Annotated in this window: 105 protein-coding genes, 2 tRNA genes and 1 pseudogene (2 of these 108 only partly in view); 41 read left to right on the top strand and 67 right to left on the bottom strand. The window is 57.6% G+C overall.

What is annotated here, in order from left to right; translation table 11 throughout:
- The 19 genes from NSJP_RS13840 to NSJP_RS13955 form a co-directional block, all read right to left on the bottom strand.
- Positions 1–1,191 carry the 5' portion of a fascin domain-containing protein gene (locus tag NSJP_RS13840; RefSeq protein ID WP_155970221.1) on the bottom strand. 42 nt of this gene lie to the left of the window's left edge, so the window shows 1,191 of its 1,233 coding nt (coding positions 1–1,191); its start codon is at positions 1,189–1,191; the stop codon falls past the left edge of the window.
- A 2,655-nt stretch (positions 1,192–3,846) separates the two neighbouring features.
- A complete protein-coding gene (locus tag NSJP_RS13860; protein WP_172834348.1) occupies positions 3,847–4,617 on the bottom strand; it encodes a DsbA family protein in 771 nt (256 codons plus the stop codon).
- Positions 4,618–5,527: 910 nt separating this feature from the next.
- Entirely contained in the window at positions 5,528–5,995 is a 468-nt protein-coding gene (locus tag NSJP_RS13865; RefSeq protein ID WP_155970225.1) for a hypothetical protein, read from the bottom strand.
- Between the two features lie 257 nt (positions 5,996–6,252).
- A complete protein-coding gene (locus NSJP_RS13870) occupies positions 6,253–8,106 on the bottom strand; it encodes a T-complex 10 C-terminal domain-containing protein (protein WP_155970227.1) in 1,854 nt (617 codons plus the stop codon).
- Positions 8,103–9,281 (bottom strand): hypothetical protein, encoded by a 1,179-nt coding sequence (locus tag NSJP_RS13875; protein WP_080887468.1) that lies wholly within the window; start codon positions 9,279–9,281, stop codon positions 8,103–8,105. The genes NSJP_RS13870 and NSJP_RS13875 overlap by 4 nt, the downstream gene beginning before the upstream one ends.
- Complete coding sequence (locus NSJP_RS13880) at positions 9,278–10,483, bottom strand: hypothetical protein (protein ID WP_080887469.1); 1,206 nt, start codon at positions 10,481–10,483, stop codon at positions 9,278–9,280. Before NSJP_RS13880 ends, NSJP_RS13875 begins: the two co-directional genes overlap by 4 nt.
- 309 nt (positions 10,484–10,792) lie before the next feature.
- Entirely contained in the window at positions 10,793–12,271 is a 1,479-nt protein-coding gene (locus NSJP_RS19535; protein WP_172834349.1) for a hypothetical protein, read from the bottom strand.
- A gap of 115 nt (positions 12,272–12,386) precedes the next feature.
- The gene (locus NSJP_RS13895) at positions 12,387–13,199 is read right to left on the bottom strand and encodes a jacalin family lectin (RefSeq protein WP_155970231.1); all 813 of its coding nucleotides are present in this window, start codon (positions 13,197–13,199) and stop codon (positions 12,387–12,389) included.
- A 613-nt stretch (positions 13,200–13,812) separates the two neighbouring features.
- Positions 13,813–14,847: a hypothetical protein gene (locus tag NSJP_RS13900; protein WP_080887473.1), complete on the bottom strand. Its 1,035-nt coding sequence runs from the start codon at positions 14,845–14,847 to the stop codon at positions 13,813–13,815.
- A 13-nt stretch (positions 14,848–14,860) separates the two neighbouring features.
- A complete protein-coding gene (gene lnt, locus NSJP_RS13905; RefSeq protein WP_172834350.1) occupies positions 14,861–16,393 on the bottom strand; it encodes an apolipoprotein N-acyltransferase in 1,533 nt (510 codons plus the stop codon).
- 248 nt (positions 16,394–16,641) lie between these two features.
- Positions 16,642–17,652, bottom strand: a complete 1,011-nt coding sequence (locus tag NSJP_RS13910) for a hypothetical protein (RefSeq protein WP_080887475.1) — start codon at positions 17,650–17,652, stop codon at positions 16,642–16,644.
- Positions 17,653–17,688: 36 nt separating this feature from the next.
- Positions 17,689–19,182: a carboxypeptidase-like regulatory domain-containing protein gene (locus NSJP_RS13915; RefSeq protein ID WP_172834351.1), complete on the bottom strand. Its 1,494-nt coding sequence runs from the start codon at positions 19,180–19,182 to the stop codon at positions 17,689–17,691.
- 53 nt (positions 19,183–19,235) lie between these two features.
- Positions 19,236–19,658, bottom strand: coding sequence for a hypothetical protein (locus NSJP_RS13920; protein ID WP_080887477.1), 423 nt, complete (start codon positions 19,656–19,658; stop codon positions 19,236–19,238).
- A gap of 23 nt (positions 19,659–19,681) precedes the next feature.
- Positions 19,682–20,704, bottom strand: a complete 1,023-nt coding sequence (locus NSJP_RS13925) for a hypothetical protein (protein WP_080887478.1) — start codon at positions 20,702–20,704, stop codon at positions 19,682–19,684.
- A gap of 62 nt (positions 20,705–20,766) precedes the next feature.
- The gene (locus NSJP_RS13930; protein ID WP_155970233.1) at positions 20,767–21,348 is read right to left on the bottom strand and encodes a hypothetical protein; all 582 of its coding nucleotides are present in this window, start codon (positions 21,346–21,348) and stop codon (positions 20,767–20,769) included.
- A 432-nt stretch (positions 21,349–21,780) separates the two neighbouring features.
- Positions 21,781–22,416 (bottom strand): FecR family protein, encoded by a 636-nt coding sequence (locus tag NSJP_RS13935; RefSeq protein WP_080887480.1) that lies wholly within the window; start codon positions 22,414–22,416, stop codon positions 21,781–21,783.
- A gap of 56 nt (positions 22,417–22,472) precedes the next feature.
- The gene (locus tag NSJP_RS13940; RefSeq protein ID WP_172834352.1) at positions 22,473–23,516 is read right to left on the bottom strand and encodes a YVTN family beta-propeller repeat protein; all 1,044 of its coding nucleotides are present in this window, start codon (positions 23,514–23,516) and stop codon (positions 22,473–22,475) included.
- 40 nt (positions 23,517–23,556) lie between these two features.
- Positions 23,557–26,670 carry a caspase family protein gene (locus NSJP_RS13945; protein ID WP_080887482.1) on the bottom strand — a complete coding sequence of 1,038 codons (3,114 nt, stop codon included), beginning with the start codon at positions 26,668–26,670 and terminating at the stop codon, positions 23,557–23,559.
- A gap of 680 nt (positions 26,671–27,350) precedes the next feature.
- Entirely contained in the window at positions 27,351–28,337 is a 987-nt protein-coding gene (locus tag NSJP_RS13955; RefSeq protein WP_080887484.1) for a 3-keto-disaccharide hydrolase, read from the bottom strand.
- 583 nt (positions 28,338–28,920) lie between these two features.
- Between NSJP_RS13955 and NSJP_RS13960 the strand changes: the two genes are divergently transcribed.
- Positions 28,921–29,298, top strand: a complete 378-nt coding sequence (locus NSJP_RS13960; RefSeq protein ID WP_080887485.1) for a PilZ domain-containing protein — start codon at positions 28,921–28,923, stop codon at positions 29,296–29,298.
- 11 nt (positions 29,299–29,309) lie between these two features.
- Here NSJP_RS13960 and NSJP_RS13965 read toward each other — a convergent pair whose 3' ends face one another.
- Positions 29,310–29,516 (bottom strand): DUF1059 domain-containing protein, encoded by a 207-nt coding sequence (locus tag NSJP_RS13965; RefSeq protein WP_080887486.1) that lies wholly within the window; start codon positions 29,514–29,516, stop codon positions 29,310–29,312.
- Positions 29,517–30,048: 532 nt separating this feature from the next.
- On the opposite strand from NSJP_RS13965, the gene NSJP_RS13970 reads away from it, so the two are divergent.
- Entirely contained in the window at positions 30,049–30,900 is an 852-nt protein-coding gene (locus NSJP_RS13970) for a methyltransferase domain-containing protein (RefSeq protein ID WP_172834353.1), read from the top strand.
- An 89-nt stretch (positions 30,901–30,989) separates the two neighbouring features.
- On the opposite strand, the gene NSJP_RS13975 is transcribed toward NSJP_RS13970, so the two are convergent.
- Positions 30,990–31,229, bottom strand: coding sequence for a hypothetical protein (locus tag NSJP_RS13975; protein ID WP_080887488.1), 240 nt, complete (start codon positions 31,227–31,229; stop codon positions 30,990–30,992).
- 180 nt (positions 31,230–31,409) lie between these two features.
- On the opposite strand from NSJP_RS13975, the gene NSJP_RS13980 reads away from it, so the two are divergent.
- Positions 31,410–31,724, top strand: a complete 315-nt coding sequence (locus NSJP_RS13980) for a hypothetical protein (RefSeq protein ID WP_080887489.1) — start codon at positions 31,410–31,412, stop codon at positions 31,722–31,724.
- 29 nt (positions 31,725–31,753) lie between these two features.
- Here the strand turns inward: NSJP_RS13980 and NSJP_RS13985 are convergent, their stop codons facing one another.
- Positions 31,754–32,743: a hypothetical protein gene (locus tag NSJP_RS13985; RefSeq protein WP_080887490.1), complete on the bottom strand. Its 990-nt coding sequence runs from the start codon at positions 32,741–32,743 to the stop codon at positions 31,754–31,756.
- Positions 32,740–33,051 (bottom strand): hypothetical protein, encoded by a 312-nt coding sequence (locus NSJP_RS13990; RefSeq protein WP_080887491.1) that lies wholly within the window; start codon positions 33,049–33,051, stop codon positions 32,740–32,742. The genes NSJP_RS13985 and NSJP_RS13990 overlap by 4 nt, the downstream gene beginning before the upstream one ends.
- Positions 33,052–33,250: 199 nt before the next feature.
- Here NSJP_RS13990 and NSJP_RS13995 point away from each other — a divergent pair.
- A tRNA-Arg gene (locus NSJP_RS13995) sits at positions 33,251–33,326 on the top strand.
- Positions 33,327–33,456: 130 nt separating this feature from the next.
- Here the strand turns inward: NSJP_RS13995 and NSJP_RS20145 are convergent.
- From NSJP_RS20145 to NSJP_RS14040, 10 genes and pseudogenes are all read right to left on the bottom strand, one after another.
- Positions 33,457–34,530, bottom strand: a pseudogene (locus tag NSJP_RS20145) (tyrosine-type recombinase/integrase); the annotation flags it as partial.
- 2 nt (positions 34,531–34,532) lie between these two features.
- Positions 34,533–34,817 (bottom strand): hypothetical protein, encoded by a 285-nt coding sequence (locus NSJP_RS14005; protein ID WP_080887492.1) that lies wholly within the window; start codon positions 34,815–34,817, stop codon positions 34,533–34,535.
- A 300-nt stretch (positions 34,818–35,117) separates the two neighbouring features.
- Entirely contained in the window at positions 35,118–36,542 is a 1,425-nt protein-coding gene (locus NSJP_RS14010; RefSeq protein WP_080887493.1) for a tetratricopeptide repeat protein, read from the bottom strand.
- 298 nt (positions 36,543–36,840) lie between these two features.
- The gene (locus tag NSJP_RS14015) at positions 36,841–37,152 is read right to left on the bottom strand and encodes a helix-turn-helix domain-containing protein (RefSeq protein WP_155970237.1); all 312 of its coding nucleotides are present in this window, start codon (positions 37,150–37,152) and stop codon (positions 36,841–36,843) included.
- A gap of 89 nt (positions 37,153–37,241) precedes the next feature.
- On the bottom strand, positions 37,242–38,699 hold the full coding sequence (locus NSJP_RS14020) for a DNA primase family protein (protein WP_080887495.1): 1,458 nt from the start codon (positions 38,697–38,699) through the stop codon (positions 37,242–37,244).
- On the bottom strand, positions 38,696–39,001 hold the full coding sequence (locus NSJP_RS14025; RefSeq protein ID WP_080887496.1) for a hypothetical protein: 306 nt from the start codon (positions 38,999–39,001) through the stop codon (positions 38,696–38,698). The genes NSJP_RS14020 and NSJP_RS14025 overlap by 4 nt, the downstream gene beginning before the upstream one ends.
- 30 nt (positions 39,002–39,031) lie before the next feature.
- The gene (locus NSJP_RS14030; protein ID WP_080887497.1) at positions 39,032–39,295 is read right to left on the bottom strand and encodes a hypothetical protein; all 264 of its coding nucleotides are present in this window, start codon (positions 39,293–39,295) and stop codon (positions 39,032–39,034) included.
- Entirely contained in the window at positions 39,288–39,506 is a 219-nt protein-coding gene (locus NSJP_RS14035; RefSeq protein ID WP_080887498.1) for an excisionase family DNA-binding protein, read from the bottom strand. Before NSJP_RS14035 ends, NSJP_RS14030 begins: the two co-directional genes overlap by 8 nt.
- An 18-nt stretch (positions 39,507–39,524) precedes the next feature.
- On the bottom strand, positions 39,525–39,797 hold the full coding sequence (locus NSJP_RS19340; RefSeq protein ID WP_155970239.1) for a hypothetical protein: 273 nt from the start codon (positions 39,795–39,797) through the stop codon (positions 39,525–39,527).
- Between the two features lie 226 nt (positions 39,798–40,023).
- On the bottom strand, positions 40,024–41,034 hold the full coding sequence (locus NSJP_RS14040; protein WP_080887499.1) for a sigma-70 RNA polymerase sigma factor region 4 domain-containing protein: 1,011 nt from the start codon (positions 41,032–41,034) through the stop codon (positions 40,024–40,026).
- Between the two features lie 1,383 nt (positions 41,035–42,417).
- Between NSJP_RS14040 and NSJP_RS14050 the strand changes: the two genes are divergently transcribed.
- The 3 genes from NSJP_RS14050 (at position 42,418) to NSJP_RS19540 (ending at position 46,979) form a co-directional block, all read left to right on the top strand.
- The gene (locus NSJP_RS14050; protein WP_155970241.1) at positions 42,418–43,374 is read left to right on the top strand and encodes a DNA-methyltransferase; all 957 of its coding nucleotides are present in this window, start codon (positions 42,418–42,420) and stop codon (positions 43,372–43,374) included.
- On the top strand, positions 43,352–45,646 hold the full coding sequence (locus NSJP_RS14055) for a hypothetical protein (RefSeq protein WP_080887502.1): 2,295 nt from the start codon (positions 43,352–43,354) through the stop codon (positions 45,644–45,646). The genes NSJP_RS14050 and NSJP_RS14055 overlap by 23 nt, the downstream gene beginning before the upstream one ends.
- Positions 45,647–46,337: 691 nt before the next feature.
- Positions 46,338–46,979, top strand: a complete 642-nt coding sequence (locus NSJP_RS19540; RefSeq protein ID WP_172834354.1) for a 5' nucleotidase, NT5C type — start codon at positions 46,338–46,340, stop codon at positions 46,977–46,979.
- 1,735 nt (positions 46,980–48,714) lie between these two features.
- On the opposite strand, the gene NSJP_RS14070 is transcribed toward NSJP_RS19540, so the two are convergent.
- The 6 genes from NSJP_RS14070 to glgC form a co-directional block, all read right to left on the bottom strand.
- Positions 48,715–49,524, bottom strand: a complete 810-nt coding sequence (locus NSJP_RS14070; RefSeq protein ID WP_080887505.1) for a response regulator — start codon at positions 49,522–49,524, stop codon at positions 48,715–48,717.
- Between the two features lie 530 nt (positions 49,525–50,054).
- Positions 50,055–50,735 carry a polysaccharide biosynthesis/export family protein gene (locus NSJP_RS14075; protein ID WP_155970243.1) on the bottom strand — a complete coding sequence of 227 codons (681 nt, stop codon included), beginning with the start codon at positions 50,733–50,735 and terminating at the stop codon, positions 50,055–50,057.
- 641 nt (positions 50,736–51,376) lie between these two features.
- The gene (locus NSJP_RS14080; RefSeq protein ID WP_080887507.1) at positions 51,377–51,847 is read right to left on the bottom strand and encodes a hypothetical protein; all 471 of its coding nucleotides are present in this window, start codon (positions 51,845–51,847) and stop codon (positions 51,377–51,379) included.
- Between the two features lie 339 nt (positions 51,848–52,186).
- Entirely contained in the window at positions 52,187–53,257 is a 1,071-nt protein-coding gene (locus NSJP_RS14085; RefSeq protein WP_080887508.1) for a DEAD/DEAH box helicase, read from the bottom strand.
- Between the two features lie 55 nt (positions 53,258–53,312).
- Positions 53,313–55,172, bottom strand: a complete 1,860-nt coding sequence (locus NSJP_RS14090; RefSeq protein ID WP_080887509.1) for a helicase-related protein — start codon at positions 55,170–55,172, stop codon at positions 53,313–53,315.
- Positions 55,147–56,385, bottom strand: a complete 1,239-nt coding sequence (gene glgC, locus NSJP_RS14095; RefSeq protein ID WP_080887510.1) for a glucose-1-phosphate adenylyltransferase — start codon at positions 56,383–56,385, stop codon at positions 55,147–55,149. Before glgC ends, NSJP_RS14090 begins: the two co-directional genes overlap by 26 nt.
- Before the next feature lie 123 nt (positions 56,386–56,508).
- Here glgC and NSJP_RS14100 point away from each other — a divergent pair, with 123 nt between their 5' ends.
- From NSJP_RS14100 to NSJP_RS14140, 9 genes are all read left to right on the top strand, one after another.
- Complete coding sequence (locus NSJP_RS14100) at positions 56,509–56,802, top strand: hypothetical protein (protein ID WP_080887511.1); 294 nt, start codon at positions 56,509–56,511, stop codon at positions 56,800–56,802.
- A gap of 206 nt (positions 56,803–57,008) precedes the next feature.
- Positions 57,009–58,340 (top strand): TolC family protein, encoded by a 1,332-nt coding sequence (locus NSJP_RS14105; RefSeq protein WP_172834355.1) that lies wholly within the window; start codon positions 57,009–57,011, stop codon positions 58,338–58,340.
- Positions 58,337–59,530, top strand: coding sequence for an efflux RND transporter periplasmic adaptor subunit (locus NSJP_RS14110; RefSeq protein ID WP_231989387.1), 1,194 nt, complete (start codon positions 58,337–58,339; stop codon positions 59,528–59,530). The genes NSJP_RS14105 and NSJP_RS14110 overlap by 4 nt, the downstream gene beginning before the upstream one ends.
- A 50-nt stretch (positions 59,531–59,580) precedes the next feature.
- Positions 59,581–62,652, top strand: a complete 3,072-nt coding sequence (locus NSJP_RS14115) for an efflux RND transporter permease subunit (RefSeq protein WP_080887513.1) — start codon at positions 59,581–59,583, stop codon at positions 62,650–62,652.
- Complete coding sequence (locus NSJP_RS14120; RefSeq protein ID WP_080887514.1) at positions 62,649–63,470, top strand: HEAT repeat domain-containing protein; 822 nt, start codon at positions 62,649–62,651, stop codon at positions 63,468–63,470. Before NSJP_RS14115 ends, NSJP_RS14120 begins: the two co-directional genes overlap by 4 nt.
- A 93-nt stretch (positions 63,471–63,563) precedes the next feature.
- Positions 63,564–64,094, top strand: coding sequence for a peptide deformylase (gene def / locus NSJP_RS14125; RefSeq protein WP_080887515.1), 531 nt, complete (start codon positions 63,564–63,566; stop codon positions 64,092–64,094).
- 24 nt (positions 64,095–64,118) lie between these two features.
- Positions 64,119–65,843, top strand: a complete 1,725-nt coding sequence (locus NSJP_RS14130; protein WP_080887516.1) for an ABC transporter ATP-binding protein — start codon at positions 64,119–64,121, stop codon at positions 65,841–65,843.
- Between the two features lie 45 nt (positions 65,844–65,888).
- Entirely contained in the window at positions 65,889–66,083 is a 195-nt protein-coding gene (locus tag NSJP_RS14135; RefSeq protein WP_080887517.1) for a hypothetical protein, read from the top strand.
- 5 nt (positions 66,084–66,088) lie between these two features.
- Positions 66,089–66,298, top strand: coding sequence for a hypothetical protein (locus NSJP_RS14140; protein WP_080887518.1), 210 nt, complete (start codon positions 66,089–66,091; stop codon positions 66,296–66,298).
- 24 nt (positions 66,299–66,322) lie between these two features.
- Here the strand turns inward: NSJP_RS14140 and NSJP_RS14145 are convergent, their stop codons facing one another.
- The 9 genes from NSJP_RS14145 to thiS form a co-directional block, all read right to left on the bottom strand.
- A complete protein-coding gene (locus NSJP_RS14145; RefSeq protein WP_080887519.1) occupies positions 66,323–66,649 on the bottom strand; it encodes a hypothetical protein in 327 nt (108 codons plus the stop codon).
- Between the two features lie 138 nt (positions 66,650–66,787).
- Entirely contained in the window at positions 66,788–67,303 is a 516-nt protein-coding gene (locus tag NSJP_RS14150) for a Mov34/MPN/PAD-1 family protein (protein WP_172834356.1), read from the bottom strand.
- A 37-nt stretch (positions 67,304–67,340) separates the two neighbouring features.
- The gene (gene moeB, locus NSJP_RS14155; RefSeq protein WP_080887521.1) at positions 67,341–68,144 is read right to left on the bottom strand and encodes a molybdopterin-synthase adenylyltransferase MoeB; all 804 of its coding nucleotides are present in this window, start codon (positions 68,142–68,144) and stop codon (positions 67,341–67,343) included.
- 72 nt (positions 68,145–68,216) lie between these two features.
- Entirely contained in the window at positions 68,217–68,456 is a 240-nt protein-coding gene (locus NSJP_RS14160; protein WP_080887522.1) for an NIL domain-containing protein, read from the bottom strand.
- Positions 68,457–68,458: 2 nt separating this feature from the next.
- Positions 68,459–68,731, bottom strand: coding sequence for a MoaD/ThiS family protein (locus NSJP_RS14165; protein WP_080887523.1), 273 nt, complete (start codon positions 68,729–68,731; stop codon positions 68,459–68,461).
- Positions 68,728–69,975, bottom strand: coding sequence for a threonine synthase (gene thrC / locus NSJP_RS14170; protein ID WP_080887524.1), 1,248 nt, complete (start codon positions 69,973–69,975; stop codon positions 68,728–68,730). The genes NSJP_RS14165 and thrC overlap by 4 nt, the downstream gene beginning before the upstream one ends.
- Positions 69,976–70,002: 27 nt before the next feature.
- Entirely contained in the window at positions 70,003–70,815 is an 813-nt protein-coding gene (locus NSJP_RS14175) for a HesA/MoeB/ThiF family protein (RefSeq protein WP_080887525.1), read from the bottom strand.
- A 68-nt stretch (positions 70,816–70,883) separates the two neighbouring features.
- Positions 70,884–71,807: a cysteine synthase A gene (gene cysK, locus NSJP_RS14180; protein WP_080887526.1), complete on the bottom strand. Its 924-nt coding sequence runs from the start codon at positions 71,805–71,807 to the stop codon at positions 70,884–70,886.
- A 2-nt stretch (positions 71,808–71,809) separates the two neighbouring features.
- The gene (gene thiS, locus NSJP_RS14185) at positions 71,810–72,010 is read right to left on the bottom strand and encodes a sulfur carrier protein ThiS (protein ID WP_080887527.1); all 201 of its coding nucleotides are present in this window, start codon (positions 72,008–72,010) and stop codon (positions 71,810–71,812) included.
- Positions 72,011–72,162: 152 nt separating this feature from the next.
- Between thiS and NSJP_RS14190 the strand changes: the two genes are divergently transcribed.
- From NSJP_RS14190 to NSJP_RS14215, 7 genes are all read left to right on the top strand, one after another.
- Positions 72,163–72,540 carry a hypothetical protein gene (locus NSJP_RS14190; RefSeq protein ID WP_080887528.1) on the top strand — a complete coding sequence of 126 codons (378 nt, stop codon included), beginning with the start codon at positions 72,163–72,165 and terminating at the stop codon, positions 72,538–72,540.
- A gap of 71 nt (positions 72,541–72,611) precedes the next feature.
- Complete coding sequence (locus tag NSJP_RS14195; RefSeq protein WP_172834357.1) at positions 72,612–73,103, top strand: phospholipase D-like domain-containing protein; 492 nt, start codon at positions 72,612–72,614, stop codon at positions 73,101–73,103.
- Positions 73,104–73,136: 33 nt separating this feature from the next.
- Entirely contained in the window at positions 73,137–73,376 is a 240-nt protein-coding gene (locus NSJP_RS20150) for an FAD-dependent monooxygenase (RefSeq protein WP_456237786.1), read from the top strand.
- Positions 73,298–73,771 carry an FAD-dependent oxidoreductase gene (locus NSJP_RS14200; RefSeq protein WP_197685543.1) on the top strand — a complete coding sequence of 158 codons (474 nt, stop codon included), beginning with the start codon at positions 73,298–73,300 and terminating at the stop codon, positions 73,769–73,771. The genes NSJP_RS20150 and NSJP_RS14200 overlap by 79 nt, the downstream gene beginning before the upstream one ends.
- A complete protein-coding gene (locus NSJP_RS14205; RefSeq protein ID WP_080887530.1) occupies positions 73,768–74,511 on the top strand; it encodes a hypothetical protein in 744 nt (247 codons plus the stop codon). The genes NSJP_RS14200 and NSJP_RS14205 overlap by 4 nt, the downstream gene beginning before the upstream one ends.
- Positions 74,508–75,242 carry a TPM domain-containing protein gene (locus tag NSJP_RS14210; protein ID WP_080887531.1) on the top strand — a complete coding sequence of 245 codons (735 nt, stop codon included), beginning with the start codon at positions 74,508–74,510 and terminating at the stop codon, positions 75,240–75,242. Before NSJP_RS14205 ends, NSJP_RS14210 begins: the two co-directional genes overlap by 4 nt.
- Positions 75,243–75,481: 239 nt before the next feature.
- Positions 75,482–77,104, top strand: coding sequence for a peroxidase family protein (locus tag NSJP_RS14215; RefSeq protein ID WP_155970245.1), 1,623 nt, complete (start codon positions 75,482–75,484; stop codon positions 77,102–77,104).
- Positions 77,105–77,127: 23 nt separating this feature from the next.
- On the opposite strand, the gene NSJP_RS14220 is transcribed toward NSJP_RS14215, so the two are convergent.
- Genes NSJP_RS14220 through NSJP_RS14230 form a run of 3 tightly spaced genes read right to left on the bottom strand, consistent with a single transcriptional unit; the run spans position 77,128 to position 78,758 of the window.
- Positions 77,128–77,613, bottom strand: a complete 486-nt coding sequence (locus tag NSJP_RS14220) for a hypothetical protein (RefSeq protein ID WP_080887532.1) — start codon at positions 77,611–77,613, stop codon at positions 77,128–77,130.
- A 4-nt stretch (positions 77,614–77,617) separates the two neighbouring features.
- Positions 77,618–78,046, bottom strand: a complete 429-nt coding sequence (locus tag NSJP_RS14225) for a DUF5069 domain-containing protein (RefSeq protein ID WP_172834358.1) — start codon at positions 78,044–78,046, stop codon at positions 77,618–77,620.
- A gap of 37 nt (positions 78,047–78,083) precedes the next feature.
- Complete coding sequence (locus NSJP_RS14230; protein WP_080887534.1) at positions 78,084–78,758, bottom strand: DUF3386 family protein; 675 nt, start codon at positions 78,756–78,758, stop codon at positions 78,084–78,086.
- Positions 78,759–78,971: 213 nt separating this feature from the next.
- On the opposite strand from NSJP_RS14230, the gene NSJP_RS14235 reads away from it, so the two are divergent.
- Complete coding sequence (locus NSJP_RS14235) at positions 78,972–79,307, top strand: hypothetical protein (protein ID WP_080887535.1); 336 nt, start codon at positions 78,972–78,974, stop codon at positions 79,305–79,307.
- A 10-nt stretch (positions 79,308–79,317) separates the two neighbouring features.
- Here the strand turns inward: NSJP_RS14235 and NSJP_RS14240 are convergent, their stop codons facing one another.
- Complete coding sequence (locus tag NSJP_RS14240; RefSeq protein ID WP_080887536.1) at positions 79,318–79,614, bottom strand: ATP-dependent Clp protease adaptor ClpS; 297 nt, start codon at positions 79,612–79,614, stop codon at positions 79,318–79,320.
- Positions 79,615–79,853: 239 nt separating this feature from the next.
- Between NSJP_RS14240 and cax the strand changes: the two genes are divergently transcribed.
- Positions 79,854–80,927, top strand: coding sequence for a calcium/proton exchanger (gene cax, locus NSJP_RS14245; RefSeq protein WP_080887537.1), 1,074 nt, complete (start codon positions 79,854–79,856; stop codon positions 80,925–80,927).
- Positions 80,928–80,938: 11 nt separating this feature from the next.
- Here the strand turns inward: cax and NSJP_RS14250 are convergent, their stop codons facing one another.
- The 3 genes from NSJP_RS14250 to NSJP_RS14260 all read right to left on the bottom strand — a co-directional run bounded on the left by NSJP_RS14250 (position 80,939) and on the right by NSJP_RS14260 (position 82,609).
- The gene (locus tag NSJP_RS14250) at positions 80,939–81,136 is read right to left on the bottom strand and encodes a hypothetical protein (protein ID WP_155970247.1); all 198 of its coding nucleotides are present in this window, start codon (positions 81,134–81,136) and stop codon (positions 80,939–80,941) included.
- 70 nt (positions 81,137–81,206) lie between these two features.
- A complete protein-coding gene (hemW, locus tag NSJP_RS14255) occupies positions 81,207–82,340 on the bottom strand; it encodes a radical SAM family heme chaperone HemW (RefSeq protein ID WP_080887539.1) in 1,134 nt (377 codons plus the stop codon).
- Entirely contained in the window at positions 82,337–82,609 is a 273-nt protein-coding gene (locus tag NSJP_RS14260; protein ID WP_080887540.1) for a hypothetical protein, read from the bottom strand. Before NSJP_RS14260 ends, hemW begins: the two co-directional genes overlap by 4 nt.
- Before the next feature lie 69 nt (positions 82,610–82,678).
- On the opposite strand from NSJP_RS14260, the gene NSJP_RS14265 reads away from it, so the two are divergent.
- From NSJP_RS14265 to NSJP_RS14285, 5 genes are all read left to right on the top strand, one after another.
- Positions 82,679–82,903 (top strand): FmdB family zinc ribbon protein, encoded by a 225-nt coding sequence (locus NSJP_RS14265; RefSeq protein WP_080887541.1) that lies wholly within the window; start codon positions 82,679–82,681, stop codon positions 82,901–82,903.
- Between the two features lie 2 nt (positions 82,904–82,905).
- On the top strand, positions 82,906–83,226 hold the full coding sequence (locus tag NSJP_RS14270) for a hypothetical protein (RefSeq protein WP_080887542.1): 321 nt from the start codon (positions 82,906–82,908) through the stop codon (positions 83,224–83,226).
- Positions 83,219–83,899, top strand: coding sequence for a hypothetical protein (locus NSJP_RS14275; RefSeq protein WP_080887543.1), 681 nt, complete (start codon positions 83,219–83,221; stop codon positions 83,897–83,899). The genes NSJP_RS14270 and NSJP_RS14275 overlap by 8 nt, the downstream gene beginning before the upstream one ends.
- Before the next feature lie 233 nt (positions 83,900–84,132).
- Complete coding sequence (locus NSJP_RS14280; protein ID WP_080887544.1) at positions 84,133–86,319, top strand: DUF1800 domain-containing protein; 2,187 nt, start codon at positions 84,133–84,135, stop codon at positions 86,317–86,319.
- A gap of 8 nt (positions 86,320–86,327) precedes the next feature.
- Complete coding sequence (locus NSJP_RS14285) at positions 86,328–87,731, top strand: DUF1501 domain-containing protein (protein WP_172834359.1); 1,404 nt, start codon at positions 86,328–86,330, stop codon at positions 87,729–87,731.
- A 3-nt stretch (positions 87,732–87,734) separates the two neighbouring features.
- On the opposite strand, the gene NSJP_RS14290 is transcribed toward NSJP_RS14285, so the two are convergent.
- Both NSJP_RS14290 and NSJP_RS14295 read right to left on the bottom strand, forming a co-directional pair.
- A complete protein-coding gene (locus tag NSJP_RS14290; RefSeq protein WP_172834360.1) occupies positions 87,735–88,616 on the bottom strand; it encodes a formylglycine-generating enzyme family protein in 882 nt (293 codons plus the stop codon).
- Positions 88,613–89,356 carry a TenA family transcriptional regulator gene (locus tag NSJP_RS14295; RefSeq protein ID WP_080888608.1) on the bottom strand — a complete coding sequence of 248 codons (744 nt, stop codon included), beginning with the start codon at positions 89,354–89,356 and terminating at the stop codon, positions 88,613–88,615. The genes NSJP_RS14290 and NSJP_RS14295 overlap by 4 nt, the downstream gene beginning before the upstream one ends.
- Before the next feature lie 65 nt (positions 89,357–89,421).
- On the opposite strand from NSJP_RS14295, the gene NSJP_RS14300 reads away from it, so the two are divergent.
- Together NSJP_RS14300 and NSJP_RS14305 are read left to right on the top strand one after the other, a co-directional pair.
- Positions 89,422–89,706 (top strand): hypothetical protein, encoded by a 285-nt coding sequence (locus NSJP_RS14300; RefSeq protein WP_080887547.1) that lies wholly within the window; start codon positions 89,422–89,424, stop codon positions 89,704–89,706.
- A gap of 93 nt (positions 89,707–89,799) precedes the next feature.
- Positions 89,800–90,048, top strand: coding sequence for a putative signal transducing protein (locus NSJP_RS14305; protein ID WP_080887548.1), 249 nt, complete (start codon positions 89,800–89,802; stop codon positions 90,046–90,048).
- On the opposite strand, the gene NSJP_RS14310 is transcribed toward NSJP_RS14305, so the two are convergent.
- Positions 90,045–90,500 (bottom strand): hypothetical protein, encoded by a 456-nt coding sequence (locus NSJP_RS14310; RefSeq protein ID WP_080887549.1) that lies wholly within the window; start codon positions 90,498–90,500, stop codon positions 90,045–90,047. The two genes, NSJP_RS14305 and NSJP_RS14310, sit on opposite strands and share 4 nt — an antisense overlap.
- A gap of 107 nt (positions 90,501–90,607) precedes the next feature.
- Positions 90,608–91,399 carry a hypothetical protein gene (locus NSJP_RS14315; protein ID WP_155970249.1) on the bottom strand — a complete coding sequence of 264 codons (792 nt, stop codon included), beginning with the start codon at positions 91,397–91,399 and terminating at the stop codon, positions 90,608–90,610.
- A gap of 132 nt (positions 91,400–91,531) precedes the next feature.
- Between NSJP_RS14315 and metH the strand changes: the two genes are divergently transcribed.
- Complete coding sequence (gene metH, locus NSJP_RS14320; RefSeq protein ID WP_080887551.1) at positions 91,532–95,209, top strand: methionine synthase; 3,678 nt, start codon at positions 91,532–91,534, stop codon at positions 95,207–95,209.
- A gap of 6 nt (positions 95,210–95,215) precedes the next feature.
- Here metH and NSJP_RS14325 read toward each other — a convergent pair whose 3' ends face one another.
- Together NSJP_RS14325 and NSJP_RS14330 are read right to left on the bottom strand one after the other, a co-directional pair.
- Entirely contained in the window at positions 95,216–95,725 is a 510-nt protein-coding gene (locus tag NSJP_RS14325) for a hypothetical protein (protein WP_080887552.1), read from the bottom strand.
- Positions 95,726–95,870: 145 nt separating this feature from the next.
- Entirely contained in the window at positions 95,871–97,013 is a 1,143-nt protein-coding gene (locus tag NSJP_RS14330; protein ID WP_080887553.1) for an HD domain-containing phosphohydrolase, read from the bottom strand.
- Positions 97,014–97,454: 441 nt separating this feature from the next.
- On the opposite strand from NSJP_RS14330, the gene rph reads away from it, so the two are divergent.
- The 3 genes from rph (at position 97,455) to NSJP_RS14345 (ending at position 99,014) form a co-directional block, all read left to right on the top strand.
- On the top strand, positions 97,455–98,177 hold the full coding sequence (gene rph, locus NSJP_RS14335) for a ribonuclease PH (protein WP_172834500.1): 723 nt from the start codon (positions 97,455–97,457) through the stop codon (positions 98,175–98,177).
- Between the two features lie 2 nt (positions 98,178–98,179).
- Positions 98,180–98,812, top strand: coding sequence for an XTP/dITP diphosphatase (locus tag NSJP_RS14340; protein ID WP_080887555.1), 633 nt, complete (start codon positions 98,180–98,182; stop codon positions 98,810–98,812).
- A 125-nt stretch (positions 98,813–98,937) separates the two neighbouring features.
- A tRNA-Pro gene (locus tag NSJP_RS14345) sits at positions 98,938–99,014 on the top strand.
- Between the two features lie 448 nt (positions 99,015–99,462).
- Here the strand turns inward: NSJP_RS14345 and NSJP_RS14350 are convergent.
- On the bottom strand, positions 99,463–100,749 hold the full coding sequence (locus tag NSJP_RS14350; RefSeq protein ID WP_080887556.1) for a hypothetical protein: 1,287 nt from the start codon (positions 100,747–100,749) through the stop codon (positions 99,463–99,465).
- 287 nt (positions 100,750–101,036) lie between these two features.
- Here NSJP_RS14350 and NSJP_RS14355 point away from each other — a divergent pair, with 287 nt between their 5' ends.
- Positions 101,037–101,492 (top strand): SRPBCC family protein, encoded by a 456-nt coding sequence (locus tag NSJP_RS14355; protein WP_080887557.1) that lies wholly within the window; start codon positions 101,037–101,039, stop codon positions 101,490–101,492.
- A gap of 69 nt (positions 101,493–101,561) precedes the next feature.
- Positions 101,562–102,224, top strand: a complete 663-nt coding sequence (locus NSJP_RS14360; RefSeq protein WP_080887558.1) for a hypothetical protein — start codon at positions 101,562–101,564, stop codon at positions 102,222–102,224.
- 527 nt (positions 102,225–102,751) lie between these two features.
- Here NSJP_RS14360 and NSJP_RS14365 read toward each other — a convergent pair.
- The 3 genes from NSJP_RS14365 to NSJP_RS19345 all read right to left on the bottom strand — a co-directional run bounded on the left by NSJP_RS14365 (position 102,752) and on the right by NSJP_RS19345 (position 104,905).
- Positions 102,752–103,342: a hypothetical protein gene (locus NSJP_RS14365; RefSeq protein WP_080887559.1), complete on the bottom strand. Its 591-nt coding sequence runs from the start codon at positions 103,340–103,342 to the stop codon at positions 102,752–102,754.
- Positions 103,332–104,411 (bottom strand): Kelch repeat-containing protein, encoded by a 1,080-nt coding sequence (locus tag NSJP_RS14370; RefSeq protein WP_080887560.1) that lies wholly within the window; start codon positions 104,409–104,411, stop codon positions 103,332–103,334. Before NSJP_RS14370 ends, NSJP_RS14365 begins: the two co-directional genes overlap by 11 nt.
- Positions 104,412–104,743: 332 nt before the next feature.
- Complete coding sequence (locus NSJP_RS19345; protein WP_155970253.1) at positions 104,744–104,905, bottom strand: hypothetical protein; 162 nt, start codon at positions 104,903–104,905, stop codon at positions 104,744–104,746.
- Between the two features lie 551 nt (positions 104,906–105,456).
- On the opposite strand from NSJP_RS19345, the gene NSJP_RS14375 reads away from it, so the two are divergent.
- Positions 105,457–106,626 (top strand): sialidase family protein, encoded by a 1,170-nt coding sequence (locus NSJP_RS14375; RefSeq protein WP_172834362.1) that lies wholly within the window; start codon positions 105,457–105,459, stop codon positions 106,624–106,626.
- A gap of 497 nt (positions 106,627–107,123) precedes the next feature.
- Positions 107,124–109,187: a TonB-dependent receptor gene (locus NSJP_RS14380; RefSeq protein WP_080887562.1), complete on the top strand. Its 2,064-nt coding sequence runs from the start codon at positions 107,124–107,126 to the stop codon at positions 109,185–109,187.
- A 172-nt stretch (positions 109,188–109,359) separates the two neighbouring features.
- On the opposite strand, the gene NSJP_RS14385 is transcribed toward NSJP_RS14380, so the two are convergent.
- Together NSJP_RS14385 and NSJP_RS14390 are read right to left on the bottom strand one after the other, a co-directional pair.
- A complete protein-coding gene (locus NSJP_RS14385; protein ID WP_080887563.1) occupies positions 109,360–110,589 on the bottom strand; it encodes a PepSY-associated TM helix domain-containing protein in 1,230 nt (409 codons plus the stop codon).
- Positions 110,590–110,640: 51 nt separating this feature from the next.
- A complete protein-coding gene (locus tag NSJP_RS14390; RefSeq protein ID WP_197685425.1) occupies positions 110,641–112,716 on the bottom strand; it encodes a TonB-dependent siderophore receptor in 2,076 nt (691 codons plus the stop codon).
- Between the two features lie 2,151 nt (positions 112,717–114,867).
- On the opposite strand from NSJP_RS14390, the gene NSJP_RS14400 reads away from it, so the two are divergent.
- Positions 114,868–115,343: the beginning of a replication initiation factor domain-containing protein gene (locus NSJP_RS14400; RefSeq protein ID WP_080887566.1), read on the top strand. 559 nt of this gene lie beyond the right edge of the window; 476 of the gene's 1,035 nt are visible here — the first part of the coding sequence; it begins with the start codon at positions 114,868–114,870; its stop codon lies beyond the right edge, outside the window.

Here is a 115,343-nt window from a genome sequence, read left to right on the forward strand (position 1 = left end):
TTGGAATTTTTCATTGGCGGACGGCGCCCCGTCGCGACGCGTGGTCAGTAAGGTGACGCCGGATGAATCCTTGAATATCCCGGAAAAGAAACCGCTCGAAGTCTGAATCGCATAGGTGCAATTGCCTTGATCGATGATCCGGAATTTCTCCCATGCCTGAACCTGCGTAGCGTCGGTGTGGAAAATGGGAGCGGAGCCGCCGACGCAAGGACCTCCGAAAAGCCCCCCACAGTCCGGCGTGTAATATTTCCTATCGTATTTCTCGACCTGCCCGCCGCCGCCGAGGGCGGTGAGGTAGGTCCGGCCATTCGCGGTTTGCAGGGCGTACGTGCCATCGCTCTGGCGGAACAGCTTGAATTTCATTTCCGCTTCGGCCGGCCTCGCGCTCAGGCCGAATCCCGGTTTTCCTTCCCAATTGTTGGAAGCCAAGAATTCTCCGTCTGCCGCCATGATCGCGTATTCATAGCCGGACCCAGGATCGCCGCACTTCACGATCCTAAACTGCTCCCAAGCTTGGATCTGTTTGGCGTCAGTGTGCAACGCATCTTGATACTTCCCTCCGGCGCCGACAGCCGTGAGAAAGTTTCCTTTGATCGTCCCGATACCATAATAGGTAGGAGGATGGCCGCTCATGTACACCAGCCGGAAACGTTCCCAATCCCTGGGTTGAGTGGCATCGGTATGGATCGCGTTTGCGGTCATGCCACCACCGTTCACGGCAGTCACATAGTTGCCGTTTGCTGTTTGAAAGGTCTTGTCGTAAGGCGAAGGCGGGGACGCGATGGCAAACTTGAATTTCTCCCATGCGCCGGCCGACGTGGCGCCTGTAATGACGGTGGGATCGCCGATCCGTCCTCCGCCGTTGATCGCGGTGAGGTAATAGCCTTTGGATGTCCTGAAGGCAAACTCACCTGGGTACGTACTGGTCAGACCAGTGGACAGCGTGCCAAGGACGGCGGTCTTGCCCTCCAGCACGGCGGGATTGAGCCGGGTTATTCCGCGTTCCTGAACCTCACCGGTCTCTGCGGGCACCTCGGTAATCGCGGGCTGTTCGTCTGGTATGACGGGAACGTCCATCTGTGAAATGCTCGCCTGTCCGCGCTCCTTGGGGACCGGTTCGGCAGTGGCGCAGCCGAACGCGAGCAGACAGGCACCGTACAATAACCTGGTCACGAGCGATCTGGTGTTCATTCCCTCTCCTCCTCTCACGCCGACGAAATCCATTCGTTAGACCGAGTTGCTCCCGGTCGCTTCCTCCGAATACGCTCCGAATCATTACCGTCTCTGCATCGGCGTGCACTCGCAACTTGTACTGCCGGAAGGACACGAGCCCTGACAAAATGGAGTCAACAATTGGCATTCCTGCTGGTTATGGCATTCGCATTTCGTGAATGTGAGAGGCACCTGATAGCTGCATAGATTCGGTGGCAGGGGAGGCATAGCGCCGCGGCTCATCGGGGTGAATTCACAATGGCTGCTGCCCGGAGGGCACGAGTTGGGAAACAAGGCCGTGAGCGCCTGGCATTCCGTCTGGCTGAAACATTTGCACTGCGTGAGCATCCAGGTCTCCTGATGGCAGAGTTGAGCGGGTGGTTCGGACGGAGGGAGCGGCTGCTTCCGTTGGAAATCCTTCTTGAATTGTCCGAAGTCGCCCTTCCCAAGGCCTCGCTCTTGCACATCATCGGGCGCCCCCTCTGTCGTCGATGGCGGAGGACTGATCTCCAGCTGTTGCGAGGGGGCCGACACTTCTTCTTGCCTTGGCGAGATCGGAGTGACGGGCTCATCCGCCCCTTGTGCTACCGCGCCGGCGAATAATGTCATCGGTATCGCCATGACCAGAAGGTTACGCATTAGTCTCCGAGCAATTTGAGCATTCATCATCACTTATTCGTTTCCTCCTGGGGTGGCGCAGTCGACTCCTCACCCTCGACGCCCCGCCGCATGATCGGAGCGTTCATCCCGGCTTTTGGGACAGGGGTTGTTCGCGGAGGAGGATTTGTCGGCGCGACCTGAAGCTGGCCCCCGTGAACTGCGCCCATATTGGCTTTTGGATTCTTGGGAGTCTGAAAGCTCTCGATTTGCTCACAATCTTTTCCGCCCTGCGCATTGGGAGCGCAGCACATGTAGTCTCCGCTACCGTTGCACTCGACCCACTGTCCAGGCTTATTCAGACAATGGAAGGCTCCGTCAGGAACACCCCCTTTGCATTTATCTGGATTTTTTATGGGTTCCGCTTTGGCCGGTATGGTGTGACTCAGGCACATATACATCAGAAGCATCGCCACACCGCCGCATCGGATCCAGCATCTGCTCATCATACGCACCGTCCTCTCTGGCCTTTGGCCTGTTGAAATCTTCGGTTCTCTGGAAAACAATCAGGTCCCCTCATGATTTGCGGTTTCACTCCTAGACTGGGAGCCAGCCAAGATTTATCTCTCACAGTCCCAGCCCACAGATGTCACCTGCCTTCCTTCTCCGAAGATAGAGGTTTCTCAATCTCGACCCCGCGACGCTGCAGCACCGGCGCATTTGACTTAGGGAGAACAGAGGGGCGGACGTTTCCTAATTGAGGCTTTTCCTCGAAACAACCGCCGGCGCAGCCGACGGGTCCTTGCGAGGGAACACACCCATGCACTGCGCTAAATACACACTGTCCCGCGGGGCTAACACACGCGCATACAGGTGACTCTCCAGGAGCGCCCGTCCCTTGTCGAATGGCGCGCTCTTGCACGTCTCCGGGACCAGTCATGGGGCCCTTTTCTTCTCGCGGCACCGGCGCCGTCTCTTGCGCGCCAGTATCTTTCTCCGCCTCACGGTCCCTGGCAGGGGATGGAGTCTGGGAGGGAAGCTCGCCCGCCAACAGCCGCGGAGCGAGCGGCACACTCACAAGACCACCAGTCAATAAAGCCGTGGTTATTATTGAGATCGTGATCGATCGCACGGCGATCCTCCTAGGCTGGAGAGTAACCACTGGATCTAAAGAAGTTCCGCGTTCTCGAATCTCGCCTGTAGTGGGGGGCGGAGCATCCTGCTCGGGCGTAAAGGGGACTGACTCCGTGGTCTGAGCTATACTCGTTGGTTGTTCGGCCGTTGCCACTCCTGCGAGAGCGATAAGAACCAAGAAGATTCCTGCAGCGATCAAAGTTGAGAAGCTATGAAGTCTCGGTTGCATGGACATCTCGTTTTCTGATGAGGCGTTCGTCCTCTCTTTTCCTGCCAGACCCGGTTGCCCATTAGTCGAACGAAAGACACGATAGGTTCATGACGTGTGCGCAGGCGATGTTTACTTAGACTCAGGCCCTGTTCCGGATGGATTAGCCATCCCGCCATCCGGCTGCTCACCCTCGACTCCGCGACGCTGAATCGTTCCGGCCGGCGCGGGCACTCGACTGGGGGGAGGAGTTTTCGGCTGCAGCTGCGGCAGCTCCCCTAGACTCTGAGCGGCGGAAGTACACGTCGGCAACGGGTAATTCGGCAAGCATTTCTGGCAATTGGCCAATTTCCCTGGGGTGAATGTTTTCCCCCCATCCACGGTGAACCTACAGTCCTTGCCATTCGACATGCAGTTTGTCGTCATTGCCCAAGTCAGCTCCTTCGCGCTGCCACTGGAAGCCGTACAGGAACACTTGCAATGGGTAGTACTGAACTCCGGAGGGAGTGCGACACTGACCGCTGCCGTTCCCACCAGCATGGTGAGGCCCAGGGTCCCGACCACGAACACTTTCACGATCGCTCTCATCGCTCTCCTCCTTGTGATTCTTGGTTCTATTGCGGTTGATACTCGCCTTTCTCTATGACCTCTTTCATTCACATGACGCTCTTTTAGCCGTTATGCGAGCATGCAGATCACTTCCCATCCTTCACACGGGCTATCAGATCCTTCAATCCTTTTACATCCAGGGCTCCTGGCACGAGTTCCGTCCCGACAATGAAACCTGGCGTACCCGAAATACCGAGTTCCCGCGCCAAGGCACGGTTCCGGTCGATCACCGTCTGCCATTCCGGGTTAGCCATATCGGTATCGAGACGCTTGGCATCCAAACCAACCTCGCCGGCCACGCGCAGCAATTCATCCCTCGTCATCTCATTCTTAGTGGCCAGCAGCGCTTCGTGAAAGGCCTGATGCTTTCCCTGCGCATTGGCGGAGAGGGCGGCTTTCGCGGCCAGTTCGGACGGTTCACCTAAGATGGGGAAGTCCTTGTACACCACCCGCACGCTTGGGTCTTCTTTCTGGAGTTGGGTCACGGCACCGGCGGCTCGCTTGCAAAATCCGCAACGATAGTCAAAGAATTCGATGAGCGTGACCTGACCGTTGGGATTGCCGCTTACAGGCGAACTGGCATCATGCAGGAGTTCCTTCTGCCGATTGGCGAGGGCCACCTTTTGCCGCGCTCGCTCTGCGGTCTCTCGCTTGGTTTCCAATTCTTGGAGCGACTGCTCGATCACTTCCGGATGCGCGCGAATGTATTGTTCGATTGCCTTGTCGAGCGTCTGTTGAGAGGCAGGGTTGGGTACAGCGGATGAATCGTTCAAGGAGGTACATCCGGTGACTGCGACTGCAAGCAATAGCAATGTGAGACGGCAAAACGGCGATACCTGTGCGCACACTTGTGTCATGGATGAAGCTCCTGTTGTGTAGATGGATCGGCGACCGTTGGAATAGGACATTGTACGTCTGACGTAGTCGTGGACAACCGCGCAAACCTGCTCAGCATGGTCCGGGGGCGTGCGGTCGATGGACGCGCATCGTCGCAATCGGGATTCTCGTCCGGCTGCTGCGGCCGTATCGTGCCGCTCAGTGCATCTTCCGTGTACGGTGGGGCTGGAGAGGCGGGTGAAAGATTCTGCAATGACGATTGCGGCGCATCAACCCTCTGCTCTGCCGCATGCGCGACGGATGGACCCACCGCGAGCCCGACGGTCATCATGACCACCAACAGCCCTTGCATCAATCCCTCCGTTTTCTGATCCGGCGATTCCGATCGCATCTGTGCGGTCAGTCGAATGGGCGATCCGGAAGGTTCAACGGAAAAAGACGAGTGGGGAAGGAGATGGACTGGGGGGTCGTCGGACCGTCTGACTCTCAAGGCATCCCTCCATGCCGCCGAGCCGCTCGACCGGTCGAACAACGAGCGCTGTACGTAATCGGGGAGTGCAGGATATGCGAGAACGACTCGTCCGGTCAATCACGGAATGGCAAATACCAGCTATTTTTCAAAGTGGCGAGAGGGCTGGTCACCGGTAACGAGCAGTCGGCACATAAGTGCCATTTTTCTCTGCAGATGATGGTCTCTCAGCGGTGTGGTTCTGCCGGGGGCTTGTGTCGGCTACAAGGAATTGGCGGCAGGAACCCGGCTTTAGGCTCGGACAGTCACATGTTGAGAAGTTCCTCGTTTCGGTGGAGCCCCCAACGTCATCCAGCGCACGTGCATAAATGGCCAGATGGTCCTGGAAAAGCGTTGTGACCGGCACGAAACGGTTACATGTCTACCTAAAACAGCGGCGATTCGATCCGCCGCCGCTACTCTCAGAATCGTCCGACCGCCTTCTGTGCCAGTGCCTTTAACTTGTCTTCATCACCCGCCGTTTCATGGAGCGACAGTTTGACTGTGGCGCTACCTTTTTTGATGAAAATATCTACATAGTCGAGTCCGTGCATTCCACGATTCATGAACGCGTCATCGCCAAGTCCCTTTAACTGGACCGGCTTTTTGGCTAACTTGCGGGCGCGATCGATGCCGCTGGCTGGAAACACCCAGATTTCAAAAGCATCCTTCCCGTTCGCAAACTCATAGTTGCACCAGGCTGCTTCGCCCTCCTGGCCGCTCTTGGGCGCCTCTTTCAATTTGCCGATAATTTGTTCCACCTCGGCAATTGTAACGATCTTGCAGGGCTCGATTGCAGGAGGTGCGGCAAGCACCAATGAACTGACCCAGATGCCCATCATGAAGACAGATACAACAAAAATGCTCAAGTAATGAACCACGCGAATCATGCGGCCTCCTCTCATGGCTGTTTTCCTTCCTATTGGGTTGATTGAGAGTCTGATGATGGGAGAGTTTCCCTGGCTTTGCGATCACGTTGAACTTCCAGCCCCCTCCTATCGACATACTGGACATGAAAGCCGTTCAGCCTGGTCTCCAAGGAGGTGTTTCATGTGGATCATCACCGTGTCGCTCGCTTTATTAGTCATCCTGGCTATTGCTTCCGCGTTAGTGAAGCCCAGGGAAGCGGAGTAAGTCCGGCCAGAATTCATTTCGCTATCTTCTCCATCGGTTCATCCGTCGACCGTGTAACGACACCGAATGAAGGTTGGGGTGGACGAGGACTGGGCGAAGGAGCCACCATTGGAGCCGAAACCGGTGAACCGTCGCCCATGCGATCCTCAACGACCGGCTGAGATTGCTTGCCTAGAAAATTGGTCACGATCACGTGCAACGTTCCGGGATTCATGTCGCGACACTCATCGTCCTTGGAAGGTGTCGCCGGCGATGTCTCATCGCAAGTTTGAACCGGTCTCGGCGAGGTGGATGGTCGCACTGAAGTCTGCTTGGTCCCGCCAGAGTGGGGAGCGAATGGCGCCGGCTGCGGCCCCAACCGTAAGAGTCCTCCGTTCGGGAGCAGGAAGCGGCTGGGTGCGAGAACGGGAGAGGTGCCGCGCGCGCGCACGTCACTTGTCTGCGCAATCGCATAGCGCGCCCGGCCGTCGGGCTCCAGGAGCAGCAACAGCTGACCGTTTTGCGACTCGGATGGCAGCCAGAGAAGCGCTGTTCCCGTAATGCTGCCATCGTAGACGGCCGGGTTGGAGGCCACGGTGAAACTCGGAGGGCCGCCATCCGGTTGGATGAGTTGCAGTTGATCGTGCTCGTCCACCACTGCGTATTCCCCGGCCGGCACCGTCACCGTGCCTTTCTTGGTTGCGACGAACCGTGCTTGGCTGTCGAGAATCAGGGTCGGAGGAACGGCCGGCTCCGCCTCTCCTTCGACGCCGCGCGGAACGACGCCGAATGCGCGCTGGGGCGACGGGGTAGGTGCTGGCTGGGTCGCAGTCTTCTGCGTGGTGGACGGCACATCGATTTTGACCACCGTCCTCTGCGGCAAGCCACCGAGCTGAATCTGAAAGTTTGAGTTGGGGTAGGGAATTGGAACCGGGCTCGAAGGGGGCGGGGTCTTCACTACCAGAGGACTGGTCGAGATGGCGTTCTGTGTTCTAGTCGATCCCGTATTCAACGGCTGCACCTGGGGCATGGCCGGCTTGGTTTGAGGAATCGGCGTTCCGGAGACGACGGACCCGCTCGTCCGAGGGGTTTGCTGGAGTGGAGGCACCTTTAAAGACGGAGGTGTACCCGAAGGGACGGATTCGGTCGGTGGATAGACCTCCTGGCGATCGTCAGGGAAGATGATCGTGATGGTGCCGTCGGGATAAATGCGAATACGTGTCTTGTCCGGAAGCTGGACTTCCGCAGCCTTGCTTCCCGAGTCGGGGTGCCCTTGGTTTGGCAGGAGGGTTGAGAGCGAGGCCCCGGAAGGGAATATGGTCGTCGAATGGCCGATGGCTCCGACACCGTTGGTGTAGATCACCGTCCCATCCGGCAGTGTCGTCACGGTATCCCCAGATGGAGAAATGAGTGTATTCGTTCCATCGGGTTGCGTGACGGATTGTCCCATTCCGTTCGGACGCTCCGTCACCCGGCCGGTCGTCGGAAGCGAGATGCGTAGGTTAACCTCGAGGCCGATCGTGATCTTGGTGCCATCTGGCAGTCGATTCGTCGCCCCTCCGTCGGGGTTCGTCGTGATCGTGCCGCCGCGGGGCAGTTGCGTATGCGTCGTTCCATCGGGATAGACCGTGTAGGTCACCCCTTCCGGCAATCTCGTAATCAACGTCCCATCCGGCTTTTTCGTCACGGTGGACCCGCCCGGCAGTTGCGACCGGATGGATCCGTCAGCGAGTTTGGTTTTGATGATCGTCGTTGCGGAGGCTTCCGGCAGAAGCCCGTTCCATGTTTGGCAGGCCAGTAGGATGATCATGAGTGACAGGCGGGAGAGTGCATGAATCAGTCTAGATGGTGGGAATAGATGCATCATGGCCTCCGTGGGACCCGTCATTTTGGCTGCTCCGCCGATTCGTCGGCGGCTTCCACTCCGCGAGGGATCACGAATGCTCCGGGTGGCGGAGAAGATGCGGCGCCGCTGCCCGGCCCGTCCAGATTACGTTGCGTACCCAACGGCTGCCCGCCATTCCCTGGTTGAGGCGTGCTCAACGTCGATCCGGGCGGCGGTCCTGTCATGGTCGTGCCGGAGGGGCTTCCCGGAATGACGACCGCACCCGTCTGGTTCGGTACGGGCACTGAAGCGCCAGTCAGAGGCTTGACCGGAGGAGGAGCCGACGTGAACGAATCGGAGGCAGCTGGAAGCTCGAGCGTGATCTCCTGCTTCGTCAACGCGACGGCAAGATCGGTGGTCCCTCGCTGCCCCGACGCGTAGATACTGAATGACATCTGCCAGCGCAGATCGGTATTGACCGGCACGTCGACGTACGGGTCGATGGTCGCACGCGGAGTCGGGTTAGGGTTCGGTCCGGAAATTCTGAGGTCGGCCACCTGATCGATGACGATTCTCGCCTCCAGTGCGGAATGCTGCAGATCCTTCCCTGAGGATTGTCCGGCGATCTCACCAACCACCCGAACCCGCATCTTCTCTGCTGCCCTTGCCCCAGGTTTGGAGATGCGCAACGTAGATTGCGCGTTGAATTGCTGTCGCCAGCTTCCTGATCCCTTGTCTTGAGGCGGTCCGGAAAAACGGAGGCCGAGAACCTGTTTCTCGTTCTGCGACAAGGGGACGGACAACCGGATCAATGTCCCGTAGCCGCGCATGGCACCTTGGGGAGTCCCTGGTGAGCCGGCTCGTGTGCGTATGTCCAGCGGCTCACTGTCATCGATGCGGGCGTATCGCTGGTCGATATTGGACAGCCAGCGCATCGCATAGCCATATTTACCGGTACCTAAGAATCCCTTGTCCTGAACTGGTTCCCTATCAAGGGCGTCTCGCCACACGATGGTGGCACCGTTCCAGTATCCTATGGCAGGGTTGGACCGCTCGCCTCTTACCGTCGATCCTGCCATGGAATAGGCAGCGGGAGTGGCATACTGCTGCGGCACCTGGAACTCAACGGCAGCGGCCAGACAGACGACAAGACCGGTCCAGATGACAACGGACAAACAGACAAACATACGGAGCAAACGGGGAAGCCGCGCAGTCTGCCGCGACGGTGGAAGCGTCATGGTGTTTTGCCCTCCGGTCGAAAAGAATGATCCGCCGGTTGACCGTCCTCGGTTTCGTCGGGGCCTTCGACGCCGCGCATACGAATCATTCCCGAGGACGAACTCGATCCTTGTGACGGAGGGGCGGTGACGGCCGGTGGACGGACCATCGGGGCGGCGCTTCCCTGCGGCGCGGCCTGTACGGCCGATGACGGTAAGGGAACCGTCTGCGGGATGGGGGATGCTTGCTTCTTGGATTGTGTCGGTTGGGTCAAAAATAATTTGAATTGTACGGGGAAACTCCAGGGACCCGGCACCGCTTTGCCGCTGGCCCGCGCACGGATCTCCCAACGTCCCGCATTTCCCCGCGTGACTGCCTGGTCCACCTGGTAGCCCTGAAGCAATTTCGACGTCTCCACGGCAAAAACATTCGGGACGTTGGATTGGTTGGCGGGCGCATCGAGCCACCTGAATTCCAGTTCCGTCATCTGTGTTGCCCCGGTTTTTGGCGCATCCGCCTTGAGGAAGAGTTGGCCCTGCTGCACGAGGGCATTCCGTACGGGATTGGTAATCGTGAACATGTCGTCGGTCGGGCCCAGGACCCCTGGGATCCGTTTAGTCCCCGCAACCGGCGAATTCACTCGAAGATATTGCGCATGCAATCGTTGCCGATCGGCAGGGGCAATCATGTTCTCGGTTTTGGGAAAGTTGAGTGTCTGCAACTCCGGAACGACGACCCGCAAGTCCTCCGGGATCGATACACCGACGATGCGACAGCTGGCTGCCTCGGGCTGCAACCACGGATCTTGTTTGCAGCGCCCGGTCCAGAACATGAAAATGCGGCCGCCCGGCGCTCGGACGGGAATGAACGGTTCGTATCCTGTCATGGCGATTGACTCGGATGCATTCGGCTTTTGGGGGTCGGTCTCGGAGGGACTCCATGAGGCTTCCAACCGGTATTGAAGCTGAGCGCCGGGCTTTTGTGGGCTGGTGCAGATCCCGTCGAACGAGTACTTCGCGGTTCCCTTCGGACTACTGAAAAACTGTGATTGTCCCGTGAATCGTGGTGGAGTGCATGTCGTGGGAATCGGTGGTTCGTCTGGCGTGAGCTGGAGTTCTTTGCCCAAAGGGAAAGAACGAATCGGGGATCCGACCATGCCGGCCAAGAAAACGGCCATGCCGATGGCGACGAATCTTCGCCGAGATGACGACCGAAAACGCATGGTCATGCCTCCTTCCGATATGCGGACTCATCTGTGCTCATGACCATTTCCTTCTGAGCAGTGTGGATCAGTCATGGCCTCTTGTCCGTCTCGATGGGCTGATCCGAAGTCTCATGGCGTTCCGTGCCGGGTCCCAATCGTCTGTCCGATGGAGAAGTTTCTGAAGGTCTGCGCGGCGTGTCGGTCGCCATCGCCTGAATCGGCAAGAACGTCATCGTTGGGAGGAGTATCGCGAGGAGCATCTGCATGGACTGGATGGCGCGACGAGATGACGGTGTCATGAATGCCTCCATCGGATGGGCTCTTGCCCTATGGGCCCGAAGGTTGGTGAGGTTGGGTGTGGACGGTACAGGGTACGGGAATCCAGTGCGGACCGGTCGATGCTGGATTGGGCTGACAGGGTGGAGACGAGACTCCCCGTGGACTGACGGAAGCTGCCAGTACGGCGGCTTCGATTGTCTTGTCGGGAAGTGGGGCGATGTGATCGACGCTCCTCGGTTTGACTGCGGAGGGAAAGCCGATGGCATCGAATCGCCTACCGTCAGCCGTCAAGTAGAGAAGATGCATGTCGTCCGATGGCCCGGGAATGACCAGCGCAAGAGTCCGATGAATGGGAAAGCTGTGCCGGTCCTGCTTGGCATTTAGCAGCACGGTTGACTGGCCTTCTTTGGCAAGTCCGAGTTGAAGGTCCATGATGGGCCCAACTTCATAGGCGCCGGTCTTGAGTTCGACCGCCTCACCTTTGGCGTCGGTCGCGTGAAAGGAGCGGTCCAGCTTGAGCGCTACCGGTTCGACCATCTCAGGTGTCCGTTCTTCGATGACGGCCGGATCAGAGGTCTCGGCGGCGGCCTCTGCCGGGGCCTCGTTTCCTTCTTGATTTAAGATCTGCCCATCCTTTTCATCGACCCCTCGCGAGAAAAGTCCCGAGCGCGCGAGGGCGCCTGTCGATGCTTGGGTCTTGGGTAGTGCGGATTGCGGCTGTGCCTCCATGACGTTCGCGGTCTGCGATTGTGTCATGACCTGGGACTGCGGTGGCTGGGCCATCATGACCTGCGATGACTGAGATGGTTTGACCATCGGAGCCTGTTGCGGCTCGGTCATCATGCTTTGAATGCGCTGTTGGTTGCTCATTCGCGGCGATCCTTGCGGGTTTGCGGCTTGATATTGTTTGATCAGTTGCTGTTTCAGCTTTGCAGATAGGGAGTCCTTAGTGAGGGGAAATGGCTTATCGTCAATCTCAGAGGGGAAGGCCGCCTTCACGTCGGCCGGCACGTACTCGCCAAGGCGCTGGCAAGTTCCGCCTTGAAGCCAGGGATCTGCAGTGCAACGGGCTGTCCAATACACAAAGATTCTTCTCTCTCCTGGTCCTTTCATTTGGCGGTTCGGAAAAAATTGTTCATAGTTCTCGACGAAAAGCGTTTCGACTGCATTCGGACGATCTTGACGCGTCTCCGACGGGTTCCATCGCCCTTCAAAGAACAGGTGAATGACACCATTGTGGTACTGACCTGCCTGCAAACTGACGGGACACTGCTCTTCGAATGGATATGAGGCAAAGCCCGGTGGGTTAGAAGAAAAGGTCGCCGGTTTTTTCATCACCGGTCCGGGGCAAGAGAGTCTCACCGTATCGTAAGTACACCCATGGCAAAATAGTAGGTCTCCAAATGCCTTAACTGACGCGGGCGCAGGAACACCGACCAAGAGAACGCTGCCGATTACATAGAGAATTAATCTGAGATTTAGTTTTTGCCAGCGCGAGCACTCTGGCGTCAATACTGTCTGTTTCATTGGATTCCTCCAAGAATCGCAGGTGCTTTATCGGTCGTTCCTTTGAGATTCCTTTTATGGGTGCCGGCGTTTCTCTGATCGACGTTGGTACGAAAACGACATGATCACCGGTTCTTCACGGCCTCTTTTCCGTTTCAGCCGGCTCAGCTGAGGGTCGGTCTTCTTTCGTCTCGCCATCGTCGACCCCTCGTGGCCGGATGACGCTGGTGTTGCCCATGCCTTGCTGCGGTGTCGATTGTGGCCGATAGACACCTGTAGCTTGATTCATGTTCTTCTGTTGTCCGCCTATGCCAAATTGGAGATCTTGGTTCTGTGCATCCTGCGTCGGAGTGCCAAAGGATGGATGTTGCAAGTAGTACGTGAAACGTACGGGAGCGCTCCAGTCTCCAGCTTTCGGGACTACGATCCGAACACGGATTTCCCATGTTCCAGGGGCCAGATAAATTTGTGGAGCATCGACTCCCTTCGGCCCTGCGATTACACTCATCGGAGCTCGGTACGTATAAACTGTTTGAACATTTTGTTGTCTCAGATTCGCTGATGGATTCAGCCATTTCAGTTCGATCTCGGCGTCCGTCCCAGAGAGGAACTGCGAAGGCGCGATCCGAAAGACGCCGTTGCCTTTTATGATGAAACCGTTTGGTTTGGGAGAAAGGATGGCCGGCGCATTGGGGAATGCTTGAGTCATTTTCTGGATATCTGTTTGAGCGGTGCCTGGCTTTATCAAGGGCTGACAGATAAGACCCAAGGCATCTACAAAGAGACCGGCTCGGCCGTGAAAGCCGACGGCCACTAATCCCGTAGGGCAGAAGCTGTCTGATCCGTAGGGAACAAACTGGCCACCGCCTTCTCCACCTGGGCTGAAGATAAAAAAAGAGTTGAGAGTGTTTGGGATTATGCCTTGGCAGTATGCGTAGAGACGACTCACGAACTTATGGTCCGGAAGACCGCCTTCTCCTATGGTATTGTCAAAATCGAGTCCTGCTATCGCGCCACCCAACGCACAGGATGCTGTTCTTGGAGAGCCTCCGCTGCTGCTCCCGTGTGACCCCATTGTTTGCGGGGCGCCGAAGGTCCGCTTTACAGTTTCAAGTGGTGAACAGATCGGAGCCAGTTGGTCGATCCACTTGCCTGCTCGACCTGCCAAGCCGGTGAGATAAGCCCCCTTTGGACACTCGGCCCGAAACAAGGTACCGCCTGGTCCTCCTTGAATGGGCAGATCTGTTCCTGTAGCCGGTGATGGGGAGCAAACCAATACACTAAAGATGAGAACAGTATATATGGATGCGAAGCCACCACAATGGCGGGATTTCTCACTCATGGGAGTTCCTTCCACATCCTGGTCCTTCGCTCGTAAGTCGTTCGTTGTCAATCACTGGTTCAGTGTCCTGATCTGGGAAACACTTACTGGTCCAAACTATTGGGCGAACAGTCACGCGAGATACCACGCCTCTCCCCCAATCGACTACGGTGAAGTGCATTGACTGACTAGCTAGACCCAGTGTGATGAGCCATTCTCCTCAGAGGACGTTCGCTCTTCCTCATTGTCCGAACATCTTCGGTGCCTTCTGAATCGTTTTGCTCGGCGCCGTCACCACAAACTCGACCGCTTCACTCCATCCCGTCGGTTTCGGAGTCGATACCTGAGCGCTGATTCGATAGGTTCCTGGTCCGGCGATCATGGGCGCTCCCTTGCCGTTACCGGACGCGCCCCATCCCAGATAGCCGGAGGCCGACGAGGCGTCGGCGATGTTGATCGGAAGGTTGGTCACGAGTGTCCAATTACCCTGAGCATCCTTCCGTTCAATCCTTGCGAGATAGGCGGTGACCGTCATCCGCCGAGGCGGGGGAGCCAGTTTGATCGGCACGGCGGTCATGCTCATGAACAGCGACCCGGCCGCCGGCGAGACGACATAGGGCGCCAGATTTGCGAGGAGGGTAGGGGCCGGCTGAACGGATTGTTTGAGCCGCTGCGTCTGCTTTTGGCGTGCCGCCTCCGCTTGAGTATAGGCCTGCAGCGAGGCGACGAGAGCCTGGCGGTCGTTCGCGGATAAATTGGAAGTGACGGGCCGACCTCCGCGCGGATAGAGGTTCAACACCTCCTGAATCACCTGTCGCGAATACTCGCCATATATGTTCGGTGCGTATGCCGTGACGGGCGGATTGACGGAGAGTGCTATTTGGCCGCAGGCGGTTGCTTCCCTCCACGGGTCTTTTCCGCCGCAGTGCATCGACGCCGTAAACCGGCCATAGGGGCGTGAAGGCTGGGCGGCCGTCGGCTCCGGAATGTTGATCTCTTCGGTGACCTTGCCGGAAGCCGGATCAAACGTGCCGACGCCGGTCCAGGGAACGGTGATCGGCAAGGCATATCTGGTATTGAGAAGATAACAATTGCCGCTGAACCGGTAGGTGAACGGAGTCGAAGCAAAGGAATAAGCAGTCAGCGTGGAATCGCGACAGACGTCCTGGGGTATCGATTGGATGTCTACGATGACGCCCGATCCGGATGCATCGTGAACCCACGCAAGGATGAACGTGAAGCAGGCAGCTGCGGCCCTGAGACTCACCCCCCTCATCACGCCCTCCTTTTTATGACTTCGCGACGACTGAAGCCGGAGCCGGTGCGAACTTTTTTAGCCGGCCTCTGCCGACGCGGACGACCGTCAGCATGCTCGCGACGACCGCCACCCACACAAACCAATCTCCGGTTCGAGTATAGAGCGACGGATTCCGGCCCGGCGCGACCTCGCCGACCACGACGTCCGGCTCGAACAAACGGGTACTCTGGACGACGATCCGGCCATGGGCATCGATAATTTGCGAAGGGCCGGTATTGGAGGCGACCAGGACAGGAACGCGGTTTTCCACGGCGCGAAGCACAGACGAAAGATTTTGCTGCTGACTGGCCGCGCTCCGCCCGAACCAGGCCGGGTTGTTGAGTTGAACCAACAGACGAGCGCCTTCGTCCACCGATTCCCGGCTCAGGCCGCTGAAGAGGCTTTCCCAACAAATCAAGACGGAAAAGACCGTTCCATCCGGAAGAGAAAATAATTGCGGCCGGTTTCCGGAAGACCGATCGTATCCGCGTCCGCCGACCCAGGACGGCCATGACACAAATCTCTCCAATGGCATGTATTCCCCGAAGGGCATGAGCACGCGCTTATGATACGGCTTGGAAAGGGGAAGATCGGGAGACACGAGATACGCGGAGTTATAGGCGTGCCGGCGAATTTCTCCACGGTCATCGCTGGAAGAAAACTTCTCCACCTCGGAGACTCCGAGCATAATCGGGGTTCCGACAGTTTGCGCGAGGGCTTGTAATTCGGCGGCGAGCAACGGATTGCCCTGAACGCTTCCGGCCATGGCCGTTTCCGGCCAGGCGATCAAAGCGGGTTTCATGGCGGCTGCGGTCCGCGTCAATAGTTCAAGACGGTCGAAGCTCATTTTGCGGCCTTCAGCGGTGGTCAATCCGCCGACGGGAATGTTGGGTTGGACAGCGGCGAGGCGTAAGGTCGGAAGAGGATGCTCAATCCAGAGCGCCAACGAGCCGAAGGCATGGGCGAGTAACACAATGGCTCCGGCAAAAAGGGCACTACGCCACGCTCGCTGCACGATGATTCCAGCAATGGCAGCGCTTCCCAGTGCGACAATGCACGTGACCCCATACTCGCCGGCTACAGTCGCGACCTGCAGGATAGCGAGATTCTGATGTTGGGTCTGTGCAAGCGTTCCCCAGGGAAACGCGAGGAATCCTGCATGAGACCGGACATAGTCCAAGACGACCCAGAGCGCGGTAGCCGGAAGGGTGAGTGTCACGCCGGCACGCATCATCCAAGCGATGCCCACACACCAGATCGTTGGATAGAGTGCGAGATAGGAAGCTCCGAGAAGGAAGTGAAGAATGCCAAAAGCAGGAACTTCAAAGATCCAATACATCGTGCCATATGCCGTAGCAACTCCGCTCAACAGCCCGAGGGCCGCAGCCCGAAGTGGCGTGAGACCGCTGCAAGCGAGCAGCAACGGCGCCAATGCCACCCATGCGAGCCAGCCCCAATCGAGCGGTGGCAGTGCCCCGCTCAACAATGCCGACGTGAGCAAGGCTAGACCACAACGAGTCGCCATCCGCGACGACATGATTCCTTGCAACCGCCGCGAAGCAGATTGCTCAACTTCCGTCTGAGGGATCTCTGTGGTGGCGGACGAAATGATCATGACGTCTCTTGGTTGGATGAGAAGTCAGAAAGATCGAAGCACACTCCCTTGCCGGCCTGATAATTGCCTTTGCTGATTCGAACAGGGTCTTTATCAATTGTGCCGTTCATATTGACCACCAGATCTCTAATTCATGTGACCGTTGTCGACGGTACAAGTCATTGCCCGAACATCTTCGGCGTCTTCTGGATCGCTTTATTCGGCGATGTCACCGCAAACTCCACCCAGTCGCTCCACCTGGTCGCCGTCGGTGAGGACATCTGGGCGCTCAGTCGCCAGGCGCCTGGAGTACTTACGCCGCCGGGAGGCGCACCAGAACCAAATCCTGTAAAGCCGGTCGGCGATTCTGCCTGAACTGCGCCCACAGGCAGGGTCGTGTGCGGCACCCAGTTCCCGGCCGCATCTTTTCGTTCGAGCCGCACCATGTATAAGCGATTGTTGTTCATCGGCTTGCCATCAAGCCCCACTTGTGTGTCCACCCATTCCCTCGGCGGCGCCAGTTTGATGGGGACGTTGGTTCCGCTGATGAATAGCGCGTTCGTCATCGGTGAAAGGATGATCGGTGCAATGAGTGCCGGACCAGGCTGTTTCGCTTGCTTGAGCCGCTGATTTTGCTGCTGGAGGGCTGCGGCTGCCGCCGCCGCTTCGGCCTTGAGCGCTGCGTCGCGCTGGGCGATCAGGGCCGCGCGATCATACGGGAAACCTGTGGAATTCGGGAGTGGGCCAATTTTCTCGTTCGTTCTGGAATAAAATCCCTCGTGCAAGTACGTCAACCACCATTTAACGGGGGCTTTCCTCGTCTCAAAGGTAGGTTTTGTGCATCTGACCATCCCGGGCTGCAGTGACGACCCCAGCCAAGGATCGCTTGGGCAAAACAGAGTCGTTGTGACCGTTCCACTTTCAATCATGACGTCTTCCCTGGCCAGGCCAGTGCGCGAATCGTAGGAACCTTGAGAGGACCAGTGAGCCGGAAGGCGCTGCGCCGGGACTGGACCCTCCAGCGGGTGGTAATACATACAGCCTGCTTCCACGCGATAGGTGGATGTTTCAGCCGCGAAGGTCGCCTGAATCGACTCCAGCCAACACTGGCGTGAATCATCCGCGTACGCGGCATCCACAGTCGCTGCCGCAAGGGCTAATCCGACGATGCTTACGATTTTCCACCTCACGCGTGCACCTCAGGGTTCAGGATTCCTTGCCCTTCATCATGGTGCCGCCGGTGCAGCGACTGGTTCGTTCAGGTCCTGTCTGGTCTCTTCGTCGATGCTGCGTGGCATGATGATGCGAGGGGGTGGAAACGGTTGGATGGCCTGGAAGGTGTTGGATCTCAGATCGCCCAAGGCATTGACGGGGTCATCGCCTGCCGGTCCTCGCAACGTCAGCTTGACAATTGACGGTTGCTGGTCTGAACGCGTCAAGTCAGGAACCGTAATGCACTGTACGGCGTTGTAGGAGCCCGGCAGCGCGGGACGTCCCAGATCACCCGGCAACGCCGGCAATTTAGGAGGCGGCGACCTAAATTCATATACCAGTCGCCGCCAGGAAAGGGTTCGCTTCAACGCACGCGCCCCGCAATAGGGACAACTCGGCTCCGAATACTTGTCGTACACGACGGCTGGCGATGTGCCTTTTGCAAAGGCACGAGCGGGCAAAGTTGGGAGACCGGGAAACGATCCATGGATCTCCATCAGCTGCCAATAGAGCATAAGATCGGGGCCGTCGAACTCTTCAACACTTGCAGACACATCTTCTAGAACCTTGTTGCTCACACGCTCATCCTGAACTGGATCGGACGGCAACAGCATGGCGCCGTTCGGGCAGTAGGTATTGTCCTTCTTGTTGAATTTGAACTCGCCTGCTTTGAATCGATAGCCTCGGGTTTTCGCGGCTGCAATGAATTGATCCAGGGCCTGTCCCGTCAGTTCATAGGTAACGAGTTTTCCGGGCTCTAAAACCACGCTGATCCCATGCGCGTGCGAGACGCATCCGTTCAGCGCGAGACTTGTCTGTATATAAAGATGGTGGGTGCCGTAGTGCGGTTCGGTTAGCGTAAAATTAAGCGTCAGTACCGGCGTGGTGATGGGCAGCCAGGCAACGTTTTTCTTGGCAAACGCCACATCGGGGTTGAACTGTGATTCAGGATAGCGCTCCGCTGCGGAAAATTCCGTGAGGCGGTAAAAAGCGGGCTTTTCTGAGAAACCCGCGACAACACTAATCGTCCGCTTGGTCGTCTTCCATCCGCCCGGCACTGGCACACCGACCACTTCAAGGTTAGTAATCCTGTCACAACCGCTGCTTCCTCCGGTGGCTGTCCCTGCAAATCCACCACAGTCGCTTGGCAGGGGAGTGGCCTGACCAGTTTGCAAGAAAATCTGACGCACGAAGTTGGCACCGTTGGTCATGGCGACCGTGGCTTGAGCGTTGGCATAGCCGTTTCTTGAAGTACGAACCGTGGTCGAACCTACTGGTAGAGAAGCTGTGTAGCGGCCGTTCTGATCTGTCATTTTCTGCACGCTTTGTCCGGGCATTGCGAGACAAAGGTTGACGTTCGAAATCGGCGTTCCGTTCTGGTCCGTGACGATGATCTGCACAGTGCCGGATTCAGGCAAAAGTCCCGAAGCGGTTGTCGCCGTAAGAACGAGCACGGAACTGAATGATAAAACACGCCAAGCAAAGATTGTTCGTTGCGCTTTCGTCATGCGGGACGGCATCGTTCATCTCCCTTCTCAGTCTACTGACTCGCTTGTACCGTCTACTTCTTCGGCGACCGCTGGTAGAGACAATCATCTCTAGATGCGTCTTGATGTTTGATGAAACAGGGATCGAAATTGTACTTGTCCGCTTCGCCGGCCTTGAGCGCGTCGATCCTAAAATACGCTTGTTCCGTCTGCCCGTTGTCGAGCCGCATGGTGGCCTCGCAGTAGCGCGACTTGTGATAGTAGTCTTTTGACGGCGCATGTTTGTTCACCCACGGGTTGGGCCCGCCGTAGTGTGTTTCCTTGACCGCTTCTCCACGGAACTTGTGACTCGACTTGTCGACGGACAAGGCGAACTCGTAGGCGCGTCTGACTTTGTACAGCACGTCCTCGTCGTTGCACGGAGGCGCTTCCGCGGAAAAGGCGTTAGGACAAGAGATCGCCCAGGAGATGCCGAGGGCGCAGACGGAGGAGAGCATGCGGCAAGCATGTCTTCGACTTATCACTGTGGCCTCATGAGCGAACCTTTGCCAATGGCCGCCTTGCCTGATTGAGAGCCGCTTGGAGGCGGAGTCGCGACTTTGAACTCAACGGCGTTGCTCCAGCCGGACTGGTTGGGAGCGGAGATCTGCGCGCTGATTCGCCAGTTGCCGGGTGAGGACGGAAAGCCGCCTACGCCGAATCCGGTGTAGCCTCCCGCGGACTGAGCTTGAGGCGCTCCGACCGGGATCGTCTTGTGCGCCACCCAGGTCCCCTGGGCATTTTTCACTTCGAGCTTGACCATGTAGGTGGTGACGGTCCATCCCACGGGCGGACCCAACTTGATCGGAATCGGATTGCCGGACAGAAATACTTGTCCGGCGGCCGGTCTCAGGATCGACGGAGCCACTCCCGCGCTGTACGACAAGCCCGGTGTCTGGCGTGCTCCTTGAGCGAGCTGCTCTTGCTTTCGGTATGCCGCCCAGGCCTTGGCAATCGCTTCATTACCTTCGCTCGAGTGGCGGACGGCGGCCGCGCTGTAGGGCTTTTTGAAATGTGCAATCATGGAGAAAATCTCGTTCAAGAGGATCCGGGACGCCTCATATCTGGGCCCCGGATAGGCGCTGATCGGCGGGTTGGCGGAAGCCGTCAAGGGCTCGCATTTCACGTCGTTCAGCCAGGGATCCTGTTCGCACCGGAACGATGATTGAAACGTTCCCCAAGGACGCGACGGTTCGCTGATTTTCGGTTCCGGCACCCTGAAGATTTCCGTGGCGACTTTCGACTGCGGCTCGTAATAGCCCTCCGCGATAAAGGGCGCGTCGATCGGCATGAAGTACGGTTGACCTCCCGGACTATCGATGCGCAATCGAGCCACGTGGCAGGTTCCCTGGAAGACATACTGGTGCTTGGTGCCGGTGATGTGAGCTTTTTGCGGCATCGCTGCCGACCTGACGCACGTCTCTTCATCGATCGGCAGGAGAGTCCCGCACGAACTCGTCAGCAGGAGACAGAGCGCCAGGCTGCAACTAGGGATATATTTCACGACGTGCTTCCTTTCTTGTGGAGCCGTGCCCACATCGCCTCTGATGCTTCGCCTGTCCCTCGTCAGTTCCCAAGGAGCGTGGTGCTACCGGTGACGATGTCTCCGATCACCGACGTTCCGACGACCACGCCCCCCTGCACGGTCCCGATGACTTGCCCCGGGCGGATCTGTACCCGGTTTCCTACCGTGGCGAGCGGCATGCCGCCTCCGTTGAATTTGACGACCCCTCCTTTCAGATCCAGCGACCCCCCGGCTTCCAGAGCGGCGGAGCTTCCCGATCTGATTGTGGTTGTCATGGACGCGCGGGCATCGAGAGAGGTCCCGGCAGCGATGGTGACGCTCTTGGTCGATTGCAGCGTCAACGCTTCCGACGTCACGATCGTCAACGTCGGGGCTTGAAGCGTCACCCCGCCTGGCGTCAGCTTGATGACCGATTGTAGGGCGGCAAGTTGAGCGGTCAGCAGTTCGACTTGCTGCTGCAATTTCGCCAATCGCATATCCGTGGCCGACATGGACCCTTCGGCCTGGAGCCCTTGCCTCACTCCGGTGTTCGGCACGGCGCGTTCCTGTATGTCATCTGCCGCATGGGCAGGTATCACCAGAAGTAGAGCCACCATCAACAACCATTGTGTCCTGACGCGCATGAAGCCTCCTGTCGATCCTCTGTGTTGGGGCAACGATTCCTTCTGACATATCTGAAGCGCACCCTCGTCCTTCGTCTGCCGCTGAACCAACGCATTGCCCGGAATGGCCGAAGATCGCTGTAGAGTCGGGCAAAACGGGTATGGAACTCCGAGTTGGGGCTGAAGTGGACGAAAGGGGGTGTCGTTCGGAAATACCGGCTTGCCGGATGGAAGGGCAGATCGTCTCGTGAGAGGAAACAGATCGGATTCGAGCACGCTGAGCCTCGCCCGCCTGGAGCAATGCGACCGGACTTTATCTCCGTCAGCGGCGGATTCCAGCCAATCGGGAATCCGCCGCTCCTTGACCGTCAGTCGGTGTATCGAAGCCTAAGGTTCATAATCCCTTCGCGCGGCGCGTGATTCGTCTTTGTGGGTTCCGAACGAGAGAACGGCCTATTTGACGCCTCCGCGGACGGCCTCCGTCCACGATTTCGCGGCCTTCGCATCGCTCGTTGCCGGTTTTGTACACTTTTTGCCCCGGACCCCATAGCTGATGGTGTCGGTCCGGATAGGGCAGGTCCCGAACGGGGTGCCGAACTGCACGATGCCTTCGATCACCGTCAGGATGCTTTGTCCGTCTTCTTGGACCTTCAAATTGAATTCCGTCTCCTTGACGGAAGCGGTCGCCACCGGCGTTTCTACCTCGAACCGCTTCGGGCCGCCGGCGGTCTTGGCCCATACCTCTCCCTGCTTCAACCGTAGGATCCGCACGGTGGGCTTGTCCTTCTCCCAACGAGACAAGAGCTTGAAAGACGTGTCTTCGTTGAGCGCCACCTCGATGCCTTCGGAGAACGTGATGAGCGCCTGACTGCTGGCATCGGTCTTGAGGACGTCGCCTTCGTACAGGGGGATATTGCCCTTGCCCTGCAACCGCTGCTGTACGCCGTCGGTCCGGACGATCACCAAGGTGCCGACGGCATTGGTGGCAGTTCCGATGGGGATGTTGTCGGCGGCAGCCTGCGGGATCGGAGTCAGGTTGAGAAGGGCGAGGAGCGGAACTGCGAGCAACACGTGTCGTAGAATCATCATGGTCGTGAACTCCTTCAGTCCTTGGTCTGTATCCGGGTCGGTTGAGATGCCGGTCGTTATCGGGACACCACGACCCTGATCGGTTTTCGTCCGACCGGCACCGTAGCCAGCGTTTGTCCCGTTCCCGTGTCGATGACGCGGATTTCGTTGCCCTTGTCGTGCGCGACGAACAGACGCGTGCCTTCCGGGTTGGACCAGATGCCGTTCGGGCCTTCGCCGACGGCGATTTCATCCACGACTTTGAGTTCCTTGGGATCGCCGCCGAGACCCACGACTTTGTTCTGACTGCCGACGGTGATGTAGGCCAACGGACCGGCCGTTCCCTTATAGGCAAAGGCGATCTGTTGCGGTTTGTCGCCCACGGTGAACGTGCCGACCTTCTCGTGGCTTTCGGGGTCGAGGACATAGACGTCGTTCTGTCCGGTGTTCACGCCCCAGATGTGCCCGTCGCGGCTTACGACCAGGAAATGCGGATTGGCCCCTACGGGAATGGTTTTGACGATCTGGTGCGATGCGGTGTCGATAACGCCGACGGTCTTTTCCCCCTGAGAACTGACGAAGGCGAAGCGGCCGTCGTGCGAAAAGGTCAATCCGGTCGGGCCTTTGCCGACGGGGATCGTGCCGAGAATTCTGAAGGTGACGGTATCCACGATGGAGATCGTGTTTTCGCCGATGTTGGCCACCCAGAGTTGCCCGTCGTCGTTGCTGAGCGCGACGACATGGCACCGCTCGCCCGTATAGATCGAGGCGATGGTTTCCCGTTTCGCCGTGTCGATGACGGAGACGCGGCCGGACGCCAGATTCGTGGCGTACAGACGTCGGCCGTCCCGGCTCACGGCCAAGTCGTGCGTCGAATGGTTAAGCGCGGGGATCGTGCCGACCGATTGGAAAGTATTGGCATCGATGACGCTCACATCGTTGCTGCTCTCATTTGCCACATAGATGCGTGCAGGAACCGAGGCTGACGGGGCGCTTGAGGAAGCCTGTGACGCCGGCATGTCGTATGAGCCGATCTTCACCGGCTCGAATGCCCCGCTGCATCCGCCCAGAGCCAGAATCGCGGACCAGGCCGTCGCTGTGATGTACCGCAGATACCTCATAAAGCCTCCATGAATAATGATGATGACTCGACGGTCGTGATTACCGAACATGACCGAGGACCAATTGACCTTCGACTTCCCCTTTCTTGATCGGGTGCTGGTTTTGTCCCGTGACCTCCGGAACCTTTTTCGCCACGTATCCGTAGACCTCGTCCACCGTTACGATGCCGTCCTTATCGGCGTCGGCCTTGCCGTGCAAACCTTCGAGGAGATAGTAGGTGAAGACTCCGTGGCCGAGATCTTCACGCTCCTCGCTCACCTCGCTGGCCTTGCTGGCGCTCAGGACGATGCGGCCCTTGCCTTTGGACAGCCGGGAGAGAAAATTCTCGGACACGACGGCGCGGCGCGAAGCGGTGGCGAACGTGCGGCCGGCGGTCGCTCCGCTGTAGCAGGAATCGCTGATGAAGATGATGCGTTCGGGGGTCAGGCGTTGGAAAATCGTTTCGATCTCCCTCATCGGCAGGCCGGTCGTATAGAGATCACGCGGGTCCGCATCGTAGGGCACGATGTATTTTTCCAATCCGTCGTCGTCGCCGGCCGAGGAGTCGGCCTCCGGCGCCCCGTGGCCCGCATAGTAGACGATGATCGTGTCTTTTTCTCCCGCCTTGCGTCTGAGATCCGTGCCCAGCGTGCGCTTCAGGTTCATCAACGTGGCCTGCTCGTTCAACAGCAGGGTGGTCTGTTCTTTCGGAATGCCGATGTGATTGGCCAAGTAGTCATGAAAGGCCAGCGCATCCTTGTCGGCATAGCGGAGCGGCTGGACGCCTTTATAATTGGAGATGCCGATGACGACCGCCCAGATTTTTCCCCGATCGACGACTCGGGTGACGTGGAGCGTACGGCTGGCCGAGAGATTGTCCCGATCGACGGCGGTCACGACGATCTGATTCTTACCTTCCTGCAGCGCCAACCGCTCGGAGAATTCGACGTTGGTCTGGATGTCCGATCCGCCCGGTTTCACCGCGATGCCACGGCTGTCCCGCTGGGTCACGAGGTGGCCGTTGAGTCGGATCTCCACCCGTGCCACGCCTTTTTCACTGGCCGCGGCGCCGGCGAGATTGATCCGTTCGACTCCGACCTCCGTGCCGTCGGAAGGCGTCGCCATGGCGATGACCGGCGGCGCATTCTGATAGAGCTTGACGACCGGCGTGCCTGAGATCGTCGGGATGGGCATCTCTCCCTTCACCGGTTGCTGCGATTCGATGACGTCCGCCTTGGCGATCCAGCCGATCTCTTTCGGGGAAATCTGTATGCGGTACCAATCGCCCAATTCGCCGGTGACCGCCAGACCCTGATCCTTTGCCGCAGACGCGATGACGGAGGCCTCCGTCCCGGCTCCGCTGTGAATCTTGGCGGACTGGGTGCCGACGGAAACCAGTTTATTGGTGGCGACGATCTGCGGAGCGGCCTTGTGGTCGACCGCGACCTTCATGGTGTCGTCCAGCGTCGTGTGGAGGCCTCGCTCCTTGATGAACAGGCGGATGGGAATCTGGTCTTCGCGGATGTCGCGCCCGACGAACAGATTGACGGTGGCATGTTTGGCTTCATCCGGCTTGAGCAGGCCGAAGTCCACTTGACTCTTGCTCAGCTTGAGGCTTGGATTTGGCGGGATGGAAATATCCACGGAGGTGTTCTGCGCCTGGACGGCTCCGACGTTTTTGACGGTGACGAGCAGGTCGACCGCCTCGCCCCGCTGCAGGCGCCCATCGCCGTTTCCCACCGAGTTGCCGCTGCCGTCGTCGATGATCTGCAGGGTATAGGCGAAGCGCGGACGCGGCAGGCCTTTGAGCGCAAGGACGGCCTTCAGGTTTTCCGGCACGAAGCCGTTGTACTCCTCGAATTCCACGCGAACGGGAACACTGCCGTCGGGTCGATCGGCCGGGACTTTGATCGTCACGACATCCTCGGCGCTCTGTCCTCCCTCTATCTTGCCGAGATAGAAGAGATGCCCGTCGAGAGCCGGATCGTCGCTTTTGATGCGGGCTTGAAACCGATAGAGCGGTCCCTTCCCTGTGTTTCGCACGGCCAGCGTCAACGTCACTTCACTGCCGGCCTTCGCTTCCATCGGTCTGATTGCGAGGTCCGCTTCGGCCAACGGGGGCGGGGAGGGGGGCGTGCCGACTTCGTTGCCGCGCCGCTGGACCTTTTCCGACAGTTGCGCGCTCAGCGTCGGCGGCGTCGGCGGCTGCAGCCGGACGCTGCGGTCCCGGCCGCCGGAGGCGACCAGAGACCCGTCGGGTGACATGGCTAACGACCAGACCGGCCCCTTGTGGCCTCCCAGCGTATGGCGTTCGTTGCCTGACGCCACGTCCCAGACGCGTACGGTTCCGTCTGCCCCGGCCGACACCAGGGCGCGGCCGTCCGAGGAGAATACGATCGCGTAGACTTCGCCTTTGTGTCCGGTGAGTGTGAGATGCTCCTGGCCGCTCTCGAGGTCCCACAGACGGATCGAGCCGTCGGCCGAGGCGCTGGCCAGCCATTGGCTGTTGGGGTGAAACGCGAGGCTGTGAACGGCGCCGCCATGGCCCGAGAGCGCTTGCCGCTGCCGGCCGGTCGCCAGGTCCCAGAGGTGGACCTGCATGTCGCTGCTACCGGTCGCGAGCGTCTTGCCGTCCGGTGAAAACTGCAGGGCGAACACCACGCCGAATTGCCCGCGCACGGACTTCAATTCTTTTCCGGTGGCCGCCTCCCACAAGCGGAAGCTCCGGTCATTTCCGCCGGAGGCGATCGTCTTTCCATCCGCGGAGAAGGTGATGGCGCGGATCGCGCCGAATGTCGATGTGACGGCGTGCAGTTCGCGCCCGGATGCGACGTCCCAGATGCGGATCGACGTATCGGCGCTTCCGGATGCGAGCTGGGCACCGTCAGGTGAGAAAGCCAGAGCATGAACGGCACCCAGATGTCCGCGCAGGACGCGAACATCTCTGCCGGTATCCGGATCCCAGAGACGAATGGTTTGATCGGTCCCGGCCGAGGCGATGAGTCGGCCGTCGGGTGAGAAGGCCACGGCGAGCACTTCGTTGCTGTGCCCATTGAGCAGCCGGGTCGCCTGTTCCAACGCGGATGAAACGAAAGGGAATCCGGCGAGTCCGCAGGCGAAGAGCCCGGCACAGATGTATCGGCACATGACGCGGATTTTGCCCCGTCCGCTCACGGCGCTCTCCCTCTAGCCTGCACTACAGAGACGGCTACTTATGACATGATGCGGTAACGATTTTTGAACGAGCCTTGTTTCCCCTTAGTCGACCACAATCTTCAATGGGTTCAGGCGGTCGCTAGTCTAGGGATAGCCCTTGCGGGAAGTCAATGTAGAGAGACGGTCCCATACCAAAGATGGGGCGTTGGAAGAATAAGGAGAAACGAGAGGATGAGGTGATTCAGACGTTAGGCTGCTCGAACTTTGCGCATGAACTTGGTGTAGCAGCCGGGACAGTAGGTATGCGTGAACAGGCACTCGCGAGGATCGATTTGGTGCGTCTTCTCGTAGAGCCGGGACGTTACCCAGCGCTCAGGAGCGGCCGGGCTCTGGGATTCAATGCGAATCAGCCCACACATGCAACAGACGGGAAGCAATGATTTTCCCCTGGTGCGGCTCTCGGTTTGTTCTTGCTGAGTATGATGAGTCATGGTGGCAAGATTGACGCTCATGAATGACTTACTCTACCAGGTCGCGATTGTCCTTGAAAAGTCTGGAGGAGGAAAAAATGAAAAAAATTTGTGGCCCTAGGATCTCCCCTAGGCGATCTGAAAAAATACTAGGAATGACTGTGAAAATTACTAGGTCTGCCTTCTCGCCGTACCCGGCTCGAAGTTGGATCACAATGCGCCGAGACTTTATTGGGGAAGAATCCAGATGTGACGAAATACGACGGGGTCTCCGTGACCTTGAAGATACAGCACATCAGGCAGCGGCCCTTCCGCCGCGCGTCCGGGAGTGCCGTGGGGTAGTTCGAGGTTTTCGTGAATCACCACGGCGTTATGGCGGATTGTCACGCGGGCGTTCCGTTGCTTCTTTCCTTCATGATTGAAACGCGCGGCGGTGAAGTCGATATCGTAGGTTTGCCACGTCAGCGGTGGAAAGCTCATGTTGATCGACGGGGCGGCGATGCTATAGATGCCGCCGCATGCGTCGTACCCGGTCTCGAAGCCGAATGAATCAAGAATCTGCAGTTCGTATCGATTCTGGAGATAGACACCGCTGTTGCCGCGACCTTGTCCTCTCGCCTCCGGCTTGAAAGGAACGCGAAACTCCACATGCAGCCGATGATCGCCGAAGGTCCGTCGGCTTGCCACGTCCGCCGCCAGAAGATCCTGCATCACGATCTTCCCATTCGTAAAGGCTTCGGCGGTGCGGCCATCGAATAGAACGATCGCGCCTGGAGGCGGCGTACTTCCCAGGGTGGAACTCTTCCGTTCAATCCGTTTCAAGGTTCCTAGTTGCGACTGGTCTGGACCGGACAGGGTCAGGAGTCCCTGCGTGATGCTTGCATGCCAGGACTCTACCTGAAATCTCGTCCCATCTTCACCGGAAGTTCCATCAGCCTCCATTTTTCTGTCGCCTGGTTGCCAGCCTTGTCCTGGAAGTCCGCCGGAAAAGAGCGTCAGATGAAACCGTTTTTGTCCCAAGGCTGTGACCTGTGCACCCCAGTGGAGGAGGTTCGACTCCACTGAGACGTCCCCGAGATATTCGCCCTGAATTCCAAAATCAGGCCCGGCATGGGCTGGATCTGTGAATACACCAGGACGTTCCTGTGCTCGTCCGCATGTCGGAGCCACTAATAGCAGGCAGAGTACGAAGGCTTTTTCCCACCAGGTACGCATAGGCTCCTCTTGGTCACTCGATGGTAGCGAAGCGATGCTGACTGCGCAAGACGGTTCCAAGCCGGGGGGCATGTGGCTCGACGGTCCGGCCTGGTTTGAGGTCCTCCGCCCACTGTTCCGATTACACACTGATCCGTTTCCAATCGGTTTGACAGGATATCTGATAGAGGGATATCTTCAGATGGAGAGAGGTATGCCGTGCTTGCCCGTCTCATCGCGGCTGTATCGTTGACCGGTATCGCCGTCCTCTTCAAACGCTTAGTGACACGGAAGCGTCGCCCTTTGCCCTATCGCAAAGCGGAATCTGATTGGCCTCGCCATAGCTACCGAGACCCCTCGTCGCGCTCCTAGGTTGTCTCCAGTCTTCCTAGATATAAATGGGGTATTCCCACCCATTTTCCACTGATTCCTCTTTCATGAAATGTCTGTAAGGCTTTGTTCTTGCTGGCCTATTCAGGTCGATGGACTTTGGGATTGGTACGGCAAACCGGGGAGGGGTAGGACCTTCGAGATCCTCACCTGGCCGATACGCCAGGTGCATGACTGTCTTATTGGAAGTACTGTGGGAATCAGGTAGGAGAGAATGCCCGATCCTCGCAGTCACACAAGAATTCCGGTACGGGTTTCAGGCTGTTTTGCGTATGGATCCGGCGGTTGGATCGATGGAATCGTCGTGGATCTGTCCGCTGCGGGCTGTTGCCTTGAGACCAGGACCAGGATTCAGCCGCCCAGTTTTCTGCAATTGATCCTGACCGCATCCGCAGAGGACCTGCCGATCAGCATCGACCTGGCCGTCGTGCGCTGGGTCAAGGAAGGAAAGATCGGAGTTCGGTTCTTGAGTCTGCAGGCCGAACAGCACAAACGTCTCCACTGCCTGCTCGTCGGAGACAGGCACACCCACGACATACCCTGCCTCTCTCGAATGCCGGAGACGGCAAGACTTTCTGCTGAGAATGTATAAAGAGCCTGTCGCTAGGCCTCGACGCTCACCGTCTTGATGGCCGCCTTCACTTTCGCAGCCATTTCAGGTGGAATCGCCGTGAGTTTGTGGCACAGTTTGGCGTGTTCGCCGGTCAGCCGCAGGACCTCGTCCTCCGTTTCAGCCCGCACCTGAAACGCACATCCCCCTTTCGGGTCGACATCCAAACAACCGAGTTGCTTGTAGGGTTTTGAAGCCATGGCGCCTCCTATTGAAAAGCCGTGGAAGGTCTCGCTCCGGTGCCAGTATGAATCATCGGCTTCATCGCCGGCAATAGGTATGAATGGTCGTCACCTGAGCGCTATTCGCCTAGTGTTCCCGCACTCGATATTCCAAGATCAGAAAGACGTCTGCCAGTTCCCCAAGATCATGCTGTTTTGAATCGCCTGGCGAGACGCTCAACAGACAGGGATTGTCGTCCAGCGGAAATTCCAACGTCCAACGATCGATTGGACGGAGCGAGAGATGGCACACACTCGGGCCAATCAGGCGGTCTTCGATCGGGCATTGGCCTAGCATTGATAGAGTAGAAATAGATAACAGTATAGATGAAGAGTGTACTTGCAAGATATTGATTATGTGGTGATTATGTAATTCGTGTAACGATCAAATAATGGATGCAGCTCTCTCATGTATCTGAGATATGAAATTTACCGATACACCGCGAGACTGGGTTCATTTCGGTGTATAGTTCGCGGGACGAACGAGTCTCATCGAGCATAGAGGATATCCGTGGCGAAGACCGGGCCGAGTGATCCTTCCCGTGATCAGACCCGCATCAACGTCAAAGCGTTCGAACAAATCGACGAGGCCGCGAACGTCCAGGATTACATCCGCATCCTCGACGTCTTTGACTCCCTCGATGGAATTCAGCGACTCAAGAAGGCCGCGATCGACCGGTGCCGAATCAGGCCGGGCCTCTCGGTACTGGACAACGGCTGCGGGATCGGACTGGAGACAATCAGACTGGCCCGCCTCGTGGCTCCCTCGGGCAAGGTCACTGGTCTCGACTACAGCCTGAAGTTTTTGGACGAAGCACGGCGGCGAGCCTCTCGTCTCGAGCTTCCGGCGACGTACCAGCAGGGAGACGCCCAGCAACTGCCGTTCTCGAGTCGGACTTTTGATGTTTCGAGAAGCGAACGCCTATTTCCCTATCTCATCGATCCGAAGCAAGCCCTGACCGAATTGATCCGCGTGACAAAGCCGGGCGGATTCGTCTCTCTGATCGAGCCGGATTTCGAGACGGTGACGATCAATCTGAGCGATCGAGGTCTGGTACGAAAGGTTCTGCACTTCGACTGTGATCACCATACCAAGAACGGATGGATCGGCCGCGAACTGCCCAGGCTGTTCAAGTCTTGCGGATTGATCGATGTGGCGGTCGAAGCCGACGTCGTCGTGTTCGAACCCGCCGGTTTCAGCCCGTACTTTGTGGAGATCGGCCGAGCTGCCGCGCAGAATCAGGTCATCACGGCACAGGAGTTGACGGGCTGGGAGGAGGAGATCCGTCAGTTGCTCGCCGCCAACGAGTTGTTCGCCACGATCAGCTATTTCATGGTCGCCGGCAAAGTACGCGAAGGATGAGAGTCGAGCGGCTGTGCTACCGTCAGATAGAGATGCCCCGCTTTGAACCGACTCTCCTCGTCGCCAACGATCCGATAAGTGGTTCGGCCTCAGTGCAATGTCGGACGTCTGGGAATCGAGTTCGGGTCGGATTTTTCGAAAGAGACGACTCCGTCGAGCAACAAGAAGATGGCAAGGAGGAGCAGGAGAATCCCGCCGATTCCCCAGCCGTGCGGAGTAAACCACCACGGGTCTTTCGTGGTGGACGCCAACCCACCGAAAAATCCACAGAGCGTGCCTAACCCTGCCGCAATTCTCGCGATCATGGTACGCTTGGCACCAGCTTCCATAACTTACCTCCCAAAGCAGTGAATGAGATGAGATTCAGCAGGCTGGCCTATCGTCGGACTTCTGGAACAGCAGTGTCAAGACTAAGGGGGGAAGAATCCCGGCAATACCGCGAGGCCCTTGTTGGAGTTCATTCCGTTTCATAGAATGACGTGGATTATTCCACATGCTGAAGGTTCATCGTGTTGCTGAAGCTTTTCCTGTTCAGTGTCCTGGGGATCGCGACCGTATCTGATATCGGCAGGGCTGGGGATCTGGGATCTATGCCGAAGGACCTTGATGCTCAATCCGAGCAGTTGCCCCCAACGGAGCTGGAGCAAGTCGTGGCCTTGTGCGCCAAACAAATTCACAACGAATCAGCATCATCCAAGTTTGATGCGTATGTGCAGCGAGGCGTTGTGGAGAGCTTCGGGACGGATCAGGAGCGGTTTAGATTCAGAAAGTGCATGGCCCAACGTGAGCACCCCCTTGGGCCAAGTCTGCATGAGAAGAAATGACAGGGGAGAAGTCCTCAACTTTCTAGATGCTAGAAGAGCAGGGTGAGTCCGGCGGTCAGTCCATGTCGGAGAGATTGAAACTGCGTGAGGGGAAAGGACTGGCTCGAATCGTTCACCGGATAGACGGTGAGATTGCCGCTGATAAGCTGATTCCAGAATACGCGGTACCCCACCTCGGCAGCGAAATTCTTCATGAACTGAAACCGAAGCCCCACGTCGGCATCGGCCCCGATGCCGTAGCCGGTCATGGCGAAGCTCGGATTTTGCTGTAAGTCTGGCCGCAGATGATGCTGGTCCTTATTGTCCAGATAGCTGGCTGGAATAAACACCGCGGTACCGTGGATGCTGATGCGGCGGGTAATGCGATATTCGGAAGTGGCACCGATTCGAAGTGAGTGCCAGGAGGTGGTATTGGTGATGACGGTCTGTCCTTGATTGGTGCTCGTGCCGGGAGGCAAGCAGGTCAGGCCTGGAATTGCGGCAGGATTACAGGAAATCTGCGCCACTCCGACCGCTTCATATTCCGTGTGCCAGTATTGATAGCCACCGAAGACGTCGAAATAGCCCCTGTGGTGAGCGAACTCCGTGACACGCCCGCCTAAATCCGCGTTCACGTACCACATATTGTTGCCGTTGATGTTGCTCTGCGTGCTCGAAAAGAGCTGCTGCCCCGCTCCATAGTCGTCGTCGGTCAGGCGGCCGCCGCCGATGTTTGCGAATCCGACGTTGAGCTTCGTGAAGACCTTGGGAGAGAACCAGAATTTCCCGGCAACGTCGATCACGTTCGTGCCGACGTCTTTATAATCCAGTTTCGACGTGGGATTCCCGAGACCCGGCACCGAAGAGGCATTGTGGGCCCACTTGGTTTCTCCGACGCTGATCCATGTGCCGATGGTGATTTCGGTCGGAGGCCGCCGAGCCTCGTCTTCAGGTTCTTGAGCCAGGACGGGACTTATCAGGGAGACGCAGGTCAAGGCGGTCGCCAGGACCATCCTGCCGGCCGGGAAGCTCAGCTTCATCGCCTCGCTCCGCCCCGCTGGATGATGACCGTATCCACACATCGTTCGACCGCATCAGGCATGATCCGCTGACAGGACGAACGGATGTCTTCGAGGACGAAATGACGTTGCAGGTAGGCGGTCAGCCAGACCAGCCAACTGCCGAGAGCGAAGGCTACGACGATGCCGACTGTCCATCGAATGACCGTCCCAATAGCTCCGGTCGTTCCGGAAGGGGACCGGGACGGTTCCTCGCTCATCCGGCCTTTTTTCACCGCCTGTTCAACCGCTTGTTCGACCGATGGCTCGACCACCTGAAGATTCGGCATAGCCAGTCCTCACGAATGAGCGTCCAATGAGCACATTGAGAGCCAGTGCTTCATCCTACTGGAGCGGGTGGATTCTGGATAGAGTTTTTTCCGAATGGAGCGGCGGCTTCTGCTCCCTTGACCCATCGGGGTAGAGCCCTGTATAACCGCACACTGCCGCCGTCAGTGCGTGACTAATGGTCACGTACCTCTCCGCGATGCGCCCGTAGCTCAATGGATAGAGCACCAGACTACGGATCTGGGGGTTACAGGTTCAAGTCCTGTCGGGCGCACCACTTTACGCGCACTTAGAGAAGCTCCCTCACACGCCCCGTCGGTCAGTTGCGCCGGGGTTGCGTTTCGGCCTTCAAAGTCGAGAGAATCCAGCCCGTCTACTAGCCCGCGGTTACGATTCGGGAAGAGATGCCCGTAGGTGTCCATCGTCATGGTGATCGACGCATGCCCGAGTTGCTCTTGGATGTACTTCGGGTATGCGCCTTGTTCGATGAGTTGAGAGGCGAATGTATGCCGAAGGTCATGCAACCGGACTTTCCGAATCCCCGAAGCCTTCAACGTCTCGCGCCACAGCTTGTCTAGGTTGTGCTCGTCCCATCTGAAGCCACGCGGGGAACGAAAGACCGGCGCGTCAAGCTTCAGGGCCTCTCCGTCTGCCTCGGCTTCCCGCTCATGCTCCGCCCGCAGCGCGGTCAGTTCCGCACACAAGCCTGCGCTGAGATCGACCCGGCGAGGCTTGCCACTTTTTGGAGGCCCGACGACCCCACGGACGACCGCCCGGCGGACGAGTAACGACCGGCCGGCTAGGTCAATGTCTCCCCACTGGAGGCCAATCAATTCACCCCGCCGGAGTCCGGTACGGACCGCACAGAAGAGAAGGGGAGAGATTAATGGGGTCTTCGCTTTCGCCGTGTCGAGCAGGGTTGCTGTTTCCTGCCGGGTTAGCGGGTGAATGTCTTTCGCAGACCCCTTCGTATGCTTCAAGAGCTTGCCGAGCTTCGCAGCTGGGTTCTTTGATACCAAGCCGTCATCCTCTGCTTGCGTAAAAGCCGCACGCAGCGGAGCTAGGTAATTCCGTATCGTGGCCCTCGATTTCCCGGCTTCTGTGTACTTGGCGATTATCTGCCGAACATGGGCCACTGTTAGTGCGTCGAGCGGCAACGTCCCAAACTCGGGGAGTAGGATATGCTCGATACACCATGAGTACTCCGCATAGGTCGAAGGCTTGCAATTGACCTGTGCATGTTCCTTGAGCCAGGCCTTCAGGTAGCTCCCGACTGTCGCAAGGTCCGCCTTCGGCTCAGGTTGCGGCGGCTCATCAAACGCAGCTTGACCCAGTGCAAGGCGGGCTTGAATCAACCGGGCGGCATCCTTCGCCGCTTTCTTTCCCGCCTCGCCGGGGCCAACCCGTTTCGCCTTCCGTTGCTTGTTGTGATGGATAAAGATCCACCACGCTCCGTCGCGTTCACGGATACGGACGCCCATGGTTACTTCTCCAGACTTTCTTCTAGGTGCGCCAGGTCTTCGAGGTCAGAAATAATTTCTTCGACAAGCCCGATAAGTACGTCATTGCCCATCCTGTAGTACAAGTGCCGAAAGTATGCAATGACCGTGAACGTCGGGACGCCCGCAGTCAGTAACTCGTCTTTTGCCTGGACAAGTGCACGGCGAGAGATGGCGTCCAGCGGTCCGGCGCCTAGGAAATGGTCCCAATATTTTCCGAAATCCACGCGGGTAATGAACTCGCTCGGGGTGGCAGTTGGCATACTCATTTATCGCCTCCTATTGAGTCAGCGAAATTGCTGACAGCCATGATGTAACATCAGTTACCTAGTTTAGTCAAGAGTCATTGGTAATATATTTAAGTCTTGATACTCTGCGTAGCATACGGCATCATGTCACATAGTCACCGCAGCTATGGACCATGCGGTAGTCAGAAGGGAACGATATGAAACGGCCTAAAGGTACAGCGACGGACGCCCCAGACACCATTTCCTTGAACCTCCGGGCCATGCCCCTTGACCTCGTGTCCCGGCTGAAAGCCGCAGCGGCGCTATCAACTCCCCCCGTCACTATGCGGCAGTATGTAATCGATCTCCTTCAGGACCATCTAGGGGCCCTGGAGCGAAAGGGTGTTCTGCCGAAGAAGTAACCCTCTGCCTCGCTGTGACTTCCTCTGCTAATGCCCCCCGGATTGCCATAATCGGACCGGCCCAGTTGCCCGGCCACGGCTGACGGAACAATCGAGCCGATCGGTACCACGGGCTATCTGTCCGTCCTTCAAACCATCGCCAGTCGGCCGCATAGGGCAAGAGAATCCAAACGGGTTTGCCCATCGACCCGGCGAGATGGGCCACGGCGGTATCTACTGTGACGACTAGATCTAGCTGGCTAAGCGCCGATGCCGTGTCGGCGAAGTCCTGTAGCTGCGGACTCAGGTTATGAAACAGCCCCGTCATGCCGTACCGGCGAAGGTCTTGGACTGCGGGCCCGACCTGAAGGCTGAACCATTTCGTCCCCGAGGTTCTAACAAGCGGGGAGAGCGTCTCTAAGGGAATGGCCCGCCTGCGTTCATGAGCCGTGTTGACTTGCCCAGACCACACAAGCCCGGCCTTGAACCCGTCCGCCTTTGGCATAGTAACGTGGGCCCCCGAAGGAACAGACAGGTACGCTTCCGTAAGAATCGTTTCCAGTGTGGTGCCGAAGTGATACGGCAGACTCCCGACGGGGACATGCCGGTCTATTTGCCCGACATTCCCAAGCGCGTCATAGGTCTGCACGACTGTAACGCCGGGGAGCGTTCGGAACAGCCGAGCTAATGCCGGGGGACATAGGACAAAGACCCGCCCAGCGCGTTGAGCGAGGAGGGGAGCGTAGCGAATGAACTGGAGCGCGTCCCCGTAGCCTTGCTCTGTCCAAACAAGGACCGTCTTGCCGTTGAGATCGTCGCCGGTCCAGTGGGGAATACCAGACAGCCGCAACAAGACTGCCGGGTCATACTGCCGAGCCTCATAGGCGGCGAACCCCGCTGGGCAGTCTCCGGCCCGGAGCAAGGCGAAGGCCGCGGCCGAGAGACAGGTACGACTATCGGGCTGAAGGGCAAGGGCCTTCCTGAAGCAGGCCAACGCTGCGCCGGTCTCGCCCAGGTGATACAAGGCTGTCCCCCGAGTGTGAAGCATTGAGGCGTCACGGGGATTCAGCATGAGCCCGGTTGTCGTATGCGCCACGGCGGCGAGGTCGTGTCCTTCCGTGTGACTCACAGCCGCCAGGGCGTGGTGCAGTTCCGACACATGGGGAGCGATCTGAGATGCACGGCGCCATGTCAGCCGAGCGAGCCACAACCAGCCCCGGCCATAGACCCACTGGCCGACCCGGTACAAGACATAGGCGGCCAGGACCTTGAGCCTATCCGCGAAGCGGGCAGGGCGCCGGATCTTCCCTGGCTGTCCCAGGATACCCAGGACTGACAGAACATTATGTTGTACTTCAGCTATCATCCCGGGACACTCATAGATTCCGTCGTCCTCCTTTTAAGGCTTGGCCTAGACCTGGCCGTCGGATTCCTGGCAGTCTTCCCTATTTGACATGCGGCCGACTGCGGCTAGACGGCCTAGCTTCAGCGGGTTTACCTAGATGTGTTCTAGATCTAGGTCGCTTCGTGCTGGCTTCGTAGCATGGCCTAAACATCACCTTTTACTTTATGTATTGACCGGTTAAGACTGACGAGACCCGGACAACCCTTTTTGAAGGTTTCCGGGCCCGGCTCGCGTGCGTTAGGCCTGCGCTCGTCCTGTTCTAGGCGGCCCGTTTCAATCCCTGGAGTACGTCATCGACCAAAGCATGGAGATTGACAACCGGCGCTTGCCGTCTTGTCAGATAGGCGTCAATATCCCCCGGGCGTATCAAGACTTTGCCCCGGGTCGTTCCCTGATGCACGGGCAACCCGGACCGAATCCAGCGAGTAACCGTCTTGGCTGAGACACTGGCATACTGAGCCGCCCCGTGAATCGTCACATAGCCGACGGGTATCTGCCCCGGGTGTCGTGTCGTACTAGCCCCCGGGGTGTTGCCCTGGACCGTTGGACCGACTGGACCAGCATTTTTCATCTCTTTCCTTCTCCTCTCTTCTTCTTTTCCTTAGCCACAACAACAATAGAAATGGACCGGTCCATCCGGTCCACAAGCTTTACGTGAGGTTACGCAATGCTTTGGCCCCTGTCGGGGCCTACTTCGCTCAGCCATGAGCTTCTCGATGCTATCGGCCCCCTATGGTTGGTGGTGATGCCGTGGAAGATATGCGGCCGGGTACCGTCTGCTTTTCGTAGCCGGTCCTCCTTCACCCCGGACAATGACAAAACTTCCTTCCTGAACTTCGTACGGCTGAGGGGCTTGTATCCTCCCCGCTGGGCATCGAGGCGGTAGGCGTCGTACAGGTCCTGGGCTCCAATGCGTGCATGCTTTTCGAGACAACAGCGCTCCTTCAGGAATGCCCGTTCGTGGTTTGCCTGGTCCCGAAACTCTTCGCCCGCGGCCTTCGATTGAGGCGGCTCTATGAATCGGCCCGCGTTATTCAGCGACACGGCCCCCTGAATGGCCCAGTTCAGGACCCCGGGCAGTTCTAGGGACAACCGTGTTTCAAGTTCTGGGTCCTGCTCCTCAGGAGGAATCGAAACGGGGAACGGCAGGACGACAAGCCGCCGCCACAGTCCATTACTCCGATCCGTAAAGGTCGGGCGCTCATTCGTACAAAGAATAATCTTTGCTGTGAACGGCGCGGTAAACGACGTTTTGTACTTCGGCTCAAAGTACATCGCGTCTCCGCCCGTCGCTTGCTTCAGCAAGTCTTCGGCAACCGTGTCCTTCTCCCGTAGCTCCCCGGTGACGTTCACGAGCTTCCCATACGTCCCGACGAGCCCGTGCTTGTCGCCAAACCGGTTCAGCGGCAGGCTACTGGTGTTCTGCGCCCCGACGACACGCCGGAGGATACGCGTCACGACACTCTTGCCATTGCCCCCGGTGCCTTCGAACAAGAAGAACTTCTGGTGTTTCATGTCGAAGGTCAGACAGTACCCAAATATCTGTTGCAGCAATGTCCGGGTCGCGTCATCGGGCAGAATGTGTTCCAGAAACTTGAGCCACGCCGGGCATGTCGCGGCTGGGTCGTAGTTAAACGGCAAGGCGCACCGGGTGACGAGTTGGCAGGAATGCGCCTGAAGGTCCGGCAGGTGCCCGACGGAGGCAAGCCGGACGATTCCGTTCTTGAGTACAACAATTCCCGCGTCTCGTACTGGATTCCAGGCGCCGCCGTGGTACTCCGCAGGGAGATCAATATCGGGCATGAGGCACCGGGCGGTCAGCTGATGAATAATGCCCGACACGAATGCCTTGTTGACCCGGTCCCGGTACAGCGTGCCGTTAAAGTAGGTCGTCACGTCGGCCTCTAACGCCTCCGGTGTCAGCGACTCGTAATAGGCCCCGTTGTACCGGAGCCATTCCCCCCGGTGTTTTCTGAGCCAGAGCCCGGCCACCGTCACGAGTCCACGGGCCGTGAGGTACTCGTCTGCCCAGTCCGCGGCGGTGAGCGGACGACTTTGCAGCGGGGCGCCGGTCTCTACCCCGGCCCGGTTTTCGGTATCGTTGCGTATACTCGTCATGCCTTGGATGTCCCTCCTTTGTGTTCCATGTCTCGTTCAGTCCCTTCTGTTCGTTCTCCGGCAACATGTACGCCCCATGCCATAACGGCCTCGTCCCGGCGCATCGTTCGCACGCTGAGGGCGCGGGACACACTGCGGAACTGCGCTGCGGTCAGAAGTCCCGGTTGCTCTCTGAGCCGCTTCCGAAGCTTTGCCCGCGGCGCGTCCGTCACGACCGACGGCGGGGACCAGCCGCAGCTACACGACGCCGGCCCGTTGTGCCAGACGAACCGGTGCATTGGTTCTCGCTTGTTCTGTGCCATGTCCCTTGTTCCCTCCTGCTTCCTTTCGTCCTAGGCGGCCTTGCGTTCCTGGATGTCCGTCCCCTGTGAGGCCTCCGGGTCCTCGTGGCTCCGTTGGCCTCGGTTTCTCTGCCGTTGCCAGAAGTCCCGGCGCTGCATCACAAACCGCTTTTCTTTGTAGCCGGCTACGGCGGTGCCGCACTTCGGGCAAGTACCCGTAGCCAGGTCTACCGCTGCGGCATGACACCACGGACATTCTGCCGTCGTGCTGTACAGGAACGCCGGGTGCTTCTGTCTCCGACGGCGCTTAGCCACGGGTAGGCCCCGAGACTCCGGCCGACGCCCCGGCCTTGCCGCCGATCGGCAACCCGACACGGACGACTGCGTCAAGGTCCTGCTCATTGATCCGGGTTAGTCGGCCGACTTTGAGCCGACGGAGCGAGCCAGTCTTTAACCACTTCCAAATAGTGTCTTCACTGCACGACAACCGTTTCGCGGCTTCTTTGACTGATACAAGTTTGTCCATCGTCTGGCTCCTTAGTTGTTAAGCGGCTATGCCGCCATGCTTGATTGCGGCCCGGTGTGTTCTGACCGAAGCCGAGCTATGCACGGTCTGTCCCTCTGGGAGATTGGCAATATGATTCCCCCAGTCCTTCAAGGCTTGCTGCTCCGTCAATTCGACGAATGCCGGACCGGGCCCGGCCTTGTTTGTCATTGCTCGTCGCCTGGTAATGGCCCAGCGGCCACAGCTACAGGTCCCGGCCTGTGCCTTCTGTGAGAAATGAAACCGGTGGGGGGCTGCTCGTGGTGTCGCCATGGTCTCGAACTCCTTTCGTCGTGTTTTGGTGGTCTATAAGCCCCTGAATCTATTCAGAGTGGTTTTCGCAAATTGCCCCAGGACGCGCCTTTCCTCCGCGCCTGATGTCGGCATCGAATCTCAGAAAGGCCCCCATTCGATTCGTCATACGTCAGCGGTACCGGTCCCCTGATGGGCCCTGCGCATTACCGCTCTACTATAGGAAGAGGCGAGATAAGGGCGGGCCTTATCCGGTATCGAATGACCGGCGGTAACTTTTTCGACGGCAACCTGGAGCTAGCAACGGCGAGACTTCGACTTCGTCTTGTGGCGCCTCGTAGCCCTGCGTTTCGAGGAATACCCGTAGCTGGGCCCGGGCGGATTGGACTAAAAGTTTGACGTACTCAACGGTGCGGCCTACTTGTCGGGCATAGGCCTGCTCAGTTAGGCCGTCCCGGTAGACAGCTTCAAAGGCCCTCCGCTGTTCAGCCGAAAGCCGGGACAGTGCGTCAGCTATGTCCTGTTGCTCGTCACGGGGAGCCTCGGGAACCTTCGGTTCTTCCTCTGAGTCTGTATCCTGACTCGAACACGGCAGAGTATTTCCTATAGCAACAGTGGCGGCCTTCAGCCGACTCCGGGTCGTCGAGCATCTACCAACCGCTCTCCGGTTTTTTACGGCCGTATCATGTAGGCGAAGCCGGACCTCCGCTTTGTCACGTCGGCTCCGTTTCGTTTGCATTGGCAGGTACGCCCGTAGCGCTTCCATTACCAACGATTTTGGATAGGACCTATTGAGTAAGACCCCGTACCAGTCGCTTGGAATATCGTGCAGGCCGGTACTCAGAAGCTTCCATGCTGGAGGAAGAAGCGAATCATCCTGGCCGAGTGCGTCCCACTCTGGAGCGGGGACCGGTTCCAAAGGAGGAAATTGCCCTAGGCGGATGTCCTCGATAATCTGTTCCGGGAAGGCGACGTTATGTTCCGACGTGAACTTAGCCCAATCGAGAAGAAACTTGTCCCCATGGTCAAGAATGCGGTACGTCCTCAGGAATGCATCTTTCCTCTCTAAGAGGGCATTGATACACTCGCCGTCTAAGTACAGCACAACTGCCAAGGCCGGACCCGTTACCCACTTCGCGTACCTGCGTATGATGCGGATTAAGTCGGTACGGAACGCGTCATTCCGTATCAGCAGTCTCCACCTGTTGCAGCGCTCTTGCTTCAATTCCTCGCTAGCCGCCCGTCCGCGTATTGCCATACACCCCTCCCTGAGCGGGAGCGATAACGCGTTAGCAGACGGAGTCAAGAGCGCGGGATGAAATCTCTAGATTTTCTAGATCTAGAGCAGTGCTTCCTAGATCTAGCGCGATCAGATTCTAGTGAGAACCCGTATCCTGCTATCAAATGAGAATATGTATAAAGAGAAATACTTATACTGTAATATTACTGTACGCAATTTATTAAATATGTGATAAAACTATAGACAAAAGTGGCATGTTGCATTTTAATTATTTTTAATGTATTACAAAGGCACGGGTCTAAAAACATAGGAGGAATTATGCTGCAGCACCATGATACTGACCTTGATCGTGCTCTTGATCGATTGTATCTAGATGGAGCGGTCTCAATCCCTTGGGACCATCTGTACATTTGGTTTAATGTTGATAGGCTCAGCAAGGGAGCATACAGAGAGATCAAACAGCGCTGGGAGAAACGCTGTACCTATTACGGATATAAGAAGGCTCCTGCTCTCTCAATACTCCAGGGGAATAATTCCTACCCGTATTTGCTGCGAATCATTCGAGAGCCATTTCAACCAGGAGAAGATCTAGTACGCCTTGACTCGGAAATATAACGGCCGGCCAGAGTTCAGTTGGGAGAGTGAATGGGCTAAAGTCTCGCTGTAAGGCTTGAAAAAATAGGATCACATCGCAGGCGGTGAGCTGGCGGGGTAGGCTCGGCGGCATTCCTGCGGGGGAACATGACAGCCGAGACATTCAGATTTGTGTTAGCACGGCTCGCAGTTTTGATTGCGAAGCAAGACCGGTTGCTCTTACCGACTCGGGTACGTCGGGGAGCAGTTCTTGCCCGTCAGGATGAGAGGGGATTCGCCTACAGTGCTCAAGACTGTTGTGCCCGACATTGGCGGATAAGGCACGCTGACGCCCGAACAGGTCGTCGTCTTCCACGGATGCAATGCCGGCGAGCGATACGTGAGTGTTTACCCGGCCAGCCGTGCCGCCGCCGTTCGGCAGTCAAATCTCGGTTTGGGCCTCCGGATTGATACCCCAGAGATATGCGGTAAGTGTGACCGAAAAAAATCGTCAACCCGCAAGGCGCAGGCCGTGACGAGTCAACTCCTCAACCAGGCGAAGCAAATTGAATCCTTCGAAATACGCCGAGACAAGTATTTTCGATTCCTCGCGGGATTAAGGCTGACGGGAAGGGCACTTCTTGATGCCGGGCTGGCCGTACCGCACACGGGGGCACCAAGACGGCCAAGTGGTGTCCTGAATCCCTCACGGCACCGCCTAGAGGAATATTGAGGAGTTGCCACTTGGTTTCGTTGCTCATACAATGCGCCGAACTAATTAGGTCCAGAACAATAGCGCCCCAATTTCCCTTACATCGGATGAATAGAATGCCAAAAAGGCCAGTTAAATCGGAACTGAATACTCTGAAGAAAGCCTATATTTCCACTCGCGGCCTAATGCTTAGTGGCAGGTCGGAACAATTTTTGAGATCGAGGCGTGCGAAACGATTAGGCGGAAAGATTCAGCTAATATTTACCTCTCCGCCGTTCCCTCTAAATCATAAGAAGAAGTATGGAAATCTCACTGGGGATGCTTATGTTGACTGGTTCGCGAGCTTTGCGAAGCCCTTTAGAAAATTACTAACCAGGGACGGTTCAATCGTTATCGAATTGGGGAATGCTTGGGAAGCCGGAAAACCCGTCATGTCAACGCTTGCCCTTCGTGCACTCTTGGCTTTTCAAGAAAGAGGAGACTTCAACCTTTGTCAACAGTTCATTTGCTATAACCCGGCACGTCTACCAAGTCCTGCTCAGTGGGTGAATGTCGAACGCATCAGGGTAAAAGATTCATATACGCATCTATGGTGGCTGTCGCCGTCAGAACGACCGAAAGCTGATAACAGGCGTGTGCTGAAACAGTATAGTGACTCTATGTTAAGACTGCTCTCTTCTAATAAATACAATTCTGGACATCGGCCTTCTCAACACCGCATAGGGGAAAAATCTTTCCTCAAGAACAATAATGGGGCCATTCCTTCTAACGTGCTGATTCTTTCCAACACTAACTCAACAGATCCTTATTTGAAGTATTGTAGGAAAGAGGGCCTTCCGCTTCATCCTGCGCGCATGCCAACGCAGCTAGCCGAATTTTTCATCAAATTCCTCACAACCCCACGCAACTTAGTCTTTGATCCTTTTGCGGGAAGCAATACAACCGGGGCAGCAGCAGAAACTTTGAAGCGGCGCTGGCTATCCGTTGAAGCAGAGCGTGACTACATTCTTGGGTCTAGGGTGCGTTTCCGAGCCACACGAAGGGGACAAAATGACAAAAGAAGAGCTCTTTGAGGTCTTGCTGACTGCTACAACTATCGGGCAAGTGGAACAGGCACTGGCCGCTTTCGAGGCCGCTAACCTTTCAGATCTTAGCTGGCAGCCCATCGGTGGGAGGGAGAATAACAGAGGGATAATAGAGGTCTCAGCGGACCCGGGCAGGGCACTCGTCGAAAGATTGACCAATGGAATTGATGCAATTCTGGAAATCGAGTGCAACAGCCGCGCTGGGCCAGGAAACATTGCAAGTCCACGAGAAGCGGCATCCGCGTGGCTAAATGTTCCGGAAACAGGGCTAAGCGACATGACACCAGCCCAGAGGCGGGTCTTGGCCCAAAAAGCCGCGATTCGCATACTGCCAGGCGGAAGTCGGGAAACTCGAATAGTTGAAATAATTGACCGTGGAATCGGACTTTCTCCGAGCGAAATGCCAAGCACCATATTGAGTTTGAACGAGAGTAATAAGCTAACGAAACTTTATTTGGCAGGAACTTACGGCCAAGGAGGATCGAGCACATTTGCAGTTAGTCGGTATACATTTATAGCCAGCCGGTCTAGTGAAGAACACATAGGTTTCACTTTGGTACGTTTCGAAGATCTTCCCCCGGACAAATACAAGACCGGTCACTATGTATACTTAGCTCTTGATGGAGGCGTCTTGACGACACGCCTTCCTAACGAAACTTTTCCCAGAGGAACGCACATACGCCACTTTGGCTACGACCTCAGCAACTACGGCTCACCTCTTGGGCCTAATAGCGTTTATGGGATGCTGAACCAGATTCTTTTCGATCCTATTTGCCCCGTGTGGCTTGATGACCGCGTTCATGACTATCGGAGAGTTATTAAAGGTTCCAGGAATGCCTTAAATGGGGCGGTGGATGATGGTGATGCTCAAAGAGGACCTAATTTAGCGCACAGCGTCAGGATGTTTTATGTCTCCCTCGGCGACTTCGGACGTATTGGTATTGAGTATTGGGTTCTAGAAAAACCAACGCAGGGCAATAAAAGACCAACGGCGGCCTTTATTAATCCAAACAAGACAATTATTCTTACCATTAACGGACAGAATCATGCCGAGCTCTCTAGCCTCTTGGTTCGGAAGTTAGCGGAACTACCATACCTATCTCAGCGGTTGATCTGCCATATTGACTGTAACTACCTCTCTGCTCAGGCAAAGCGGCTGCTGTTTGTTTCAAATAGAGAGGATGCCCGTCGAGGATATGTCTCTGACCTTATACAAGAAGAAATCATTAGAGTACTAAAGTCCGATGATGAGCTGACTCGGCTGAATAACGAGGCACGTGAGCAGGGCTTGCAACAACAAGACGATGCGGCTCTTCAACAAATGCGAAGTGAGGTAGCGCGCATACTGAAAATTCAGGGAATAGATTTTACCCAAGGTGTTGGAGGAAAGCCGACAGCGGGGGACTCAGACACAGATAGGCCCACTCCCCCGCCTCGGCCTCGGCCCCGTCCTTCGCCGATAGTCGTTGTGGAGCCCCCTACGTATATCCGTCTCCTATGGGATGAGGAGAAAGAAATTTCCTTCTATCCGGAGCAAAGGAGGTATCTTCGCATAGAGACTGATGCCAACGGCAACTACCATAATCCCAACAATCCGAGCGCTTCTCGGCTGAACTTCATTGTTGAGGGGCCTGGTGTAGCATTCATTGGCTCAACATCGCTTCAAGGCGGCAGACTGCGGGCCATATTCGAAGGTACTGCCGGAGCTGGTGTGGGAATGAACGGGACTATCCGGGTTGAGCTGAGCAGAACAGGGTTACAATCGCTCTCCGACGAGAGAGACTTTTCCATAGTCGCACGCCCCCCCGCTAGGCCAAGTGACAGGCGAATTAGCTTACCGCCGTTCGAGGTTAGGCCCGTTGAAGGCCCAGAGGATGAGAAATGGGCGATGCTTGGCTGGCCCGACCAACCCACGATAATTGCTTCTTCTGCCGATCTGGAAAACGGAGTACTCGTGATTTATTACTCCCGAGTGTTTCCGAAATACGCCTCAACTTTAGCAATGTTCGAACGTCGAGACACTGCTAGCGCGACATCGTTCGACGAGCGTTACAGAATTTGGCTGGCAGCGCACTCACTTCTTTTATATCAGGATCAGCAGAATGCGCTGGTTTCAGAAGGAAGACAACAGCAGTCGGCTGAGGGAATGTCGGAAGAGATGGAGACTCTCGAACGCCAGGAGCGTTGCAGAATGGCAACCTTAGCCGCTATCTTTGCTTCAAGGGAGATACAGTCGCAGTCTCCACCAGATAGTGAATGAATGCTTATCCAACTTAGTACGTTTCCTTCGCATCTTCACGGTGCGGCCCTTTATATAGTGCTCTCTTATGACTGACTTCCACAAAAGAATTTCAGACCAGCTCGTACGCTTAATACAGATAGTTTTTGGCCTAGTGCTTGCTCAAAGCCTACTCTTATATAAAGAAGTCATTCTGCATCCTCTGCATGAGTCGCATTGGATCTCACTGTTAGCCCTTTCTACCGTTTTTATAACAACAATAATGAGTTGGATTGATTGGCACATAACGATGGAGCTACGCCCATACAATTTTGATTACAAGAACGAGCGACGCAGGTCTGAGGAGATACGTCTGGGCGTTGATATGATAACGGTTATTCTTTACGCCTATCTGCTTTTTTCTATCCAAAGTATAGTCAATGGGCCTTCCCAATCAATCGCAGGTTACCTAACGGGGTTTCTTCTAGTATTTATTGCATATCTCTTGTCGGGATTAGCCCGGAGACACGCACATGGGCCTCTTGCGAGCAATCCCGTGCCAATCATAAGATTTGGGGCCATTTATGCTCTTTTACTTATTGTCTACCAAGTAGTCTTCAACAGAATCTCCACTTCCTCATCATCAGGAACGTATGTGCTAAATGCAGTAACAGTCGTCGTAACATTGGCCGTAATGGTTTCATATAGAATTGTACGACGGTCGGCCGGCAAAATGAGACAACAAGAAAAAGACAAGGGATTTAAATTGGGCATTGATATAGACGGCGTACTTGCCAATCAAATCCATGGGGTGTTGCCTCGCATTAAAGCTCGCTCAGGAATTTCTCTTAGATATGATGAAATATCGGAGTGGCGTTTAACTGTTGGAGACAGTGACATAGCGCGCGAGATTGAAGCAGCATTGACGGATGACGAGTATGTTCTAAACATGCCTGTGCACAAAGGTGCCCGGGCTATGTCCGATAAGTTGTATGAGAGAAATAGAATCATACTTCTTACAGCTCGTCCTTCAGCGAGTCGTGCCGCAACAAAACAGTGGCTGAGTAGTAAGGGGTTTTCCTATGACGAGCTTGTCAACGCTAAAGAGCAGAAAAAGAGTTTTTACGGGGTGGATGTTCTTGTCGATGATTACATACAAAATATCCTCGACTATCTTCAGAACTCAAACGGGCTTGCTATACTTGTCTCGCAGCCTTGGAACCAAGATCGGACGGCATTGAAACCATGGCTCTCAACGAGAAGATTGTTCATTGTCAACGACTTAAGCAGAGTTTCAGAGATTATTAGCGATCGGCCGGAATTATCTACCCTAAATCTTCGCCAGCAATTAACCGCTGGTTTTGTGATTTTCTAAGAAATCCTAGTTTAGTCTAGGCCAGATCTAACAGGCCTACCCCGGGTCCGCCTCAGCGAGTTTCAAAAATAATCGGGACCGTAACACGCTGGCTACCGATACCGGGGCCGCCCCCCCGGGGGCCACTGTCCCAAGCCTGCCCCCCGGGTGCCTCTCCACTGTAGGACGGGGCGGGGCTGAGTCCGTCGGCCCGCTGGAGCCCGCCGACTGGTTGCGCGGGGGTTGCGTTGGCGAGTCTATGTGTCCTCTCTTGTCTCGTTCGTCTCCTCGGATTCCTCAGGAATTGCCGTGTTTCCCTGTGATCCCGTCGTATCTGATCCATCTACGGATCTGGGGGTTACAGGTTCAAGTCCTGTCGGGCGCACCAGACTGCACTTCGTGTGAGCTGCGGGCTCATCAGGCGCAGCCAGGCTCGTCTACGGATCTGGGTATATCAAATTCAGTCCTGTCGGGCGCACCAGACTGCACTTCGTGTGAGCTGCGGGCTCATCAGGCGCAGCCAGGCTCGTCTACGGATCTGGGTATATCAAACAAGCAACTGAACAAATCTGGATTTCCACTGCAGTCCGTATTGAACCTCGGTGTGTCGAGTACAACAGCGGACCATGGATGGTCTGTTGCCTCTAGAGACATCCCTGGAAATCAGCTGAGTCAAATTGCCGGACTGGAAAAGAAGGTTGCTACCGAATGGAAAACAGCCAAGATGAGCCGAGCGAATTAACGAGAGGTTTGAGGCTGGGGAGGGTGCTCGCTGGCAGTTCCTGTCGTCAAGCCTCAGGGGGATTTCAGGAACTCAGCGATGATGTGTAAAATATTGTCCGCTACTCCCTACAGGTCACAATCTCAGATTCCCCTCGTACCCTCAGCATAGACCTAATTTTTCGACGAGCCTCTGAACAGTCGGCGCGGTTCTCGATATCCTTGTCCATGTCATTCTCGAGTTCCTTCAGTTCGGAACTGGGAGCGACACGGTACAATTCCCGCAATCTCTCGAGATGATCGGATTCAAGGCCTGCAACTCGCTCGTACGCGCAGTAGGTTTTTACGAGTTCTGTGGAGGACATGCCTTCAAGTTCAGTTTCCTCAGTCACTCGGCAGGTGTCGGATTCGGATAGGGCTTGACGCGCAGGGACTAATACACTGAACAACGTAAGCCAAGCCGTTAGGATACATTGAGACGTAGGAAGCACTTTATTCATGGGAAAATGAATTATTCTGACCCGAGGTCGCCATCAAACTTCCGAATACCATTTTCGCTTTATGGGACCTCCCCGGGACTAGCTGTGACGGTCCAAGACCAGACAACGGGCAAAAGGGAACGCCGACCCGTTGCATGGTCAGTCGGTATTATACTCCTGCCAGTACGGTTTGTACGCGCCTCAGATTAGCTGGCAAGAGAAGGAAAGTGAAGATCCTGCATAGCGTCATCATGTCGGACAACCCGTCGGTTGGTTACATCTGGGTTGAGCCGTCAAACCATCGCGTCTGGCAGTGAACTGATTCGTGTCAGAAGGTCACGGGCAAGGGTCAGCTGTGTGAAGATTACTGGTTGTGTGTGCTTTTAAGCGCTTCGGCATTTAGCCTGAGATGCTGCATGGTCTTCTCGGAACCCGAGGGGAGGATGTTGTTGGAGAGAGATCGGGGGACATGACACCACCGCCCTTTTCAGGTGCCGGCGGTAGGCCCTTCCGAGGCCATCGGCACCTGGCTGCAGCTAGGGAGAAGTGTTCCGAGATTAGGTGAGGAGATCTGTGCCGGTCGGCTTCACCATCGCGATAGCCGTTCGGATCGTACGGTCTAGCTCTTCACCGGACGTACGCCCTTTCACAAGGTAGGCTCGGGCGCCGTTGTTGAGCGCCAATTGGCGCATTGGGGCAAAGACCGTTTTGGCCAGCACGACCACGGGTCGCCGTGGATGTTGAGCCTGCGGGACCAAATTCCACAGGACCTCAAAGCCCGACATGTCCGAGAGGTTCAGTTCCATCACCACGCAATCGACGCGCTGCGAACGACATAGATCTAGTCCGGCCTTACCCGTTTCGGCTTCGAGGACAATGCAGCCTGGTGAGCGCGTCTTCAGACATTGCGCCCAGTACTCCCGATCCTCTTTCTGTGAATCGATGAGTAGCACGGTCGTAGGAGCAGGGCCAGATACAGGGCCTAGGCGGTTCAACGCCCGTTGCCGGACGTGGTGTTCCACTTGAGTCGCAAAATCGGAGAAGCAGACGAGGCTCTCATCAAGCTGCAGAATGGTGCCTTTGACCGAGGCAATCGTCTCCTCGACCAGCGCGAGGGCTTTCGTAAAGGACTCTTCGAACTGCTCGCGCTCGCGAGGGTACTTGTCCATATGGTCCTGGTATGTGGCCAGCGCCAAGTCTTTGCGCGCGATGAGCGTCCTCAACGTACTGTGCCACAAGGCCAGTCGGACGGTGCGCACCGTCTGCTCGCGGTCTACGGGAAGGGTGATGAGATCGAAGGCGCCCCGGAGTAAGGTCCGTCGCGCAAATTCTCGCTCATCGCCGGTCGCGGTGACCACAACGGGCACGCATGTCTCCACGCCTGGGCGCGCTTCAATAACAGCGCATCGTCGCTCTCCGCCATCGCTGCCGCACTGATGATGAGTTGACAAGGCGTCGCCTCTAACTTCCGAACGGCGCCGAATGCGGTGGTACACACATCGTAGTCAACGTCCAACCGCCGGTCCCCAATAGTGCTCATGAGCGGTTCGGCGCGCGAGAAGTTATTTTCGACGATCAGGAGGCGAGGAACCCGAGGAGAGGGCGTGAGTGACGCAGGGTCCGGACCCATATGGCCCTACTCGCTTTCTCAGATATCGGCGGTGGGCCGCCCGCAAGAGGCCGCCACAATCTATTGATGAATGAACGATTTCGGGGAGCGGATTGTAAAGCTGCTGAACGGCCCTAGTCAAATTTGCTGGACATCCGCTACGTCATGCAGATGACAAAGAGGACAGTTGTTGAAGAAAGAAGAGAAACCTTTACGAAGCCTCGCATGAAAGCGAATACGATGGATCATTCAAGCGCTTCCGTCATGCATCACAAGACATGCCCTCGCTCACCGAGTTCTGGGTAGGACTACCATCGTTTCCGATGGAATGACGATCATATCGCCAGGCATCAATTCAATGTTCTGTCCCGAGCCGTCTCGAACCACGATATCGTCATAGCTGGCTTTGAGTTTCGCCTGTCCTTGACCGTCCTTCGTAAAGCGGAAAATGACGATGGAATTTTTGGCGGCCACGCCGGTAAACCCGCCTGCGACCGTAATTCCTTGCAACAGAGTGGTTTTGCTTTTCAGTGGATACTTGCCTGGTCTATTCACTTCTCCAAGGACATAGATTTGATAGCTCTGAACGTCTTTTACTGTCATCGATATCGTGGGATGTTCCATGTACTTTTTAAGACCGGCGGATATTTCATCTGTCAATTGGACAGGCGTCTTCCCCACCGCAGAGAGATCGCCAAGTAGCGGAAGGGAGATTCTTCCGTCGGGTCTGACCTGGACCTCTTTGGAAAGTTCGGGATTCTTCCAAACAGTGATTTCTAGGATGTCTTCAGGACCGACGATGTATTCCGGCGTCACCACCAGTAATGACTTCTCGTTTGCGCCGGGACCTCCTGTTGCCATTGGTGCTAACTGTTTCTCTAAAATATTTTGCTCAGCAGTCGATGGTGCGGGATTGATAAAAATGAGGATCGAGAAGCCTAGGATGATATGGGAAGAATAGATTCGCATAGCGGTACTCCTTTCCACCATTGCCCATAGTACACGTTCAGTTCGAAAAAGTAGACGATACATTGGGCAGGCCCATAAGGTCGGCTGAGGACAACGAAAGAGACCTTGTTGATCCGGGTATCGGGAGCTTGTCGTTCCAGCAACGGGAGGAGGGTAAGGGTTTGTGCGAACTAGGGCGGACAATGGAAGATCAATATGGCATTGGTGTAGGATGATCCTGTGGCTTGCGGCTGCCCATGAGGAAGGGAGTGCCATGAAGCGCGTTCTGCTGGTGCTGTCAATGGTGGCGGCTGCGTCCCTAGCGCAAGCTCAATTGGATGGCGGAGTGCTCATCTCCCCAGGACTGTCGACGGTGTTTGTATCTCCCGCATTCAATGGCAGCGCGAATGTGTTGAGGCCAAACCAATCCTCTTTATTCTTCAACCCTCCCTCCAGTGGCAGTACGATCACCAGAGGAAGCGATCAGCCGTCGTACTACATCCCATTGTCTCCGCCTCCCATTTCGGGTTTCAGAACTACACCATATGGGATTGTGATGCCGGGCCATCCGAGCGTCCTGGATAGGCCTTTGGCTCCATTTGGAATTACCCTTCCACCTCCCTGACGTGATCTGCCGATATTCTAGCTACGGCATGCTTCAATCATCTATCGCGCCTGGGGACAGATAAACGAGACTCGGGTGAACTGTCAGTTTGCTTCTTGCATCCGACCGGTGGTTGTTCCCACGTTGACCCCTTCTCTGCTGAACACAGTGCTACCTGAATGGCCCAGTACGTTCCATTCACGACGGCTTGTTCTGGTTCGGGGACGGCCACTGGATACTTGGCTTGTCCAGCCCACATGATTTGCGAGGTTTCGACAGAGATTTCACGGACTAAAACCGTCACGTCATAGCCGCTGTTGACATAGGCGGAACGGGGTACAGCGATCGTCGCGTCGCCGAACACAACATAGCCAGCTCCCGCCATCCGGCCAAGCTTGACCATATCCTCCAGATCATCGGTATTGTGATGGAGAATGATTTGTTGCTCGTCGAAGAGTCGTTGTGCCTTGCGATGTTCGATAACGCGCAGCGTATTTTCCAGATAAAACGAGGTGAGATAGTCTGTCATCTGTTCATTGTTCGTCCAAATGATGCGGGAGGCGGTTCGATAATCGGATGGTAATTGCGAAATATGGGATCCATTCGCGATCGGATGGAAAGAATGGCTACAACCAAAAACACCAAGAAATGACAATAGCAACAAACACAATGTAGTCGTCAACGATGAGGAGGATATAACGGGCACTGGATTTCTGTGGAAACCCATTTCTATGGATGGCGCAATACAAATAGGGGCATTGCAAGCCAATCTGTCAGCTGGCTAGGCCTGGTTTTCAGATTCACGGAATGAACGGGGGAACAGCGACGGATTCTATGACGCGATTGAACTATCTGCAACAGCTGTCCCTTAGCGGCGACGGCCGGATGGCATGGTCTCTTCTTCGTATCTGGCGAAGAGACGTTTGGCTTCTGGATGCCAGTGGCCGGCGTGGCCGTGGGGAATGCCGATGGTGCGGAACAACGGCGTGAGTTTGCCGTCGGGATGGAGATAGCCAGCTCGAAGAGGCACGGTTCGCTTGCTGTGCCTGATCAAGTGGCAAGGAACCGGGCGGATGGAGGTCAGCCAGTCGGCAATGTCTTGCGGATTGCCGATCGAGGCGGAGAGAAGCAGGAGGCGAGCCTGTGACGGGCAGAAAATGATCGTTTCCTCCCACACGACCCCTCGCTCCGGATCGGCGATATATTGAGATTCGTCCATGATCACGAGCCCGAGCGTGTCGAGCCGCAGGTCGATCTCGCCTCCCGCCGCATCGTACAGGAGATTACGCAGGATTTCGGTCGTCATGATGAGCAGAGGCGCCTGGCCGTTGTCGCGCCGATCGCCGGTGAGAATGCCGACCCGGTCGGCTCCGAAGATTCGCGAGAATTCCGTGAACTTGGTATTAGACAGGGCCTTGAGCGGCGACGTGTAGATGACGGTGCGATTCTCTTCGATGGCGCGCCTGGCTGCTTCCACCGCCACGTAGGTCTTGCCGCTTCCGGTCGGCACGCTCACGATCACGTCCGTCTGCTGTAACCGCTCCACGGCTTCCACCTGCCAGGCATCCGGCACAAACGGTTGCGGCGGCGGCACGCCGATTCCCGACAACCATTCGGGAAGCGAGACGGATGGCTCGTGCGATTCCGGCTCGTGATGGTGAGACTTTTGACGCGGCGCATGCTGTGTCTTGGCGTGCGATGAAGCGCGCGGTGCGGGCGCAGCCTGAGGCGGGGTGGCTGGTCTCTCGGGCCGCTCTCCGATCAGCGCCATGACGTCCGACTCAAAGCCGGCGCGGTTCTCCGCCGAATGGCGGATCAGCAGATCGATGAGCCGCCGTTTCCCGACACGGAAGTGCCGGTGAATCCGGCCCCGGGCCAGACGGTGCAACAGGGCCATCGGTTGCTGCGCGAGCAGTTTCTCCAACTCGTCGGTCGTCATCTGGTCGTCTCTGGTTTCTCTCGTCCGTACATCATTCTCAAGTCGTGCGTTGGCGTCACGGGAGTTCTTCCAACACGCCGCGGCGGAGCACCGCAATGGCTTTTGACGCGCATTCGGCCAACTCCGGATGCGTGCCTTTGAGGCCGTGCAACTGCGACAGGAATTCCAACGTTCTGGCCAGCAGCCGATAGATGTCTCCCTCGGCCATCGTAGTCATCTTGCAGAGGCCGATCCAGGTGAGGGTGGGATCGCCGATCCACCGTTCCGTCACGGCTGCGATATCCGCACGCAGGAGCGGCGGCTCCTCATAGGGCGCAAGCGACTCGGCGAGTTTTCGGACTTGCCCTAGGAGCGAGCCCAATCCGGTGCTGATCCTCGGGAACATGCCCGGCCGGTCGTCGTCGTGGGCGATGCTGGACATGACCGCCGCAAGGAGCGACGGTTCTCCGCCGATGAAGGCCTCCGCGCGAATGAGTTCCGTAATGAGGAGCGAATGGTCGATGCGGATGAGGCGCGCCCACTCGCCGGCTTCTGTCAATTGCGCCGTCGCCGTGAGATAGCCGAACTTCTGCAGCGCTTCGATCCGTTCTTGAAACCTGTGCCAGAGGCTCGTGCGCAAGGCTTGAATCGACTTCATGTGCCGCTGTTGTTCCTGCCGGAGCTTGGAGGCGTTGGCATAGTCCTTCTGGCAGGCCGAGCGCGACGGGCAGGTGGGACAGGAAAAGTCCCCGAGTGTTTGCACGATCGCGTCGGGGATCGGCTCATCGTCTTTCGACACGAGAATCGGCAGAATCGGCAGCCTGCCGGGGAGTTCTTTCAAGGTTTCGAGCAGTGAGTCGAAACTCTCCGGCGTGCACCAGGGATAGGACGGGGCCTCATGACATTCCAGTATACGGTCGAAGACGTCGGTCACGACGGCGGCGGGACATTCCGTGATCGCGCCGTCCGGGCGGAGCACCGTAACCATGGCGCTCTTCTGGCCCTTGCTTCGATATTGCCGCAAGACGACTCCGCGAGTCTTGGACAACCCCACCACGCGTCCGGTGCTGAGGAAGTGGAAGCGCGCCGTGACCTCGGGCGGCTCGTGGCGTTGAACAGCCGGGCGGTGATGCCGCTGGCGGCGCACCTGATCGAACATGTGCCATTGGGATATCCAGTCGGTGCACACGCGGGGGCCGTACGGTTCCATCTGGCGGTGCACGTCGTCGAGTTTCTGCTCGATGACTTCGGCCCGCTGGTTCAGCTGAAACTGCGCGAAGCTCTTGGCCAGGATGGACTGCATCTGATCAAGCGGATGGGCCTTGAGCAGATTGAGGACCATCGGATAGGTGATGACAAATTGGCTGTTGATCGCTTCCGGATGGCCGGTCAAGCCTTTCGTGAGCACGCTCAAGTCGATGTAGGGCGAGGGCGTCACGATGGCGAATCCGACGAGATCCTTGCCGCGACGGCCGGCCCGGCCGGCGATCTGCTGAACCTCTCCGATCGTCAGGTCGGTGAAGTCGCGCGCCTTGCGGATGCTCGACTGGGTGATGATCACCGTACGCGCGGGAAAGTCCACGCCGGCCGCCAGGGTGGTCGTGGCGAACACGGCGTCGAGACAGCCGTGCCGCATGAGCTCTTCGACGGCGATCTTCCACGACGGAAGGTGACCCGCATGGTGGGCCGCCACGCCGATGCGCTGGACCGTGGGAATCAGCGGGTGTTCCGCGATACTGGGATACTGGGCGATGACCTGTTCCAAGACTTTCGCGATGGCTTCCTGTCGGGCGGGAGGCAAGAGCGCCTCGCTATGGTCGAAGGCCTGCATCGCTTCGTCGCACGCGCGACGGGACGTCAAAAACACGATGGCGGGCGTGAGGTGTTTCTGTCGGAGGGCCGAGATTAGGTCAACCGGATGAATCGACGGAGGCATGCAGCTTCATTCCCTTGGAGATGACGACAAGCCCGGATTCGGTGACGGTGAACCGTTGGGCGTCCGCTTCGCGGTCGTAGCCGATCTCCGTCTTAGCCGGAATGACGACGTCCTTGTCGACGATGGCGCGGCGGATCCGGCTGTGCTCTCCGATGACGACGTTTTCCATGATCACGGAGTCGCGAACGTCGGAATGGTCTTGGACGCGGACGTTCGGAGACAGGACGCTGTTCTGGACGCGCCCGCCGGAGATAATGCAGCCGCCGCACACGACGGAGTCCAGCGCGACCCCCATGCGGCCGCCCTGGTAATCCTGCGCGAAGACGAACTTGGCCGGAGGAAACTGGCCCTGGTAAGTTCGAATCGGCCACTGCTGGTCGTACAGGTTGAAAAGCGGATCCACCGCGACCAGGTCGAGGTTGGCTTCCCAATAGGCGTCGAGGGTTCCGATGTCGCGCCAGTACTTGACGGCCTTCCGATTGGCATCCTGAAACTTGAAGGCGTAAACCTTGCGGTTGGCGATCATCCGGGGAATGATGTTCTTTCCGAAATCGTGCGCCGTGCCTTCCTTGGCGTCGGCGATCAGTTCTTCGCGCAGGCTCTTGGAGCGGAACAGATAGATGCCCATCGAGCCGAAGACCGTATCGGGATCGTTCGGAAGGGGAGTGGGGTTGGAAGGCTTTTCATCGAAACGCGTGACGCGGTAATCCTCGTCCACCGTCATAACGCCGAATCGGTTGGCCTCCTGGATGGGGATGTCGATGGCCCCGACCACGACGTCGGCGTTCTTGGCGACGAGCCAGTGAAACATCTCCATGTAATTCATCTTATAGATGTGGTCGCCCGCCAGGATGAGGATATATTCGGCCTGCTCCCCCTCCCACAGAAAGAGATTCTGGTAGACCGCATCCGCGGTGCCCCGGTACCACTCCTCGCTGATGCGCTGCTGCGGCGGAATCGACGCGATGTACTCGCCGAGTTCGGCGTTCAGAACGTTCCATCCGATGCGGATGTGGCGGTCGAGCGAATGGGACTTGTATTGAATCAGGACGGCGACGCGGCGCAAGCCCGAGTTCAAACAATTGCTCAGCGTGAAGTCGATGATCCGATATTTGCCGCCGAACGGAACGGCGGGCTTGGCCCGGTGTTCCGTCAAGGGCTTCAACCGTTCGCCCTTTCCGCCGGCGAGCACCATCGTAAAAATACTGTTCATGGGCCGATTGTAGCAGGACGCTCGACCAAGATGAAACCGAATTCGTTGACATCCGGTCACGAGCGGTTGATACTACCGCTCAGAAATACGTGTTATCTGAGCGGACCGGGCAAAGGAGCAGACATGAAGCAGGATGTCGTGGTTTCGTCCCTTTCCAAGCGGGCCGCCGCGTCTGGGAAACAGTCCGGCGAGACCCCGTTGCAGAACGCTCTGTGGCGGCTCGAGCGACTGGAAGCGCAGATGCAGAAACTCTCGGAACTCGTCCGCGATCACGCGGAAGACGTCGATCGGCTCGTCCGAATCGTCGCGGAAGACCGCAATACCATTCGCCGTCAATTGTTGCGAAAGCATCATGAACGCGTCAGGGTCAGAAAGCACCTGCGCACGGCCAATGCCAAGGCCGTATTTGACGAGTGACGGCCGCTTACATACCAGGATTTTCCCCTCTCCCGCGCACCTCTCTTCGATCACAGGACAAGCTGTCCTTCCGATTCTAACCATCTGTTTCCGTGGAGGTTCTTTGCATCGCGCTGCAGACACGGTATAATGCCTTATTTTTTGAGGGATAAGCGGCAACAGGAGTGCTGTAGTTCGCATTGACGGGTTTTGCGAGGAGACGGTTCGTGTCCGTTGCACCCCTTCGACGACGGTTCCTATCCTGGATTTTTCTCGGTCTCAGCGTCCTGATCATCAGCCAGTCCGTGGCCGGTGCGCAGCAGCCGTCGCCGCCCGGTCTCTCCGGTCCGCCCGGTCCGTCCGAACCTCCGGCGGTCATTCGACTGAGTCTCAACGAAGCCATCGCGCTGTTCATCAAGCAGAACCTGTCCGTGCTGATCACCAGGTACGGCATCGACTACAATAAGGGCCAGGAAATTACGGCCTCTCTCTTTCCCAATCCCGTGGCCTTCATCGGCACCCTGAGTTCCTATACGCAGGGATTGAACCTCAAAAACAGCGGGCAGCTTGCCATGATCGTGCAGCAATTGTTCGAGCTGGCCGGCAAGCGGGGCTATCGCATCGAAAGCGCCACGTTCGGAACCCAATCGGCCGAAGCGGCGTTCGAGGATGCGGTGCGCCAATTGGGCTTCACGGTCAAGGACACCTACTACCGCATTCAATTGGCGCAACGGCGGCTCAACCTGGCCGAAGAGAATCGCGACCGCTTCGCCCGTATCCTGGACATCAATACCATCCGCTTCAAGAAAGGCTATATTGCGGAAGTGGACCTGATCCGGATCAGGCTGCAGATGGTGGACTTCCAATCCCAGGTCATTCAATCCCTCCAGGACGCCGAAATGGCGCGGGGCGACCTGCGGCAGCTCTTGAGGTTGTCCCCGAAGACGGCCATGGAACTGACCACGGAAATGGACTTCCGCCGGATCGATCCGGATATCAACAAGCTTCGGGTGACGGCGATCGATCTGCGGCCGGACATCCGGGCCAAACGGTTCGCCCAGTCGCAACGAGAGTCTGATCTCCGCCTGGCCAAAGCCTATCGGGTTCCCGACGTCACCGTGGGGGCCGGCTACGAGATTCAGGGAGCGCAGGGGCCTGACAACCCCCAGCAATGGGTGCTGAATTTCGGAATCCCCATTCCCTTGTTCAACCGGAACCAGGGCGGTATCCTACAGGCCGAGGTTGCCGTCCAGTCCGCGGAAGCGGACTTGAATAAAACAGTAAATCAGGTAGAAAATGAGGTCGAAGTCGCCTATCGGAACTTGATTCAGAGCCGCCGGTTGGTCGAAGCATTCGTCGGCGGGATTCTGGACGATGCCCGATCGACTCTGACGATCGTCGAACGTGCGTATGAACGGGGAGGGGCCACCATTCTCGACCTACTCGATGCGGCGCGCACCTCCCGCACCATTCAGCAAAATTACATCGAGGCCCTGTTCACCTATCAACACAATCTGTTCCAGTTGGAAAGCGCAGTGGGTCAGGAGATTCGCTCGTGAACATCGGAACAGGTGACGCCCCGGAGGGCGACGACAATCGTCACGCTGCAGCCGGCAGCCTGTTGATCTTTTCAGTCTGCGCCGCGCTTCTTTTCCTCATCTCGTGCGGCCGCGCGGACCAGCCGCCTCATTCGAACGCCGCCATTCCACCCAAAGCCGCCCCGCATCCGACCGATTTGGGACCTCGGGTCGAAATCGGAACCGTCGAAATGGGTTCCGGCGAACACGACCTGACCCTGTCCGGGAAGGTCGCCTACGGAGAGGATCGGTATTCACGCATCTCCTCGCCTCTGCAAGGGCGGGTGGTCGAAGTCCGTGCCCACCTTGGCGATCGCGTCAAAGCCGGAGACATCGTCCTCGTGGTGGATAGTCCGGACATCGCGCAAGCCTATTCGGAATACGTGAAGGAGGATTCGGATTTGCAGTATGCAGTCCGGGCCCACGAGCTGGCTAAAGATCTCTATGAGAACAAGGCCCTGCCGTTGAAAGACCTCAAGCAGGCTGAAAACGAGCTGGTCAAAGCCCGCGCGGAATTCCGGCGCGCCAAAGAACGGCTCCTTTCTCTCCGTATTCCTCAGGAAGAACTGAACAAGCCGGTGGACAAGCAAACGATCACGTCGCGCTTCGAAATGAAGAGTCCGCTGACCGGCATCGTCGTCGAACGAGCCGTCACGCCCGGACAATCGGTCGGCGGCGATCCGAGCCAGATCCTGTTCACGGTGGCCGATCTTGCGATGTTGCAGGTCGTCGCCGACGTCTACGAACGCGACCTGGCCCTGGTGAAGGAAGGCCAATATGCCAAGGTGATGGTCGAGGCCTATCCGGGCGTGGCATTCCCCGCCACGGTCGCGGCCATCGGCGATGTCGTGGATCCGACGACCAGGACCATCAAGCTGCGCGCTTGGGTGAACAACCAGGAAAATAAACTCAAGCCCGAAATGTTCGCCCGCCTGGTCCTGCGCGTGGGCGGGACGACCCCGCTCCTGACGATTCCGCGGGAAGCGGTGCTCGAGGCCGAAGGGAAACAGTTCGTCTATCTCGTCGAAGGCGAGAATCAGTACGTGAAGCGGGAAGTGACGGTGACGCCGATCTCGTCGGACCAGGTTCGCGTCGTCGAAGGCCTGGCTTCCGGACAGCGCATCGTCATCAAAGGGGCGGTCCTTATCAAGGGACAGGAAGCCAAAGGATAGGCAACCTTGCCTCACGCCTCCCTCTCGTCACCGGATAGTCACCCCTCCACATGATCGCCCGCATTGTCGAAATTTCCCTGGTCGAGCGGTTCCTGCTGTGCATGTTGGGCTTGGCCCTTCTCTTCGGCGGACTCTACGCCTTTCACCTCCTCGATATCGTCGCGTACCCGGATCCGTCTCCTCCCATGGTCGAGCTGATCACCCAGAATCCAGGGTGGTCGTCCGAGGAAATGGAGCGACAGATCACGATCCCCATCGAGGTGGCGCTGACGGGTATGCCCGGCCTCAAGGACATCCGGTCCCTTTCGATCTTCGGCTTGAGCGACATCAAGGTGTATTTCGATTTCGGGACCGACATCTTTCGTGACCGCCAGGAAGTGCTGAACCGGCTGATGTCGGTGCAATTGCCGAATGGCGTGCAGCCGAGCCTGTCGCCATGGTGGGCCATCGCCGAAATCTACCGGTATGAACTGACGGGCTCCGGCACGACCTCGCTGACGGATCTGAAGACGATTCAGGACTGGCAGGTGCGCAGGGAATTCCGGCGCATCCCCGGCGTGATCGACGTGACGGCCTTCGGCGGGACGACGAAGGAGTACCACATCGATATCGATCCCGGGAAATTGATCTCCTACGGCGTCAGCCTGTCCCAGGTCATGCAGGCCCTGAGCAACAGCAACGCCAACGTCGGAGGCAACTACCTGACGGTCGGCTCGCAGAACTACAACATTCGGGGACTCGGATTGATCGACGACCTCCACGACATCGAGAACGTCATGGTCACCGCCAAGGACGGCACGCCGGTGTTCGTGAAATCGCTCGGTACCGTGTCCATCGGCCATCGCGTGCGACTGGGAAAAGTCGGCATCGACGACCGCGACGACGTCGTGGAGGGCGTGGTGCTGCTCCAGCGTGGCTACAAAGCTCTCCCGGTGCTCGACAGCGTCCGGGCCAAGGTGCAGGACCTGAACTCGTGGAAACTGCCGGCGGCGGTGAAGGTCACCACGTTTTACGACCGGACCGCCCTGATCCATACGACCGTCGAAACCGTCACCGACATTCTCATCAGCGGCATGGTCCTGGTGTTCCTGATTCTTTTCGTTTTCCTCGGACATTTCCGCGCGGCGCTGATCGTGGCCCTGACCATTCCCCTCTCGCTCCTGTTTACGTTCAGCATGATGGTGTTGGTCGGTCAGTCGGCCAACCTCATCTCGCTCGGCTCCATCGACTTCGGCATCATCGTGGATGCCACGCTGATCATGGTGGAGAGCATTTTCTTTCATTTGGCCCACGCGAAGACGCAAAACCTCACGGTGAACCAACACATCGTGCGCGCGGCGCGCCAGGTCGGACGGCCCATTTTTTTCTCGACGGCGATCATCGTGGTGGCCTTCATTCCGCTGTTCACAATGACGGGCGTCCCGGGAAAGATCTTCGCGCCCATGTCGGTAACCTACGGATTCGCCCTGGTCGGGGCCCTGATCATGGCCTTCACGCTGGCCCCCGTGCTCTGCTCGTTTCTTCTGCGGGGGCCGCTCAGCGAAGAGGATACGGCGGTCGTCCGGGTGATCCGGCGCCTCTATCACCGGATTCTCGGCTTCTCGCTGGACCACCGTTTGCTGGTCCTGGCCGTGGCGGCAGGCCTGTTGTTCCTGACTTTCATCGCGCTGCAATCGCTTGGCGGAGAATTCATGCCGGCGCTGGAAGAAGGCAATCTCTGGGTGCGCGCGACGATGCCGGTGGACATCTCGTTTGAGCAGGCAGCCCGTTTAACCAACGACATCCGGAGGATGTTCCGCGACGCGCCGGAAGTCACGACGGTCGTCTCGCAATTGGGGAGACCGGACGACGGTACGGATCCGACGAGTTTCTTCAATGCCGAGTTTCTGGCGAATCTGAAACCGCAAAAAGAATGGCGCTCCGGTCTGGACAAGGACGGGCTGATCGAAGAAATCGAAGCCAAGCTGCACAAGATCCCCGGCGTCATTTTCAACTTCTCCCAGGTCATTCAAGACAACGTCGAAGAAGCGATGTCGGGGGTCAAGGGGGAAAACTCGATTAAGTTGTTCGGCCGCGACCTGAAAACTCTGGAAGCCAAGGCCGTCGAGATTGAAAGTGTCATGCGAAGCGTCAAGGGCGTAAAGGATCTCGGCATCTTCCGGCTCGTCGGCCAGCCGAACCTCCTGATTCAGGTGGACCGGGAAACCAGCGCGCGGTATGGGCTCCAAGTGGCGGACGTCAACGCCGTGGTGCAGGCGGCGGTCGGCGGTCAGGCAGTCACGCAGGTCTTCGAAGGAGAACGCCTGATCGATCTGGTGGTGCGGTTCATGCCGGAATTCCGACAGGACGTCGAATCGATCAGCAATATTCTGGTCAGCACGCCGGATGGCGCGAGGATTCCGTTGAAGCAGCTGGCCACGATCACCTCGCAAACGGGAGCCTTCATCATTTACCGGGAAAACAATGAGCGCTACATCCCGATCAAATTCAGCGTGCGCGAGCGCGATCTCCAGAGTACGGTGGAAGAGGCCCAGGCCAAGCTGGGAAAAGAGGTGACGCTGCCGGAGCGGTACCACATGGAATGGGCGGGACAGTACGATCAGTTGAAGGACGAGCAGAAGCGGCTGCTGACCATCGTGCCGGTGAGCCTGCTGATCATCCTGTTCCTGCTGTATACGACCTTCGACTCGCTGAAAAACGCGTTGCTCGTGCTGGCGACGGTGCCGTTCGCCCTGGTCGGCGGGGTGCTGTCGCTGGTGCTGACCCAAACGCATTTCAGCATTTCGGCGGCGGTCGGCGTGATTTCGACCCTCGGCGTGGCGATCCTGGGCGGTGTGTTGCTGATCTCGCGGATCGAAGAATTCCGCCTCACCGGCCTGAGCCTTCGCGAAGCGGTCATCAAAGGGGCGGACGTGCAGATGCGGCCGATTCTCATGGCGACCTTGGGAGCGGCGATCGGATTGCTGCCCGCGGCTCTGGCGACGGGCATCGGCTCCCAGGCCCAGAAGCCCCTGGCCCGCGTGGTGGTCGGGGGGATGCTGACGGCCGCCTTTTTGATTTTAGTCGTGTTACCGGTATTATATGAGTTGGTCCATCGACGATGGAACGATACCGGCGAATGATTCTGAAGAAAGGGGAACCAGTGCGTACCAGAGGACGTCACGTCATCATCCGAGCGACTGCGGTGGTTTGTCTTGCTCTGCCGCTGGCGGCGTTCGCCGTGGAACGGCCTGCGCCGATTCCGGTGCAGATGCCCTACGAGATGCCTCCGGCCGTTCAGCACTCGCCGGCCGAAACCGTTCCGCAGAACACCAAGCCCCTGACTCCGGAGGAACTGCAGCGGGCGGAAGCCCTGCTTCCTCTGTTGGAGGGCAAACAGGAATTCTGGGCCATGGGCGAGTTCGTTCATCTGGGCGAGCCGGTGGTACCGGTCCTCGTGAAGGCGCTGACCATGCCGGGTCCCAGAATCCGATACAACGCGATCGAGACGCTGTCCATGCTCAAGGCACCGGCGGCCGTGCCGGTGCTGATCACGACCGCCAAGGATCCGAACGAGATGCCCAGGGTACGTGAGCATGCCCTGCGGGTATCCATCCGCCTGGATCCGTCCAAGACGCCCGAAGCGATTCAAGCGATGTCAAAGGATCCCAATTCGTCGATCCGAAAGGCCGCCGCCTTCGAATCCCGGTATGTGAGGGACAAGGCAGTTGTGCCCATCCTGATCGACATGATTGCCGACGATGAACGGTTTGTCGGGCTGTCGGCCGTGCAGTCTCTCTGGATTTTGACGCGACATGAAACCGAATTCCATGATTGGGACAGCTCGACCAAACAAGATCGGACGGAATGGACCAGGGAATGGACCGACTGGTGGAACATCGAAAAAGACTCGTTCCAGCTTCCCGAACCGAAGCGTCGTTCCACGGCCCAGCCCGGATGAGGCGCGCCTTGCGGCGGTGAAAATCGCTATGTTATATCTGATGGATTCGACGTGTGATACCGATGTCCGGTGACGAAAGGATTCCGTCGACCTATGGCCGTGCTTCCCATCGCAAAACTCGGCAATCCCATCCTGCGTAAGATTGCAGCGCCGGTCGACGTCCGCGAGATCCGCACCAAGGAATTCCAGCAGCTGATCGACGAGATGTTCGAAACCATGCTGGATGAGCCTGGCATCGGTCTGGCCGCGCCTCAAGTCTCCCGCTCGATTCAACTGGTTGTGATGGGATGCGAAGGGGAGGGGGGATTTCCCACCACCACCTTGATCAATCCCAAGATCGTCTATTACGGCCCGCAACAAGCCGAAAACTGGGAGGGCTGTCTGAGCGTCGACGGGTTGCGCGGCAAAGTGACCAGGCCGTCGGTCATCCGCGTTCAAGCCCTGGATCGAGACGGCAAGCCGGTCGACATCGAGGCGGACGGACTCTATGCCGTCTGCGTCCAGCACGAAACCGATCATCTCCTCGGTAAATTGTTCGTGGATCGGATGACGGATCTGTCCACGCTCACTCAATTGACAGAATTCGACAAGTACTGGCGGAAAGAACCGACTCCGGTCATCTAAACGAATCCAGCCCGGGCAGGCATCGTGAAATCCCTTTTGCGCGTCCTATGGTATTTGCGGCCCCATCGGGGCCTGGTCGCCGTCACGCTGTTGTGTGCGCTGGGCGCCACAGCCATGGAATTGGTGCCGCCCTGGATCGTCAAAATCGTCATCGACGACGTGATCCAGGCCAAGCAAGAATCGCTATTGCCTTGGGTGCTGGCAGGCCTTGTCGCCGCCTATGTCGGCAAGAACGTGTTTGCATCCCTCCGCATCCGATTGAACAATACGCTCGAACAGACCGTCGTGCACAAACTCCGCAGCGACGTCTTCGCGGCGGTCCAGCGGCTTTCGGTCACGTACTTCGAGAACCGCTCGACCGGCGAAATCATGTCGCGGTTGACGAACGACACGGAGCACGTGGAGCGCATCTTCATCGACGGGGTGGAAGCCGCGCTCACGGCGTCTCTGACGCTGGTCGGCATCACGATCATGCTGTTTGCGTTGAACTGGAAACTCGCCCTATTGTCGCTGGTGCCGATTCCGTTTCTCATATGGTCGGCCGGGCGGTTCACCACGAAAGTGCACGGGTTCTATCACGGCATCCGTCAGGGCGCGGCGGAGGTCAGCGCCTATCTGCAGGACGCCTTGTCCGGCATCCGCGAGATCATGGGATTCGGCAGGCAGGCGCACGAGCAGGAACGGTTCGACCGACTGAGCCAGGCCTACAGCGCCGCCAATCTCAAGGCCATGTATCTATGGTCGCTCTATTCGCCGGGCATGATTCTCGTGGGCAGCCTGGGGACCGTGCTCATTCTCTGGTACGGGGCCGGTGAGGTATCGGCGGGACGGTTGACCCTCGGGGAACTCGTGCTGTTTCTCTCGTACCTGAGCCTGTTCTATGTTCCCATCAACCAGATTCATTCCGTGAATCACCTGCTGCAGCATGCCCTGGCGGCCAGCGATCGGGTCTTCGAGGTGTTGGACACGAAGCCTGAGGTCGCCGACGCGCCCGGTGTCTCGGCGCCCGCTCACAAGGCCCGCGGGGAAGTCCGGTTCGACCGCGTCGAGTTTCGGTATCGCCCTGACGTGCCGGTGCTGGACGGGTTGTCCGTCTCGGTATCGGCCGGGGAGCGGATCGCGCTGGTCGGACCAAGCGGCGCGGGCAAGAGCACGTTGCTCAAGTTGTTGATGCGGTTCTACGACGTCACGGGCGGGGTTGTGCTCATCGATGAGCGGGATGTCCGGGATATGCCGCTCGACTATCTGCGGCGTCAGATCGGATACGTGCAGCAGGAGCCGTTCCTGTTCAACGGGACCGTGCGGGAGAACATCCTCTATGGCGATTTGACCGCGACGGGCGATCGGGTGGAGGCCGCGGCGCGAGCCGCCAGGGCCCATGATTTTATCGTCGATCTGCCGGAAGGATACGAAACCAGAATCGGGGAGCGGGGCGTGAAACTGTCGGTCGGACAGAAACAACGGGTGTCCATCGCGCGGGTGCTGCTCAAGAATCCGCCGATCGTGATCTTCGATGAGGCGACGTCAAATATCGATACCGAAACGGAAGTGAAGATCCGCGAGGCCTTGAACGAGTTGACGAAGGGACGAACCACCTTCATCATCGCACATCGGCTGACGACCCTCCACGACGTGGACCGTATCCTGGTGATCGAGAAGGGGCATCTCGTGGAAATGGGAACCCACGAGCGGCTCATGGCGCTCGGCGGAGTGTATGCCGGATTATATGAGGCGCAATTTCAGACATAGGCGCGGCCACATTCGGGGCACGCGCCGAAGCCGACAGGAAAAAGTATGGTCTTGATCTACGAAAACGATCCGCTGGATAATGAGCATGCGCGCGGCCGGTTCTATCACGTGTGCCGGGGACGGGTGGACCGTACGGAACTTTCGATTCCCCCGGTCGATCAGCCGCACGAATGCCCCTCCTGCGGCATTGACTTGGAGGCGGAGGACTTCTTCGTGGCGATGCAGAAGGGATCGGTCTAACGACAATGAGCGGCAGCACGGGACGGAAAACGGTATCGGTGATGCGCGGACTGATGATGCTGTGCGATACGTGCCACAGCCAGGTCCTGCTCGAAAAACTGGTCGATCACAAGAATTTCGTGATGGACCATGAAGCGTTGTTTGATACGATCTGCATGGGCTGCACGGACATCAATCGCCCATTGATCGACGACATGTTGGGCAGTTCCGAGTAAGAACGGTCCGGATCGGCCAGTCCGCTATTTACAGCCTTTTCCGTCGAAGACCATACAGGCCGAGTCCCCGGATTTCACCTTCCAGGTCTTGATCAGCGGCGTCTGTCCGTTGGCGCGCATCTCCACCACGAAATCGACGAGTCCCGAGATCGGCAACTTCTCCATGTGAGGCCATCCCGCTTCGGGCACCTCGATCCAAAATACCGATCCCAACGTGGAAATGAGGATCCGATGGGTATTCGGTTCGATGTCGATGACCGGGCTGTAGAAGCTCTTGTCCTCGGCCAAGCCGGCACCGTTGAGGAGAAGAACCAGAAATCCTGCGAGAAGAATCGTTCGCATGAATGGCATCACGATCGCTCCTTCCAATGAAAGAACATGATTTATGGGGGACATTATCTCACCTGAGTATGGAGAAGGAAACCGGAAATTCGGGGATTTGCCGGAAGGGGAGTGACTCGATATGCCGCCGTTCGATCGGAGGGGCGATCAGGAAACGGGCGAGAGAGTGGCCGGAGTTACCCGCCCTTGCGAGATGCGATAGGCACGAATGTCCGGACGGGCCTTATCTTGAAGGGAAATCAAGAGGTAGAGGGGAAGCGTGAGGTTGAGCCGCGCCCAGTTCTCTTCCCAGTCGTCGGCGATCTTGATGTCCGTGACGGAGGGACGCGCGGGATCATGGGGATGAGAATGATAGACGACCTGAAGCGTCAGGCCGCTGTTTCGGATGTCCTTGACGGCCTGGAACATCTCCCGCGCGTCCATAATGAAGGCGATCTCGGCGCGTTCCTCGGGAGAAAGCCTGGACAAGTGTTGAATCTTGGCTTCGTCGAAGGCCGCGGCATCGGCGGCGCCTTCGAGGCTGACCACGTTCTTGATGCGATACACGCGACTGACGGTCTGGCCCGTCCCCGCGAGAAATCCGCAGCACTCGTAGGGATCCAGCGTCCGTGCATGCTCGACGAGTTCGTCGAGGACCGACTGGGGAATAATCAGATCTGGCACGATGACCGGTCGCCTCTCGTCCGTTTCGATCGCTCGATCAGATCGTACACGTGACCGTGTAATCGGTGCTCAGATCGGTAATGGAGGGGGTGGGGCCGCAGAGGCGGCAGGCCGGATCCTTGGGACGTCCGACTTTGCGGAATTTCATGTCCAGCGCGTCATAGATCAACAGGCGGTCGGCAATGGTTTCGCCGATGCCGAGGATTTCCTTGATCGCTTCGGAGGCTTGAAGCACGCCCATGGTGCCGGCCAGGACCCCCAACACACCGGCTTCCTGACAATTCGGAACCAATCCGGCCGGGGGCGGTTCGGGATAGAGACAGCGGTAGCACGGATAGCCGGCATGCGGCTTGATCGTCGTCAGTTGGCCTTCGAAACGGAACATGCTGGCGGAGATCAACGTTCGCTTGGCGAAAAAGCAGGCGTCGTTCACCAGGAAACGAGTCGCGAAGTTATCCGACCCGTCCAGCACGATATCGTATTCCTTGATGAGCGGCAGGATGTTGTCGGCGTCCACAAGCTGATGATAGGTCTTGATCGTAATTTCCGGGTTGATCGCCGCAAGCGTGTTCCGGCCTGATTCCACCTTGGGCTGCCCGAGACTGGCGGTGGAATGAAGAATCTGCCTCTGAAGGTTGGAGAGATCGACCACGTCGCCGTCCACCAGCCCGATCGTGCCGATTCCCGCGGCGGCCAGGTAGAGCGCCGCCGGCGAGCCCAGGCCTCCGGCTCCGATCAGCAGCACCTTGGCGCTGTTGAGTTTGAGCTGCCCTTTTCCGCCGACTTCCTGAAGGATGATGTGCCGGCTGTAGCGTTGAACCTGCTGCTCGGTAAGTTCCATGTTGGATCAACCCTGTCTGTAAATCGTGGCGATCGGTCCGGTGGCGCGAGGGCCAGGCGGACGGGGCCGTGATTATTCGACGACGTTCAACTCGATCGGATCGACGACGACACCTTTCTTGCGGAGCCCTTCCACCGCGCGCTCGATCTCGGCGGTCTCGCCGGTCAGTTCCAGGTCCATCCAGCCGGTCGTTTCGCGGACGTCGGCGCGCCGGACGTTGGTCACGACCTGATACTCACGGCCGATCTGATAAATGACGGGTTCCTTGATTTTCTCTTCCGGAAAACGGATGTGAAATCGCATGTTGGACATGGTCAGCCTCCCGCAATGGCGGGCACGATGGACACTTCGTCGCCGTCATTCAACGATGTCTCTTTTCCTTTGAGGAACCGGATATCCTCTTCGTTGACGTAAATATTGACGAACCGCCGTAGTTCGCCGGTTTCATCGCACAGCCGGTCCTTCAGACCCGGATGGGCCTGGTTCAACGTGTCGATCATGGCCGCGATGTCGGCGGCCTGGGCCTCGACCTCGCTCTTGCCTTTCGTCAACGGACGGAGGGGAGTCGGAATCCGAACCTTAATCATGCATCACCGCCATTTTTTCCCATCTTGAATGTTTTTTCAAAGGCCACCAAACTCGGAGAAATCCGGACCGGACGGCCTACGGCGTCGATCACGGCTTCCTGGGTCTTGAGACCGTTGCCGGTAATATAGGCGACCGTCACGTCGGACTTCTTGATCGTGCCCTGCTTGACGAGCTTCTTCAGGACCCCGATGGTCACGCCGCCCGCCGTCTCGGCGAATATGCCTTCGGTCTGGGCCAGCAGCTTGATACCGTCCACGACTTCTTCGTCGGACACCATGTCCATGGCGCCCTTGCTTTCCGCCGTCGCCTTCAAGGCGTAATAGCCGTCGGCGGGATTGCCGATCGCCAGCGACTTGGCGATGGTCTTGGGTTTCACCGGCTTGAAGAAGTCCCGACCGTCCTTGAACGCCGTCGAGATCGGCGAGCAGCCCTCTGCTTGGGCCCCATTGACCCTGGTCCGGACCTCATCGATCAGCCCGATGGCCTTCATCTCATGGAGGCCTTTCCAAATCTTGGTCAGGAGTGAACCCGAAGCCATGGGGATGACGACCTGATCCGGCGTACGCCAACCGAGCTGTTCGACCGTTTCGAATGCCAGCGTTTTCGACCCCTCCGCGTAATAGGGGCGGATGTTGATGTTGACGAAGGCCCAGCCGTGCTCGCCGGCGATTTCACTGCACAGGCGGTTCACGTCGTCGTAGTTGCCTTCGATCTCCACCACGTTGGGTTTGTAGATCAAGTTGCCGAGCACCTTGGCCGCTTCCAAATCCCCGGGGATGAACACGTAGCAGCGCATCCCGGCCGAGGCCGCGTGGGCCGCCACCGAGTTGGCGAGATTGCCGGTCGAGGCGCAGGCGACGGTTTCGAAACCCAGTTCGCGCGCGCGCGTCAACGCGACCGCGACGACACGATCCTTGAACGACAGGGTGGGGTGATTCACGGTGTCGTTCTTGATGTACAGCTCGTCGAGGCCGAGATACGCTCCGAGGTTCTTGGCCCGAACCAGCGGCGTGAAGCCTGCGTGCGGGCCGAGGAACGCCGGGCCTTCCACCGGCAGCAGATCGGCATAGCGCCACATGCTGCGCGGTCCCGCTTCGATCTTTTGCCGCGAAATGGTTTTCTTGATCTCGTCGTAGTTGTATTTCACTTCGAGCGGACCGAAGCACATTTCGCAGACGTGGATCGCCTTGGTCGGATATTCCTTCCCGCACTCGCGACACGTCAACGCTTTCATCTTGGCCATCGTGACACCACCTTCGGCATTCTGTGATTACGGTCTGGACGCACAGCCCGCGAACGGATCTCCGTCGTCGAACAACTCCGTGATCGTCGGATGCTCACCGCACAAGGCGCACGCAGGATTGCGTTTGACCCTGATCTCCCTGAATTGCGTTTTGCGCGCATCATAGTCGAGCAGGCGATCGGTCAACGGACGGCCGATGCCGAGCACGAGCTTCAATGCCTCCGTCGCCTGAATCGTTCCGATCACGCCGGCCAACACGCCAATGACGCCGGCCTCCTGGCAGGAAGCCACCAGTCCGGCGGGAGGAGGACTCTTGAACACGCAACGATAGCAGGCGGATTTTCTCGGAATGATGGTCGTGACGCGTCCGTCGAATCGCAAGATCCCGCCGTGCACCAACGGCTTATCGGCGAAGAAACAGGCGTCGTTGATCAGGAACTTTGCCGTGAAATTGTCCACCCCGTCGATCACCACGTCGTAGTCCTGGAAAATCTTGATGGCATTGCCCGCCGTCAGCCGCTCTTCGTACATCGTCACGGCCACGTCGGGATTGAGCCCGTGGATCTTCTCCTTCCCGGACAGGACCTTGGGACGTCCGACGTCGGAGGTATGATGGAGGATCTGGCGTTGGAGATTTGTGATATCGACCACGTCGCTGTCGATCAAGCCCAGCGTGCCGACTCCCGCCGCCGCCAGGTACAGCGCCGCGGGGGATCCGAGGCCGCCGGCGCCCACCAGGAGAATCCGCGCCTTTGCGAGCTTCTTCTGCCCCTTCCCGCCGACCTCCGGCAGGAGAATATGCCGGCTGTATCGGTTGATTTGTTCTTCGGTGAATTCCATGATCTCGCTTGTCCCGCCGTGGCGGCCGACCGGGTCGGCTTCCGGATACCCTGGTCGAATGCTCCGGATCAGATGTTAAAGTATTTTTCGATGCTGATATAGCGCTCGCCCGTATCGCACAAAATCGTGACGACGTTTTTGCCCGGACCCAGCTCCTCTGCGATTTTTTGCGCGGCGAAGACGTTGGCTCCGGAAGAAATCCCGACCAGGATTCCCTCTTGTTTGGAGATCCGCTTGGCCGTCTGGTAGGCCTCGTCGTCCGTCACGGTGACGATGCGGTCGACCACCTTCTTGTTCAAGACCTTGGGAATGAATCCTGCGCCGATCCCTTGGATCTTGTGGGGACCCGGTTCCCCTCCGGAAAGCACAGGAGAGCCGGTCGGCTCCACGGCCACTATTTGAACGCTCGGATTGCGCTCCTTGAAGACTTCCCCGCAACCGGTAATCGTCCCTCCCGTACCCACGGCGGCCACAAATGCATCGATTTTCCCGTCCATCGCTTCGAGAATCTCCGGAGCCGTCGTCATACGGTGCATGGCCGGATTGGCCGGATTTGAAAACTGATCCGGCATAAAATACGACGGGTTCTGGCTCAGCAAACTTTCAGCCTCGCGGATCGAACCTTTCATGCCTTCCCAGGCGGGAGTCAGCACGAGTTGAGCGCCATACGACGACAACAGGCTGGCGCGCTCCATGCTCATGCTTTCCGGCATGACCAGAATGAGCTTGTATCCGCGGACCGCGGAGATGAGGGCCAATCCGATGCCCGTATTGCCGCTCGTCGGCTCGACGATCGTCCCGCCTGGCTTGAGCTTGCCCTGTCGTTCCGCCTCGTTGATCATATTGAGGCAGATTCGATCCTTCACGCTGCCGCCCGGATTGAAAAACTCCACCTTGCCGTAGATCGTCGCGCAGCCGGGCTTGCTCAGCCGGTTGAGGCGCACGAGTGGGGTGTGCCCGATCGCTTCGGTGATCTCTTTGTGCAGGGGCATGATCAGCACCCACCCCCCATGTAAAATAGGAATTCGAGCCGGTCGCCTTCCTTCAACGTCGTCGTGGCCAGTTGCGTCCGCTCCACCATGGTATCGTTGACTTCCACCGCCACCATCTGTGGCTCGATCTTCTTGGCTTGCAGCAGGTCCATGACTGTTCCAGCGGAGACCTCTTCAACTTTGCCGTTGATCTTGACTTGCATGAAGTCTCCTAACTTGGCCCAGGGATTAAAGAATTCAGACAGGTTAACAAACTGTCCTCTCGAAAGTCAACGGAACGGAGCCGCTGGGAGCCTTGCTTGACATTGCGCCGAGTCCGCCGCCACTATGCACGACTTCTCGGAAGGAGTGCCGCATGTGGAAACGCAATTTCATGTTTCGAGCGAGCGACGCCACGCCGCTGAAGGAGTCCGAAAACGAGTTGTTTCATGAGACCGACCCGGCCATGGACAGCGCCGGTCTCCAGTTGGAGAAGTTTTTGTCGGTTTGGATTCAAGGCGACGGCGACGACGAGGCCCCGGCCGCATATACGAACATGTATGTCAGAACCGCCACGTTGGATTTCCAGCGGAAGGTCGGATTTTTGCAGCCGCTCCAGGGACGCACGCATCAGATCAAGCAATTGCTGACGCCCGGTCAGAAACACTTCCTGAAGGAATGGCTTTCGCGCAACGCCCCTCACGCCTGGGACTCGACCGACGACCACTTCAAGCTGCTGTTCGAAAACGAATGAGTGGCCGCCTGGCTTCCAGCCCTCACCGGATCTCCCGTGCGCTCGCGGTCTGCCTGCTGTGGATTCCATACGTGTCACCCATCGATCAGGCGGTGAGTGCCGGCATCGAGATCTATTTTGCCCCGGAAGAAGCCCCGCTCGACAGGGTGGTCTCGCTCTATGGGAAGGCCAGACGCTATATCTATGTCTCGGTCTACGGCCTCACGTCGCCCCGCGCGGTCGAGGCCCTGGTAGCCGCCAAGAAACGCGGCCTTGACGTGCGTTTGATGACGGATCAGGGGCGCGCGCAGGATATCAAGCAACGAAGCGCGCTCCGCACCCTCCGGTCGGCCGGCATTCCCATCCGCGTCAATCGGCACGACGGACTGATGCATTTGAAACAGGTCGTCATCGACGACGACGTCAACACGTCCGGCTCCATGAATCATACGACGAGCGGAAACCGATACAACGATGAACGGCTCGACATCGTCACCGACCATGCGACGACGGTCAAGGCCCGTGAAAAATTCCTGGCGATGTGGAATGATCGGGAACGGTTTGAATCCTGGGTTGAGGAATGAGCGATCGTGGCCGAACTGATTGAAGAAACCGACGTGGCGGTGGTGGGAGCGGGCGGGGGAGGCGCCGTCCTCGCCCTCGCCATTGCCCAGAAGGGAATCCGCACCGTCGTTCTGGATCAGGCGCCCGGTCCGCCGCAAGGGCTGCGCGGTGAGATCTTGCACCGAACGGGCAGGCGGTGCTGGATAGGCTCGGTGTGCTGCAATCCTTGCCGGCCGTCGTCGGAGCCGACGGGACGTTTTCGAAGGTACGGGGAGCGTTGGCTCACGCGATGAACCCGCACGCCTCGCAGGGACGCATGCAGGCCATGGTCGACGCCATGACCCTCTCCGACCTGATTCCCGACTGTCTCCGCGACGGCGACTGCTCGGCCGAACGTCTGCGTGCATGTGAAGCGGCTCGTCGCCCTCACGTGACGCTGCTGCAGCGGTTGGCCGATCAACAGGTTTTTTATTGGAACACCGGTAACCCCGGTGTCGCGTTTCTGCGGGATCGCGTATTCCGAACGTTGAACAGAAACGCGCGCTTGCGGTATCAAGTGCTTTCGACGACCGCCGGCTTGCAGATGACGGAGCCCTTCACGCTCCTCGACCGCGTCATTGCCGCCGGATTTCTGCCCGACTTTCGGGCGGGGCATCGCCCGGCCATTCCCCAAAACGGAGGATCATGAGCGAACGGATCATCGAGGGTTTGCCGGACGACACACAGCGGGTCGTGCAGTCCTATGCCAAGGACGTCAAGCAGGCGTTCGGCGAGCGCGTGGAAGGCTTGCTCATCTACGGAAGCGCCGTGCGCGGTGAATTTCTTCCGGGCCGCTCGAATCTCAACATGCTGCTCCTGATGACGTCCTACAATTCGGAGGCGCTGCGGACCTATGCCCCGTTACACAAGCGATGGAGCAAGGAGCAGATCGTCGTGCCGCTGTTCCTGACCGAGCAGGAGTTGAACGACTCGTCCGCACTTTTCCCCCTGGAGTTTCTGGAAATTCAGGATTGGCATCGGGTGCTGGGCGGACGTGATCCGTTCGTCGGCTCCCACATCGACAGAAGCCGGCTCGCGGATCAGGTCCTGCAGGGGTTTGCCGGCCACGCGCTCCGTCTCAGGCAGCGTTATGCCGAAGCGGGCGGTGCGGACGATGCGGTGACCATTCTGCTTCCGCTGTCCGTGACGTCCATGGTTCCGCTGCTCAGGGGACTTCAACGGATGTTGAGCCGGCCGGTTTCAGCCCACTCGGACGCCGTGATTTCCGACATCGCCGGGCACTTCAAGATCGACTTGCAGGGACTGCTTGATGCCCTGGCCCTCAAACGAGGGCAGATCTCCCCGGGACCGAGTGAAGTTCCGCGGCTGTTCGATCGCTATCTGCAGGCCGTATCTTCCTTGTCCGCAACCGCATTGACGCTTCGATGATGCTTAAAATTCTTCTGGTCTTCTCCGGACTCCTCCTGCTCGGCGCCATCGACGGAAGCGTCTCGGCCCGCCCGTATGACCGGCCGACGGTCAAGTTGCCGGATCCGATGGGCTACGTCAGCGATCACGCTCAGACCTTGGACGCGGATTGGAGAGCGCGCATCAGATCGGTCTGCCAGGATCTCGAACGAAAGACCGGCGTGGAGATGGTCGTGGTGACGGTGCCCACGATCAAGCCGTTCGGTTCCGCAAACGAATTCGCCGGCGCGCTGTATGAGAAATGGGGCATCGGCTCGACGCAGCAGGAACACGGCGTTCTGATTCTTCTTGCCGTTGAGGAGCGGCAGGCGGCCATGACGCTCGGCCGGCAGATGTTTCCCGTGATCACTCCGGCCGTGATGAATCAGGTCGGCGGCGAATATCTCCATCCCGCAGTGGAACGGGGGCATTTCGGCGAGGGGCTGTATCGAACGGTGGTCGCGCTGGCCTCCGTGTCACAGGAAATCCGAACCGGAACATTGTCGAAAACGCATTATCGAAACTTCGGCATCTGGATTACGGTCTTGACGAGCGTCGGCGCGCTGCTCTTTCTCTGGTGGATCAGCCGTCCGGATCTTCGGCATCCTTACCGACGAATCAGAAAAGCCGAATATTGGGGGACAGGTCAGGGCGGATTCGGCGGCAACTGGGGCGGGTTCGGAGGAGGGACGAACGGAGAAGGCTACACCTAGTTATTTTCTGGTCCTGCGTACAGTAATTCCTACATTTCTACATGCCAGCGTTGTGACGCGTTCGGCTGCCGCGCGCGCCACGATCGGCCCATCGTCCTGAGATTCAACAGAGAACGCTTCCGGTTTCAAGATTAATTCCTCTGGCATATGTGTTGCTCGGCTCCCCCCCCTCGGACTTCGCCGGAAACGTATTCCGACACAAGTCTGTAACGCTTCGAACAATACAAGAAGGAGGACTCATGCCACCCGTCAATCGCTCCCATGTCATGTCCGCCGTGCTGGCCACGGTGGTCGGATGCTCGACCATCGCATCCGTCACGCCGTTCACGGCTTCGGCCGCCGATACGCTCTTCCTCAAATCGCCGAGAACTCCGTCTCGGGCCGACGATTCATTCATTCGAATGTTTCCCGGGCTTCCACCCTTTGCCGCTGCGACCGACGAAATGAGGGACAAGGCGAAGAAGGTCGGCGAAGCCGGAGGAATACTCGATGCGATGGATCTGTTGACCGATCCGGTTCAATCCATCACCAACCCGGCCGTGTTCAGCCCGAACAATCCCGACAATCCCAATATGACAGCGGGTATGACCTTTCTTGGTCAGTTCATCGATCACGACCTAACGCTCGATCCCAAGTCGCCGTTGCTGCAGAACGCCGATCCCCGACGCACCACGAACTTTCGCACCGCAGCCTTCGACCTCGACAGCCTGTACGGCCAGGGTCCGCAGGACTCGCCGGAACTCTATGACCGGAGCTCCGGCGACATCAAGTTGCGCGTGGACGTATTGCCGGGGGCCGAGGCGGTGTCGCGCAAAGGGGCGACCCGCTATGATCTGCCGCGCGACGCCAGCAACAATGCCGTAATCGGCGACAGTCGAAACGATGAGAACGTCATCATCAGCCAGTTTCATGTGGCGATGCTGCGCTTTCACAATGCGGTGATCGACAATCTGCGCGCCAAGCCGGAACTGGCAAAAGCCTCGCCGGATCGGGTGTTTCAAATGGCGCAACGCTTGGTCCAATGGCACTATCAATGGATCGTCCTCCACGAGTTCCTTCCGATCACGATCGGACAAGGCCGCGTGGATGACATCCTGCGACGCGGCACGACGTTCTACAACGGGGACGACGCGCGGTTCAGAAATTTGCGCGGCAATCCGCAGATCCCGGTGGAATTCTCGGTGGCCGCGTACCGCTTCGGCCACTCCCAGGCTCGCCCGAGCTATCGCCTGAACTTCGGGCCGGACGGCGGGAATCCGTTCTTTGTGTTCATTTTCGAGGACAGCAACGACCCGAACGATCCTGATCCGGCCGATCTGCGCGGAGGCAAGCGTGCCGCGCGCCGGTTCGTGGACTGGCAGACCTTCTTCAATTTCGGGGACGGCAACGTGCGTCCGAACAAGCGGATCGACGCCAAGCTGTCCACGCCTCTGATGCACTTGCTGGGTATGCGCGGTCCGGCTCCGGGCATGCCGCAAGACGGGGTGCAATCGCTGGCATCACGCAACCTGATGCGACACGTCAACTTCGGATTGCCGTCCGGACAGGCGATCGCCCGGGTGATGGGCGTGCAGGTGCTCACGCCGGCTCAACTGACGGAATTGCAGCCGTATAGCATGGATCGGAGTACGCCTCTCTGGTACTACATCCTCAAAGAGGCCCAGGTCTTGGAAAGCGGGCTCCGGATGGGACCGGTGGGTGCGCGGATCGTCGGGGAGGTATTCATCGGCCTGCTCAGGGCGGACCGGAGTACATATTTGAGTGTGGATCGGAACTGGAAACCGACCTTGCCGTCGGCGACTCCGGGCGACTTCAAGGTCACGGACCTGCTCCGACTTGCCGGTGTGGTTCCGCCGCTGTGAACTGACGCGCGCGGATGGACTGATCAGTGGGAGGCTGCGGCGCCTGTTTGAGGCGCCGCAGCGGCAGGCGCCGATTCCTTGCGGCCCCAATTGGTGGCCGTGACGCAAATTCCCGCTTCCCGATCCTGAACAGGAATGTCCCGGACCGTCACCAGAGCCCCGCCGCGGGCATCGTTCGTCCAGATACGGAATGCAGTGGTTTTCGATTGGACACTGCTGACGTACACGGTGGTAAACGCCAAGGTCGTCAGCGCGATACCGTTCTGATCCAGTGTCGGTTCCCGGTAGGATACTTCCATCTTGTTCCTGCCTTCCGGGAGCGACATTGTGACGGTGGGACAGCCGGAAGGGAGGACAGGGTCGAGGGTCGTCTCTTTTCTGAGTTCGTTGCTCGAAGCGTTCTTTTCGAGGACCTTCGAATCGAACGTCTGGCAACCGGCGGAGAGGAGTCCCAGCGCCAACAGGGTCAATGTTCTCGCTCCATCGAACATCCAGTGATATTTTTTCATAACCTCAATATGTCTCCCGGTCTGAATTCGCCGCCTGACGGCATGGAACGTCCCGACCCTCTTCCAAGTCTTGGAGATCGGCCCAACTCGTGAGATCGGTTCGTGAAGGATCGACGGCGTCCCGATAGGCGTCGAACCGCTTCTGACTGTCCGTCGAACTCGGTCCTCTCAGCAACAGTGCCCTATTCCACTGATCCACTTCGGATTGAGGCCGAGGCGTAGCTGTTCTTTGGAACCAGGCGATCATTTCTTCATCGGTTCGCGAAGCGGTCACCGCTTCGGTAAATTGCTCGGCCGTCACTCCTGCGAACTCCATCAGCCGCTTGTCCAGGGGGCAGGGGTAGATGTATTCGCCCTCCGTACCGGCCAACACTGCCCGGCACTTATCGATCATGCGCGCCAGATGCACATACCCTCCGAGGGTCACCCGCATGCTCCTCGGGAACGAGGTCCTGAGATCCATAAGCACGTCACAGGAGCTTATGATTGGAAAAGGTGAGGCTCTTGACCGTCACCCGGCCGTTCTCGTAGCTGATGATCCGTCTGGTTCCGGGCAAATCGGAGTTGCCGATCCGCACGTGGCTGTCGCTGAAGCTTTCGACGTTGTTCAACTTTCCATCCTTGGGAGCATAGTAGTACACCGTATATCTCGTCGTGAGATTCTTGCCATCCTGGGTGACGGCGCTGTCCTCGACGTTGATCGTGAATGCGAACGGAGCCATCCCGGGATGGGCCATCGTTCGGTTGATCTGGGTGATCCGGTCGTTCTTCAACCGATAAAAAGAGTTGGAACCGTGTATGTTCAACTTGATGCCGAGCGGATGCCCGTCTTCCTCCATCGTCAGAGAGTACTTCCCGTCGGACTCTTCAAAACTGCGCGGGCCGCGATGCACAGCGATCATACCCAGCTGCTCCTGTGCCCACTTTTGAATGTCGGCGTCCGGCAGTTGCACCGAAACCTCGCGCGGACCTTTGACCATGATCGGGCCGGCGCTCTCGGCTCCGTCGACATTGACGGTCAGATCGGCCGTAAACCCCTTGAAGTCCTTCTGCCAGCGGGCGGTGTTCTCGAATGCCTTTCGCAAGGCTTCACGTGCGCGTGGATCGTCGGCTACGGTCGGTTGCTGCGGCGTATGTGCATCCATGGGGTTCTCCAAAAGAATAAAGGTCTATGGTCAACGAGAAGCATTCCTTCCCGATTATACTCGTCTTGCGGAAGCCTGCTCAATGGGACCCGAGTTATCCGGGCAGACTCGACGTTTTCAAATGACTTCCGACTCTGTTATAGTTCCGTAATTTTTTTGGATCTCCCTCCCGGCGAGGGAGCTGCACTGATATAGATATCGGGGGAAGCGAGAATGGAACGAAGGGCGGCGTCGCATACCGAAGAAGAAGAGATGAACCAGCGGCGGCGTCTTCTGAACGCCGCGAAAAAGGGCGACCAGAAGGCCGTGGCCAAACTCTTTGAATTGTACCAAGTTCGTGTCTACAACAGCGAGATGGTCACCAAACTCAACCGCGCGGCCGGTACGCACAAGTTACAGAGCAAAGGGGCTCCCGGGAAACAACCCAAGGGAGCCGTGCCCGCGAAGAATGCTCCCGCGAAAGGCAAGCATCAACAGGTGAAGGATGCTCCGCAGAAGAAGTCCGGCCCTCTTCAGACGAAAGACCGCGCGGCAAAACACAAGAAATGATGCGGCCCGGCTATTGAATCGCCACGCGTAACCCGCCGTTGCCCAGTTTTCCGGCAATCTCCTCCGCCTGCTTCCACGCGCCGGTGAAGACGACGGCCTCGCCGTGATGATCGATCTTCCAGGCCAATTCAAAGGCTCTGGACGCGGTCATGCCGGGAATACATTCGCAGAACAGCCCGATAACCTGCTGGTACGTGTGGCAGTCACAATTGTAGACGATGACGCGGGCTTCGAGGCCGTCGCCTGCGCTGGTCGAAGGCGTTTCAGTCGTCAGAGGCGTCGCGACTGGGGTAGGGGATTCGGCCATAGACTTCGGGATTCTAGCAGAGTTGCACGCCACGATTAACATCCGGTTCGAAAAAGACTCGAGGCCGCCACGGATCCCTCTCCTTCCCCGGCATCGTCGATCGCCTGTCTCTCCGAATCTGTTTCCTGACGTTGGTGTTGGCCCGCTTCTTCCAGTGCGCACGCGTCATGCGTCTTCATTCCCGGGATCGATCGCCGTATTCATCGACAAAGCCTGGGACCCATGCTAGGGTGCCGCCCATGAAGGATCTGTTCAGATCCTGGCTCGACATCCTGCTGATCTTTGTCCCGGTCTCCGTAGGTCTGGAACTCATCCACGCCGATCCGCTCGCAATATTCATCTGCTCGGCTCTCGCCATCATTCCTCTTGCGGGGGTTCTAGGGCGCGCAACCGAACACCTGTCCGCGCACGTCGGGGAGGGAATCGGAGGTCTGCTCAATGCTTCCCTCGGCAATGCCGCGGAGTTGATCATCGCGCTGGCCGCACTACGAAACGGTTTGCACGACGTCGTCAAAGCATCCCTCACCGGCTCGATCCTCGGCAACATCCTGCTGGTTCTCGGGGCCGCCATGATCGCGGGCGGCGTGAAGTACGAGCGTCAGAAGTTCAACCAAACGGCCGCCGGAATGGGAGCCAGCCTGCTGCTCCTCGCCGCAGTCGGTTTGATCATCCCCGCGCTCTTTCATCTGACGGCGGCCTCTCAAGGGGCAGCGGTTGAACGTGAATTGAGCTTGGAAATCGCCATCGTCCTATTTGCAATTTACGTCTTGAGTCTCGTGTTTTCCTTGAAGACCCATCGCCATGTCTATACCGGCGAAGAACATGGACCGGCCGATCTCGGGGAGACCCCATGGACGCAGACGAAATCAACCGTCGTGTTGGGAGTGGTCACGGTCCTGATTGCCGTCATGAGCGAGACGCTGGTGGGGGCGTTGGAACCGGCTGCCCACCGGCTCGGGATGACGCAACTCTTCGTCGGTGTCATCCTGGTGGCGTTGGTCGGCAATGCCGCCGAGCATTCGACCGCCGTCATGGTCGCGATGAAGAATAAAATGGATCTGGCGCTGAGTATTGCCGTGGGATCCAGCCTTCAGATTGCTCTTCTGGTTGCGCCGCTCCTGGTGTTTGCCAGCTATCTCTTCGGCAAACCGCTCGACCTGATCTTCACCCCGTTCGAGGTTGCTTCCGTTACCATTTCCGTTCTGATCGTCGGATTCGTCGCGATGGACGGGGAATCACATTGGATGGAGGGAGTCATGCTGGTGGGTGTCTACGCGATGCTGGCGGTGGCGTTTTTTTTCCTGCCCGCCTAAGAGCCGGCGGACTAGAATCGATCCATGTCGATGACTTCCGTGGCATCCCACAGATTCTTGTTTTCCGCGTCGGCAAGGGCCTTCTGCCGATCCTCTTCCGTCTCATCGCCATAGTGGCCCGGCGAAGTCGGCTTGGCCGCGGGATCGGACTGCGTGGCCGGCGCAGCCGTACGGCGACGCTTCTTGCTTGGATCCATGTTCACAGGCACGTGGCGCTCCTCCAGCTCTCCGATCCAGTTTCCACTTCCGGGGAAGGAAAAGTCAATCGCGTCCACCTCATCAGTAGAGGAGTTCGGCGACGTGGTCCGCATAGAGCCGGCCTTTGGCGGTCAATCTGGTATATCGATCCACTTCTTCGATCAGGCGCTCTTCGCGTAAGTGCTTGAGCGCGTGCTCATGACCATAATTCCCGCTATGGGCCGAGAGACTGGCCGTCGGAATTCCCTGGAGCAATCTCAGTCCGAAGATGACGGAATCCCTCAGCTTCTCCGGATCGGATAAGACGGCATGGTCTGACAGCGGCAATCGCTGCGCAGCCAAGTCCCTCTGATAGATATTCAAATCAGCCGTTTTGCCGAACCGGCTCCCATCCACGAACGACTGCGCGCTGGGCCCGAGACCCAGATACTCGCCATGCGTCCAATAGAGAAGATTGTGTCGGCACATGCGATCCGGTTTGGCATAGTTCGAAATCTCGTACCGGATATAACCGGCCTCATGAACCGTGGCGTCCGCCGCCTGTTCCATGGCGACCTGCAGCCCTTCGTCAGGAGGGAGACATCGACCGGATTCGACGTCGGAAGCCAATGCCGTTCCCGGTTCAATGGTCAGTGCATAGCACGAGAGGTGTGAGGGCGTCAGGTCCAAACACTGTTCGAGCGTCGAGAGCCAGCTGGCCACCGATTGGCCAGGAAGCCCGTACATCAGGTCCAGATTGACATTCGTGAAGCCCGCCCGGCGGGCATGCCGCACGGCGGTTACCGTTTCGCCGGCAAGGGCCGAACGCCCGATGCGGGCCAGCTCGGTGTCCTCCATCGATTCGGCACCGAAACTTACCCGCGTGAATCCGGCGCCGAGCAGCGTCGAAAGATCGTTCATCGTGACCGTGGACGGATGGGCTTCGATCGTGACTTCGCAATCAGGCAACAGATCAAAATGATTTCGGATGCCGTCCAGAATACCGGTGAGATCCGACGTCTCCAAGGCCGTGGGGGTTCCACCCCCAAAATAGACCGAAGACAGCGGCCGTCCCTGTATGGCCTCCTGGCGCGCGTGCAATGCGATTTCGGTGTGCAGCGCAGCCAAAAATCTCCCCGCTGCGGCCGGATGATGGACTTCCAGATAAAACGCGCAGAAATCGCACCGGCGGCGACAGAAGGGAATATGGACATAGAGGCCGAAGGGCCGGCTCATGACGGGATACGGAACGGTTGCGGGCCGGAAAAATCCCGCGATACCACGATCTCGATTTCGTCGGCCGGGGAGATTCCGCGATTGCGGATATGCGCGTTCCAGGCCGGATGTCGTCGAAGCGACTCGAACACATCCTTCAGCAATTCCGGTTTGATCCGCCCTTCCCACTCACGGGCCCAGGCGAATTCGTCCTCCTCGCCGTCGAAGTCGTCGGGGAAGGATACCTCGAGGCTGAAACGAAGGCGAAACGTCTTTTCTTCCCGGTGCATCGGTTTCTCGGCAGATTGCAAGGTCAACCGGACGAATCTATAATGACGCTCCGACAAAGGAGCACCACTATGCCTATCTTCGAATATGTCTGCCGCGAATGCAATCACCGATTCGAACTGCTGGTTCAGGGAGCCATGCAGCCGGCCTGCCCTCAGTGCCGTTCAACCGACCCGGAGAAGCAATTCTCCGCGTTCGGGGTCGGCGCGACCGAATCCTGGGCAACCTCCTCGGGAGGCGGCGCCTGCGGGAGCTGCGGTGATCCGCGAGGTCCCGGAGCCTGCTCAATGAATTGACCATGGACTCGGAAGAGCAGACATTGCAGGAGGCCATCGCCGCCATCGCGCAATCCGACCCTTTGGTCAAGCTTCTGCAGCAGGTGAAGGTAGGCCGCATGAAGCCTACGGATCCGGGATTGGCGGCCGTGACCGAATCCTGGCTTGCGACCTACCGAAAGGCCGTCATGGTCGAGGGGCTGACCAAGCAGGCTCTCAGGCGAATCAACCCGGAGCCCCGCCTGGCTCTCTTGATCGAAACCGGTATCATCACATCCTCTCATCCCTTCGTCTCAGCCCTCGTGTCGAATTTCGAACAGGCCCTCGATCGGGCTAATGACTGACTTCACCCTACGGCACATTGCGCTCGCCACTCTTTGTCTTGGCGCACTCCTTTCGACTCTCAATGTCGCCGCTCAGGACCTGAACGGAAGGGGGCCCCTGCATATCGTATCCGACCCTGCAGAGATCACGGCATTTCTTCCCCCCTCCACGCATCTCATGCTGGAACCGTCGTCGATCGAACGGTTCTTGGACCAGCTCGACGAGCGGCCTCCGGACTGGAAGACCGTCTACGGTCAAGGACATCATGATCCCGGGCACGACGACCGACTGTTCGCGCTCAATCGCGAACGCGATAGGCGACGCGAGGGAAATCCGGCGCTGTCATGGCTCGTTGCGTTCGCCTGGATCGGCGAACTGTCTCCCTTCGATCCGCAGCTTGGCGGATTTCCCGTCGCCCTCGGACCGAAATTCATCCCGACTCGATGGGGCGTAGTCCGCTTCAAAGCGGAGGAGCCGCCGGGCAATCTGGTCGTGGTCGCCGACGAAGCGTCCGCCGGGATACTGAATGCGGAATCTGGCCGGACGCTCCCGGCAAACATCAATGTCCTCATGACCGGACGGCTGGTGCCGGACGAATCGCTGGTGTACGATTTTTCACATGAGGAGGAAGGCCTGGGACTCATCATGCCATTCGTCCGCGTGGAGCAGGTCCATTATGTTCTGATGCGGTAACGACACATCGCTTTCACCTACGCATTTACCCACCGTCGAGTTCTGAACGCCTGAGGCCCAAAACCATACAGTGCAGGGGTGCGGACCATCGGCATCACCCGGCGCGCTATGGCCGGACAATCTCCGCATTCCCATCGCTTCCTACCGGAACGGTAAGCAAGACGGCAGGGTATCGGACTTGCTGATTCACGACTTCCCAGCGTGGGTTTGTCAGCGGGCTGACACGGAGGTCGATGATGGGGCTCGGATCATGCGGCATAGGTCCATTCGGCCATGGGCGGCTCGTCACCATGACCGCATTGCCCGCCATACTGCTGCTCTGGACTTCGGGTGTGTTGGGCCATGATGGGGAACGCCATTCCACATCTGGTGGGATGAAACCGGAACAGACGGCCGCAATCTCGAGCGACAAGACCCCCTCACGCACGGAAGGGGCCGGCCTCCAGACGCCGCCCAGAAAAGCGCGCCGTCTGATCAAGAAACCGAGGGAACAATCACGGGCCGTGCTACCGTCGGATGTACCCATGCAATCCGGCGCCACGGCTCAGTCTGCGGCCGTGCCGTCGAGAGAGGTGCAACCTCGAGAGCGATCCGAAAGAAACTCGCCAGCCGGATCATCGGGACTGTCACCCATGATCCCGATGGCAAGTATGGCGACTGTCACGCCGATGATTCCTTTGGCGTCCGCCGCGGGAAGTCCAGTTCCTTCATCAAGTGCCGCTTCGACTCCTGCGACGGGAATTGCCGCTGTTGGCGCGGAGGGGGCAAGACCATCCGGTCGGTCCTTCCAGTATCTGATTCAACAGGCACCGGGGCTCACGCAGTTAGTGACCGGCGTGCCGCTGCCCCCCGTCATTCCACAAGAGCCGATCGCGCCCCTGCCGCCCCCTTTATCGGCACCGCAACCGGGATTGCCGACGCCGTCGCCAAATTGGTTCGCCTATCACGTGGTCAATCGACTGACTTACGGAGGCACGCCCAATCAACTCAACATGATTGCGTCCCTGAACACCGCGGCGGAGGCGCAACGCTGGGCGACCTCGTTCATGAAAGAGCAACTCGAGCTGGACCCGACGAAACCTTGGCCGACCAATCTGCACAGCACAAGTCCGCTGCCGCGTCCGGTTCCCATCCAGGACATCGCCACTGACCTCCTCCTGTCCGAAGACAAAAGCACATGGAAAGCGGACGAGAGTGACGCGGGAATTCTTTCTCCCAGTTTCAGCGAGCTCCAAGATCACGACTTGATCAGAAAGATGCACAGCCGGCGCCAGCTGAAGGAGAAGATGGTGTATTTCTGGGAGAATCATTTCAATACCAGCTATCGCACCCACAGCAAAGGCCAATACGAGTTACAGGAGAACGAGGCGTTCCGCGACCGGGCGTTTGGAAATTTTCTGGACCTGCTGCTGACGAGCGGCAAAAGCGCCGCGATGATGATTTACCTGAACACCGACGTCAACGTGAAAGAAAACCCGAATGAGAACTACGCCCGCGAAGTGCTGGAGCTGCATACGCTGGGCGTCACGGACCAGGGCACGCCCAACGGATACACCCAGTTCGACATCGTCGAGGCGGCCAAAACCCTTACCGGATGGGATAACACGGCGGACGTGCGGGGGGGCTTCCGCTTCGTGTCCAGCCGGCATAGCCCGGGATCCAAGCTGTTTTTGGGACAATCGATTCCGTTCAACGGCAGCGGACCCGGCGAAGGCGAACAAGTGCTCACGCTGGCCGCCCGGCATCCCTCGACCGCCCGCCATGTGTCGCAGAAGCTCTGCGAGTATTTCGTCAGCGATGCCTGTTCCACCGCGCTCGTGAACGAGGTCGCGTCCGTCTTTTCGGATTCCAACGGAGACATCAAAAAAGTCCTCATCGCGATCTTCACGTCATCCGATTTCATGAACGTGGCCAACTACCGTGGACAGGTGAAGACGCCGCTCGAATATCTCGTCGGCCTCCACAGAAACCTCGGTGTCTGGTCGTCACGGGAGCCGTTCCGGACCCGCCTCGTGAACGTGGGGCAATCGATCTACGAATATGCGCCCCCGGTCGGGTTCAAGGAAAAAGCAGTGGAATGGCTGAACACCAACGTACTGTTTCATGAATGCAGCATGGTCTACGAGATCACGATCCCGGGATTCGGCAATACCATCCGCTACGGGTCGTCGAGCAGCGGCGGGCAGATTCGAATCTGGATGGAAGAGCTCAAATTGACGACCGAAGAGCAGATCCTGGGCTTCCTGACGAATCTGACCGTCGACCGGATGGTCACCGTGACGGAGTATCAGCTGTATCTCAATACGTTGAGAGCCGGATTGGGCAGCAGAGCATTCGACATCAAGAATACCTCCCGCGAGGATGCGCTCGACCGGACGATGGCCACCATCCTCACCAACCCGCGCTATCTATATCAATGAGGTCGACGATGCCGAATAGACCGCGTCTCAAGCGAGACATACCGGAGCCCCCGCCCGCTGATCGGGACGAAAAGGAACGCACCTGCGCGTGCTGCGGGGAATCCAACGAGATTCTTTCGCGGCGGGCGTTTCTTCGGCGCGTCGCCGGCACGGCGGCCGCGGCCACGTTTCTGAGTTTGTTCCCAAGCGTCCTCTTGAAGCATCGGCAGGCCTGGGCCGCCGGCAATGCGGGAAAAACCCTGGTGGTCATATTCCAGCGGGGAGGAAATGACGGCCTCAATACGATCGTGCCCTACAGCGACCCCGAGTACTATGTGATGCGGCCGCGCGCGACAAGCGGAGGCATCGGCATTCTACCGCCCGGCACCGGAGACGGAGCCGGACTCGACCTGCCCGGGACCGGCTTTGCCATGCATCCCTCTCTCCAGCCGCTGCTCAGTCTGTATACCAACGGTGCCCTGGCCGTCGTCACCAGAGCCGGATTTGCCGGTTCCACTCAATCGCATTTTACCGATCAGGATACGATCGAGCGCGGGGTGTTCACCATGAAGAACGGCTGGCTCAACCGCTATCTACAGGCCGTGTCTCCATCCGGTTCTCCGGCAATGCGCGCTGCCGGTTTCGGCAATGATCTTGCCGATTCCCTGCGGGGAGAAGTGCTGGTTCCAGCCGTCAATAACCTGCGTAGCTTGAGTTTCGCGCGGTTGAACAGTACCAAGGGCCTCTTGGAGGACAATCTGCGAACCATGTATATGCAGGATCCCGCCCTCACGACGACGAATCCATTCCGCTCGTTGGTTCATCAGTTGGGACCGGACATGTTGAACCGGATCGCGGCCATCGAGGCCATTGGGCCGGCAGCGCCCCAAAATGGCGCTGCCTATCCCAACACCAGCTTTGGCACGCAACTCCGGGATCTCGCGCACCTCATTCGGGCCGGCATGGGATTGGAGATCGCGACGGTCGACATCGGTGGCTGGGATACCCACGAAGATCAGGGAGCGGGAGGAAGCTTTGCGCGCAATCAAGGCGCGCGTCTGGCAGAAATGGCCGGCGGCATACGGGCCTTCCATGACGATTTGGGACCGTTGATGAACAACGTCGTTGTCATGACCTGCACGGAATTCGGACGAACCGTCCGCCAGAATGCCAGCAACGGTACCGATCATGCCAAGGGAACGGTCTGGTTTCTCGTGGGCGGGGGAATCAAAGGCGGACTGTACCATGGGACCGCGGGATGGCCCGCCGCATTACTGCCGGCCAATCTGGACCAAGGACGATACATCGCGCCGACCGTCGAATTCCGCGACATCTTCTCCGACGTGCTGACCCGGCATTTCGGGACGACGCCGTCCGAACTGGCCGCGATCCTGCCGGGACACGTGCACAAGCCGGTCGGCCTTTTTGCCTGAACGTCAAAAGGCATCTTTGGCACAGCGAAATCCCGTACCGCTCGGACGGCTGTCCATGGTCCCCCAGTCTCGGTCGCTCGTCCGAAGGCTGACGGCCGGTTTTAACCAGGACCCTCCCCGCATGGACTTGATTGCGCCGCGTTCAGGACCGACGGGGTCGGCAAGAGGAGCGGACCGGTAATAGTTGGGATCATACCAATCCTGGACCCATTCGGCGACGTTGCCCGCCATGTCGTGAAGTCCATGGGCACTGACTCCCTCTGGAAAGCTTCCGACCGGCAAGGTGAGCACTTCACCGTTGAGTCCTTTGGCCTTTGCGATCCGTGCTCCTTCTCCGTGAATCCAGAAGGCCTCCCATTCCGTCGAGTTGATGAAATCGATTCTACGGCCGGCCCAATAGCTGGCGCTATTGGCCCATGCCGGGTTCCACTCGTCGCCCCAGGGATACGTCCGGCCATCGGGACCGCGGGCCGCCTTTTCCCATTCGGCTTCGGTCGGCAACCGCTTTCCCTCCCATCGGCAAAACGCCGTGGCATCGAGCCAACTGACATTCACGACCGGATGCCGCTCGCTCCCGGGAAAGGGATGACGATCGTTCCATAGAGTCGCGCGCGGGTTGGAATTCTCGGGCATCGGATGTCCCGTTGAAGCGATGAACCGACCATAGGCCTCGTTCGTCACTTCGTAGAGGTCGATGTAGAAGCTGCCGACGTAGACGAGTCGCTGCGGCTGTTCGTCCGGCAAGCCATCGCCGCCGGCAGGGGAACCCATTCTGAATTCTCCCGCAGTAATCAGGACCATGGAATCCGGATCGGAAAGCGCGAACGCTGGAGCGGACGACAGGACGACCAAAAGGAGGCGGGCGATGAAGCGAAAAACACTCACGACCGCGCTTTGGTGAGGCCGCACGCACGGGCTACCGCGTCGCGATAGGCGTGCCAGAGCGTCAGACATTTCTTGAGGCAGGAAAGAATCGCCCGCTGCTGGGCGCTTGTCACGGCGTAATTGACCACCATATCGTAGGCGTCGTGACGATGCCCTGCTTCCACCATTTGATGGGCACGGATCAGGTCCATGCAGTCCGGCGACAGCCCGTAGTGCTTGACCAGAGCATGCTCGCCGATGACCGACTCCACTTCCTCGGCGGTCTTGGGTTTCGACGGCTCGGCAAGTTCCTTTCGGTCTTTGACGCTTCCCTCGACGAACACCGTCATCGCGGCCGCTCCGACCAGCCAGGCTCGATTGTCCGACGCCCGTTCGAGCCATGCCCGATACTGTTTGGCCGCCGGAAGCAGGCGAACATCTTCGAAATCCCGTTCCATATAACCGAGGCCGCTCATCATGCTCAGAAACAAGTCGGGATGCGACTTGCCTAACGAGAGACCGCCGGTATCTTCTTCGTAAATATTTTCGGCCAACATTCGTCTGACGCCGGGCGGGGGATTGTGTCCATGGATGCGCGCGAGCAACACGGGAAAATCCCGGACGTACACTTCGTACTCCTGTTGAAAGTGCCGCTTCAGTCGGTCGACAGGAACCGCTCCCTTGGCAAAAAACGGCCAGGCCCAGTGATCTTTTCGATCCATGATGCGGAGGATTTCCTCTTGAAATCTCGCTTTGGTCATGCGTTTCACCATACGGGTTGCCTTCCTGGCCGCCGACTCATTACAATTCGTCACGGAGCGGCGAAATGAAACCGGTCACTGTCCAGAATCCCGAGGAAATTTTGACGATGCTTGCCGACGTGGCGCTTCGGGGAACCGGGTTCGTCACCGAATGTCTCCTGGACTACGTTTTGGACGAAGGGTTTACGGAGCCGATTTACTTCAACGCAAGCGGGGAGGACCCGGAAGCCTATTTCAAGGGTCAATCGCCGGCGTGGGCCGTGTATCAGGTGCGTGAATGGAAACGGGTCCTGACCGTTTCCGGAGGACCGGGCAAGGCGCGCCGAGTCCAAATTACGGAAACTCCCTAGAAGAATAGAATTGAGTCTACGGTGAGGCGACTGAAAAAGCAACGAATCGGAGAAGTGCCGCCCGTCTGCGCCTGATCACGCGGAGATCGACGAATGAGCCTTATTCGGATTGCGGAGCCTTTTACGCCGGGCGAGTTGGTGATGCTGCAGAGTTTGCTGGACGGAAGCGGTATCGAATACGTTCTTCGTCATGCGAACATCGGCAGTTTGTATCCCGGCATTCCAGCGCTTACGTCCCAAGTGTTCGTCGACGAGCGCGACGTCGCTCGGGCGGAGCACTTGCTGAGTCGCCTGAGATTGGAGCTTCGCGAGGTGCCTCAAGCTGCACCGGATAACGGCTAGCTTGAGGGTTTGGGTATGTGGGGATTGGATGGCCCCTGAGCGGGAAGACGCTCACCCGATCCTTGAAACCACCCGCCGATCAATGTCCCTTCCTCGAAGTAGAGATAGCGGTGCTTCACGACGGCCGTACTCTCCCAGTCTTCGAATATCCATTCCTCCTGCCTGATTCCGTCCTTGGTAAACGTCGTATTGATCGTCTGCGGACCACCCCAGGATTGGAGAACCTGCTCCTTGGACATGCCGACCATGACGCGATGCTCGGCAATGTGGTTCTGAAAACTGGGGTCTCTTATCTGGACGATAAGCGGCCACACGACCATCAGCAGCGCAAACAGGGTCAACCCTGCGTAAATGGCAATGCGGACCGGACGCTGCCGGATAAAGGAAACCGGTTCGGAATCGTGAGAGGACGAGGACGACATGTTTTCCGTCAAAAAAGTCTCTTGAGCCATACCGGGATGCTCGCCGGTTGTGAAACAGGCGCGCGAATCCTAACAATCACCTGCGGAGGGCGTCAAGAGATGCGGACGCAAGATTGAAGGACGGGGAGGACACCGCATCAGTCGGCGTACTGGGGGACCGGGATTTTCTTGGCCTGAGTTTGCCGGGGCGGGGCCGGTTGCTGCAGGAATTCCTTGGAATAAGGATTCATGACGGGATCATGCGTATGGCGTTGCCGCCGCTTGACCAGTTCAATGCTTTGCGTGCCGATCTCCAGCCGATCGACCGGCGATTTGATGGTCAACGGATCCGGCAAGCCTTGCAGCGAAAATAATTGGTAGGCGAGGGTCCAATCCAGCTGGTCCTTGGCGGCTTCCTTGACGATGAACCGGGCCTGGGGAGAGGGAGCTCCCTTGAACAATAACAACCAGATATTCGAACGAAAGGACGGAGCGGCCGGATCATCGGAAGGATGAAACTCGGGAATCAAGGCGGGTACTTGGGCGATGGGGACTGGCGGCGTAAATTCGACGTCCACCAGCCTCACGTATAATGCGCGGTTCTCACTATGATCATTGGGGTCCACCGCATAGCTGAAGGAATACCGCACCTCGATGCCGTCCCGCTTGAACATGTAGACATCTTCGCCATTTTCCGGGGAGACCAGTTTGCGAAAGTACTTTTCCCAATCGGCAATCGCGTAATACGTGAACACTCGCAACGCCGATTTTCGGTCCCTCACCGCTTGCGGCATCCCAAGTTTTTCATGCAGTTCGATTTGCGTAAGCCCCAGAAATCCGTCCTCAAAATAGGCCGATGCCGCTGCGCGCGTCGGCGCGCACACACCAAGAGCCAAGGCAAACGAAAGGAGAAGGCGGGGAAGGCAGGCGTACATCCGATGCTGGAGCAACGTTCATCTCCGGCTTTTTGTCATCGTATCGGCGGTATCGTAATGATGTCAAGCTCGTGTTTTGGTTGCCGCTTTCCCGTCTTCTCAGTATGATGACGCATTGAACGTTCATATCACACAGGATAGAGGCAGATGAGCCAAATCGAATTGCTTCTTCGCGAGCGCATCCTCATTCTCGACGGCGCCATGGGTACCATGATCCAACAGCACAAGCTGGATGAGGCTGCATTTCGCGGCGACCGCTTTAAAGACTGGGAAAAAGATCTGAAAGGCCACAATGACCTGCTGAATCTCACGCAGCCGGCTCTGGTCGAAGACATTCATCGGCAATATTTAGAGGCCGGCGCGGACATCATCGAAACCAACACCTTCAATTCTCAAGCCATCTCCCTGTCCGATTACCGTATGGACACCTTGGGGTATGAGCTGTCCCATGCCGGGGCAGTCTGTGCCAAGCGTGCCGTCGAAACGGTCCAAAAAGGGAATCCGAGCCGGCACTGTTTCGTCGCCGGCGCGATCGGGCCGACCACCAAAACGTCGTCCATCTCCACGGATGTCAACAATCCCGCAGCTCGCGGCACGACCTATGAGGAGCTCGTCCGTGCCTATAGCGAACAGGTTCGCGGCCTCCTGGACGGAGGGGCGGATCTCCTGCTCGTCGAAACCATCTTCGACACGCTCAATGCGAAGGCGGCCTTCTTCGCCATTCAGGAGGTCTTCGCTTCGGGAGGCCGGAGGGTGCCGATCATGGCCTCCGTCACCTTCATCCAGGCGGGCAGCAACCGCGGCGTGACCGGTCAAACGGTAGAGGCCTTTTGGAACTCCATTTCCCATGTGCCCTTGCTGAGCATCGGCATCAATTGCGCCCTCGGACCCAAGGAAATGCGGCCGCTGATCGAGGAATTGTCTCGGATCGCACCGGTCTATATGAGCGCGCATCCGAATGCAGGGCTGCCGAATCCATTGCTGCCGACCGGCTTTCCGGAAACGCCCGATACCCTGGCGCCGCAATTGCGGGATTGGGCCAAGAACGGCTGGCTGAACATCGTCGGCGGCTGCTGCGGAACGACCCCGGCGCACATCAAACTCATTGCGGAGGCCGTTCGCGGAATTCCTTCGAGAACCATTCCGGAAGTACCGCCCTATACGAGACTCAGCGGGCTCGAAGCGCTCACGCTGCGTCCAGACTCCAATTTCACGAATATCGGCGAGCGGACAAACGTGACGGGCTCGCCGGCATTCGCCAAACTGATTCTCTCGGACGACTATGAAACCGCCCTGTCCGTGGCGCGGCAGCAGGTGGAAGGCGGCGCCCAGATCATCGACATCAACATGGACGAGGGCATGCTCGATTCCGTCGCCGCCATGGAGAAATTTCTTCGCTTGATCGCTTCGGAACCGGACATCTCGCGCGTCCCGATCATGGTCGACAGCTCCAAGTGGGAGGTGCTGGAGACCGGCCTGCGGAATATCCAGGGTAAAGCGGTGGTCAACAGCATCAGCCTGAAGGAAGGCGAGCAGAAGTTCGTCGATCAGGCGACCCTGGTGCATCGGTACGGGGCCGCCGTCGTCGTCATGGCGTTCGATGAGCGGGGACAGGCCGATACGCTCGAGCGTAAACAGGAAATCTGCGCGCGCTCCTATAAGATTCTCACCGAGCGGGTCGGGTTACCGCCCCAGGACATCATCTTCGATCCCAACATCCTGACCGTCGCGACCGGCATCGACGAGCACAACAACTATGCCGTGAACTTCATCGAGGCCACGCGCTGGATCAAGCAGCACCTTCCTGAGGCGAAAGTCAGCGGCGGCATCAGCAACATCTCGTTTTCGTTTCGCGGCAACAACGTCGTCCGTGAAGCCATGCACGCAGCCTTTCTCTATCACGCCGTCAAAGCCGGACTCGACATGGGCATCGTCAATGCCGGCCAGTTGGCCGTGTACGAAGAAGTTCCCAAGGACCTGCTCGAATTGGTGGAAGACGTCCTGCTCAACCGGCGGCCGGACGCCACCGAACGGCTGGTGAGCTTCGCCGATACGGTCAAACAGAAGGGCAAGGTCGTCGTGCAGGACGACGCGTGGCGCAATGGCACCGTGGAGGAACGGCTGTCCCACGCGCTCGTGAAGGGCATTACGGACTATATTGAGCAGGATACAGAGGAAGCCAGGCAGAAATTTCCCAAGCCGTTGAGCGTGATCGAGGGACCGCTCATGGACGGGATGAACGTGGTCGGGGATCTGTTCGGTGCCGGCAAGATGTTTCTTCCCCAGGTGGTGAAAAGCGCCCGCGTGATGAAAAAGGCGGTCGCCTATCTGATGCCCTTCATGGAAGAGGAAAAGAAGCGGTTGGGCGACTATCAGTCCCAAGGGAAAGTGCTGCTCGCCACCGTCAAGGGAGACGTACACGACATCGGCAAGAATATCGTGGGAGTCGTCCTCGGCTGCAACAACTATGAGGTGATCGACCTCGGGGTCATGGTGCCCTGCGAAAAGATCTTGGCCACGGCCAAGGAACGCAAGGTCGATGTCATCGGATTGAGCGGGTTGATCACGCCTTCACTCGACGAGATGGTTCACGTCGCCAAGGAAATGACCCGAGAGGGTTTCGATCTACCGCTGTTGATCGGAGGAGCCACGACCAGCAAGGCCCACACGGCGGTCAAGATCGCTCCTTCGTACGCTCCGTCGGTCGTGCACGTGCTGGACGCGTCCAGAGCCGTGGGGGTGATGGGTAATCTCATGGGAAACCAGCGTCCCACGTTCGTCCGGCAGGTCCGGGACGACTACGAGCGGGTCCGTCAAGCTCATCAGGAACGCGGGACAAAGCCGCTGGTTGCCCTGGATGCGGCGCGGAAAAATCAGTTGAGCACGGACTGGTCGTCCCTCGACGTCCCGGAACCCTCATTCCTGGGACCCAGGGAGATCCGGGAACTGAACCTCGGGGAGCTGGTCCCGTACATCGACTGGACGCCGTTTTTCCATACGTGGGAGCTCAGAGGCCGCTATCCAGCGATCTTCGACGATTCCACCGTGGGCGGCAAAGCCAAGGAACTCTATGACGATGCGCGCAGGCTGCTGGATGAAATCGTTCGGCGCCGCTTGTTGACCGCCAACGCCGTCTATGGGTTCTTCGCCGCTGCGTCGATCGGGGATGACATTCGACTCTTCACCGATCGGTCACGCTCCCAGACGTTGACGACGTTTCACACGCTGCGCCAGCAATCCGAAAAGCCGGCGGGGCAGCCCAACCTGGCTCTGGCCGATTTCGTCGCGCCTCACAACTCGGGCAAGGGGGATTTTATCGGCGCCTTTGCCGTCACCGCCGGAATCGGCACCGACGAACTCTGCCGCGGGTACGAAAGCGATCACGACGACTATAATTCCATCATGGCCAAAGCGTTGGCGGACCGGCTGGCCGAAGCCTTTGCTGAATATCTTCATCAACGCGCGCGGCGTGAGTGGGGATATGGCGCGGGAGAGCAGCTGACGAACGAGCAGCTCATCAAAGAGCAGTATCGGGGAATCCGCCCGGCGCCGGGGTATCCCGCTTGTCCGGACCATACGGAAAAGGAATCGCTGTTCACCCTTCTTGACGTCGAGCGCCGTACGAGCATCCGCCTGACGGAGAGTTTTGCGATGCTGCCCGCTGCATCGGTCAGCGGCTTGTACTTTGCCCACCCGCAGGCGAAATATTTCGCGGTTGGAAAGCTGGGCAAGGATCAGGTCGAGGATTATGCCAGCCGGAAGGGCATGCCGCTGGCCGCGGTCGAGCGCTGGCTGGCGCCGAACTTGAACTACGAACCAACCTAGAGTTGATCAGGAGACTTCTGCTAGCAGAGACTGACGGGCTGGCTTTCCCACGGCGGACGACAAGCCGCTTTTCACCGTTCGATACCGCTCCTCGGCCCACCGGTTAAACTCCTCCGAATCGGCGAACACGAGTTCCCAAGCCTTGACGGCATCCACCATCAGCAACTGGTGGGGATGACGGTCGGCCGGAAAATACACGACGAGCACGGCGGATTTGCCGGTCAGGCTGACGTCCGTGAACACATGCAGTTGAGCGCCCTGCGGAAGCGTCACGTCGCGTGAGGCGGCCTCCACGAGTGGATGATACATGCGCCGCAAAAACTGAACGGTCACCTCGAAAGCATTGGTGGTGCCCAGAAGACGGGGATTCGGCTTTTCGCCAAAGAGATGTTCGGTCAGGTACGTGGCGGCTTCCCAGGTGGGCATGGAGCCGGACGTGACGAGCGCTTCACAGAGGTACGCGATCCAGTTTCTGGTGATTCCCGTTTTCTTCGTCGACGCGGACTTTTTGGGCATGGAGGCCGATCCTTTCCAGATTGACCGGAGCCGTCGGAATGCGCGTGACTTGCCGATACCACCGCCGGTTTTCGAGCGCGATGAAATGGAGTATATCGGCGAGGGAAAAGACGGTCAACGAATTGGCGAAAAGGACGCGGCGCGGTCAGGATTCACGGATGGAGCCGAGCGTGGCCTTGTCGGCATATTGCTCGTAGATGCGCCGGATGTCGCCGAGAGAGGCCAGAAACACGTCGAGGAGTTCCGGATCAAAATGCAGTCCACGCTTTTTGACCATGAGCTCGACCGCATGGTCGAACTCGAACGCCGGCTTATAGACGCGGGCGGTGGTGAGAGCATCAAACGCGTCCGCAATGGCGACGATGCGGCCCTCGATGGGAATCTCTTCGCCTTTCAATCCCCGCGGATAGCCGGTGCCGTCCCATCGCTCGTGGTGAGTCAGCGCGATGGTCGCGGCCACGTTGAGGATCTCGGCCTCCGAGCCGGCGAGAATCCGATATCCGATTTCGGCATGCTGGGCCATGACGTACAACTCATCCTGCGTGAATTTTCCGGGCTTCAAAAGCACATGGTCCGGCGTGCCGATCTTCCCGATATCATGCATGGGACTGGCCGTCCGGATGAGTTCGCACCGTTCATTGGGGAGGCCGTAACGTCGGGCCAGCAATTCCGAATACCGGCTCATTCTCTGAATGTGTTGCGCCGTGGCCCCGTCCCGATACTCCGCGGCGATGGCCAGCCGCTGAATCGTCTCTTCCCGCGACAGTCGCAGTTCCTTTTCACTCCGCTCCAGCCATTCGAGGGCCTGTTGAAGCGCCATCGTCCTCGTTCTGACGATGTCTTCCAAATTGTCCCGATGAAGCTTGTTCTCGATTTCCAGCCGACGACGGCGAAGCGCGTTCGTCACGTTGATGAGCACTTCGTTGGATTCGAACGGTTTGACGACGTAGCCGAACGCACCCATGTCGAGCGCGGCATTGGCAAGGACGGCGCTGTCGAGACCGGTGACCATGATCGCGGCGGTATACGGGTAGTCGGCCAGAATGCTCCTCACGAGATCCATGCCGGACTCGCCCGGCATGTTGACATCGCAGAGTACGAGCGCAAACGGTTGTTCCTCCAAACGCTGGCGCGCTTCTTTCGCATCGGCGGCAAGAATCGTTTCGTATCCGTGCGACTGCAGCATGTAACCCAACAAGCGCCTGATCGGTTCCTCATCATCGACGATCAATAAGCGCTTGAGGTCGAGTGTGGTCTGTCGGTTGGCGGGGTCCAAAAGTAACGTCATGATGTGTGGCGGCCGCGCGGGCCGTCTGCAGCCGGCATCGCAGGGAGGTTATCCAAATCTCGTGACATCATCATGTTGCTCGGAAACTCTAAGATGAGGGCACCTTTTGTGCCACTCTTTTTGTGTTTTTGAGCATCGCCACCAGACCGCTTGGGCCGGAATCGAGTCCGTAGGACCCAGTATTTAGGTGTCTCTCCCAGACGAAGAGACAGTTTGCACAAATGCCATCAGTCGGGCAAGTCGGGCCTTCGACAAACCGGAACAGATGACTCCACCGCGGCCGCACTTTTGTACGCTCAAAGACGCTCTGCAGTCAGCTTCCATCGCATGCGGGACGTTGAATCGCCCGCCGTTTCATTGCGCTTTAGACGCACCTTTACTATAATGCGCCCAATCGTATCACAGGAGAAACCCATTGCTATGAACGGTTCTGGAGGAATGTTGCGCGCCGATGGACGCAGAAAAGATCAGCTTCGTCCGATCAAAATCACCAGGAATTTCATCAAACATGCCGAAGGCTCCGTCTTGATCGAAATGGGCGACACGAAAGTGATCTGCACCGCGTCGGTCGAAGAGAAGGTCCCTCCGTTTCTCAAGGGAAAAGGTACGGGATGGGTGACCGCGGAATATAGTATGCTTCCTCGCTCCACGCACGATCGATCGCCTCGTGAGGCCGTCAAAGGCAAGCAGGGTGGCCGCACGCTGGAGATCCAGCGCCTGGTGGGACGGGCCTTGCGCGCCGTCACCGGCATGGACCAGATGGGCGAACGATCGATCTGGATCGACTGCGACGTCATCCAAGCTGACGGGGGCACAAGAACCGCCTCCATTACCGGAGCGTTCATCGCATTGGCCGATGCATTCACCACGCTCAAGACGCGGGGCTTGATCAAGAAGCGCCCGTTGACCGATTACCTGGCCGCGGTCAGCGTGGGAAAAGTCGGAGGGGAGATTCTCGTCGATCTCGCATATGTGGAAGATTCGGCCGCTGAAGTCGATATGAATCTTGTGATGACCTCGAAAGGCCAGTTCGTTGAAATTCAAGGAACGGCTGAGCGGACTCCCTTCGCCAAGCAAGATATGGACGGCTTTCTGGCTCAGGGATGGTCGGCAATTCAGACACTCACGAATCTGCAGCGGGATCTCGTCGGAGCGCTGGATTGACCATGGCCGGAGTGATCACCGAACTTGTCCTTGCCACGCGGAACCTTCACAAAGGAGAGGAGCTTACCGCCCTCCTGAGCAGCCTCGGGATCCGCGTGCGTACCTTGGCGGAATTTCCGGACGCACCGGAGGTCATCGAAGACGGCGATACCTGTGAGGCGAACGCGGTAAAAAAGGCCAGAACCATCGCCGACGTCACAGGACTTCCCGCCGTGGCCGACGATACCGGTTTGGAAGTCGATGCGTTGGACGGCCGGCCCGGAGTTTTTGCGGCTCGCTATGCCGGTGAGCACGTGACCTATGAGGACAATTGGCGCAAGCTATTGAAAGAGCTTGCCGGGGTTTCGAGAGAAGGGCGGCAAGCGCGTTTTCTCACCGTGGCAGCCTTGGCTCTGCCGGGCGGCGTTGTCGAGGTGGCGCAAGGAACCTTGGAGGGAATCATCGCGGAGGAGCCGGCCGGGACCGGCGGGTTCGGCTATGATCCGGTATTTCACGTCCCGGAACTCGGCAAGACCTTAGCCGAGCTTTCGGCGGAGCAGAAGAATTGTATCAGTCATCGCGCGAAGGCCTTTGCCGAGATACGCGAGATATTGCTGAGCAAGTCTGAATCGTCGGGAACCGTCCGATCCGCGTAGATACTCCAACCGGCCTCCAACAAGGCCGCAGGAAGCGAGATCGCCGAAGCGTACCGCGGGGTGGTACAGTAAGGCGAATGGGCGACCGATAACGATGCTCGAGGGTAGTTCCCATCCAGAAAAGTCGGGGCGTAGCGCAGCCTGGTAGCGCGCCTGCTTTGGGAGCAGGATGTCGGAGGTTCAAATCCTCTCGCCCCGACCAAAATCTGCAAATATCAATGGATCGTCGTGAGGATTTGAAGCGGCTGAGCGCCGACGTCCAGGAGGAAAAGGTCGCTCATGATGTGTGCGACCGTCAGCGAAGACGCCGGGCCGAAGGCCAAATCCTCTCGCCCCGACCAAACCGCACTTCGTGTGGGCCGCAGGCTCACCATCGTTTTACCGTACTTACCGCCTGCGGATAAACACCTTTAGTGCTATGTTGTAGCGACTCCCTGCCACTTTTTTTCGATAACCTTCTCTCTGCAGCGCTTCGTCTCCATATTTAATAGGCACCCGATAAAGAGTCAGTTGGCCATCCAAAGTACTGAAGTTTGTCGTGCCCGCGTGAATCCAGCCAAGGTTTTCTCCTCAGCCGTGAGTCTTAATACAGAGATGGATGCGCGCGTTCGCGGGCATGACGCAAGAGGAAATTGTCCCGCACGTCTGCGTCAGAGTTCCGCTAAGGCGTCGGCATAGGTCGCGGCATGCGGTATGTGATAGGCGTCGAACGCACTGCGTAGGTCCGCTCCACCGGTGGCATCAGTGAACATCACGAACAGGCTGTTGCCGGTCCGCCGGTTCGTCGGCGAACAGCTGTCGAAATTGTAGGAGCGCTTGGGATGGTAGAGCTTTTCCCAAAACTGCGGGGTCAAATGCCCGCCTTGGAACAGCGGCCAGAAGTAACAATTGCCGACATCGTGACTTTCGCTCATCTGATCGCAGCCCTTGGTATATTCGATACCTCGAAGGCCCCTGGGTCCGAATTGATCCAGAGGCAGGAATCCGGAGCTGTAGGCCAGCGCGTCGGCCTGACCTTCGTTGAAGCAAGAATAGTTTCCGCCAAAGGAACCGGAGATCTCGTTGAAGAGCTCGTGCGCGATCTCATGCGCAATTCGCGGCGTCACAGTCGGAACCAGCCCGCCGAACAGGTTGAAATACAGGGGATGGGCATAGTTCGCCGTGATCACACCGTTGCCATAGCTGAAATTTCCCTCTCCGTGCTCTGAAGTGGCCAGTTCGGTGGGCATGACCAAGGCCGTGATCGGATCCGATGTGACTCCTGTCAATCTCCGTTCCGCAGACTGAATTGCCAGGGCGTTCGTAAAAATCTCCGTCCCCGCATTGCCGGCTTGAAACGAAGCCTGTCGATAAAACACCGTTCGGAGGCCTGTGGCGGGATCGGTCCGTTGATCGGTCACGAAGTCTACAGGCGTGACGCCACCCCATACAGGCGGTAACTCGTACCAGGTCATTGTGACGTCGCTCTCGGTGGACAGGACGACTGACGGCGCGTAGGGCACGGTCACGAACGCACCCGGGCCTTGTGGGTACACCGTGGCAAAGACATCGGCGAATCCGCTGACCAATACCGGTGAGGCTCCGATGATGGGGAACGCAAGGCCGCTGATCCGAATACCGTCGACCGACGGGATGATCGTCGTTGCTCGGCACGTTCCGCCGCAGGTAGAGATGACGGCCGGGCTTTGGTTACGACACCCCGCATCATCGCAGTAGGACAACCAAGGAGGTAACGGCGTCCGTCCGCTGGCCGGCGGTATGGACGGAGGTGTCGGCGGCGGCGTGGTCGGTTGATTGGGATTCGGGTTGCCCGGCGGCGGAACGCCCGGTTGAGTCGGCGTTTGCGGTTCCACGACGGTGGTTGACTGTGGAGATGTGTCACCGCTGCTTGAGCAGGCAGTCAAGAACAATGTGACGAAGATGACAAACAGTACCATAACGCTCGGCTAAGAATACGCAGTTTCCCCAGTTCGTGCTACCCCCCCGTCGAATGAGGGAGGAATGTATAGACCTGGAGATTCACCCAGCCGTATCGGTGTAACACGATCGTGCCAGGCCTTTCTAGAGTGGACTCTCCACGACATACGGTCTCCCTTGAAAAACCCGGCAACTGTACGCCCAATCGCGAGCATCTCCTAGTAGCGCTGACTCCATCTCGAAGCTAGGCTGAAAAAGAACGGAGAGTTTCCGAATCGGATCACCACAAACAGAGGAGAGCAATCCTATGTCGCGGATTGAAGAGTCGATCGACGTCAACGTACCCGTCCGGACGGCCTATAACCAATGGACTCAGTTTGAAGAATTTCCACGGTTCATGGAGGGTGTACGGCAGGTCTCTCAACTCGACGAGCGACGCCTTCACTGGAAGGCGGAGCTTGGAGGGAAGGAAAAGGAATGGGATGCCGAAATCACGGAACAGGTTCCGGATCGACGTATCGCGTGGACCAGCAGGAATGGAGTCGGTACGGCGGGCGTCGTCACCTTTCACCGTCTCTCCGATGCCCAATCGCGGATCATGTTGCAAATGGAGTACGACCCGGAGGGGTTTGTTGAACATGTAGGCGACGCGGTGGGTATCGTCACCCAGCGGATTATCGGCGATCTCCAACGGTTCAAGACGTATATTGAAACCAGAGGACGGGAAACCGGTGGATGGAGAGGCTCGATCCAGCATTCCTGAATCCCGCGGTTCACAGCGGTAGCGATGAACGACCGATTTCTACATCACCCTATTGACCAAAGGTGACGCATGCAACGAACGTGGATCAATTACAGTCGCTGGCTCTTCGGCATGGTGCTCCTATTCGGAACGTCCGCCGCGCAGGCAGCCGAAGGAACAGCAAAAGGCGAAACGTCAGACGAAAAGGGTCAACAAGGACTCGGCCTAGGACCACATGGTCAATCGTCGAACGTGGTCATGAGCGGACCCGACATGGTGATCGGCAAGATCACGAAGATTCAAGGCGAACAGTTCACCGTTCATGGAGACCGCGGCCAAGACATCAGCCTCAAGGTTACAAAGGACACCAACAAGATCTGCGCGGGGGGAAAAGGTCCCGCTAAGACTTCCAGCGGGCAAGAGAGCAGTAAAGAAAAACAGGAGATCCCACCGACGGCCTTCATGGAACAGCATGCGGCGAAAGGGCGCGTGCTTTCCGAACAGGAAATGATGCAGCAACTGCACGAAAGCGGCACTCAAGACGAAGTCGGTGCCCTATCCAAAGACCCGAGTAAATTGAAGGACACAGTCGGAACCACCGATCCCAAAGCCAAGGAAGACACGGCGAAGGGATCCGGTTTCATGGTCGGCGGACAGGATTGCAACTTTAAGGTCGGAGACAAGGTGCGTGTGGAAGCCTCCGATATGGGCACTGTGACGACCATCAAACAATTAGCTCGGGCAACCGAATAACCTTCCTCAGTCACGGCTCAGGTTTTGATTGGTGGGTGGGGAGAAGTTAAATCCCGCCCACCAAACCTCCAGCAGGTGTGCCGACATCGCCCAGCAAACGGACGGGTAGGCTGGTACTTGACGCAAGCTCCCAAAACGGTCACAAATATCCCTCGATAGCGTAGGCCGTAACGGCGACCACTCCGTCACGCCAAGACGGAAGCATGCGCCCGTAGCTCAGTCGGATAGAGCATCAGCCTTCTAAGCCTTTCTGAAACTGTCGTACGAGCGCTCTTCAGCACAGCACAACATCGCTTCGGAGCGAGTTTTCGTCTTTTTGATTGCTGAGTTTTATTCAGTCGAATTCAGGTGAGTTTAGGTGGTTTTTGCTTTGACGAGAACACGCCGGGAACACGTAGGGTTTCTCGTTACTGGTTATTGAGCTACTCCCTGTTTACCTTCATAAGCTTCACTCGATGTTGATGATGAATTCGTCACTTTGTGCAACACAGCAACCTTTAACTTATTGCGGAGAGATAAAATCTCTTCTATTGGTCAGGTATCTTAAATCTGTCCGTGCACTCTTTGACGATTTCAGCCAGCAGGTTGTAGTATTTGTTACATTCCTCAAGCGTGTCCTTGTGAGGGAAGAATTTCGGCTCAACCCTCCCAAACTTCTTTAGCGTTACCATCTGAAAGATGACCATCTCTCCAGCTGAGTTCAGGTGAATCACACGACAGTTTTGCATCGTGCCTTGCAGCATGATCCTCCCTGGACCGAGCTTGTTGAGTCGTGTGATTTCCATCTTCGGCAGACCGATCTTTGTAACGATTTCTGCCATTATAGGACCCACCTTCTGAGTGTAATTCCGCATTTTAGTGGTGCGTCGAAGAAGGTCCTGTACTTCAGCACTCGCCGTCCTTCCCTTTTCTCTGTTCCATTCATTCCAACCAGGCACATCCTTATACTCGCGGACCATAATCCAATAGACGGAACGGGCCGCGCTGATGAATGCACTCAAATAGAAGTTGAACTTATTGAACTTGCCATGATTGCGTTTCAACTGGGCTAGGAAGAACTCTGCTTCAGCGAGCTTATATTGAGTATCAGATAAATCTGTAATAGCATCACCTCTCACGATTACTAAACTCAAAGATATCGTGAGCGTCCGTGACCACGTGCATGCCTGTAATTCCTGCGGATTGAATGTCACCACTCGCAAGGTAGAGGCGGTCACCGACTACGGCACCGGCCAGGCCGTGTCGGGGCATTGGCATTTTCGGTAGATCTTCCCAACTATTGGTCGCGGGATCGTAGGCTTCAAGCGCGCGAAATGCCGCCATCAAATGCTCATCCTGGTGCTCTCCGCCGGCAACATAAATCCGATCCCTATATACCATCCAAGCTCCACCGCTCCGTGCGGTCGGCATCCGTGCTTTCACCAAGCCCCATTGATCAGTCGCGGGATCATATTCCTCGACAACGTTCGTATTGCTGGCGGTGAAAATGAAGGCGCTGCCGAGTCGACCACCGATCACGTAGATCTTGCTATTTACTGCTCCGACCGCCGCATGATTGCGAGCCGTGGGCATGGACGAGCGCACTGACCAGGAATCGTTCTTGGGATCATATTCTTCGACGGTGGATACCGAGCGATGAGGCCGTCCTGGCTGGAGCGAGGTTTCCTGGGAACCCGGATGAGGTGCTGCACCCCCAATCACATAAATCTTGCCATTCACACTTGCCGCAACCGCGGATCCTCGTTTTGATGGCATAGGCGCCAGCGCCTTCCAGCGGTCCGTCGTCGGGTCATATTCCCAGGCATTGTTGATCGGCACCCACGCGGGCGGTCCGGAGTGGGGCGGCACAAAGCCGCCGAAGACATAGAGCTTGCCGTCTAGCTCAGTAATAGCTATGTGATGCGACGGTAGGGCCATTGCCTTTCTCTTGGTCCACTTATCGATGGTCGGCTCATACTCATACACGAGGCCTTGAGGGATCCAGCCTGGCCCAAGTCCGCCGAGCACGTAAAACTTGCCCCCGGACGAGACGCCAACTAACTCTTCGGACGGCTGGGGAAATGGGGCGCCCTTAACCCATTTGCCTGTTGTCTGTGCTTGGGCCGGGCTAAGGATAGATAGGAAGCTCATGAGAAACATTAATAGGAGAGCTTGCATATCACTATTCCTTTCAATGTCTGATTGCATTCACTCTAAGTTATGTAGTTGCCTATATCAATCGCTCTTCACAGCAAAAATTAGTTTCCACTTGGAGGACCTTCTTCAACAACCTGAAAAGTGTCATTAGCTTTGAACACTGGAACAATCTTGCGGAGGGGACATTTTCAGCTCCAACGTTTGTTGAGGTGCTATTAAATAGCCACAGTATGATGTGATATTCAGGTCGGAATAGCGAAAGCGAGGACAGGAGCCCTTTAGCTAGGTGCGATTTTCTTCATCAGACAATAGCCTTTCGCAGCACAGCTAATTCCTCCAATACCCTTCGTTTTCGCCTGGTCCCCATACCCTCACCACGTCCCTTAATCTCCTTCATGGGTGACCTGCGCCCTTAAATAGCCGGCAATATTGACTTCCCCGACGATACTTGCGTACCATCCGCTCCTCCATTTCAGAGGAATAGGTAGGGTGCGCTGTTTTATAAAGTTCAGCGTCGCGAGCCTCTTGGCATTCAGCTTGATCATCGCTGGGGTCCTGGCGTCCTATCACTCCAGCTCAGATCTTTCCCATCATCACCAAGCCCATCAAGACAGTCACGCCAGCGCATTGTGTTCACTGACGTGTGCCGTGGGCCAGGTCGATGCAGCGTCGGTAATTCTACTTCTTCGTGAGCTCGTACTTCTCGGTCGTGTTGAGTATAGGAGTTCGCCCAGCAATCCGTTTCCTGCCGCACATCTCTGCGCAGTCCGTGGTCCTCCTTTCCTGGTTTAAACTCACGTTTTCCGTTCGTACAATCTCAGCACCTGACGTAACTGATTCCTCTGAAGAATTGGCAAGCGTGCCAATCTTCCTATGAGTATGGCGCTGCTATCTTCTTTAGACCAAGCCTGAGGTATGACTTTGTTCAACAGAACGTGGTCTTGAAATATTTCTTGCTTATGAGGAGATGCCGATGAATCGCCCCCATCGTTCACGACAGTATTACGGTAGGGGACCTATGCGTTATCACGTTATACCGCTATGCCTTATTGTCCTTTGTTGGTCCGGCCTCCGGAGTTGGGATTCATTGGCAGGCATGCCTGAGTCGGAAATGGCAAGCGGAGCGAAACGTACACTTGTCGAGGGGACGTATCAATTGTCGCCTCCTGCCATTCAGTTCGACAAGGACGGCACGCTCCATGCCGCATGGCTCGAACAACGCGGTGACGCACGATCCGTCAAAACGATGCGAGTCTCTCAAGATCTCCATCAAGAGGCGGTACAGGTGAATCCCAAGGAGGCCGAGCCAAATGCGCTACATCAAGCTCCCGGCCTGGCCGTCGGGCAGGACGGCCGAATCTTTGTGAGTTGGTCGACGGCCAAAGCGTCTGACGCGCCATTTGCTTCTGATCTGCGATTGGCACGATCGGTGGATGGAGGCCGGACCTTCGAACCGCCGATTCTTGTGAATGACGATAAGCAACCCATTGGCCACGGATTCGAGTCTGTGCTGGTGGATCGGCAAGGCGGGGTGAACATCGCGTGGCTGGATAATCGTCACAAAAGTAAGAGCGGGGCCGGAGCGGTCTTTGGCGGCTCTCATGATGGCGGGAAGGGTGTGGAGACGAACGTCGCTATCGATGATATGGCGTGTCCCTGCTGCCGTCCCATGCTCACGCAAGCGCCCGATGGAAGTATCTGGGTCGCCTGGCGGAAGACATTTGAAGGCAACGTTCGGGATATCGTGGTTGCCAGATCGATTGATCAGGGGCGATCGTTTTCGGCTCCCATCCGAGTACACGAGGATAAATGGGTGTTCCCGGCGTGCCCTCACCGAGGTCCTTCCATTGGTTTCGATGGGGCCGGCCGATTATATGTAGCCTGGTACACAGAAGGCACCGACGAGCACCCCCAGGTGTTCCTCTCCGTGTCTGATGACCAGGGACAAACCTTCGCGACGCCCGTGTCACTCCATGCCTCGACCACGTCGCTTCCGGATCAATTACGGATGGCCGTGGCCCCTACTGGAGCCGTTGTGGCGGTGTGGGAAGAACTCACCGGCGTTCGCAAGCGGATCGTGATGCGCGTCTCGCTTGATCGTGGCCGTACATTCGGCTCTCTTCAAACGCTCAGCACGGGCGCCAATGCCGAATTCCCTACCGTGGCGATTCATGAGTCCGGTCAGGTGGCCCTCAGTTGGAACGAACACGTCTGGCCGAATAATCGAATTGTGGTGTTGCTCGAGCGTCTGAGCGATCACAAATAGCGTGTTGAGCCACACGAATGCGTGACGCCATATTTACGATAGAGCGCCGGGGAAATGCCTCGAGCTGCTTCAAAGCCTGGGCAACGGTTTCAGTGGCCGTCTATGCCCTGCTGCTGGTGCTCTCCGCAGCGTGCTCGCTCGACGCAACATTGGATGATCATCACCACGCTCATGCAGACTCCCACTCATCTGCCCACACGACCTTATGCAACTGGTCATGCCAACTCTCTTCGTCGCCGGCGATCATCAGTCTGGGTGGCCGCACCCTGCCCGATATAGTCCTCACGGCCATTCCAATTGTATTGAATCAAGGCCAGCACACGGGAGCCGAAATACTCCCGGACATGCGAGGCCCTCCTCCGCACCTCTCTGAATCCTAGCGTCTAACTTCCACAGTCCATTCCTCGGCAGGCCATGAGCTCGCGTGGGCCATACCTTGCGCGCTTGGGCAAAACTTGCCGACGAGTTGGACGTCGCGTGTGCCTAAGGAGGGTGTAATGAAAAGCCATGTGTACTTCGTATCGCTCGCATTGTTAACCAGTGTGATTTTCCTATCGGCCTCTATTGTAAGGGTACAGGCCCAGGAGGAGTCCGGTTCCGTTCCCGCGCAGGAATCGGACGTCATGAACATCGATCCCGTCGTCGTCACGGCGACGCGAACACAACGGTCGCTGTCCGATATTCCCGTGAGTGTCTCGGTAGTGACTCAACAGGACATCAAGGATGCGCCCGCTCTGGGCACGGACGACATTCTCCGCACCGTTCCGGGTATCAACATGCCGTTTCTGAATAGCTTCACGCAACATCCGACCGGCAACCTACCGGGAATGCGAGGCCTGGGTGAGCTTCGGGCGCTGGTCCTTGTGGATGGCATTCCTCTGAACGATCCCTTTTTCGGATACACCCAATGGAACATGGTGCCGAAAGAGACGATTGAACAAGTGGAGGTCGTCCGTGGAGGCGCGTCAAGCTTGTGGGGCAATTTCGCTATGGGAGGCGTCATCAATATTATCACTCGCAATGCCCAACCGAGAACGGTGAGCCAAAGCTTGCTGGGCGGATCGAATGCGTCGATTCGAAGCAACACCTATGTCAGCGATCGGATCAATGATCGTTTTGGCATCAGCGCGAATGTGAATTACAACCAGACCGCGGGCTATACACCACAACAAGCGGACATGCGTGGGGCCATCGATCAAAATGCGAGCAGTGCGAATGCGAATGTGCAATTCAAAGCGGATTATCAATCGCCAGATTTCAAATGGTATGGCCGAGCCAACTACTATAACAGCAGTCAAAACGTCGGCCGCGCGCTGGCCGATAATCAGCAGAATACGGTGAACTTCCAAACGGGAGGAACGTGGAAATTAAGTGAGCCGGAGACGTTCGAGGCCAATGTGTTCTATTTACAGCAGCAGTTTACGACGAACAATCCTTCCCTGGTGACACCAGGGGACCGGAACTCAGATTTTCTTTCAAATCTGCATCAGATCCCCGTTACCAGCATCGGCGGCTACACACAGTATTCACGGGAGCTGAATGAGACCTTTCGTTCCTTTCAGCTAGGATTGGACTTTCGGCAAATCCAGAGTGTCGACCGCGCGCAACTCTATAGCGCGCCCGGAGCCAGTCCCACCACTCTGAACGGGTATGGCAATCAAATGTTTGTGGGTGCATTCGGCCAAGCCAGCGTCTTTCCTATACCGAAGCTGGAACTCTTGGGCAGTCTGCGGATGGATTTCTACAGCAACTATGCGTCCAAGCAGGAAGCCTCTCCAGGCGGAACCACGAACTTTCCGAACGAGAGCAAGGTACAGCTGAATCCTAAACTCGCGGCACGCTATGAAATAAATGAACCTTTGGCCATCCGGGCCGCTGTGTATCGGGCCTTTCGAGCGCCCACGCTTGATGCGCTCCACTACAATTTTATAGCGACCGGATTTAGCTTGCTGAGCAACCCTCAGTTAGGTCCCGAGACCATGTGGGGTGGCGACACGGGTCTCGATGTCCATGTTGGTCGATTCAAGGGGCAAGTCAATGTCTTTTGGAATGAGGTCAGTAATGCCATTACACCGATCACTATCAGCTTCTTTCCTGTGTTCACTCAACAATGGTTCAATGTGGGCGCGCTTCGGAGTCGTGGGCTCGAACTCATGGGCGAGGTGGACCTGGCACAGTACTGGTCGGTTATTTTTGGGTACACCTATACGGATTCGACCATCACGTCGAATCCGCTCGATCCCAGTGTGGTGGGCAATCGCAATCCGAATATCCCACTTAATTTTGAGACGGCAACGTTGCGGTATCGAAAACCGCAGGGGCTTGATTTCGCCTTTCGCATGCGAGCACTCCAAGACATCTATGCGACAACGGACAATACGGTCAAGCTCAGCAATCAGTTCATTCTGGATGTTAGCGGTTCGTACCCCATATATAAGAACATCAGCGCATTCGTCATCGGAGAAAACATTCTCAACGATCAATATCTGGTCTCGATCGTCGGCGCCAATTGGATGGGGGCACCCCGGCAATTCTTCGGGGGTATAAATTTCACGCTATAGATGACCAATTAGTGAAATCAGGTCCACTGCGAACTGTAAGAAGGCTTGTCAAAGATAGATTGCGAATACCGCAGGGAAGCTTCCGAGGGGTCGGAGGCTTCCCGATCGGTTTAGTACATGATCAGCTCCTTTATTCCACACACGAGATCAGCTTAAATGGCCAAGATTGTTTTCAAGGATCATTAGCGATGCGGCCTCGTCGACTTCGGCGTTTGCGGCTCCACATGAGTACGCCTGTGGCAAAGATCACAGGACAAGCCAGTCCGGCGGCAAAAACCGCAAGACGACCAGGCCAGCCGAATGCCTGTCCGGAATGCAGCGGCCACTGCCAATCCAGAAACGACTCGCCAGCCGTACGCCTCATATCGGGGGCGCGCGCCTCCAGGATGGCGCCGCTGTACTGATCGATGACGATCCACCGCTCCGACCAAAAGGCACTCAGCTCTGGTACCTGACGAAAAGCTACCAGATAGACACCTGTCAAACTTTCAGGAGGAAAGATCCCATAGAGATTTCCGCCGGAGTATCGGCTCGTTGCGATATCCCATGCCTTCACCACTCCGATCGGTAACCTCCCACGGGAGGGTGATGACAGCAGCCGTGCCGACGCGCCGCGCGTGCCGGGGGAGAGCCATTGAATAACCTGCACAAACGCATCGTGCAGATTCATGGACACACCTGAAAGCAGCACGACGCCCAAGACTAGCGACGGATAGAGCGAAAAGACTTTGTGCAGATCAAAGGTGACCCTGACGGCAGTTGCCGGTCGCCGAATGGTAAAGGCCTGCCGCCACTTGCCAGTGAGCGGCCACCAAAGGATGAATCCCGTGGCGATTGAAACGAGCAGCAGCAACGCCCCGATCGCTACGATCGTTTGACCGGTTTCGCCGGACAGCAGCGTAAAGTGTAGTTGAAAGACCGCCTCGATGAGATAGGCCGGTACCACCTCGTGGGTCCCAAATTCTCGCGTGCCCGTCACGGTCGCCGTATAGGGATCGACAAAGACGCGTCGCTGAGCCAAGGAAGGCTGCATGTAGGAAATCGAGAACACTCCCTCACGCCCATGTTGGCCCATGACCGCCAGGATTCGGCTCTCAGGCTCGACCATACGCTCGGCCGCCGCGATAATCTCGTTCAGCGGCCGTTGAATGGATCGACTATCGGACGGCACCGCCGTTAGCAGAGCGGGATTTAACCAGGCGTCGAACTCGTTCATAAATACAAGTACACTCCCGGTCAGGCCCACGATGACCAGCAAGGCCCCGACAGATAGCCCTAGCCACAAGTGAACCCGTAGCCAGCGCGTACGCCAGGCATTCGCTTGGTTTCGCGTTCTTGATGCGGTTTCAATCATCCCTCCTTTTGGAGGGTTCACTGGTGACACGCCGGCCTCAGATTTCATAGATACACTCGTTTTCCAGACACACCACGAAGAACTCCCTCAGCACTGAAACTACAGGGCATATTGAATGGAACCAATAAACATGCGGGGGATATCGACATTCAATGAAAAGCGATCGTTGAGCGTGCCACCGTACAAGTAATCGTTTGCCAGGTTATAGGCGTTGAGCTGAAAGCTCAGCCGGGATTCCAAAATTGACGGCCGATACCGAACCATGGCGTCGACGCGCGCTTGGCTCGGTAGGTAAAACGTGTTTGTGTTATCGCCCGCCCGCTTGTCCTGGACAAAGACACCGGCTCCAAGACTGAGGCCTTGCCAGAGTCTGGCCTGCGGTTCATAGCGGGCCCAGAGGCTGCCAGCGTTCGTCGGAACATTCCAGAGCCGCTTGCCTTCGTTATCGCCGGTCAGGGATCGAGCATCCGTATAGGCATAGGTCATCACCAAACTGAGCCCCTGAGCAATCTGTCCGGATACGTCGACTTCGATGCCCTTACTGCGGGCTTCTCCGATGGGCGTCGAAAACGGCAGGCCTGCCACGGGAACGGCCATATTTTGCTTGGTCAACTGATAGACCGCCACACTGGAATGGAGCCGTCCCCCGAAGAACGAGGTCTTGACGCCGCCCTCGAACTGCTCCCCGATCTCGGGTTTGAGCGTGTTCCCCGACGCGTCGAACGCGGCATTGGCAGCGCCCAATGATTGGGCGTAGTTCCCGTAGAAGGACAACCACTCCCACGGCTGATAGACGATCCCCGCGCGCGGGCTGAAGCGTGAGTTATTGATCGTCTTCACGGCGGCTGCTGCGGACGCCAACGACTGATCGGTGCCGAACGCGGTGCCGGTACCTTGTGATGCCCAGTCATAGCGTCCGCCGCCCAAGAGGTGCAGTTTGTCGAAGAGCGTGATTTGGTCTTGCGCATAGAGACCAGTCCAATCAACCTTTTGATCGATGAAAAAATTGTAGGGCTGCAGCGATTGATTGTTGGTGCTGTACTGGGGAGTGAAGATATTGATCGGGGATGCGTCCGCGCTGATGGAGTTAACCTTTGCAAAGTTGCCATAGTATTCCCACCCGGCCAGCATCTTGTGAGCAAGTGGCCCGGTGACAAACTTGCCTGTGAGATCGACCGTGCCCATGTATGTATTGTTCACGGCATTACCCCGATAAAAGCCCCGCTGCAACTCGCCCGTCAGCTCATTGAGGCTTGTCCCGAATGTTTGGGGATCGCCCACATTTCTCCGAAAGTAGTTGAAGCGGGCGCGTGCCTGCCAGTCAGCCGTGAACGCATGGGTCAGGCTAGCGACGGAATTGTAAACGTCCATCCGGACCTTGTCCGTCGGTTCCCCTAAAAATCGAGACCTCGGGAGTGGCGCCGGCCCCGTCCCAAGGGCCACGATGCCGTAATCCTCGCGCGTCCCTTCTCCTGAATACATGAAATCGACGTCGAGCTGCGTCCGCTCTGTCACTCTCCAGGTCACGGTCGGAGCGGCGAAGGTTCGAGTATGAAACCCAAAGTCGCGATAGGACTCCTTATTCAAATACTCAAAGTTGATCCGATAGAGAAGCGTGCCGCTTTGGTTTAGTTTGCCGGTCGCATCGGCAAGTGTTTGATACTCGGCATAGGAGCCGAAACGCTGTTGGAGCGAATAATAGGACTCCGCTTGAGGCCGCTTAGTGACCAGATTGATCATGCCCCCCGGCTCGACGCGACCGTAGAGGTTCGCTGCGGCGCCTTTCACTACTTCGACTCGCTCAATGTTGGCCAAACTAAGCCGGACAGCGGGAACGCGGAATCCGTCACGGTACGACACGTACCCAGTATTGAACCCACGAATCATGAATTCTTCGGCGAGGCCGCCGAATGTAAAGCCCGGAAAGACGCCGCTGACATTCTTGACCGCATCACCGATCTGGATTGCCTGTTGGTCCCGGAGGACTGCGCGGGGCACCACCTGAACGGCGATGGGTGTCTGCATGATCGGCACGTTGCTGCGATTGGCTGTAGATGCGTTCTCGCGGGTATAGCTGGGATCATCGGGAGCATCCTGATCGCGAAAGATGGGCGTCCTGACATCAATGACATGCACTTCCGGGAGTTCCATCGCGTCCGGCGTCATTTCAGTCATAGCGCGATCCGCCGGACCGTCGCCCAGCGGAACTTCCTGTGCATACAGTCCGGTCGCAGCGGCGATGTAAACCGAACCGCCTGCCACCAGCGCCGCCAGTAGGAGAGTTCGGCTCGAGCCTGGTGTTGAAGAGATAAAAAGGGAACGGTTCAAGCTGAGAAAATGAACGGACGGTCGGATAGGTCGAGGCATAATTTCCTTTACACAGCGTCCGATTCGCGTCGGAGCTCATTCGGTCATGCTGAACACGGGACCATGGCGCAGCTCGGCAGACTCGGATTCGTGCCGATCCGAACGTATGACACCCTTGGCTGCCGCCATTTCGGCGGAAGGTCAGGGTGGATCCCGCAATCTGGTCAGTTGAACTTAGTAGCTGAGGAACGGAGGACCGCGGCCGTGGGCAGCAATCAGCGGCCGGCGGCCAAAGGAGACGACAAGTAGGAACAATGGCACGAAGAACGATACGAGGATCGGTAGGCGAGGAACTTCAGGCAGCGTGTACGCGTTGACATCTTTGCAGACTGAACAGGCCCACGCCACCAATGGCGCAACATTAAATCGTCCATGATTACAATGCGCATGATCATTCGCACTATGAAGATGAACCGTACGATCTGCCGTTAGCTCAAGATCAAAAAAGCAGGCTTCCGAGATGGTTCCAGCGATGAGGCGGATGCCGATGAGGAGGCAGGCTAATAAAAAAACAGGTAAGGCTTTCCGACCTTCTCGGGTGTGCCTATGCAAATACCGCAGAAGGTCCGTCACCACGTATCCTTATGTCCGGCGTTGACTACCAGAAGGCCTCCGCTTCGAGCGTCCCTGAAGGGCCGGGGCCCGGAGGGAGGCACCTCCGGCACCCCGGACAGATCCGGAAGAAGAGTGCGCAACTCCCGGACCTGGGAACGAACAGCATCCATCACTTCTTGTTTTGCCCTTACAGACTCCGCCCACAGATGTTCTCTCTAGAGATTTGGAGAGGACGCAATAATAAACGTGAATCTGATCATCAGTTCCTCGGTGGCGACGTGCCACCCATGAGAAGTAATTGCAGCTAGGTCAAACGTTGAAGATTTCTGCTAAGTGGAAGGCTGAAGAGGGGGACCGCGGGGGTGAATTCTTTCGGTCTGACGGACTGAAGTGATTATGGTCCTCGGTAGCAGTTCTTGAAACCCAACCGTCTTAGCCGTCACGGACGGAGGTTGAGAAATCAGCGCTGCATGGGACGTCGCTTGGCAATACCAGGCACAGAGTGTTGAATGAGAGGAGTTTTGCTTATGATGATTATGTCCGACATTCGATACAGTATGAGTAAAGAGGCAGCCAGTGGATAACCCTGCGAGGGCGACATAAAGCAGGACCACAAAGCCCGCAAGGACGGTACAAACGTGCTTTCGAGATGAAATCATAAGACGCTACGTGCCACCTATACGCTGATCGCTATAGCTTGTCTACAGACAAATGACGACGAATGACCAAGAGACTTCTGCACAAGAAAGCACAAGCAATCACTCATGACTAGATAGCTGATACTTCTCAGGCTTGCAAATCGTGTAACTTTTCCGGCCCTATTCCTCAGATGCTTCTAACCCTAGTACCGGTACGTATTTGTCGTCAAAATTCGGCTTTTTTCGCTCGAACCTAACTCATCTGGTCTTTGCGTTGCCTCTCCAGCCCTAGTCCCGTCATTTGATTTATTTCGGAATGCTCTGCTTTATTTCTCCGCTTGTATTCACCCCGATGTCCCTAGCTGTCCCTAGCAGGACACATCTGGCCTGAACAGGGTTCTATTCAGTAGAGCATGAATTTACTAAGCTCCGCGCCAACCTCGTGCGTGAGAAGGGGGATTCGAATGAAGGCATTGCTGAACGTGAAAGAATTGGCGAGCGCCCTCGGAGTCAGTGTCAAGTCTGTCCAGCGGGCCTATCGAAGGAAAGAGATTCCCGTGCAGTGGTTATGTCGCACAGCGCTCTTCGATCTCGATGACGTGCGCCGCGCGATGACCCTCAATGGTGAACGACGCTTCGAAGCTCCTGTGGGAAGCACTGATGAGTCCGGCGCTGCCGGCGGCGCCAGCCGGCGGCGCGCGGGGTCGAACAGCCCCCGAACGGTAAAACGGGGGCGTAAATTCCAACCGAGTACACGGAGGCGTTCATGAGTTGGACCTGTTTGGTTGGCTGGCTGCGATTCACGGTTCCGCAAGCGATTGTCGATGAAGTGATGACGCTCATGGGAGGCGACTGGGTGGCCGATGAGAAAGGCTTTCTCGGCTATGGACGCAGTTGGATCTGTCGCGGACAGACCGGCGGCTACGGCCGCATCGGGACCGGTGCGAAACGGGCCCCCCAGGAAGTGCACGTGGATCTCTCGCAAGAACTACTCAGCGGCTGGACCTATCAACAATTTCAGGCGGTGGCGCAATGGGTCTTCGCGAAAGACGGGCATTTCGGACGCCTGGATGTGGCGCTCGATGATCGCAGTGGGATCATCGATGTGGACGGGATCTATGTTGCCGTGGTGGCCGGCCACTGTGTGTCCCACTTCCGCAAATCACAGCTCATTGCCGGCCTTGATGTGGGGTCTGGCGCGGACACCGGCAAGACCCTCTGCATGGGGTCCCGGCAGTCCGA

The sequence above is a fragment of the Nitrospira japonica genome (genome assembly GCF_900169565.1).
In the GTDB taxonomy this organism is placed as follows: Bacteria; Nitrospirota; Nitrospiria; order Nitrospirales; family Nitrospiraceae; genus Nitrospira_C; species Nitrospira_C japonica_A.

Coding starts and splice junctions, on each gene's coding strand:
- NSJP_RS13860 (WP_172834348.1), bottom strand. CDS start 4,617: ATGACACAAGTGTGCGCACAGGTATCGCCGTTTTGCCGTCTCACATTG.
- NSJP_RS13865 (WP_155970225.1), bottom strand. CDS start 5,995: ATGATTCGCGTGGTTCATTACTTGAGCATTTTTGTTGTATCTGTCTTC.
- NSJP_RS13870 (WP_155970227.1), bottom strand. CDS start 8,106: ATGACGGGTCCCACGGAGGCCATGATGCATCTATTCCCACCATCTAGA.
- NSJP_RS13875 (WP_080887468.1), bottom strand. CDS start 9,281: ATGACGCTTCCACCGTCGCGGCAGACTGCGCGGCTTCCCCGTTTGCTC.
- NSJP_RS13880 (WP_080887469.1), bottom strand. CDS start 10,483: ATGCGTTTTCGGTCGTCATCTCGGCGAAGATTCGTCGCCATCGGCATG.
- NSJP_RS19535 (WP_172834349.1), bottom strand. CDS start 12,271: ATGAAACAGACAGTATTGACGCCAGAGTGCTCGCGCTGGCAAAAACTA.
- NSJP_RS13900 (WP_080887473.1), bottom strand. CDS start 14,847: ATGAGGGGGGTGAGTCTCAGGGCCGCAGCTGCCTGCTTCACGTTCATC.
- lnt (WP_172834350.1), bottom strand. CDS start 16,393: ATGGCGACTCGTTGTGGTCTAGCCTTGCTCACGTCGGCATTGTTGAGC.
- NSJP_RS13915 (WP_172834351.1), bottom strand. CDS start 19,182: ATGACGAAAGCGCAACGAACAATCTTTGCTTGGCGTGTTTTATCATTC.
- NSJP_RS13920 (WP_080887477.1), bottom strand. CDS start 19,658: ATGCTCTCCTCCGTCTGCGCCCTCGGCATCTCCTGGGCGATCTCTTGT.
- NSJP_RS13930 (WP_155970233.1), bottom strand. CDS start 21,348: ATGCGCGTCAGGACACAATGGTTGTTGATGGTGGCTCTACTTCTGGTG.
- NSJP_RS13935 (WP_080887480.1), bottom strand. CDS start 22,416: ATGATGATTCTACGACACGTGTTGCTCGCAGTTCCGCTCCTCGCCCTT.
- NSJP_RS13940 (WP_172834352.1), bottom strand. CDS start 23,516: ATGAGGTATCTGCGGTACATCACAGCGACGGCCTGGTCCGCGATTCTG.
- NSJP_RS13955 (WP_080887484.1), bottom strand. CDS start 28,337: ATGCGTACCTGGTGGGAAAAAGCCTTCGTACTCTGCCTGCTATTAGTG.
- NSJP_RS13960 (WP_080887485.1), top strand. CDS start 28,921: ATGCCCGATCCTCGCAGTCACACAAGAATTCCGGTACGGGTTTCAGGC.
- NSJP_RS13965 (WP_080887486.1), bottom strand. CDS start 29,516: ATGGCTTCAAAACCCTACAAGCAACTCGGTTGTTTGGATGTCGACCCG.
- NSJP_RS13975 (WP_080887488.1), bottom strand. CDS start 31,229: ATGGAAGCTGGTGCCAAGCGTACCATGATCGCGAGAATTGCGGCAGGG.
- NSJP_RS13985 (WP_080887490.1), bottom strand. CDS start 32,743: ATGAAGCTGAGCTTCCCGGCCGGCAGGATGGTCCTGGCGACCGCCTTG.
- NSJP_RS13990 (WP_080887491.1), bottom strand. CDS start 33,051: ATGCCGAATCTTCAGGTGGTCGAGCCATCGGTCGAACAAGCGGTTGAA.
- NSJP_RS14005 (WP_080887492.1), bottom strand. CDS start 34,817: ATGAGTATGCCAACTGCCACCCCGAGCGAGTTCATTACCCGCGTGGAT.
- NSJP_RS14010 (WP_080887493.1), bottom strand. CDS start 36,542: ATGATAGCTGAAGTACAACATAATGTTCTGTCAGTCCTGGGTATCCTG.
- NSJP_RS14015 (WP_155970237.1), bottom strand. CDS start 37,152: ATGAAAAATGCTGGTCCAGTCGGTCCAACGGTCCAGGGCAACACCCCG.
- NSJP_RS14020 (WP_080887495.1), bottom strand. CDS start 38,699: ATGACGAGTATACGCAACGATACCGAAAACCGGGCCGGGGTAGAGACC.
- NSJP_RS14025 (WP_080887496.1), bottom strand. CDS start 39,001: ATGGCACAGAACAAGCGAGAACCAATGCACCGGTTCGTCTGGCACAAC.
- NSJP_RS14035 (WP_080887498.1), bottom strand. CDS start 39,506: ATGGACAAACTTGTATCAGTCAAAGAAGCCGCGAAACGGTTGTCGTGC.
- NSJP_RS19340 (WP_155970239.1), bottom strand. CDS start 39,797: ATGGCGACACCACGAGCAGCCCCCCACCGGTTTCATTTCTCACAGAAG.
- NSJP_RS14040 (WP_080887499.1), bottom strand. CDS start 41,034: ATGGCAATACGCGGACGGGCGGCTAGCGAGGAATTGAAGCAAGAGCGC.
- NSJP_RS14050 (WP_155970241.1), top strand. CDS start 42,418: ATGCCAAAAAGGCCAGTTAAATCGGAACTGAATACTCTGAAGAAAGCC.
- NSJP_RS14055 (WP_080887502.1), top strand. CDS start 43,352: ATGACAAAAGAAGAGCTCTTTGAGGTCTTGCTGACTGCTACAACTATC.
- NSJP_RS19540 (WP_172834354.1), top strand. CDS start 46,338: ATGAGACAACAAGAAAAAGACAAGGGATTTAAATTGGGCATTGATATA.
- NSJP_RS14075 (WP_155970243.1), bottom strand. CDS start 50,735: ATGCGAATCTATTCTTCCCATATCATCCTAGGCTTCTCGATCCTCATT.
- NSJP_RS14080 (WP_080887507.1), bottom strand. CDS start 51,847: ATGACAGACTATCTCACCTCGTTTTATCTGGAAAATACGCTGCGCGTT.
- NSJP_RS14085 (WP_080887508.1), bottom strand. CDS start 53,257: ATGACGACCGACGAGTTGGAGAAACTGCTCGCGCAGCAACCGATGGCC.
- NSJP_RS14090 (WP_080887509.1), bottom strand. CDS start 55,172: ATGCCTCCGTCGATTCATCCGGTTGACCTAATCTCGGCCCTCCGACAG.
- glgC (WP_080887510.1), bottom strand. CDS start 56,385: ATGAACAGTATTTTTACGATGGTGCTCGCCGGCGGAAAGGGCGAACGG.
- NSJP_RS14100 (WP_080887511.1), top strand. CDS start 56,509: ATGAAGCAGGATGTCGTGGTTTCGTCCCTTTCCAAGCGGGCCGCCGCG.
- NSJP_RS14115 (WP_080887513.1), top strand. CDS start 59,581: ATGATCGCCCGCATTGTCGAAATTTCCCTGGTCGAGCGGTTCCTGCTG.
- NSJP_RS14120 (WP_080887514.1), top strand. CDS start 62,649: ATGATTCTGAAGAAAGGGGAACCAGTGCGTACCAGAGGACGTCACGTC.
- def (WP_080887515.1), top strand. CDS start 63,564: ATGGCCGTGCTTCCCATCGCAAAACTCGGCAATCCCATCCTGCGTAAG.
- NSJP_RS14135 (WP_080887517.1), top strand. CDS start 65,889: ATGGTCTTGATCTACGAAAACGATCCGCTGGATAATGAGCATGCGCGC.
- NSJP_RS14140 (WP_080887518.1), top strand. CDS start 66,089: ATGAGCGGCAGCACGGGACGGAAAACGGTATCGGTGATGCGCGGACTG.
- NSJP_RS14145 (WP_080887519.1), bottom strand. CDS start 66,649: ATGCCATTCATGCGAACGATTCTTCTCGCAGGATTTCTGGTTCTTCTC.
- moeB (WP_080887521.1), bottom strand. CDS start 68,144: ATGGAACTTACCGAGCAGCAGGTTCAACGCTACAGCCGGCACATCATC.
- NSJP_RS14160 (WP_080887522.1), bottom strand. CDS start 68,456: ATGTCCAACATGCGATTTCACATCCGTTTTCCGGAAGAGAAAATCAAG.
- NSJP_RS14165 (WP_080887523.1), bottom strand. CDS start 68,731: ATGATTAAGGTTCGGATTCCGACTCCCCTCCGTCCGTTGACGAAAGGC.
- thrC (WP_080887524.1), bottom strand. CDS start 69,975: ATGGCCAAGATGAAAGCGTTGACGTGTCGCGAGTGCGGGAAGGAATAT.
- NSJP_RS14175 (WP_080887525.1), bottom strand. CDS start 70,815: ATGGAATTCACCGAAGAACAAATCAACCGATACAGCCGGCATATTCTC.
- cysK (WP_080887526.1), bottom strand. CDS start 71,807: ATGCCCCTGCACAAAGAGATCACCGAAGCGATCGGGCACACCCCACTC.
- thiS (WP_080887527.1), bottom strand. CDS start 72,010: ATGCAAGTCAAGATCAACGGCAAAGTTGAAGAGGTCTCCGCTGGAACA.
- NSJP_RS14190 (WP_080887528.1), top strand. CDS start 72,163: ATGTGGAAACGCAATTTCATGTTTCGAGCGAGCGACGCCACGCCGCTG.
- NSJP_RS14205 (WP_080887530.1), top strand. CDS start 73,768: ATGAGCGAACGGATCATCGAGGGTTTGCCGGACGACACACAGCGGGTC.
- NSJP_RS14210 (WP_080887531.1), top strand. CDS start 74,508: ATGATGCTTAAAATTCTTCTGGTCTTCTCCGGACTCCTCCTGCTCGGC.
- NSJP_RS14215 (WP_155970245.1), top strand. CDS start 75,482: ATGCCACCCGTCAATCGCTCCCATGTCATGTCCGCCGTGCTGGCCACG.
- NSJP_RS14220 (WP_080887532.1), bottom strand. CDS start 77,613: ATGAAAAAATATCACTGGATGTTCGATGGAGCGAGAACATTGACCCTG.
- NSJP_RS14225 (WP_172834358.1), bottom strand. CDS start 78,046: ATGCGGGTGACCCTCGGAGGGTATGTGCATCTGGCGCGCATGATCGAT.
- NSJP_RS14230 (WP_080887534.1), bottom strand. CDS start 78,758: ATGGATGCACATACGCCGCAGCAACCGACCGTAGCCGACGATCCACGC.
- NSJP_RS14235 (WP_080887535.1), top strand. CDS start 78,972: ATGGAACGAAGGGCGGCGTCGCATACCGAAGAAGAAGAGATGAACCAG.
- NSJP_RS14240 (WP_080887536.1), bottom strand. CDS start 79,614: ATGGCCGAATCCCCTACCCCAGTCGCGACGCCTCTGACGACTGAAACG.
- cax (WP_080887537.1), top strand. CDS start 79,854: ATGAAGGATCTGTTCAGATCCTGGCTCGACATCCTGCTGATCTTTGTC.
- hemW (WP_080887539.1), bottom strand. CDS start 82,340: ATGAGCCGGCCCTTCGGCCTCTATGTCCATATTCCCTTCTGTCGCCGC.
- NSJP_RS14260 (WP_080887540.1), bottom strand. CDS start 82,609: ATGCACCGGGAAGAAAAGACGTTTCGCCTTCGTTTCAGCCTCGAGGTA.
- NSJP_RS14265 (WP_080887541.1), top strand. CDS start 82,679: ATGCCTATCTTCGAATATGTCTGCCGCGAATGCAATCACCGATTCGAA.
- NSJP_RS14270 (WP_080887542.1), top strand. CDS start 82,906: ATGGACTCGGAAGAGCAGACATTGCAGGAGGCCATCGCCGCCATCGCG.
- NSJP_RS14275 (WP_080887543.1), top strand. CDS start 83,219: ATGACTGACTTCACCCTACGGCACATTGCGCTCGCCACTCTTTGTCTT.
- NSJP_RS14280 (WP_080887544.1), top strand. CDS start 84,133: ATGATGGGGCTCGGATCATGCGGCATAGGTCCATTCGGCCATGGGCGG.
- NSJP_RS14285 (WP_172834359.1), top strand. CDS start 86,328: ATGCCGAATAGACCGCGTCTCAAGCGAGACATACCGGAGCCCCCGCCC.
- NSJP_RS14295 (WP_080888608.1), bottom strand. CDS start 89,356: ATGACCAAAGCGAGATTTCAAGAGGAAATCCTCCGCATCATGGATCGA.
- NSJP_RS14300 (WP_080887547.1), top strand. CDS start 89,422: ATGAAACCGGTCACTGTCCAGAATCCCGAGGAAATTTTGACGATGCTT.
- NSJP_RS14305 (WP_080887548.1), top strand. CDS start 89,800: ATGAGCCTTATTCGGATTGCGGAGCCTTTTACGCCGGGCGAGTTGGTG.
- NSJP_RS14310 (WP_080887549.1), bottom strand. CDS start 90,500: ATGGCTCAAGAGACTTTTTTGACGGAAAACATGTCGTCCTCGTCCTCT.
- metH (WP_080887551.1), top strand. CDS start 91,532: ATGAGCCAAATCGAATTGCTTCTTCGCGAGCGCATCCTCATTCTCGAC.
- NSJP_RS14325 (WP_080887552.1), bottom strand. CDS start 95,725: ATGCCCAAAAAGTCCGCGTCGACGAAGAAAACGGGAATCACCAGAAAC.
- NSJP_RS14330 (WP_080887553.1), bottom strand. CDS start 97,013: ATGACGTTACTTTTGGACCCCGCCAACCGACAGACCACACTCGACCTC.
- NSJP_RS14340 (WP_080887555.1), top strand. CDS start 98,180: ATGGCCGGAGTGATCACCGAACTTGTCCTTGCCACGCGGAACCTTCAC.
- NSJP_RS14350 (WP_080887556.1), bottom strand. CDS start 100,749: ATGGTACTGTTTGTCATCTTCGTCACATTGTTCTTGACTGCCTGCTCA.
- NSJP_RS14355 (WP_080887557.1), top strand. CDS start 101,037: ATGTCGCGGATTGAAGAGTCGATCGACGTCAACGTACCCGTCCGGACG.
- NSJP_RS14360 (WP_080887558.1), top strand. CDS start 101,562: ATGCAACGAACGTGGATCAATTACAGTCGCTGGCTCTTCGGCATGGTG.
- NSJP_RS14370 (WP_080887560.1), bottom strand. CDS start 104,411: ATGCAATCAGACATTGAAAGGAATAGTGATATGCAAGCTCTCCTATTA.
- NSJP_RS19345 (WP_155970253.1), bottom strand. CDS start 104,905: ATGATCAAGCTGAATGCCAAGAGGCTCGCGACGCTGAACTTTATAAAA.
- NSJP_RS14375 (WP_172834362.1), top strand. CDS start 105,457: ATGCCTGAGTCGGAAATGGCAAGCGGAGCGAAACGTACACTTGTCGAG.
- NSJP_RS14380 (WP_080887562.1), top strand. CDS start 107,124: ATGAAAAGCCATGTGTACTTCGTATCGCTCGCATTGTTAACCAGTGTG.
- NSJP_RS14385 (WP_080887563.1), bottom strand. CDS start 110,589: ATGAAATCTGAGGCCGGCGTGTCACCAGTGAACCCTCCAAAAGGAGGG.
- NSJP_RS14390 (WP_197685425.1), bottom strand. CDS start 112,716: ATGACTGAAATGACGCCGGACGCGATGGAACTCCCGGAAGTGCATGTC.